General features: G+C 63.3%; 113 protein-coding genes and 4 pseudogenes (2 of these 117 cut by a window edge). 61 read left to right on the top strand and 56 right to left on the bottom strand.

Translation table 11 applies throughout. The features are described 5' to 3' along the window. Both NKL04_RS01735 and NKL04_RS01730 read right to left on the bottom strand, forming a co-directional pair. Positions 1-476: the 5' portion of an arginase family protein gene (locus tag NKL04_RS01735; protein ID WP_023701144.1), read on the bottom strand. 436 nt of this gene lie to the left of the window's left edge; the window shows 476 of its 912 coding nt (coding positions 1-476); its start codon is at positions 474-476; the stop codon falls past the left edge of the window. A gap of 94 nt (positions 477-570) precedes the next feature. After that, the gene (locus NKL04_RS01730; RefSeq protein WP_023672457.1) at positions 571-996 is read right to left on the bottom strand and encodes a VOC family protein; all 426 of its coding nucleotides are present in this window, start codon (positions 994-996) and stop codon (positions 571-573) included. Positions 997-1062: 66 nt separating this feature from the next. Between NKL04_RS01730 and NKL04_RS01725 the strand changes: the two genes are divergently transcribed. Further along, on the top strand, positions 1063-1689 hold the full coding sequence (locus NKL04_RS01725; RefSeq protein ID WP_023701145.1) for a TetR/AcrR family transcriptional regulator: 627 nt from the start codon (positions 1063-1065) through the stop codon (positions 1687-1689). On the opposite strand, the gene NKL04_RS01720 is transcribed toward NKL04_RS01725, so the two are convergent. Then, entirely contained in the window at positions 1622-2578 is a 957-nt protein-coding gene (locus NKL04_RS01720) for a LysR family transcriptional regulator (RefSeq protein ID WP_023683802.1), read from the bottom strand. The two genes, NKL04_RS01725 and NKL04_RS01720, sit on opposite strands and share 68 nt — an antisense overlap. Positions 2579-2687: 109 nt before the next feature. Between NKL04_RS01720 and NKL04_RS01715 the strand changes: the two genes are divergently transcribed. After that, positions 2688-3323, top strand: coding sequence for an FMN-dependent NADH-azoreductase (locus NKL04_RS01715; RefSeq protein WP_023672454.1), 636 nt, complete (start codon positions 2688-2690; stop codon positions 3321-3323). 218 nt (positions 3324-3541) lie between these two features. After that, the gene (locus NKL04_RS01710) at positions 3542-4120 is read left to right on the top strand and encodes a hypothetical protein (RefSeq protein WP_245263542.1); all 579 of its coding nucleotides are present in this window, start codon (positions 3542-3544) and stop codon (positions 4118-4120) included. Between the two features lie 47 nt (positions 4121-4167). Here the strand turns inward: NKL04_RS01710 and greA (NKL04_RS01705) are convergent, their stop codons facing one another. From greA (NKL04_RS01705) to NKL04_RS01695, 3 genes are all read right to left on the bottom strand, one after another. After that, positions 4168-4650 (bottom strand): transcription elongation factor GreA, encoded by a 483-nt coding sequence (greA, locus tag NKL04_RS01705; protein ID WP_023701147.1) that lies wholly within the window; start codon positions 4648-4650, stop codon positions 4168-4170. Positions 4651-4751: 101 nt separating this feature from the next. Continuing rightward, on the bottom strand, positions 4752-5045 hold the full coding sequence (locus NKL04_RS01700) for an HlyU family transcriptional regulator (RefSeq protein ID WP_023701148.1): 294 nt from the start codon (positions 5043-5045) through the stop codon (positions 4752-4754). A gap of 101 nt (positions 5046-5146) precedes the next feature. After that, the gene (locus NKL04_RS01695) at positions 5147-5824 is read right to left on the bottom strand and encodes a PadR family transcriptional regulator (protein ID WP_023689755.1); all 678 of its coding nucleotides are present in this window, start codon (positions 5822-5824) and stop codon (positions 5147-5149) included. A gap of 272 nt (positions 5825-6096) precedes the next feature. Here NKL04_RS01695 and NKL04_RS01690 point away from each other — a divergent pair. Next, a pseudogene (locus tag NKL04_RS01690) lies at positions 6097-6352 on the top strand (DUF2798 domain-containing protein). A gap of 44 nt (positions 6353-6396) precedes the next feature. Here the strand turns inward: NKL04_RS01690 and NKL04_RS01685 are convergent. The 5 genes from NKL04_RS01685 to NKL04_RS01665 all read right to left on the bottom strand — a co-directional run bounded on the left by NKL04_RS01685 (position 6397) and on the right by NKL04_RS01665 (position 12248). Continuing rightward, entirely contained in the window at positions 6397-6777 is a 381-nt protein-coding gene (locus tag NKL04_RS01685; RefSeq protein ID WP_023672448.1) for a thiol-disulfide oxidoreductase DCC family protein, read from the bottom strand. 69 nt (positions 6778-6846) lie between these two features. Continuing rightward, positions 6847-7140, bottom strand: coding sequence for a GYD domain-containing protein (locus tag NKL04_RS01680; protein WP_023672447.1), 294 nt, complete (start codon positions 7138-7140; stop codon positions 6847-6849). A gap of 190 nt (positions 7141-7330) precedes the next feature. Further along, positions 7331-9355: an RNA polymerase sigma factor RpoD gene (rpoD, locus tag NKL04_RS01675; RefSeq protein ID WP_023672446.1), complete on the bottom strand. Its 2025-nt coding sequence runs from the start codon at positions 9353-9355 to the stop codon at positions 7331-7333. A 412-nt stretch (positions 9356-9767) separates the two neighbouring features. Further along, positions 9768-11708 (bottom strand): DNA primase, encoded by a 1941-nt coding sequence (gene dnaG / locus NKL04_RS01670; protein WP_023683795.1) that lies wholly within the window; start codon positions 11706-11708, stop codon positions 9768-9770. A gap of 171 nt (positions 11709-11879) precedes the next feature. Next, entirely contained in the window at positions 11880-12248 is a 369-nt protein-coding gene (locus NKL04_RS01665; protein WP_023672444.1) for an RcnB family protein, read from the bottom strand. A 388-nt stretch (positions 12249-12636) separates the two neighbouring features. On the opposite strand from NKL04_RS01665, the gene NKL04_RS01660 reads away from it, so the two are divergent. Together NKL04_RS01660 and NKL04_RS01655 are read left to right on the top strand one after the other, a co-directional pair. Next, a complete protein-coding gene (locus NKL04_RS01660; RefSeq protein WP_023691517.1) occupies positions 12637-14301 on the top strand; it encodes a Na/Pi cotransporter family protein in 1665 nt (554 codons plus the stop codon). Between the two features lie 93 nt (positions 14302-14394). Further along, a pseudogene (locus tag NKL04_RS01655) lies at positions 14395-15577 on the top strand (MFS transporter). A gap of 7 nt (positions 15578-15584) precedes the next feature. Here NKL04_RS01655 and NKL04_RS01650 read toward each other — a convergent pair. Further along, positions 15585-16142: a GNAT family N-acetyltransferase gene (locus NKL04_RS01650; protein WP_023672441.1), complete on the bottom strand. Its 558-nt coding sequence runs from the start codon at positions 16140-16142 to the stop codon at positions 15585-15587. A gap of 110 nt (positions 16143-16252) precedes the next feature. Next, a complete protein-coding gene (locus tag NKL04_RS01645; protein WP_031193012.1) occupies positions 16253-16702 on the bottom strand; it encodes a GatB/YqeY domain-containing protein in 450 nt (149 codons plus the stop codon). A 260-nt stretch (positions 16703-16962) separates the two neighbouring features. On the opposite strand from NKL04_RS01645, the gene carA reads away from it, so the two are divergent. The 3 genes from carA to NKL04_RS01630 all read left to right on the top strand — a co-directional run bounded on the left by carA (position 16963) and on the right by NKL04_RS01630 (position 18886). Then, complete coding sequence (carA, locus tag NKL04_RS01640) at positions 16963-18180, top strand: glutamine-hydrolyzing carbamoyl-phosphate synthase small subunit (protein WP_081726027.1); 1218 nt, start codon at positions 16963-16965, stop codon at positions 18178-18180. A 321-nt stretch (positions 18181-18501) separates the two neighbouring features. Further along, the gene (locus NKL04_RS01635; RefSeq protein ID WP_245260143.1) at positions 18502-18762 is read left to right on the top strand and encodes a hypothetical protein; all 261 of its coding nucleotides are present in this window, start codon (positions 18502-18504) and stop codon (positions 18760-18762) included. Beyond that, positions 18689-18886 (top strand): helix-turn-helix domain-containing protein, encoded by a 198-nt coding sequence (locus tag NKL04_RS01630; protein ID WP_348524580.1) that lies wholly within the window; start codon positions 18689-18691, stop codon positions 18884-18886. Before NKL04_RS01635 ends, NKL04_RS01630 begins: the two co-directional genes overlap by 74 nt. A 9-nt stretch (positions 18887-18895) precedes the next feature. Here NKL04_RS01630 and NKL04_RS01625 read toward each other — a convergent pair whose 3' ends face one another. From NKL04_RS01625 to ypfJ, 3 genes are all read right to left on the bottom strand, one after another. Next, positions 18896-19816, bottom strand: a complete 921-nt coding sequence (locus NKL04_RS01625; RefSeq protein ID WP_352499852.1) for an aldo/keto reductase — start codon at positions 19814-19816, stop codon at positions 18896-18898. Next, a complete protein-coding gene (locus tag NKL04_RS01620; RefSeq protein ID WP_023701149.1) occupies positions 19813-21078 on the bottom strand; it encodes a TCR/Tet family MFS transporter in 1266 nt (421 codons plus the stop codon). Before NKL04_RS01620 ends, NKL04_RS01625 begins: the two co-directional genes overlap by 4 nt. Before the next feature lie 176 nt (positions 21079-21254). Then, on the bottom strand, positions 21255-22190 hold the full coding sequence (ypfJ, locus tag NKL04_RS01615) for a KPN_02809 family neutral zinc metallopeptidase (RefSeq protein WP_023701150.1): 936 nt from the start codon (positions 22188-22190) through the stop codon (positions 21255-21257). A gap of 186 nt (positions 22191-22376) precedes the next feature. Between ypfJ and NKL04_RS01610 the strand changes: the two genes are divergently transcribed. Continuing rightward, positions 22377-24443: a hypothetical protein gene (locus NKL04_RS01610; protein WP_031209405.1), complete on the top strand. Its 2067-nt coding sequence runs from the start codon at positions 22377-22379 to the stop codon at positions 24441-24443. A gap of 28 nt (positions 24444-24471) precedes the next feature. On the opposite strand, the gene NKL04_RS01605 is transcribed toward NKL04_RS01610, so the two are convergent. Beyond that, positions 24472-24660, bottom strand: coding sequence for a hypothetical protein (locus NKL04_RS01605; protein WP_023701152.1), 189 nt, complete (start codon positions 24658-24660; stop codon positions 24472-24474). Between the two features lie 99 nt (positions 24661-24759). Beyond that, positions 24760-25215 carry a manganese-binding transcriptional regulator MntR gene (gene mntR, locus NKL04_RS01600; RefSeq protein ID WP_023672433.1) on the bottom strand — a complete coding sequence of 152 codons (456 nt, stop codon included), beginning with the start codon at positions 25213-25215 and terminating at the stop codon, positions 24760-24762. 255 nt (positions 25216-25470) lie between these two features. Between mntR and NKL04_RS01595 the strand changes: the two genes are divergently transcribed. From NKL04_RS01595 to NKL04_RS01585, 3 genes are all read left to right on the top strand, one after another. Beyond that, positions 25471-26829, top strand: a complete 1359-nt coding sequence (locus tag NKL04_RS01595) for an Nramp family divalent metal transporter (RefSeq protein WP_352723167.1) — start codon at positions 25471-25473, stop codon at positions 26827-26829. 153 nt (positions 26830-26982) lie between these two features. Beyond that, positions 26983-27840 (top strand): protein-L-isoaspartate O-methyltransferase family protein, encoded by an 858-nt coding sequence (locus NKL04_RS01590; protein WP_023691523.1) that lies wholly within the window; start codon positions 26983-26985, stop codon positions 27838-27840. 116 nt (positions 27841-27956) lie between these two features. Further along, complete coding sequence (locus NKL04_RS01585) at positions 27957-28607, top strand: dihydrofolate reductase family protein (protein WP_023731609.1); 651 nt, start codon at positions 27957-27959, stop codon at positions 28605-28607. A gap of 63 nt (positions 28608-28670) precedes the next feature. Here NKL04_RS01585 and NKL04_RS01580 read toward each other — a convergent pair whose 3' ends face one another. Then, a complete protein-coding gene (locus NKL04_RS01580) occupies positions 28671-29549 on the bottom strand; it encodes a LysR family transcriptional regulator (RefSeq protein ID WP_373420136.1) in 879 nt (292 codons plus the stop codon). A gap of 87 nt (positions 29550-29636) precedes the next feature. On the opposite strand from NKL04_RS01580, the gene NKL04_RS01575 reads away from it, so the two are divergent. Next, complete coding sequence (locus NKL04_RS01575; RefSeq protein ID WP_023701154.1) at positions 29637-30236, top strand: LysE family translocator; 600 nt, start codon at positions 29637-29639, stop codon at positions 30234-30236. Between the two features lie 162 nt (positions 30237-30398). Here NKL04_RS01575 and NKL04_RS01570 read toward each other — a convergent pair whose 3' ends face one another. Then, complete coding sequence (locus NKL04_RS01570) at positions 30399-31193, bottom strand: SDR family NAD(P)-dependent oxidoreductase (RefSeq protein ID WP_023689743.1); 795 nt, start codon at positions 31191-31193, stop codon at positions 30399-30401. A gap of 181 nt (positions 31194-31374) precedes the next feature. On the opposite strand from NKL04_RS01570, the gene NKL04_RS01565 reads away from it, so the two are divergent. Then, a complete protein-coding gene (locus NKL04_RS01565; protein ID WP_023689742.1) occupies positions 31375-31839 on the top strand; it encodes a MarR family winged helix-turn-helix transcriptional regulator in 465 nt (154 codons plus the stop codon). 29 nt (positions 31840-31868) lie between these two features. On the opposite strand, the pseudogene NKL04_RS01560 reads toward NKL04_RS01565, so the two are convergent. Beyond that, positions 31869-33045, bottom strand: a pseudogene (locus NKL04_RS01560) (MFS transporter). A gap of 199 nt (positions 33046-33244) precedes the next feature. Here NKL04_RS01560 and NKL04_RS01555 point away from each other — a divergent pair. Then, on the top strand, positions 33245-33601 hold the full coding sequence (locus NKL04_RS01555; RefSeq protein WP_023683780.1) for an ArsR/SmtB family transcription factor: 357 nt from the start codon (positions 33245-33247) through the stop codon (positions 33599-33601). A gap of 23 nt (positions 33602-33624) precedes the next feature. Here NKL04_RS01555 and NKL04_RS01550 read toward each other — a convergent pair whose 3' ends face one another. Further along, positions 33625-34167, bottom strand: a complete 543-nt coding sequence (locus tag NKL04_RS01550; protein WP_245271403.1) for a nucleoside deaminase — start codon at positions 34165-34167, stop codon at positions 33625-33627. A 110-nt stretch (positions 34168-34277) separates the two neighbouring features. Between NKL04_RS01550 and NKL04_RS01545 the strand changes: the two genes are divergently transcribed. The 3 genes from NKL04_RS01545 to carB all read left to right on the top strand — a co-directional run bounded on the left by NKL04_RS01545 (position 34278) and on the right by carB (position 40093). Then, a complete protein-coding gene (locus NKL04_RS01545) occupies positions 34278-35054 on the top strand; it encodes a metallophosphoesterase family protein (protein ID WP_023701156.1) in 777 nt (258 codons plus the stop codon). 248 nt (positions 35055-35302) lie between these two features. Next, complete coding sequence (locus NKL04_RS01540) at positions 35303-36355, top strand: SH3 domain-containing protein (RefSeq protein WP_245275012.1); 1053 nt, start codon at positions 35303-35305, stop codon at positions 36353-36355. Positions 36356-36589: 234 nt separating this feature from the next. After that, on the top strand, positions 36590-40093 hold the full coding sequence (gene carB / locus NKL04_RS01535; protein ID WP_023701158.1) for a carbamoyl-phosphate synthase large subunit: 3504 nt from the start codon (positions 36590-36592) through the stop codon (positions 40091-40093). A gap of 52 nt (positions 40094-40145) precedes the next feature. Here the strand turns inward: carB and NKL04_RS01530 are convergent, their stop codons facing one another. The 4 genes from NKL04_RS01530 to NKL04_RS01515 all read right to left on the bottom strand — a co-directional run bounded on the left by NKL04_RS01530 (position 40146) and on the right by NKL04_RS01515 (position 43565). Continuing rightward, entirely contained in the window at positions 40146-41504 is a 1359-nt protein-coding gene (locus NKL04_RS01530) for a hypothetical protein (protein ID WP_023701159.1), read from the bottom strand. 78 nt (positions 41505-41582) lie between these two features. Further along, positions 41583-41945: a Rid family hydrolase gene (locus tag NKL04_RS01525; protein WP_352724008.1), complete on the bottom strand. Its 363-nt coding sequence runs from the start codon at positions 41943-41945 to the stop codon at positions 41583-41585. A gap of 303 nt (positions 41946-42248) precedes the next feature. After that, complete coding sequence (locus tag NKL04_RS01520) at positions 42249-42713, bottom strand: cupin domain-containing protein (protein WP_023701161.1); 465 nt, start codon at positions 42711-42713, stop codon at positions 42249-42251. A 300-nt stretch (positions 42714-43013) separates the two neighbouring features. Next, complete coding sequence (locus NKL04_RS01515) at positions 43014-43565, bottom strand: DUF4142 domain-containing protein (RefSeq protein ID WP_023672417.1); 552 nt, start codon at positions 43563-43565, stop codon at positions 43014-43016. Between the two features lie 329 nt (positions 43566-43894). On the opposite strand from NKL04_RS01515, the gene NKL04_RS01510 reads away from it, so the two are divergent. Together NKL04_RS01510 and NKL04_RS01505 are read left to right on the top strand one after the other, a co-directional pair. Further along, positions 43895-44233, top strand: a complete 339-nt coding sequence (locus NKL04_RS01510) for a hypothetical protein (protein WP_023672415.1) — start codon at positions 43895-43897, stop codon at positions 44231-44233. A gap of 311 nt (positions 44234-44544) precedes the next feature. Continuing rightward, complete coding sequence (locus tag NKL04_RS01505; protein ID WP_352581544.1) at positions 44545-45741, top strand: IS256 family transposase; 1197 nt, start codon at positions 44545-44547, stop codon at positions 45739-45741. A gap of 128 nt (positions 45742-45869) precedes the next feature. On the opposite strand, the gene NKL04_RS01500 is transcribed toward NKL04_RS01505, so the two are convergent. Both NKL04_RS01500 and NKL04_RS01495 read right to left on the bottom strand, forming a co-directional pair. Then, on the bottom strand, positions 45870-46358 hold the full coding sequence (locus NKL04_RS01500) for a GNAT family N-acetyltransferase (RefSeq protein WP_023701626.1): 489 nt from the start codon (positions 46356-46358) through the stop codon (positions 45870-45872). Positions 46359-46363: 5 nt separating this feature from the next. Then, positions 46364-47293 carry a lytic transglycosylase domain-containing protein gene (locus tag NKL04_RS01495; RefSeq protein WP_023701625.1) on the bottom strand — a complete coding sequence of 310 codons (930 nt, stop codon included), beginning with the start codon at positions 47291-47293 and terminating at the stop codon, positions 46364-46366. 177 nt (positions 47294-47470) lie between these two features. Here NKL04_RS01495 and NKL04_RS01490 point away from each other — a divergent pair, with 177 nt between their 5' ends. Further along, positions 47471-48052 (top strand): methylated-DNA--[protein]-cysteine S-methyltransferase, encoded by a 582-nt coding sequence (locus NKL04_RS01490; protein ID WP_023671959.1) that lies wholly within the window; start codon positions 47471-47473, stop codon positions 48050-48052. 149 nt (positions 48053-48201) lie between these two features. On the opposite strand, the gene NKL04_RS01485 is transcribed toward NKL04_RS01490, so the two are convergent. Next, positions 48202-48528, bottom strand: coding sequence for a hypothetical protein (locus tag NKL04_RS01485; protein ID WP_023689728.1), 327 nt, complete (start codon positions 48526-48528; stop codon positions 48202-48204). 298 nt (positions 48529-48826) lie between these two features. On the opposite strand from NKL04_RS01485, the gene NKL04_RS01480 reads away from it, so the two are divergent. Continuing rightward, positions 48827-49039, top strand: coding sequence for a cold-shock protein (locus NKL04_RS01480; protein WP_015316174.1), 213 nt, complete (start codon positions 48827-48829; stop codon positions 49037-49039). A gap of 208 nt (positions 49040-49247) precedes the next feature. Beyond that, positions 49248-49466, top strand: a complete 219-nt coding sequence (locus NKL04_RS01475) for a hypothetical protein (protein WP_023701624.1) — start codon at positions 49248-49250, stop codon at positions 49464-49466. Positions 49467-49566: 100 nt separating this feature from the next. On the opposite strand, the gene NKL04_RS01470 is transcribed toward NKL04_RS01475, so the two are convergent. Both NKL04_RS01470 and NKL04_RS01465 read right to left on the bottom strand, forming a co-directional pair. Beyond that, positions 49567-50427 (bottom strand): EAL domain-containing protein, encoded by an 861-nt coding sequence (locus NKL04_RS01470; protein WP_023689726.1) that lies wholly within the window; start codon positions 50425-50427, stop codon positions 49567-49569. Continuing rightward, complete coding sequence (locus NKL04_RS01465) at positions 50424-51323, bottom strand: EAL domain-containing protein (RefSeq protein WP_023701623.1); 900 nt, start codon at positions 51321-51323, stop codon at positions 50424-50426. The genes NKL04_RS01470 and NKL04_RS01465 overlap by 4 nt, the downstream gene beginning before the upstream one ends. A 275-nt stretch (positions 51324-51598) precedes the next feature. Between NKL04_RS01465 and NKL04_RS01460 the strand changes: the two genes are divergently transcribed. After that, positions 51599-52801, top strand: coding sequence for a pyridoxal phosphate-dependent aminotransferase (locus NKL04_RS01460; protein WP_023701622.1), 1203 nt, complete (start codon positions 51599-51601; stop codon positions 52799-52801). A 59-nt stretch (positions 52802-52860) separates the two neighbouring features. Here NKL04_RS01460 and NKL04_RS01455 read toward each other — a convergent pair whose 3' ends face one another. Both NKL04_RS01455 and NKL04_RS01450 read right to left on the bottom strand, forming a co-directional pair. Then, a complete protein-coding gene (locus tag NKL04_RS01455; RefSeq protein WP_023701621.1) occupies positions 52861-53256 on the bottom strand; it encodes a (R)-mandelonitrile lyase in 396 nt (131 codons plus the stop codon). Between the two features lie 48 nt (positions 53257-53304). Further along, entirely contained in the window at positions 53305-53856 is a 552-nt protein-coding gene (locus NKL04_RS01450) for a methyltransferase family protein (protein ID WP_023724921.1), read from the bottom strand. 146 nt (positions 53857-54002) lie between these two features. Between NKL04_RS01450 and NKL04_RS01445 the strand changes: the two genes are divergently transcribed. The 3 genes from NKL04_RS01445 to NKL04_RS01435 all read left to right on the top strand — a co-directional run bounded on the left by NKL04_RS01445 (position 54003) and on the right by NKL04_RS01435 (position 58379). Beyond that, complete coding sequence (locus tag NKL04_RS01445; RefSeq protein WP_023701619.1) at positions 54003-54860, top strand: alpha/beta fold hydrolase; 858 nt, start codon at positions 54003-54005, stop codon at positions 54858-54860. Positions 54861-55104: 244 nt separating this feature from the next. Further along, positions 55105-57156: an elongation factor G gene (locus NKL04_RS01440; RefSeq protein ID WP_031209496.1), complete on the top strand. Its 2052-nt coding sequence runs from the start codon at positions 55105-55107 to the stop codon at positions 57154-57156. Between the two features lie 725 nt (positions 57157-57881). After that, positions 57882-58379 carry a methyltransferase family protein gene (locus NKL04_RS01435; RefSeq protein WP_023689721.1) on the top strand — a complete coding sequence of 166 codons (498 nt, stop codon included), beginning with the start codon at positions 57882-57884 and terminating at the stop codon, positions 58377-58379. A gap of 22 nt (positions 58380-58401) precedes the next feature. Here the strand turns inward: NKL04_RS01435 and NKL04_RS01430 are convergent, their stop codons facing one another. Further along, complete coding sequence (locus NKL04_RS01430; protein ID WP_023671970.1) at positions 58402-59298, bottom strand: LysR family transcriptional regulator; 897 nt, start codon at positions 59296-59298, stop codon at positions 58402-58404. A gap of 80 nt (positions 59299-59378) precedes the next feature. Further along, positions 59379-60353, bottom strand: a complete 975-nt coding sequence (gene trxB / locus NKL04_RS01425) for a thioredoxin-disulfide reductase (RefSeq protein ID WP_023701617.1) — start codon at positions 60351-60353, stop codon at positions 59379-59381. Positions 60354-60609: 256 nt separating this feature from the next. Here trxB and NKL04_RS01420 point away from each other — a divergent pair, with 256 nt between their 5' ends. Then, positions 60610-61089 (top strand): Lrp/AsnC family transcriptional regulator, encoded by a 480-nt coding sequence (locus tag NKL04_RS01420; RefSeq protein WP_023701616.1) that lies wholly within the window; start codon positions 60610-60612, stop codon positions 61087-61089. A 5-nt stretch (positions 61090-61094) separates the two neighbouring features. Here NKL04_RS01420 and NKL04_RS01415 read toward each other — a convergent pair whose 3' ends face one another. The 4 genes from NKL04_RS01415 to NKL04_RS01400 form a co-directional block, all read right to left on the bottom strand. Then, positions 61095-61742, bottom strand: coding sequence for a D-glycero-alpha-D-manno-heptose-1,7-bisphosphate 7-phosphatase (locus NKL04_RS01415; protein ID WP_023701615.1), 648 nt, complete (start codon positions 61740-61742; stop codon positions 61095-61097). Then, positions 61735-62307 (bottom strand): D-sedoheptulose-7-phosphate isomerase, encoded by a 573-nt coding sequence (locus tag NKL04_RS01410; protein WP_023701614.1) that lies wholly within the window; start codon positions 62305-62307, stop codon positions 61735-61737. Before NKL04_RS01410 ends, NKL04_RS01415 begins: the two co-directional genes overlap by 8 nt. Before the next feature lie 8 nt (positions 62308-62315). After that, a complete protein-coding gene (rfaE1, locus tag NKL04_RS01405; RefSeq protein WP_023701613.1) occupies positions 62316-63809 on the bottom strand; it encodes a D-glycero-beta-D-manno-heptose-7-phosphate kinase in 1494 nt (497 codons plus the stop codon). Positions 63810-63933: 124 nt separating this feature from the next. Beyond that, positions 63934-64566, bottom strand: coding sequence for a LysE family translocator (locus tag NKL04_RS01400; RefSeq protein ID WP_023701612.1), 633 nt, complete (start codon positions 64564-64566; stop codon positions 63934-63936). Between the two features lie 133 nt (positions 64567-64699). On the opposite strand from NKL04_RS01400, the gene rfaD reads away from it, so the two are divergent. From rfaD to waaC, 3 genes are read left to right on the top strand one after another with little or no spacing between them, the layout of a single operon-like run. Then, on the top strand, positions 64700-65650 hold the full coding sequence (rfaD, locus tag NKL04_RS01395; RefSeq protein ID WP_023691545.1) for an ADP-glyceromanno-heptose 6-epimerase: 951 nt from the start codon (positions 64700-64702) through the stop codon (positions 65648-65650). Then, on the top strand, positions 65623-66630 hold the full coding sequence (gene waaF / locus NKL04_RS01390; RefSeq protein WP_023711172.1) for a lipopolysaccharide heptosyltransferase II: 1008 nt from the start codon (positions 65623-65625) through the stop codon (positions 66628-66630). The genes rfaD and waaF overlap by 28 nt, the downstream gene beginning before the upstream one ends. Next, entirely contained in the window at positions 66627-67601 is a 975-nt protein-coding gene (gene waaC / locus NKL04_RS01385) for a lipopolysaccharide heptosyltransferase I (protein ID WP_023683754.1), read from the top strand. The genes waaF and waaC overlap by 4 nt, the downstream gene beginning before the upstream one ends. A gap of 23 nt (positions 67602-67624) precedes the next feature. On the opposite strand, the gene greA (NKL04_RS01380) is transcribed toward waaC, so the two are convergent. Together greA (NKL04_RS01380) and NKL04_RS01375 are read right to left on the bottom strand one after the other, a co-directional pair. Continuing rightward, entirely contained in the window at positions 67625-68098 is a 474-nt protein-coding gene (gene greA, locus NKL04_RS01380) for a transcription elongation factor GreA (protein WP_023683753.1), read from the bottom strand. Between the two features lie 288 nt (positions 68099-68386). Further along, the gene (locus NKL04_RS01375) at positions 68387-68923 is read right to left on the bottom strand and encodes a tetratricopeptide repeat protein (RefSeq protein ID WP_023683752.1); all 537 of its coding nucleotides are present in this window, start codon (positions 68921-68923) and stop codon (positions 68387-68389) included. A 229-nt stretch (positions 68924-69152) separates the two neighbouring features. On the opposite strand from NKL04_RS01375, the gene NKL04_RS01370 reads away from it, so the two are divergent. The 3 genes from NKL04_RS01370 (at position 69153) to NKL04_RS01360 (ending at position 71777) form a co-directional block, all read left to right on the top strand. Continuing rightward, complete coding sequence (locus NKL04_RS01370) at positions 69153-69578, top strand: DUF3775 domain-containing protein (protein ID WP_023683751.1); 426 nt, start codon at positions 69153-69155, stop codon at positions 69576-69578. A 198-nt stretch (positions 69579-69776) separates the two neighbouring features. After that, positions 69777-70853, top strand: coding sequence for an extensin family protein (locus NKL04_RS01365; RefSeq protein ID WP_031209493.1), 1077 nt, complete (start codon positions 69777-69779; stop codon positions 70851-70853). 132 nt (positions 70854-70985) lie between these two features. After that, positions 70986-71777 (top strand): extensin-like domain-containing protein, encoded by a 792-nt coding sequence (locus NKL04_RS01360; RefSeq protein ID WP_023701608.1) that lies wholly within the window; start codon positions 70986-70988, stop codon positions 71775-71777. 20 nt (positions 71778-71797) lie between these two features. On the opposite strand, the gene NKL04_RS01355 is transcribed toward NKL04_RS01360, so the two are convergent. Beyond that, complete coding sequence (locus NKL04_RS01355; RefSeq protein ID WP_023701607.1) at positions 71798-72517, bottom strand: gamma-glutamylcyclotransferase; 720 nt, start codon at positions 72515-72517, stop codon at positions 71798-71800. Between the two features lie 111 nt (positions 72518-72628). On the opposite strand from NKL04_RS01355, the gene NKL04_RS01350 reads away from it, so the two are divergent. Further along, positions 72629-73399: an LssY C-terminal domain-containing protein gene (locus NKL04_RS01350; RefSeq protein ID WP_352723150.1), complete on the top strand. Its 771-nt coding sequence runs from the start codon at positions 72629-72631 to the stop codon at positions 73397-73399. A 6-nt stretch (positions 73400-73405) separates the two neighbouring features. Continuing rightward, positions 73406-74716 (top strand): hemolysin family protein, encoded by a 1311-nt coding sequence (locus NKL04_RS01345; RefSeq protein WP_023689708.1) that lies wholly within the window; start codon positions 73406-73408, stop codon positions 74714-74716. A 28-nt stretch (positions 74717-74744) separates the two neighbouring features. On the opposite strand, the gene NKL04_RS01340 is transcribed toward NKL04_RS01345, so the two are convergent. Beyond that, the gene (locus tag NKL04_RS01340; protein WP_023701605.1) at positions 74745-75623 is read right to left on the bottom strand and encodes a DMT family transporter; all 879 of its coding nucleotides are present in this window, start codon (positions 75621-75623) and stop codon (positions 74745-74747) included. Positions 75624-75881: 258 nt separating this feature from the next. On the opposite strand from NKL04_RS01340, the gene NKL04_RS01335 reads away from it, so the two are divergent. After that, positions 75882-77177, top strand: a complete 1296-nt coding sequence (locus NKL04_RS01335) for a glucoamylase family protein (RefSeq protein WP_023701604.1) — start codon at positions 75882-75884, stop codon at positions 77175-77177. A 165-nt stretch (positions 77178-77342) separates the two neighbouring features. On the opposite strand, the gene NKL04_RS01330 is transcribed toward NKL04_RS01335, so the two are convergent. Beyond that, positions 77343-77948 (bottom strand): NADPH-dependent FMN reductase, encoded by a 606-nt coding sequence (locus tag NKL04_RS01330; protein ID WP_023671992.1) that lies wholly within the window; start codon positions 77946-77948, stop codon positions 77343-77345. An 89-nt stretch (positions 77949-78037) separates the two neighbouring features. On the opposite strand from NKL04_RS01330, the gene NKL04_RS01325 reads away from it, so the two are divergent. After that, complete coding sequence (locus NKL04_RS01325) at positions 78038-78406, top strand: winged helix-turn-helix transcriptional regulator (protein WP_023683744.1); 369 nt, start codon at positions 78038-78040, stop codon at positions 78404-78406. 500 nt (positions 78407-78906) lie between these two features. Here NKL04_RS01325 and NKL04_RS01320 read toward each other — a convergent pair whose 3' ends face one another. Beyond that, complete coding sequence (locus tag NKL04_RS01320) at positions 78907-79302, bottom strand: acyl-CoA thioesterase (protein WP_023671995.1); 396 nt, start codon at positions 79300-79302, stop codon at positions 78907-78909. A 223-nt stretch (positions 79303-79525) separates the two neighbouring features. Here NKL04_RS01320 and NKL04_RS01315 point away from each other — a divergent pair, with 223 nt between their 5' ends. The 3 genes from NKL04_RS01315 to NKL04_RS01305 are packed head-to-tail and all read left to right on the top strand — an operon-like array spanning position 79526 to position 83267. Further along, positions 79526-81142, top strand: coding sequence for a GMC family oxidoreductase (locus NKL04_RS01315; RefSeq protein ID WP_023701603.1), 1617 nt, complete (start codon positions 79526-79528; stop codon positions 81140-81142). After that, positions 81139-82353 (top strand): mandelate racemase/muconate lactonizing enzyme family protein, encoded by a 1215-nt coding sequence (locus tag NKL04_RS01310; RefSeq protein ID WP_023671997.1) that lies wholly within the window; start codon positions 81139-81141, stop codon positions 82351-82353. The genes NKL04_RS01315 and NKL04_RS01310 overlap by 4 nt, the downstream gene beginning before the upstream one ends. Beyond that, positions 82350-83267 carry an NAD(P)-dependent oxidoreductase gene (locus NKL04_RS01305; protein WP_023683741.1) on the top strand — a complete coding sequence of 306 codons (918 nt, stop codon included), beginning with the start codon at positions 82350-82352 and terminating at the stop codon, positions 83265-83267. The genes NKL04_RS01310 and NKL04_RS01305 overlap by 4 nt, the downstream gene beginning before the upstream one ends. A gap of 92 nt (positions 83268-83359) precedes the next feature. Here the strand turns inward: NKL04_RS01305 and NKL04_RS01300 are convergent, their stop codons facing one another. Next, positions 83360-84298: a diacylglycerol/lipid kinase family protein gene (locus NKL04_RS01300; protein WP_023683740.1), complete on the bottom strand. Its 939-nt coding sequence runs from the start codon at positions 84296-84298 to the stop codon at positions 83360-83362. 774 nt (positions 84299-85072) lie between these two features. Here NKL04_RS01300 and NKL04_RS01295 point away from each other — a divergent pair. After that, positions 85073-85273 (top strand): hypothetical protein, encoded by a 201-nt coding sequence (locus NKL04_RS01295; RefSeq protein ID WP_023672000.1) that lies wholly within the window; start codon positions 85073-85075, stop codon positions 85271-85273. 37 nt (positions 85274-85310) lie between these two features. Here NKL04_RS01295 and NKL04_RS01290 read toward each other — a convergent pair whose 3' ends face one another. Continuing rightward, complete coding sequence (locus NKL04_RS01290; protein ID WP_023807272.1) at positions 85311-85943, bottom strand: hypothetical protein; 633 nt, start codon at positions 85941-85943, stop codon at positions 85311-85313. Between the two features lie 288 nt (positions 85944-86231). Between NKL04_RS01290 and NKL04_RS01285 the strand changes: the two genes are divergently transcribed. Together NKL04_RS01285 and NKL04_RS01280 are read left to right on the top strand one after the other, a co-directional pair. Continuing rightward, a complete protein-coding gene (locus NKL04_RS01285; protein WP_023672002.1) occupies positions 86232-86747 on the top strand; it encodes a hypothetical protein in 516 nt (171 codons plus the stop codon). A 101-nt stretch (positions 86748-86848) separates the two neighbouring features. Further along, a complete protein-coding gene (locus tag NKL04_RS01280) occupies positions 86849-87343 on the top strand; it encodes a YegJ family protein (RefSeq protein WP_023691555.1) in 495 nt (164 codons plus the stop codon). Positions 87344-87459: 116 nt separating this feature from the next. Here NKL04_RS01280 and NKL04_RS01275 read toward each other — a convergent pair whose 3' ends face one another. After that, positions 87460-88428 carry a DUF3137 domain-containing protein gene (locus NKL04_RS01275; RefSeq protein ID WP_023672004.1) on the bottom strand — a complete coding sequence of 323 codons (969 nt, stop codon included), beginning with the start codon at positions 88426-88428 and terminating at the stop codon, positions 87460-87462. A 46-nt stretch (positions 88429-88474) separates the two neighbouring features. After that, positions 88475-89521, bottom strand: coding sequence for a CapA family protein (locus NKL04_RS01270; RefSeq protein ID WP_023701600.1), 1047 nt, complete (start codon positions 89519-89521; stop codon positions 88475-88477). A gap of 146 nt (positions 89522-89667) precedes the next feature. Between NKL04_RS01270 and NKL04_RS01265 the strand changes: the two genes are divergently transcribed. From NKL04_RS01265 to NKL04_RS01250, 4 genes and pseudogenes are all read left to right on the top strand, one after another. Next, positions 89668-90933, top strand: coding sequence for a hypothetical protein (locus NKL04_RS01265; RefSeq protein ID WP_023701599.1), 1266 nt, complete (start codon positions 89668-89670; stop codon positions 90931-90933). A gap of 122 nt (positions 90934-91055) precedes the next feature. Continuing rightward, positions 91056-94232, top strand: a complete 3177-nt coding sequence (gene uvrB / locus NKL04_RS01260) for an excinuclease ABC subunit UvrB (protein WP_023701598.1) — start codon at positions 91056-91058, stop codon at positions 94230-94232. 339 nt (positions 94233-94571) lie between these two features. Beyond that, a pseudogene (locus NKL04_RS01255) lies at positions 94572-96097 on the top strand (ABC-F family ATP-binding cassette domain-containing protein). A 147-nt stretch (positions 96098-96244) separates the two neighbouring features. Next, positions 96245-96418: a hypothetical protein gene (locus NKL04_RS01250; RefSeq protein ID WP_023672009.1), complete on the top strand. Its 174-nt coding sequence runs from the start codon at positions 96245-96247 to the stop codon at positions 96416-96418. A gap of 49 nt (positions 96419-96467) precedes the next feature. On the opposite strand, the gene NKL04_RS01245 is transcribed toward NKL04_RS01250, so the two are convergent. Further along, positions 96468-97082, bottom strand: coding sequence for a glutathione S-transferase family protein (locus NKL04_RS01245; protein ID WP_023701596.1), 615 nt, complete (start codon positions 97080-97082; stop codon positions 96468-96470). Positions 97083-97301: 219 nt separating this feature from the next. Here NKL04_RS01245 and NKL04_RS01240 point away from each other — a divergent pair, with 219 nt between their 5' ends. Together NKL04_RS01240 and NKL04_RS01235 are read left to right on the top strand one after the other, a co-directional pair. Next, the gene (locus NKL04_RS01240) at positions 97302-97730 is read left to right on the top strand and encodes a VOC family protein (protein WP_023705894.1); all 429 of its coding nucleotides are present in this window, start codon (positions 97302-97304) and stop codon (positions 97728-97730) included. Positions 97731-97801: 71 nt separating this feature from the next. Further along, a complete protein-coding gene (locus NKL04_RS01235) occupies positions 97802-98155 on the top strand; it encodes a DUF1428 domain-containing protein (RefSeq protein ID WP_023701594.1) in 354 nt (117 codons plus the stop codon). 7 nt (positions 98156-98162) lie between these two features. On the opposite strand, the gene NKL04_RS01230 is transcribed toward NKL04_RS01235, so the two are convergent. Together NKL04_RS01230 and NKL04_RS01225 are read right to left on the bottom strand one after the other, a co-directional pair. Beyond that, complete coding sequence (locus tag NKL04_RS01230; RefSeq protein ID WP_023701593.1) at positions 98163-99797, bottom strand: tetratricopeptide repeat-containing sulfotransferase family protein; 1635 nt, start codon at positions 99795-99797, stop codon at positions 98163-98165. A gap of 203 nt (positions 99798-100000) precedes the next feature. Further along, entirely contained in the window at positions 100001-100183 is a 183-nt protein-coding gene (locus tag NKL04_RS01225) for a hypothetical protein (RefSeq protein WP_023701592.1), read from the bottom strand. Between the two features lie 322 nt (positions 100184-100505). On the opposite strand from NKL04_RS01225, the gene NKL04_RS01220 reads away from it, so the two are divergent. From NKL04_RS01220 to NKL04_RS01210, 3 genes are read left to right on the top strand one after another with little or no spacing between them, the layout of a single operon-like run. Next, complete coding sequence (locus NKL04_RS01220) at positions 100506-100775, top strand: hypothetical protein (protein WP_023701590.1); 270 nt, start codon at positions 100506-100508, stop codon at positions 100773-100775. After that, a complete protein-coding gene (locus NKL04_RS01215; protein ID WP_023672015.1) occupies positions 100772-101038 on the top strand; it encodes a hypothetical protein in 267 nt (88 codons plus the stop codon). Before NKL04_RS01220 ends, NKL04_RS01215 begins: the two co-directional genes overlap by 4 nt. A gap of 37 nt (positions 101039-101075) precedes the next feature. After that, on the top strand, positions 101076-101213 hold the full coding sequence (locus NKL04_RS01210; protein ID WP_023683725.1) for a hypothetical protein: 138 nt from the start codon (positions 101076-101078) through the stop codon (positions 101211-101213). Positions 101214-101768: 555 nt separating this feature from the next. On the opposite strand, the gene NKL04_RS01205 is transcribed toward NKL04_RS01210, so the two are convergent. Then, positions 101769-102182 (bottom strand): Kazal-type serine protease inhibitor domain-containing protein, encoded by a 414-nt coding sequence (locus NKL04_RS01205; RefSeq protein WP_023672018.1) that lies wholly within the window; start codon positions 102180-102182, stop codon positions 101769-101771. Between the two features lie 484 nt (positions 102183-102666). Here NKL04_RS01205 and NKL04_RS01200 point away from each other — a divergent pair, with 484 nt between their 5' ends. From NKL04_RS01200 to NKL04_RS01190, 3 genes are all read left to right on the top strand, one after another. Then, the gene (locus NKL04_RS01200) at positions 102667-102879 is read left to right on the top strand and encodes a cold-shock protein (protein ID WP_006202520.1); all 213 of its coding nucleotides are present in this window, start codon (positions 102667-102669) and stop codon (positions 102877-102879) included. A 352-nt stretch (positions 102880-103231) separates the two neighbouring features. After that, positions 103232-103444, top strand: coding sequence for a cold-shock protein (locus NKL04_RS01195; protein WP_023672019.1), 213 nt, complete (start codon positions 103232-103234; stop codon positions 103442-103444). A gap of 192 nt (positions 103445-103636) precedes the next feature. Continuing rightward, entirely contained in the window at positions 103637-104062 is a 426-nt protein-coding gene (locus NKL04_RS01190) for a BA14K family protein (protein ID WP_023672020.1), read from the top strand. 66 nt (positions 104063-104128) lie between these two features. Here NKL04_RS01190 and NKL04_RS01185 read toward each other — a convergent pair whose 3' ends face one another. From NKL04_RS01185 to NKL04_RS01175, 3 genes are all read right to left on the bottom strand, one after another. After that, positions 104129-104767, bottom strand: a complete 639-nt coding sequence (locus tag NKL04_RS01185) for an MBL fold metallo-hydrolase (protein WP_023683724.1) — start codon at positions 104765-104767, stop codon at positions 104129-104131. 230 nt (positions 104768-104997) lie between these two features. After that, the gene (locus tag NKL04_RS01180; protein WP_023672022.1) at positions 104998-105312 is read right to left on the bottom strand and encodes a hypothetical protein; all 315 of its coding nucleotides are present in this window, start codon (positions 105310-105312) and stop codon (positions 104998-105000) included. Positions 105313-105457: 145 nt separating this feature from the next. Beyond that, positions 105458-106351 carry a branched-chain amino acid aminotransferase gene (locus tag NKL04_RS01175; RefSeq protein WP_023701589.1) on the bottom strand — a complete coding sequence of 298 codons (894 nt, stop codon included), beginning with the start codon at positions 106349-106351 and terminating at the stop codon, positions 105458-105460. A 244-nt stretch (positions 106352-106595) separates the two neighbouring features. On the opposite strand from NKL04_RS01175, the gene NKL04_RS01170 reads away from it, so the two are divergent. From NKL04_RS01170 to NKL04_RS01155, 4 genes are all read left to right on the top strand, one after another. After that, on the top strand, positions 106596-107129 hold the full coding sequence (locus NKL04_RS01170) for a MarR family winged helix-turn-helix transcriptional regulator (RefSeq protein WP_023734975.1): 534 nt from the start codon (positions 106596-106598) through the stop codon (positions 107127-107129). Then, a complete protein-coding gene (locus NKL04_RS01165; RefSeq protein WP_023672025.1) occupies positions 107116-107835 on the top strand; it encodes a response regulator in 720 nt (239 codons plus the stop codon). The genes NKL04_RS01170 and NKL04_RS01165 overlap by 14 nt, the downstream gene beginning before the upstream one ends. 76 nt (positions 107836-107911) lie before the next feature. Continuing rightward, positions 107912-109327 (top strand): ATP-binding protein, encoded by a 1416-nt coding sequence (locus NKL04_RS01160; RefSeq protein ID WP_023672026.1) that lies wholly within the window; start codon positions 107912-107914, stop codon positions 109325-109327. Between the two features lie 223 nt (positions 109328-109550). Then, positions 109551-110161, top strand: partial view of a glycosyltransferase family 4 protein gene (locus NKL04_RS01155; RefSeq protein ID WP_023701587.1) — the 5' portion only. The gene runs 412 nt beyond the window's last position; only the first 611 of its 1023 coding nucleotides appear in the window; its start codon is at positions 109551-109553; the stop codon falls past the right edge of the window.

The raw sequence follows: 110161 nt of genomic DNA, 5'->3' as shown, positions 1-110161 counted from the left end.
TGCGCCAGCAAAGCCTCGCCGCGTCCGGTGGCAAGTGCCAGATCCATGCCGGCAACCGAGCCGAGTGAGGCATTGACATCGTAGTTGCCGGGATGGCGGAAATCGCTGTGGCCATCGACATGGACCAGGGCGAACGCGCCCGAGCGCCGCGCGGCGACCAGTGCGCCAAGCAGGATCGAGCAGTCGCCGCCGATGATCAGCGGGAACTCGCCTTGCCCAAGCGCACCGGTGACGATCTCGGCAAGATCGAGGTTGAAGCAGCGGATCGCCGGACCATTACGCAGCCTAGTGCCCGGTTGCGGTTCGGTACTGTAAGCGGGTCTGTCGAGATCGACCACCCGCCCCGGCGCCAGCGACTCGATCAAACCAGCTTCGCTCAGCGCCTGCGGCGCACGCCAGGTGCCGGGCACATGGCCCGGCTCCAAGGGCCGAAGGCCGAGATTGGATGGCGCACGAACAAGGCAGATGTCACGCATGCGGCAGGCCCAGCTTCAACATCACCAACATAGACCGCATGGTGCGGGTCCGGCCACAGCGGCCGGAGCCGCTGCCGACATTTGCTGCCATTGTTCAGGCGCCCGCCGCGCCCGCCGCGAATTGCGCCTGAAATTCCGGGCTGAGCGGGATCGGCTTGATGACGTCGATCAGCACGCCATTGGGATCCCTGGTGATGAAGTGGCGCTGGCCGAAGGGTTCGTCGCGCAGCGGGCACAGGATCGGCAGGCCGGCCGCAACGATCCGTTCATAGACAGCATCAGGATCCCTCACCTCGAAATTGATCAGCAGCCCCGATGTGCGGCCGCGCCCCCCCTCGGGGATCGTCTCGTGGTCGCCCTGGACGATACCGAGATTGACCCGGCGATCCTCGGCAGACTGCAGATGCACATACCAGTTGCTCGCAAACAGCGGCTTGAAGCGGAAGTGATTGATATAGAAGGCTTTTGTGCCGGCTACGTCGCCCGTCATCAGCACCGGATAATAGCTCGTCGTCTTCATCTTTCTTTCTCCCGTTAGCCAACATACAGTTTGCATGTAATTCGAAATAACATACAGGCTGCATGTATGCAACGAGAAACCCCGCGCCGCTCCAACCGCGACCGCACCGAAGCGACGCGCGCCGACCTGATCGCTGCGGCGCGCAAACTGTTCATCGAAAAGTCCTATGCCGAGACCGGCACGCCGGAGATCGTTGCGGCCGCCGGCGTCACCCGCGGCGCGCTCTATCACCACTTTGCCGACAAGCAGGCGCTGTTTGCCGCCGTGGTCGAGCAGGAGGCGGCGGCGGTGGCGCAAGAGATCGAGCGCGCCTCGCCGCCTTCTTTGTTTGCCCGCAATGCGCTGATTGCCGGCTCGGACGCCTATCTCGCCGCCATGCGCGCGCCCGGCCGCACGCGGCTTTTGCTGCTCGACGGGCCGGCCGTGCTTGGCCGCGCCGCCATGGATGCGATCGACAATCGCCACGGCAACCGGTCGCTGCGCGAAGGCCTGGTTGCGGCAATGCGCGAACAGTCGATGACCAGACTGCCGGCCGATGCGCTGACCGCTTTGCTCGCCGCTGCCTTCGACCGCGCAGCACTTGCCGTCGAGGCCGGCGCCTCGGCCAAAGACTATCGCGCCGTGCTCATGGCTCTGATCGATGGGCTGTCTCCGGCTCATCCTCAGGCAGGTCGTCCGGGTCGAACTCGTTGAAGCAGCCGAGCTGGCGTTTGAACTGGTCGATCAGCCAGGCCGCCGCCGGTTTCGGGCTGCGGTCGGCGCGGTGCATGGCATAGAGCGATGAGCGCACCTCGCTAAAGGGTTCAAGGTCGAGTTCGACCAGCCTGCCGCTGGCCAAATCGTCCGCGATCAGCCAGCGCGGCAACCCGCCCCAGCCCAGCCCCTCGCGCATCAACGTATGCTTGATACGCACATCTGTCAGCCGCCATGTACGATAGGCAAAGACGCCGAAGTCGCGTCCCTTGGTGCGTTCCGACTGGTCGCTGACAACCAGCTGGGTGTGCTCTCGCGCATCCTCGAGCGCCACCGGTTTCGGCAGCAGTGCCAGAGGGTGGGTGGGGGCGGCAGCCAGCACGATCGACATGAAGCCGATGCGCACGAGATGCACGTCGACCTCGCCCAGCAAGCCACCGATGCCAAGATCCGACTGTCCGCTGACGACATGGTCGGGGATCAGACCGAGCGTGCCGATATGCAGTCGCATCATCACGGTCGGGAACTGCGCCTCGAACGCCTTCAGCACCCGCACCAGCACCGGCGAGGGCAGCGCCGCGTCAACCGATAGCGCAACTTCAGCCTCCAGCCCCTGATGGTGACCGTCGGCACGCGAACGGATGCGCTGCAGCACGCCGACCATGCGCCGGGCGTCCTCCAGCATCGCCCGGCCGATTTCGGTCAGCTGCGGCTCGCGCGTGCCCTCGCGCTCGAACAGTTTCAGGCCAAGCTGCGCTTCAAGATTGGCGATGCCGTAGCTGATGACGGACTGCGCGCGGTTAAGCTTGCGGCCGGCGGCTGAGAAGCTGCCGGTGTCGGCGACCGCAACCAGGATCTGCAATTGGTCGAGCGTCGGATTGGGCTGCACGGCATACCTACTTTATGGATGGATCGTATAGAAAATATACCAGTTTTTTGAATGGGTCGGTAGGCCCATATCAGGCGGGAGAAATCAATTCCCACTGGAGAGAACCGCTATGTCTATCCTGCTTGTAACCTCGAGCCCGCGCGGCGCTGCCTCGCACTCGACCCGTATCGCTACCGAATTCGCTGAAAAGCTCGTCGCCGCCGACCCGTCGAATACGCTCGTCGTACGCGACCTCGTGGCCAACCCGCTGCCGCATATCGACACCGATTATGCGACCGGCATCTACACCCCCGTTGAAGCCCGCACGCCGCGCCAGGCCGAAGTCGTCGGCGTCTCCGACATCGTGCTTGACGAACTGTTCGCAGCCGACACCGTGATCCTGGCCACCGGCTTCATCAACTTCAACATCTCCTCGACCCTGAAGTCCTGGGTCGATCACATCTCCCGCTCCGGCAAGAGCTTCTCTTATGGCGAGGGTGGTCCCAAGGGCCTCGTCACCGGCAAGAAGGTCTATATCGTACTCGCCTCGGGCGGCATCTATTCCGAAGGTGCGGCCGTGCAGTTCGATCACGCCATCCCCTATCTGCGCGGCGTGCTCGGCTTTCTCGGCATGACCGACGTCGACGTCATCCGGATCGAAGGCGTCGGCATGGGTCCCGACGCCGTGACCGCCGCGCTCGCCAATGCGACCGCCAAGGTCGATGCCGTGGTGGCCAAGACCGCGAGCGCGCAAATCGCCGCGTAAGCACACCCCGTCATTCGCATTGAAAAGGCAGGCGCTTCGGCGCCTGCCTTCTTGCTGTCCGGGGCCGAGAGCAGGGTCCACCGGCAGATGGCGTGGTGTTCGTGGCGGGGTTTTCGATGGCTGCCAACTATTCTTGCCCGTTCATCAGCTGGCCCTCATAGGCTTGGAGCCCCCGGCATCGCCATCGGATTTGCCGTTGGTCCACGGCCAATCTGTTTTTGCACCGACGGATCGGGCTAAACTCGTGCAACCCTGTCAAAACAGAGAGGCAACTTATGGCCGAATGTCCGAGTGGAGGAGAGAACAACGGAATTGTCGCAAGCGCTGTTGCCGACGACGATCCGCGTCTCGCGTTCATCTATCAGGAGGCGGTGAGAGGTCTCACTCAACAGCAGACGCTTGTGGAGAACATGAGCACCCGCGCCGGCAGCCTTGTCTTGGCCACCGCATTTGCCAACTCGCTACTCGGCGGTGCGGCGCTTTCCAACGGGCTTGGGCTTTGGGATTGGACCGCAGTGGCCCTGTTGTTCGGCATCGGCGGGCTGATCGTCTTCATGCTTTGGCCCTATCACCAATATACATTCCGCTTCGATCCGGAAGATCTGCTTGATCAATATGTCGACAGCGACAGGCCGACGACAATGTCGGCCATGCGCCGCGCGCTTGCCCTTCGGATCAAGGCGGACATGGCCGGCAACTGGCGAATTATCCAGCGGCTCCGGCTGGCGTTGCAGATTGCGCTGGTTTTTCTGCTGCTCGACATCCTGGCTTGGCTTTTGGCAATTGCGGGCATCTGATCACGTCTCAAGGTGCACCGGCCTCGGTCGCGCATCATACCTGCGTCCTAGGAAATGGACAGGATCTCAAGTTCGCGCGGCCCTAGCTGGACAAAGTCGCCAACGGTTTTTCCGGTCAGCGCGATGGCAACCGGCGAACCATGCGATATGGAAGCTTCAGACGGGTTGGCCTCATCCTCTCCGACGATGCGGAAGGTCTGAGTGCGGCCATCATCACGTTTGAAGGTAACGGTGTGCCCGAAGGCGATCACCTCATTAGAGGTGGGCACCGGCATAAGCTGTGCCGTACGGACGCGCTCGGCATAGTAACGCATATCTCGAACCGGAACCGCTGACTGGCGTCGCCGCTCATTGACATCTTCCAGCACGCTAGCGGCCTCGAGAGCTTGCTGGGCGCGAGTCAATTCAACCTGCAGCGTCTTGAGGCCCGCTTCCGTGACAAGGTTGACCCAATCGGAGACAGGGCGAGCCGGCAGGATGGTTTCCGATGCTGCCTCGGCGCTTTCCTCCTTGGCAAACGCTACGCTCAATTGTCGATACTTTCTGCTTGCCGCCCACTGCCGTTATTCGAGATTCTGGCGACGGATGACCGGCGCAAAACCTATGTTCGGCGCCTCGACCAGTTCGGCCCTTACCCGAACATCCTCTCGCCTTGCTCGTCGACCAGTTGCATGCCCTTCTTGATCGAGATGTCGACGGCGTCGCCCAGTCCGGCAAAGCGATCGGCGCGGATGAATTTGTGTTCCTTCATCACGCCGTCGACTTCCTTCGAAACCACGCCGCAGGTCTGGTATTGGCCCCCCTCCGCCTTGTAGGGCGTGGCGCTGATCAAAAATCCCTTGTGCTCAACCTGCTTTGCCGGTGCTGCGCTCTTGGGCTCGCCCCCCTCACCGCCACCACCGAAAAGACGCTTCAGAAAAGACATGGGGCTTCCTCCAACGGCAATCATCCTGCACCACGTCTCGCGGTGCAGGATGATTTTCAGTACCGTTCCTCAGTCGAACGGGCAAGCGTTCTCGCCAGGGGTCAACCGCGCGATAGCGCTTCCAGGGCTTCAGCGGCGGCTTCCAGGACTGCAATCGCCTCGGCCTGCTTTTCAGCCGGCGCGTCGACGAGATCGCCGAGCGCGGCACGCAGCCGGTGGCGCACGGCGCGGAACTCCTCGCGGGCATCCGAGCGACCCCGTCCACCACGCCGTCCGCCTTCCTCGCCGTCGTCGTTCCAGCCGAACCAGTCCCGCGCTTTCGCCATCTTGCGGCCGAAGCGCTCGAGATGCTCCAGCACGCCGTCGATCATCTCGCGGTTCTCGGCGAGATGCGCCTGGCCCGCCTCGGTGATCGAAAACACCTTCTTGTTGCCGTCGGCGGCTGAAGCCGCATAGCCGGCCTCTTCCAGGAAGGTCAGCGTCGGATAGACGACGCCCGGGCTCGGGCTGTAGATGCCGCTGGTGCGCTCTTCCAGCGCCTTGATGATGTCGTAGCCGTGGCGAGGCGCCTCGGCCAGCAGCGACAGCGTGATCAGCTTGAGATCGCCGTCGGCCAGCATGCGCCCGGCGCGAAACATGTCGCCCGGGCCGCCGCGTCCACCGCCACGTCCGCCGTGGCCGAACGGACCAAAGCCGCTGCCCCCTCTTCCACCAAATTTGCCTGCCATGTGCAGGAATGCGCGCTCGGCGCGCTCGCCAAAGGGATGATGTCTGTGCATGAATTGCTCCTTGAGTTATATCTTACGATACATCTTAATTAGGCTTGCCCCGCCGACGAGTCAAGATATATCTTACGATGTATCTAAAGGCGGCGCCAGAAGGTTGATTTCGCCGCCGCCGGCAGCTAGAAAGCGCGTGAGGGCCAAAACCTCTCCGTAAGCGTCTGACGTCAAGCAACGCATCCACCCCGGTCTTTCCGGGCAGTTCCGCCGGAAACCCGGCGCAATGGATGCCAAATGCGACGGACCGGATGTTTCAGGAAAATCCAAAAATGACCACGACCCGTAAGCGCGGCAAGCTGCCGGCGCGCTATGCCGCGATCGTCAGTCCGCTGGTGCTGTCGCTGCTGATGACCTTCATAGTCTCGTTCATATCGACGCTGAAAAGCCTTGGACTGCAACCTGATTTGCCGGCTGTCTGGCTCACTGCCTGGGGCCTGTCCTGGCTGGTAGTTCCCAACGTTGCTCATGGTGCTGCCGGCGGTGCGCCGCATTGTCGGCTGGCTTTGCGAGCCGGCGTCCCGGTAACGCCCATGACGGTAAGGCCCGCAGATTCTTCGGGCCTTGCCTCGCTACCAGCGGCCCTTGCGCCGGTTCCAGACATAGAGAAGATCGGCGAAACGATCATAGGCCAAGCGCGTCAGCGGCAGCGCGACCGGATTGCCGAAGAGCGTCGCCAGCCAGCCGTCGCCCGGCGTCGCCCGCCAGACGGCAACCGCGACATCGGCGCCGACCAGCAGCCTGCCTTCGGCATCGGTGGCATGCAGCCGGCGGCGTATGTCCTCCAGCGAGGCGCTGTAGCCAGAGAGCGCCGCCGGTTCGAGGTTGATGTCGCGGAATTCGATCCGCCCGGCCTTGATCGCCTCGATCAGCCGCCGTTTCTGCCGGGTGATGCCGCCATCGCAAACCGGGCAGCGTGTGTTGTACCAGACGGTCAGCGCAGGCTTGGACATGGCGCGACTATCACCCTGACGGCACGGCCCCGCAATATGACGCCGAGCCGCACGGACCCGCGCCCAGCGCTATCCAAGCGAAGTGACGATCTCGCGATAGGCAAATTCCGGGAAAGCCTTGAGCGTTCGCGTCTTGACGCTGCCACCCGTTGCCAGCATCAGGGCGAAACGAGCAAGCACAGCATCGTCGGGCGCCTCGATAATCGCCACCATGTCGTATTCGCCCATAGTCAGGTAAAACGCCTTGAACGAGCCGCCCATGTCGGCCAGTTGCTTCTTGGCGGCATCGAGCCGCTTCGGCGACTCTCGGATATTTCTGGCGCCCTGTTCCGTCCAGTTCATCAGCAGGATGTAGGTTGTCATCACACACCTCCCTCCGGCGCCACGGAGCACGGCTGAGGACATCAGCCGGGGCGGACATCCGGTTTTTCGCCCAGAACATGCATCCGACCAGGCAAGTATCCTCCCGACGGAGATGGGCGACAAGAGCCTTCACCCGGCAACAAAAAGGGCGCCATCGGCGCCCTTTTCGAATGCTGGTCTGTTGCCGGTATCAACTGTCGAGGAAGCTCCTCAGCTTGCGGCTCCGGCTCGGGTGCTTGAGCTTGCGCAGCGCCTTGGCTTCGATCTGGCGGATACGCTCGCGCGTGACCGAAAACTGCTGGCCGACTTCTTCCAGCGTGTGGTCGGTGTTCATGCCGATGCCGAAGCGCATGCGCAGCACCCGCTCCTCGCGCGGCGTCAGCGAGGCGAGCACCCGCGTGGTGGTCTCGCGCAGATTGGCCTGGATCGCCGCATCGATCGGCAGGATCGCCATCTTGTCCTCGATGAAATCGCCCAGATGCGAATCCTCTTCGTCACCCACAGGGGTTTCGAGCGAGATCGGCTCCTTGGCGATCTTCAAGACCTTGCGCACTTTTTCGAGCGGCATTGCGAGCTTTTCTGCCAGTTCCTCCGGCGTCGGCTCGCGGCCGATTTCATGCAGCATCTGGCGCGACGTGCGCACGATCTTGTTGATCGTTTCGATCATGTGCACCGGGATGCGGATGGTGCGCGCCTGGTCGGCGATCGAACGCGTGATCGCCTGCCGGATCCACCATGTCGCGTAGGTCGAGAACTTGTAGCCGCGGCGGTATTCGAATTTGTCGACCGCCTTCATCAAGCCGATATTGCCTTCCTGGATCAGGTCGAGGAACTGCAGGCCGCGATTGGTATATTTCTTGGCGATGGAGATGACGAGGCGCAGATTGGCCTCGACCATTTCCTTCTTGGCGATCGCGGCTTCGCGCTCGCCCTTCTGCACCTGGTTGACGATCTTGCGGAATTCCAGGATTGAGATCGCCGTCTCGGTTGCGAGGTTCTGGATTTCCGAACGCAGATCCTTGATCGCGTCTTTCTCGTTCTTGGTGAATTCCTTCCAACCGCGCGAGGTCAGGTTGCCGATCGAGCGCGTCCAGTTCGGGTCGAGCTCGGAGCCCTGATATTCCTTGAGGAACTCCTCGCGGCGCACGCCATAGCTTTCGGCCAGGCGCAGCAGCTTGCCTTCGTTCTGCACCAGCCGCTTGTTGATGTCGTAGAGCTGCTCGACCAGCGCCTCGATGCGCGCCGTGTTGAGCGACAGCGACTTCACCGCCTTGATCAGCTGGTCCTTCAGCTCCTTCAGGCGGCGGTCCTGGCTTGGCGACAGCGTGCCGGTCGCGGCCAGACGGTTCTCGACCTGCTGGTCCTGCAGCTTGCGCAGCTTCTTGTAGGTGTCGGCGATGACGTCGAGCGTCTCCATCACCTGCGGGCGCAGCTCCGCTTCCATCGCCGCCAGCGACAGGCTCGCCTCGTCCTCGTCTTCCTCGTCGTCATCGACCAGGCCGCGCGTGTCGGCGCCGACATTGGTGATGTCGTCTTCCTCGTCGCGTCCACGCCTCGGCTTGTCCTCGGCCTTGGGCGCCTCCTCGATGCGCTCGACCACCGGCGCCTGCTTGGCTTCGGGGCCGGCATAGGTGGCTTCGAGGTCGATGATCTCGCGCAGCAGGATCTTGGATTCGTTGAGCTCGTCACGCCAGATGATGATGGCCTGGAAGGTCAGCGGGCTTTCGCAGAGGCCCGCGATCATCGTCTCGCGGCCGGCCTCGATGCGCTTGGCGATCGCGATTTCGCCCTCGCGCGACAGGAGCTCGACCGAGCCCATCTCGCGCAGATACATGCGCACCGGGTCATCGGTGCGGTCGGTCGGCTCTTTCTTGGTGGTCGTGGCGGCGACGGCGGTGCCGGTCTGCTCGGCCAGTTCGTTGGCGTCTTCCTCGGCGTCGGCATTGCTGTCGGCGGCCTCGGGCTCCTCGCTCTGATCGTCGTCCTCGACCACGTTGATGCCCATGTCGGACAGCATCGCATTGATGTCTTCGATGCGATCCGGATCGGTCTCTTCCGACGGCAGCACCGCGTTCAGTTCGTCGAGAGTCACATAGCCGCGCTTCTTGGCGGCCTTGATCATCTTCTTGACAGCATCATCGGAAAGGTCGAGCAGAGGCCCATCGGTGGCGCCTTCACGTTCGGTCTCGACCTCTTCCTTTTCCTTTGTCGCCATAGTCTTTATCTTCTCCTAGCGGCCGAGCATCGAAGCCGCGTAGCTGCCGCACCGGTCAAACTACATGCGCTGGTGGCGCTTAACCGGGCCGGTAACCGAATCAACTCTTTTGTTTGTTCATATCGTGCCCCCAAAACCGGTTTTCACTTTTGGGCGATATGCATTAAGTCCAGATTAACCCTGATATCTGTGGCAGGCTGACAGCCTGTCCAGTGATCAGCACCTCGCGTCAGTGCATTTCCATCGACGCCGGCGCGGGTTAAGGTTTCGAATCGTCCTGATTCCGTCATTCTGCCAGAAGGTCAAGCGCCTCTCGCATGATTCGCATCAAAAAAGCGAATCAATTACCCGACTTAGAGGCGTCGATTCGACGCGCAGCACGTACAACATTCATTCTTGCGCAGGTTTCGACCTAGACGCGCCCACCCCTGCCCGAGGATACACCGAAGCCTTCGATCAGCGCTTCCGTTGCTTGTACATCACGGAATTGCGCCTGAATCTCGATGAGGTGCCGGTAGTTTTCGTCAGTGGGATCGCTGGCGAGCGCTGCTTCCGCCTGTTTCAGCTCCTTATGTAAGGTGCGCGCGCTGCGCTGCAAGTGCAGCGCCTGGTTGAAGGCGTCGCGGGCATCGTCAAGCGCTGCGGTTTCCAGCGCGGGCCATTGCCTGGCCCGTTGGATGAGCGCCACGGCGCGCCCCCAGATATCGCTGCAGCCGGCACGTTCGATGGTGGCGATCACCGCGCTACGGTCATTGGCCATGTCGTGCGCCATCGCATCGAGGATGGCGGCGTGCAGCCGCTGCAGATCGGTGTTGGCGAGATCGAGGAACTCGACATGGGCGAAGTTCTCGTCGATCAGCGCCGGATGGTTGACGAGGGCTACGATGATCGTCGCCTCGCGCACCGACATCATCTCGCCACCGCGTTTGACCATGGCGGAGCGGCCGAGGCTTTCGGTGATCGCGGCGCGCGCGCCTGCCCCGCTGCCTTTGGCGAACTGTCCGCCGGGTGCGGGCGTTTTGCCCTGCCCCGGTTTCCAGTCCTGGCGACCTTGCCGCACTTCGCGCTGGGCGCTGAAGAAGGTCAGCTCCCGCTCGCGCATCCACTGCTGGTAGTGGTAGCGCTGGCTCTCATCGCGGATGCGGCTGGTCAGTTCGCGCAGCGTCTTTGTCAGCCCCGCCCGCCGCTCCGGCGTGTCGAAGACGCCACCGGATGTCTCACGCATCCACAACAAATCAGCGAGAGGCCGCGCTTCCGCCAGCACGGCACGAAACGCGTCCGGCCCTTCTGCCTTGACCAGATCGTCGGGATCCTTGCCCTCCGGCAACAGCGCAAAGCGCACCGACCGCCCGGCCTGCACCGACGGCAGCGCGAGATCCGCGGCGCGCCACGCCGCCTTCAGCCCGGCCTGGTCGCCGTCGAAGCACAGCATCGGCTCAGGCGCCATGCGCCACAGAAGTTCGAGTTGGTTTTCGGTGAGCGCGGTGCCGAGCGGCGCCACGGCATTCTCGAAGCCGGCCTGCGCCAGCGCAATCACGTCCATATAGCCTTCGACGGCAATCACCGTGCCGCCTTTCGCCAGCGCTTTGCGGGCGCGGGCGAAATTGTAGAGCACGTTGCCCTTGTGGAAGAGCTCCGTGTCGGGCGAATTCATGTATTTGGCCAGCGCATCGGGCGCCAGTGCGCGGCCGCCAAAGGCGATGATCTTGCCGCGCGAATCCGGGATCGGGAACATGATGCGATCGCGGAACCAGTCATAGGAGACCGGGATGTCGTCGCCATGACGCACCAGCCCGCAGGCCTCGATGTCGGCCTTGGGCACACCCTTGGCGGCAAGATGTTCCTTCAGCGCATTGCGGCTGTCGGGCGCAAAGCCCAGCCGGAACGATTGCTGCGTCGCCGGCGTCAGCCCGCGATCCCTGAGATAGGCGCGGGCTTTTGCACCCTCCGGTCCTTGCAGCCGCTCCTGGAAGAAGGCAGTCGCCATCTCCATGACATCGGTCAGACTGGCGCGTTCCTTCTCACGCTGTTCTTCCCGCTCGTCGCGCACCGGCATCGGCACGCCGGCCATGTCGGCGATCTTCTCGACCGCTTCGGGAAAGCTTAATCCGTCGAGCTCGGTCAGGAACTTGAAATGATCGCCCGACACCGAACAGCCGAAACAGTGATAGCGGCCCTTCTTGTCCTCGCAGTGGAAGGAGGGGCTCTTTTCGCCATGGAACGGACAACAGGCCCAATAGTCGCCGCGCGAGGCGTTGGTCTTCTTCCTGTCCCATGCGACGCGCTGGCCGATGACCGATGAAATCGGCACACGGTCGCGTATCTCATCGAGAAAGGCGGGCGGAAAGCGCATTGGGGAACTCGTTTGTCCCTCATATAATCATGCTCGCGGAATCCGACGACCCTTATTGCGGACCATACCCGGTTTCCACAGCCAAAAAGCCCGGTTTCTACAGCCAAAAGAAAGGCGGCCGTTTCGGGCCGCCTCCTTTCAAGTCTCTGCATTGCGCCGGCGAGGCCGGGCTTAATGCGCGGCAATGGCGCCGAAGATGATGCCGGACAGGACGCTGACCAGCACATAGTCGTTGCCGACGCGGATCCATTCCTGGCCGCGGCCGGGGCGATGCAGGCCATAGCGGCCATAATCGCGGATCGGCTGGTGCCGCTTCCAGCTGGAATATTTCTGGCCATTGCGCCAATGGCTGCGCTTGACGACCACCGTCTTCTTCACGACGCGCTTCCTGACATCGACATGCTTGCCGGGCCTCTGCCAGTCGACCCGCGTGTAATTCGACTGCGGTGCGACCGGTGCGTTCACCGGTGCGGCCTGGCCGGTAAGCGAAGTGGCGGCCAGCATCGAGAAAGCGAGGGCGGAAAGAACAACACGTTTCATAGCGGGGCTCCTTGGTTGTCGATGCCTAGGGAATAGCGCCCGAAGGATGAACCGAAACTGAACACTAGCATTACATTTACGTAATGAAATCCGGTGCTTATCCTGGATATTTGAACATCATCGCAAAGGCGATTGCCGGGAGTCCGGCAAACCGGGACGATCCGCTGCCATCACCAGGGATCCGCCATGCAACCATTTGCGCATCCGTCCATTTTCCGACACGCCCTGTCGCGCCGCGACGGCTCTTGAAATCGACAAGATTTTATTACCCGGCTAAAATATTCCGGATATTGTTCAAGACTGTCATGACCATGATTCGCAGCCCCGTTTTCCTCCCTGCACTGCGCGCCCTCCGCGTCGCGGTAGCTGTCTGCGTGCGGGTTTCGAAATGAGCGGCTCCGTCGTCCTGCTGCATCTGGCGGGCGCGGTGGCGCTGATGCTGTTTGCCACCCGCATGGTCAAGACAGGCGTCGAGCGCGCCTATGGCGACGTGCTGCGTCACCGGCTGCGCTCCACCATGCGCAATCCGATCATGGCGGTGCTGGCCGGCTGCGGCCTGTCCATCGCGCTGCAGAGCTCGACCGCCGTCACGCTTCTCGTCGGCTCCTTCGCCGGCGCCGGCATCGTCTCGGGCATGTCGGGCCAATTGGCTGTGCGCGGCGCCGAGATCGGCTCGGCGCTGGTGGTCAAGCTCTTGACCTTCGATCTGACGCTGCTGGTGCCGATCTGCCTCGTCGCCGGCACGGTCATGTTCATGGCCACCGAGCGGCGCGATTGGCGCCAGTTCGGCCGTATCCTGGTCGGCATCGGCCTTCTGGTACTGTCGCTGGAAATGATCGGCCAGGCGTCGGAGCCGCTGCGGCAGAGCACGCTGATGCCGCTCATCATCGAATATTTCTCCAGCGACTACGTCACCGCCTATCTGCTCGCCGCGCTCGTTACCTGGCTCTTCCACTCCTCGATCGCCGCCGTGCTTTTGATGGTGACGCTGGCCGGCCGCGGCTTCATCCCGCCCGAACTCGGCATCGTGCTGGTGCTCGGCGTCAATCTCGGCTCGTCGATCATCGCGCCGCTGCTCACCCGAAGTGCCGAACCTGGCGTGCGCGTCGTGCCGATCGGCAATCTGTTGATGCGCGGCATGGGCTCGCTGATGATGCTGATCCTGTTCATGACGCTGAAGCCGCCGGTCGCCTTCCTCGGCGCCACCGTGCCCGACCAGATCGTCAACGCCCACATCCTGTTCAATGTGCTGATCCTGCTCGCCGGCCTGCCGCTTGCCAGCCTGATCTATCGTGCCTCTGAGAAGATCGTCGCAATGGGCACCAAGCCAGCGCCGGCTACAGAGCTCGATGTGGTCGAACTCTCCGCCCTCAACGACGGCGCGCTCGACGTTCCGAGCCAGGCGCTGGCCAACGCCACCCGCGAGGTGGTGCGCGTCTGCGAGACGGTCGAGATCATGCTCAAGCGCATCATCGAGCTGTATGAAAGCGCCGACGGCGACAAGATCAAGGCGCTGGCCGCCCTTGACGACCGCGTCGACAGGAAGCACGCGGCGATCAAGCTCTATCTGGCCAAATTGACCAGGAACTCGCTCACAGAGGACGAGGCGCTGCGCTGCCAGGAGCTGATAGGCGCCTGCGTCAAGCTCGAGCAGGTCGGCGACATCATCGTGCGCAACATGCTGGTGCATGTGAAGAAGAAGTTCGAGCGCGGGCTGGAGTTCACGCCCGAGGGCTGGAGCGAGCTGCTCGCCTTTCACACCTCGGTGCTGGCCAATGCCAGGCTTGCTTTCAACGTGCTGGTGTCGCGCGACCCTGAGACCGCCCGCCAGCTGGTGCTGGAAAAGGACCGGCTGCGCGACCGCGAAAAGGAAACCAGCGCCAGCCATTTCGTGCGCCTGCGCGACGGCACCGCCAAGAGCGTCGAAACAAGTTCCATCCACCTCGACACCATCCGCGACCTGAAGCAGATCAACTCGCTGCTGGCGTCGATGGCCTACCCGGTGCTGGAAGAGCGCGGGTTGCTGGGTGGGTCGCGGTTGAAGGCAAGCTGATCAAGAAAACCTAAAGCGGCGTCGATAATTTCTGCATTGCCCACGAACCCCATCCATGGTTTGAGGCGACCTTATCCGAGGATCGCTTCCGCCATGCTCCCGCTCATTGCCCTGTTCATTGCCGCCTTTGCTTTCGGCACCACCGAATTCGTCATCGCCGGTGTATTGCCGCAAGTGGCCGACGGCCTTGGCGTTTCGATCCCGACTTCCGGCTATCTCGTCTCCGGCTACGCCGGCGGCATCGCCGTTGGTGGGCCATTGCTGGCGCTCGCCACCAAGGGCATTTCCCGCAAGACGCTGCTGCTTTGCCTGACCGTCGCCTTCACCATCGGCCAGGCCGCTTGCGCGCTGGCGCCCGATTTTACCTCGATGCTGCTCTTGCGCATTGCGGTCGCCGTCGCACACGGCGCCTATTTCGGCGTCGCCATGGTAGTGGCTGTCGGCCTCGTGCCCGAGGACAAGCGCGGCATGGCCGTGGCTGTGATCCTCTCCGGCCTCACCGTATCCAATGTCATCGGCGTGCCGGCCGGCACCGCAATCGGCAATCTCTGGGGCTGGCGCGCCACCTTCTGGGTGATGTGCGCGCTGGGCGTGGTAGCCTTTGCCGCCATGGCTGCGCTTTTGCCGCGCACGACAGGCGCATCAAGGCCATCCGCCCAGTCTTGGCAGCGAGGTTCGCGTGCTGGCGCGCCAGCAAGTCTGGACCTCGCTGATCCTGATGCTGACGTTGATGATCGGCCAGTTCGGCCTGTTCACCTACATCACCCCGACACTGCTTGAGGTGACCCATCTCGACGAGAGCCTGATCCCCTGGGTGCTGCTGCTCAACGGCGTCGGCGCCACCGTCGGTGTGTTTCTCGGCGGCAAGCTTTCCGATTGGAAGCTGATGCCGTCGCTGATCACCATGCTTGCGCTGCAGGCGGTGATGTTGGGCGTGATCTATGCCGTCAGCCCCTACCCCGTGCCGATGGTCATCGCCATCGTTATCTGGGGTGGCCTCAACTTCGCCATAGGCACGCCGATCCAGACCCGCATCCTGGCCTGGACGGCGGACGCCTCCAACCTCGCCTCCTCGCTCATCCCCTCCGGCTTCAATGTCGGCATCGCGCTCGCCGCGTCGCTGGGCGCTGCCATGCTCAATGCCGGCTACGGCTATCGCAGCCTGCCGGTTGTGGGCGCTGCCGCCATGCTGGTGGCGGTGGTGGTGGCACTTGCCTCCTACATCTGGGAGGGGCGCAGCCGGGCAGCGCCGCCGCTGCCGGCACCGGCCGAATAGCGTCGGACTACAAATCGATCCGGAACAACAAACTCTCGGCGCCGCCATACGCGGCGTCCTTGATGAACGGACCGACCACACGGCCGCCATTGGCCAGCACCACCTTCTGCGAGGCCGGATTGTCGAGGTCGGTGGTGAGCTCGACATATGGCAAACCAACAGCCCTCGCCTCGTCCAGCATCAGCCGCAGCGCCTCGGTCGCATAGCCTCGTCCGCGCTTCCACGGCACCACGGCATAGCCGATATGGCCGAGCACATGCGACGGCAGTGCGGCCGTACCGGGCTGCCAGCGAAAGCCGATCGAGCCGGCGGCCTCGCCGTCCCAGATCCAGCGCCGGAAGCCCGGCAGCCGCGGCACTGTCGTGCCGTCCGGCAAGGTAATCGGGCCTCCTTTGGCCTCGGGATCGTCGAGGCTGGCAAGGAACGCCGCGGGATCCTCGTCGATCGCCGCAAGTTGCTCGCGCGTCGCTTCCATCAGCCGGACATTGTCCGGCGACCAGCCGCGCTCGAGCGCCGCCTTGTAGGAGGGCAGATGTTCGAGCGTGGGTTTGACGATTTCGATTATGGTGGGTCTCTCCGGCAGGTCAAGGCTTGGCTCGCTTAAGCCGGTGCGGACCGTTTCTTGCCCAGAGGTAATGCCCCTGCTCTCCTTCGCCATTGAAGTGGTGTCGGCTCCTACTGCAGCAGGCCTTTGACGATGCCGCTGGCCTTGCCGAAATCCATCTGGCCGGCATATTTCTGCTTCAGCACAGCGATCACCTTGCCCATGTCCTTTTGGCTGGCGGCACCGGTAGCAGTGATCGCCTCGCGCGCCGCAGCTGTTACGGCGGCGTCGTCCAGCTGCGTCGGCAGGAAGCCGCGGATGATCTCCATCTCGCCACGCTCCTGCGTGGCCAGATCCGGGCGCTTGCCGTCCTCGAACGCCTTGGCCGATTCCTCGCGCTGCTTCACCATCTTGGCCAGGATCTGCAGGATCTCCTCGTCGCTGGCGGGGTCCTTGGTCGAGCCGCGATTGGCGATGTCGCGGTCGTGGATGGCGGCCTGGATCAGCCTGAGCGTCGGCAGCCGGTGCTTGTCCTGCGCCTTCATCGCGCTTTTCAGGGATTCGGCGATTTTTGCGCGCATGATGCTTTCTCCTTCGAACGGCGCGGACAATAACCGCGGCCCATCCGCAAAGCAAACGCGCCAAAGCCCTGATATCGTTCGACGAAACAAATGCTCGCCGTTTTTGGCACGGGCATCATTGACCGCTCTGGCGCCTTCCCCTATGTACTCGGCCTTGCACAAGACAAAGAATTGATGCGCGCAGGCTCGAGAGATCGGCCGCGCCGTTTGCTGCGCAGATGGCCCGCCATCGAAGCGCGCAGCGTGACAGGAGCGTCGCCATGGCCGAGATGACCCCCGAACTGACCCCGCCTTGGGCAACCGAAAAGCCGACCGCCGTCCTGGTGCTGGCCGACGGCACCGTCATCGAGGGTCGCGGCCTCGGCGCCACCGGTTCCGCCGTTGCCGAAGTCTGCTTCAACACCGCGCTCACCGGCTACCAGGAAATTCTCACCGACCCGTCCTATGCCGGCCAGATCGTCACCTTCACCTTCCCGCATATCGGCAACATCGGCACCAATGACGAAGACATCGAGGACTTGAACCCGGTCGCCCGTGCCGGCGCCGTTGGCGCGGTGTTCAAGGCCGATGTCACCAACCCGTCCAACTACCGCGCCGACACCGGGCTGGACCAGTGGCTGAAGAAGCGCGGCATCGTCGCGCTGTCGGGCATCGACACCCGGGCGCTGACCGCGCTGATCCGCGAAAAGGGCATGCCCAATGCCGTCATTGCGCACGCGCCCGACGGCATCTTCGACCTCGACGATTTGAAGCGGCGGGCCGCCGCCTGGTCGGGCCTGATCGGGCTTGACCTCGCCAAGGAAGTCACCTCCGGCCAGTCCTCGGTCTGGCGTGGAACGCCCTGGGTGTGGAACGAAGGCTTTGGCGAACAGGCCGAGCCGTCGATGCACGTCGTCGCCATCGACTACGGCGTCAAGCGTAACATCCTTCGCCTGCTTTCCGGCCTCGGCGCCAAGGTCACCGTGGTTCCGGCCGGTACTGGTTCGGAAGAAATCCTGGCCATGCAGCCCGACGGCATCTTCCTCTCCAACGGCCCCGGCGACCCGGAAGCCACCGGCGAATACGCGGTGCCGGTCATCCAGGACCTGCTCAAGACCGATATTCCGGTGTTCGGCATCTGCCTCGGCCACCAGATGCTGGCCCTGGCGCTGGGCGGCAAGACCGCCAAGATGCACCAGGGCCATCACGGCGCCAACCACCCCGTCAAGGATCATACCACCGGCAAGGTCGAGATCGTCTCGATGAACCACGGCTTTGCCGTCGATGCCGACTCCTTGCCCGAGGGCGTCGAGGAAACCCATGTCTCGCTGTTCGATGGCTCGAACTGCGGCATCGCGCTGACCGGACGTCCGGTGTTCTCGGTCCAGCACCACCCCGAGGCCTCGCCCGGCCCGCAGGACTCGCACTATCTGTTCCGCCGCTTCGTCAACCTGATCCGCGAAAAGCGCGGCGAGGAACTGCTGGCCGAACGGGCCTGAGCCCTGTAGCAGCGATAATATCGCTTAGCCTCGAGCGATAAATCTGCGATATTGCGCGAGTCAAGACGATCATCCTCTCGGTGTCGGCAGCTCGCGATCTCGACAACCTGCCGGCCGATGTCCGCGAGCAGGTCTCTGAGGGTTTGAACACTTATGCCATCAGCGGGCGTGGGGATGTAGAACGTCTTGCCGGCCGAGACGGTTACAGACTTCGGATCGGTTGCTACCGCGTTATATTGATGAAGATCGCACGACAATCCTCGCGATCTACATCGGCAAGCGCGAAACGACGACCTACAGCCGGCCATAGGACAGCACATCATGAACGCTCCGCAAATCATAAGGACTTCAACCGGGGAAGAACTGGTCGTCATCCCGAAGGCTGACTACGAGGCATTGCTGCATGCCGCCGAAGAAGCCAGAGAAGACGCTGCGGATGTGGCGATCTACGATGAGCGGAAGGCCGAGTTCAAAACGGAAAAGCCTCTGCCCGCCGAGGTGACCATGGATATTTTGCGAGGTTCCAGCCGGGCTCAAGGCGCTGCGCAACTGGCGCAAGCTGACGCAGGGCGAGTTCGCTGATGCCATCGGTGTCAGCCAGGGCTTCCTGTCGGACCTTGAATCCAATCGCCGCAAGCCATCGGCCCAAACCAGCACCATGCTGTCGAAGGCATTGGACGTGCCCAGCGAATGGATCGAAGCCTAGTATCTAACCTTACGCCACCGGCCGGCCTTCGCTGGCCTCCAGTATGGCGAACCATTGCTGGCGGTCGAGGTCGATCTCCAGCGCCTTGACCATGGCGGCCAGCCGCTCGGGCTTCATCGTGCCCAGCACCGGCGCCAGCCGCGCCGGATGACGCAGCAGCCAGGCGATGGCGACGGCGGCGAGATCGCCGGCGCCGATCTCGGCAGCCACCGCCGCGATTGCCGCCCTGACCCGCGCCTCGCGCCCTTCCTTGCCGGTGAACAGCAAGCCGCCGCCGAGCGGCGACCAGATCATCGGCGCATAGCCGAGGCGTTGCGCGTGATCGAGGCTGCCATCCATCAGCGCATTGGTCTTCAGCACCGACATCTCGATCTGGTTGGTGGCCAAGGCAAACGGCAGCCGCGAAGCCAGAAGGTCGAACTGCGACGGCGTGAAATTGGAGACCCCGACCGCTCTCACCTTGCCCGACTTGACCAGCCCGGCAAGAGCCGCCGCCGTCTCGTCGGCATCCATCAGCGGATCCGGCCGGTGCAGCAGCAACAGGTCGAGATAGTCGGTGCCGAGATTGGCGAGCGAACGGTCGACCGAGGCGGCAATGTGGGCCGCACTGGTGTCGTAATGCTTCAGCCGGTTCTGAGGCCGGTTGGCCGATGCCAGAATGATGTCGCATTTCGAGATCAGCTCGATGCTGTCGCGCTTGCCCTTCCAGCGCGACAAGCCGGCGCCAAAGGCAGCTTCCACCTGGTAATGCCCGTAAATATCGGCATGGTCGAAGCTGGTCAGGCCGAGATCGACCGCAGTGCCGATCAGCCGCGCGATCTGGTCGGCGTCCGGGCGCGCGGCGCTGTCGAGCAGGCGCCAGGCGCCGAACACCAGCCGCGACAGCGACAAACCGTCCTTGGTTAGCTCTATGCGGCTGTCATGGCTCATATCTGGGCTCCATCTTCCGCAGCGCCGGTGGCAACGCTTCTCACCGCCGTCGGCCTCGCAACTTTCGTCACAAAGACAATGACCGCAAGCGTCAGGAAGCACGCGCCAACCAGATAGGGGGCGCCGCCGAACACTACGGGCGCATTCGGTCCGGTGAACCAGGAAAAGATCGCGGTGTAGAGCAGCGGCGTGATGATCGAGGTGATCGAGAAGATCGATGTCATCGCACCCTGCAATTCGCCTTGCGCCGATGGCGGCACCTTGGCGGCGGCAAGGCTTCTCAGCGGCGGATCGGCCAGTGCTTCGAGGCAGCCGACGACGATCACCGCATAGATCATCCAGCCTTGCGAGGCGAAGGCGTAGCCGAAGGCGCTGGCCGCCGTAAATGTCAGGCCGATGACCGCCGTCTTCCACTCGCCAAGTTTGGGGATCACGCGTGGCAGCACCGTCGCCATGACGATCGCCCCACACAGGCCGAAGGCGCCGAGCGAGAAGCCGATCTGCTGCTCGCTCCAGCCATAACGATAATTGGACACGAACGACCACACCGCAGGATACATCATGTGGCCGAGCGTCATCAGGAAGAAGGCGAGCCCGATCCAGCCGATGCCCTGATATTGGCGCATCTGCAGCAGCGTGCCGACCGGGTTGGCGCGTTTCCACTCGAAGCGGCGGCGGTGCTTTTCATCGAGCGTTTCAGGCAGGAAGAACATGGCGATGAGGAAGTTCACGAAGGCAAGCCCGGCGGCAAAGTAAAACGGCACTCGCGGCCCGAACGTGCCGAGCAGCCCGCCCAGCACCGGCCCAATGACGAAGCCGACGCCGAAGGCGATGCCGAGCAGACCGAAATTCTTCGCCCGGTTGGCGTCGTTCGAGATGTCGGCAATGAAGGCCGACGTCGTCGAATAGCTGGCGCCCGAAACGCCGGCCAGCACGCGGCCGATGAACAGCATCGGATAGGACCAGGCGATGGCGCAGATCAGATTGTCGATCGAGAATGTAAGCACCGAGGCAAGCAGGATCGGCCGCCGCCCGAAGCGGTCGCTCAATCCACCCATGATTGGCGCGAAGAAGAACTGCATCGCCGCATAGACGAAGAACAGCCAGCCGCCTTCGATCGCCGCTTCGCTGATGCCGACGCCGGAAAGCTCCCTGAGAAAGGCCGGCAACACCGGCATGATCATGCCGAAGCCGATAATGTCGAGCAGCAGCGTGGTGAAGACGAGCGCAAGGCCCCGCCTGGCGGTTTTGGGGTCGATCATGATGGCGTCTGCTCCCTGGGACCGCCCTTGGGCGGGCGCCCGTTATAGGCGAGGCGCCACTTTGGAACAATAGGAGAACGCCTCAGGCGTTCTCCTCCTGACATCTGTTGCCGGTGGTGAATCGGCCCGCCGACGGATGCGCTTTGGACCGCGGTCGGCTGGAACTTGCGAGCGCCTCAAACCGGACCGGTCAGCGTGTTGCAATCCGACAGCTTGCCGCTCTTGTAGCCGCGCGCCAGCCAGCTCTGCCTTTGCTGCGACGTCCCGTGGTTGAAGCTTTCCGGAACGACATAGCCCTGCATCTTCTTCTGCAGCGTATCGTCGCCGATCTGCTTGGCGGCGTTGAGCGCCTCTTCGATGTCGCCCTGTTCCAGAATGCCCTTCTGCGCGGTGAAATGCGCCCAAACGCCGGCGAAGCAGTCGGCCTGCAGCTCGATGCGCACCGACATCTGGTTGGCTTCCGCCTCACCCATCGACTGCCGCATCTGGTTGAACTTGGGCAGGATGCCGGTGAGGTTCTGCACATGGTGACCGACTTCATGGGCGATCACATATGCCTGGGCGAAATCCCCCGAGGCGCCGAACTGCTGGTCGAGCTGCTGGAAGAAGGTGGTGTCGAGGTAGACCTTGTGGTCGTCGGGACAATAGAACGGTCCGGCTGCCGTCGAGGCGGAGCCGCAGGCCGAGCGGATCTGGCCGCTGAACAGCACAAGCTTCGGGTCCTCGTATTTCAGGCCCTGCGACTGGAAGATGCCGGTCCAGGTCTCTTCGGTCTCGGCCAGCACGGTCGCCACGAACTGCTTCATCTCGTCGGAAGCAGGCGTGCCGGCGCCGTCGTCCTGGCCGCCGCTGTTGTCGGTAATCTGGCCACCGCCACCCGGCAGCACGCCGCCGCCGTCGCCGCTGCCCAGGATCTGCGACGGGTCGAAGCCGAAATACCATCCGGCCAGCACCACGAGGACGACCAGCAATATGCTGCCGCCGCCGCCGGTGCGGCCGCCGATCGGGATGCGGAACTGGCCAGGGCTGCCGCCGCCCAAACCACCACCGCCGCCGCTGTCGCTGCGCTCGTCCTCGACATTGTCACTCTGACGGCGGCCCTTCCAGAGCATGGCAACTCCCCGTATGCAAATTTTCGGCTGGCCTGGCCGATGTCGTGGCCCAGTCCGACCCAACAGACAATTATCGCAATGGTTGCGCCAAGTCACAGTATTTTTCGTGGCAGCGGCATCGCGTTCGCACTCTGGTCGAGGCGGCATGCGCGCTGTAGCATCCGGTTCGAACGGGGGTGTCGGGACTTGCGGACGATCGGTCGATTTCTGCTGCTGGCGGTGGTGCTATGCCTCGGCCCGTTGCCGGCGCGCGCCGTGACGCTCGATTCCAGCGTCGCCGTGACCGATCCCGAGACATTGCAGGCGCTTGAGCGTGGCGGCCTCTCGATCAGCCGCCTGCTCGGCCCGGCGCTGGGTCTCACGCGCGAGGTCGACAATCGCGGCCTGTTTTCGGTGCGCGCGCTGACCCCTGTCCGCAACGCCGTCAAGCAGCAGATCGCCGACGAGCCTGCCAATAGCCCCGATCCCTATGTCGCTGCGCTGGCGAAGTCGAAGGACCCCAGCCAGAAATTCAACCCGAAATACATCGACGATGACGGCTCGACGCTCGACCTGACCGGCGTCGTCAACCGCATGGACCGCGGCTATCTCGGCCACACCGAATGCGGCGAGATCAGGCTGATCTACCGCTTCCACTATTCGGTGGCGGAGAAGCCCACGAAGGGAAAGACAGCGCAACGCATCTCGTCGCGGCTGCCGCTGACCATGAGTCTGGTCTTCAACGCCAGGCCCGGCGAGGCTCGCCCCCGCGCTTCGAGAGACCGTCCAAGCGCCACCGCCGTTTCCTGTGCCGAAATCGCCAAGCGCTGGCTCGCCGCCGGCCAGAAGAACCTTGCGCCCGAGCAACTGGCAGCCTGGCTGCGCTCCGACGAAGGGCCGCTCTCCAACGCCATGCTGAATTCGTCGCAGATCATGCGGCTTGAGCTGAACATGCAGGTTCTCCGGCTGTCGGCCTCGAGCCGCCGCGACTTCGGTGGCCACGCCGAATATCTCCTCAAGATTTTCAAATGGGACCCAACGACGTCCACCTTCCAGGAATCGAAGATGGAGAACCAGATCGACCGGAAAGTGGTTCTGGCCGACCGGCCGGCCTTCGCCAAATGGCTGCTCACCGACCGCAACATCTACGATCTCGACCGCGGCCGGCTGGTCATCGACGACAAATTCCTGGCGACCAGCGCCGTCTCGGTCGCACCCGGCGGCATGGCCAGATCGCAAAACAACATCGCCTATGGGCTGCTCGATGATGCCGACATCGACAGGGCGTTGCAGGATTATGTCGCCAGGGGCAACACGCTGCGCAGCGTGAAATCGGTGGCCGGGTTCAATCTGCGTCTCAACGAAATGACCTGCACCGGCTGCCACCAGACGCACGGCATTGCCGGCTTCCACTATACAGGCGCCGATCCGGCCAACGAGCCGCGCCGCAACGCCGTCTTCGTCCCCGGCTCGGCGGTGTTCTTCGCCGACCTGCCGCGCCGCCGCGCGATCGTCGAGGACTTCGCCACAGGCGGCCATCCGGATTTCTCCCGCGGCTTCGCCGCCCGTCCGGACGCCAAACTCGCCGAAGCGCTGAAAGGCACCGATCTCTACAATGGCTGGGGCTCGATCTGCTACAGCGGCAAGGATGCCAGCTTCAAGGACTGGAGCTGCGGCGAAAGCCTGCGCTGCGCCGGCGTCCATGAAAGCGACATCCATCCGGGCTTCGGCACCTGCGTCAGCGAAGCGGCCACCGCAGTCGGCGACCCCGTCGAGTTCGGCGAGATTAAGATGTCGAGCTGGGGCAGCGACAAATATTGCCGCCTGTCGCCGGCCACCGCAAAAGCCTGCGCCATCGATCCGGCGCGCGACAAGAAACCGGTAATCAAGCTCGCCGGCTATGGCGCGGCGCGCCAACGCTACGACAACCCCGAGCAGAAGACCGGTGGCTTTCCCGGGGGCATGCTGCGCAAGGCAAGCTGCGACAAGCTTCCCGACGAGGCGACTTGCGGCCGCCTCGCCAAGACCGGTTTCAACGACTGCATCGCGTCGGGCAAGGACCACAAATTCTGCACCAAGGAATTCACCAAGACCGCCGGCCTGCGCGCCTGCGACAAGGCGCATCCCTGCCGCGAGGACTATATCTGCACCGCCGGCTACGACGATCTGGCCGCAGCCAAGCCTGGCAAGGGCTCCTGCATTCCGCCCTATTTCATATTCCAGTTCCGCGTCGACGGCCATCCGCGCAGTTGGGTGCAGGACACCGAGGAATGAGCGGCAGGTTGCCGCTTGCGAACAGAACTCAGCTCTTCTGCTTGGTGCCGGCGCTTTTGCCGTCCGAGCTTTTGGAGCGTTCCTCGAAACGCGCGGCGCCCTTTTTCAGCGCATGGCCGGTTTCGACCTCGGTCTTGCGTTCGTCCTTTGCCGCTGCCTGCCTCAATCCGTCTCCAGCCTGCTTGCCCTTTGCGGTCGGTGCGTGTTCGACGCCCATCGTTTTTCTCCTTGTCGCGCGCAACAATCGCGCGAGTTGGGAGCAACGTGCTTGAGGGTACGGTGGTTCCGGTGGACTTTGGTCGGAGGCCAGCTAGCCTCAGCGCGGCGCGATCATCGCCTTGCGAAAGGCTTCCAGTGTTTCGGCGCTGACATGGTGCTCGATGCCCTCGGCATCGATGCGCGCCGTCTCGGCGCTGACGCCCAGCGAGCGCAAAAAAGCTTCCACCGTCTGGTGGCGAATGCGGCTCTCTTCCGCCACCTTGCGCCCGGCGTCGGTCAGGAACACACCGCGATAGGGTTTTCTGGAAACGAGCCCGTCGGCGCATAGCCTGGTCAGCATCTTGGCCACCGTCGGCTGGGCGACACCCAGCCGCGCAGCAATATCGACCTGACGCGCCTCATTGCCGTCCTCGATCAGGTCGGCGATCAGCTCGACATAATCCTCGACCAGCGCGCCGCGGCGCGCTTCGCGCTGCTGCCGGAACCCTTTCGAATGAATCTCGGCGTCAGGCAGCGGCTCCTCGCGTCCAACCGGTCTGTGCTTCAGCGCCAACACGCGCTCCTTCCTATCTTTTGACAAGAATCGGCTTTGGGCAAGCAATCGCCCTTTGCCATTCATAGCACGGGCTTAACTGTTCCAGCCGTTTATTTCCATTCCATGGCAGGCGCAACCGCGTTTGCGATCCCCTGCCGGCCTGCCGGTCGGCGCAACAGGAAGCACATACAATGAAATATAGCCTATTGCATAATGTTGAGCCCTAGCATAGATAGGATGACGCCAACCGATCCATCCAGTGGAAAGCCCTCCATGTCCGAAGCCGACGCAACCTTGGGATCATCCTGGCGATTTGACAGACCGGAGGACAATCCTCCCAGCCTGCGCGAGGTGAACTCCACGATCGCGGTGCCGCAGTCCGGCGTCTGGTTTCGTCGCCTGTTCGCCTTCATGGGACCGGGCTACATGGTCTCGGTCGGCTATATGGATCCGGGCAACTGGGCCACCGACCTCGCCGGCGGCGCCAAGTTCGGCTACACGCTATTGTTCATCATCATGCTGTCCAACCTGATGGCGATCCTGCTGCAGGCGCTTGCCGCCCGGCTTGGCATCGCCACCGGCCGCGACCTCGCCCAGGCCTGCCGCGCCTATTATCCGCGTCCCGTCAGTTTCGTGCTGTGGATCGCCTGCGAACTCGCCATCATCGCCTGCGACCTCGCCGAGGTGATCGGCACGGCGATCGCGCTGCAGCTTCTGTTCGGCATTCCGCTGATCGGCGGCGCGTTGCTGACGGCGCTCGACGCCTTCATCGTGCTGCTCTTGATGAACAAGGGTTTCCGCTATCTCGAAGCCTTCGTCATCGCGCTTCTGATCATCATCTTCGGCTGTTTCGCCATCCAGATCTTTGCCGCTGCCCCTCCGGTCGGCTCGATCCTGCATTCGATGTTCGTGCCGTCGACGGAGATCGTCACCAATCCGGCGATGCTCTACATCGCCATCGGCATCATCGGCGCCACGGTGATGCCGCACAATCTCTACCTGCACTCCTCGATCGTACAGACACGCGCCTATGAACGGACCGAAAAAGGCAAGCGCGACGCCATTAAATGGGCGACGACGGACTCGACCATCGCGCTCGTCCTGGCGCTGTTCGTCAACGCCTCGATCCTGATCGTCTCGGCGGTGGCCTTCCATGGCACCGGCCATCAGGATGTCGCCGAGATCGGCCAGGCCTTCGAGCTCTTGTCGCCACTGCTCGGCCTCGGCATCGCCTCCATCCTGTTTGCGGTGGCGCTGCTGGCCTCCGGCCTCAACTCGACGGTTACGGCAACGCTTGCCGGCCAGATCGTCATGGAAGGCTTTTTGCGCCTGCGCATTCCGCAATGGGCGCGCCGGCTGCTGACGCGCGGCATCGCCATCGTCCCGGTGGTGGTCGTCACCGCGCTCTATGGCGAAAAGGGCACCGGCCAGTTGCTGGTCTTCAGCCAGGTGGTGCTGTCGATGCAGCTGCCCTTCGCGGTCATCCCGCTGGTGCAGTTCGTCTCCGACAAGAAGAAGATGGGCGACCTTGCCATTCCCCGCGGCGTGGCGGCCCTCGCCTGGGTGGTCGCGGCGGTCATCCTGGTGCTCAACTTCAAGCTGCTCTACGACACCGTCTTCGGCGTCGGCTGAGTTTCTTCTTGAGCAGTTCGCCGTTTCGCCGAAACGGCGAACTGCTCTATCTCTTGTTTTGACGCAATTCCGGGCGGAAAGCCGCCTCACACTTTTCCTGGAATTGCTCAAGACGGCGACAAACCGGCGGCTTGCGCTATCTTACCGACCATCATGACAAGTGTCGAAGACGCCAGGAAATTTTACGCGCAGCTGATGGCGGCCAATGCCGGCTCGGCCGATCCGCGCCTCGAAGAGGCGTTCGCCACCGTTCCGCGCGAGGCCTTTCTCGGTCCCGGACCCTGGGCGGTAGTCGCCGGCAGGGCGCTCACCGCCGGCAACGGCAAGATCATGACGCCGAGCGCCGATCCTGTTCACATCTATCAGGACGTGCTGGTGGCGCTCGATGCCGACAAGGGCATCAACAATGGCGAACCCTCCTTGCACGCGATGTGGATCGGCAGGATCGCCCCCAGACCGGACGAGGCCGTCACCCATATCGGCGCCGGCACAGGCTACTACACCGCCTTGCTGGCGCGGCTGGTTGCGCCCGGCCCGGTGACCGCCTTCGAAATGGAGGCCGATCTTGCTGCCAGAGCAACAAAGAATCTCGAAACCTACGGCAATGTAAGCGTCGTCCACGGCGATGCCGTCACCGGCGATCTGCCGCCGTCCGACATCATCTATGTCAATGCCGGTGTCGTCGCACCGCCGGCTGCCTGGCTGAGGGCGCTGAAAGCGGGCGGCCGCATGATCTTTCCCTGGCGCCCGTCCCAGGGCGTCGGCCTGGCCGTAATGGTGACCCGCACCAAACAAGGTTTTGCCTGCGACCCCTTCATGCGCTCGTGGTTCATCCCCTGCGTCGGCGCCTCGGTCGCCGGTTCGGCGGCCAAAATCCCCGACCTCCAGAAGGCCGCGCGCAGCCGTTCGATCTGGCTGACATCAGACAGGGCGCCGGACCGGACCGCCACCGCCATCATCGGCGATGTCTGGTTTTCGTCGCAGGCGCTTGGCGGCGGGCGACGGCGGTAGGTACTCTTGTCGGCCGCAGCGTTTTTTTGCCAACGCCTGTCGGGCGGCCGCCGGCCTGTCCGTCCTTAGATCGAAATCCGGCCCTGACGGCGCGGATCCTGGAAAAGGAAAATCCAATGCGAAAGATCATCGCCGCTACCTTCGTCAGCCTCGACGGCGTCATGCAGGCGCCGGGCGGCCCGGAAGAAGACCCGGTTGGCGGCTTCGAGTTCGGCGGCTGGACGTTCCACTACTTCGACGAGGTGGCGGGCGTGGCCATGGAGGAATTGTTCTCTAAGCCCTTCGCCCTGCTGCTCGGCCGCAGAACCTACGACATCTTCGCCGCTTACTGGCCGTACCAGAAAGATGCCATCGGAGATGCCTTCAACCCTGCGACTAAATATGTGGCGACGCATCGGCCGGATTCGCTCACCTGGGAAAATACGCAATGGCTTGGAGAAGATATCGTCGCGGCGTTGCGCCGCCTCAAGAAGGAAGATGGGCCTGACCTGCTCATCCAGGGTTCGAGCGAGCTGATCCAGACTTTGCTCGCCAACGGGCTGATCGACGAGATCCGGTTGATGATCTTCCCGCTGCTGCTGGGCAAGGGCAAGCGGCTGTTCGATGGTGGTGCGATGCCCGCCGCTTTCAAGCTGGTCAAGTCGCAGGCCACTACCACAGGCGTCATCATGGCGACCTACGAACGCGGGGGTGAGGTCAAGGTCGGGTCGTTCGCTACGCAGAAGCCGTCAGAGGCCGAGCTCGAGCGGCGTAAGAACTGGAAGTAACAGGGACAGGCTTGGCACCTTTCCTCTCCCCCGATCGACGGGGGAGAGGAAATGCAAGTTCTGTCAAGCCGCCACAGCCCGCCGTGCCAACCCACCCCGGATATACCGCGCGAACTCCTGCGCTGCCGGCGCCGTGCCGTACTTCGGCAAATGCAGATTGATGGAAAAATTCGGCAGCGGCGGCAGCCCGGCATCAAAAGCCAGGATGTCAAGATCGGCAGGCACGGTGGAGGCCAGCCAGGCGGTGACGGCAAGGTCGGAGCGCACTGTCGCGGTCGTCGCGTCGATGTTGCCGTTCTCGAACACGGTGCGCCATTCCAGCCCGTGCTCGTTCAGCGCCGACAGCACCACCGGGCGGAAGGCGCAGGTGTCGGCGACGATCGACACCGGCAGCGGCCGCTTGGCGCGGGCGACGCCGCCCTTGGCCCCCACCCAGACCAGCCGGTCAATGGCCAGGCACTCACCGGCCGACGGGCCGACCCGTTCCTCGATGACGGCAAGGTCGATGGTGCCGGCCGCGAGGGCCGCGGCAAGGTCCGGCGAAGCCGCACAGAGCAGTGAAATCTCGACCTGCGGATAGGTCTCGGCATAGGCCTTCAGCACCGGCGCCAGCAAAGTGCCGACAAGGTCATAGGGAACACCGAGCCGCACCTGGCCGGCGACCTCGGTGCCCGCCATCTCGGCCCAGATCTCGTCATTGAGGCCAAGCAACCGTTTGCCCTTGCCGAACAGCCGCTCGCCGGGCCGCGTCAGCCGCAAGCCACGCCGGTCGCGCTCGAACAGGCTGCAGCCGAGCGCTTCTTCCAGCCGCTTGATCTGCTGGCTTACGGCGCCTTGCGTCAGATGCAGCGCGTTCGCCGCCGCCGTCATGCTGGCCTTGTCGGCGACAGTGACGAAGGTGCGGATCAGCGCTGTGTCGAGGTTGCGGATCATGGTTGGCATTATATCTGCTAATGCCAACCATCGCAAACATTGCATTTACTGAAGTATGCGGAAGTCTACCATTGGGCTTTTGATGAAGGACGCCTCATGTTGCAGCCCATCTTTCCGCTCATCCTGTTTGCCTTCGTGGCCACCGCCACGCCCGGCATCGCCACCACCCTGTCGACTGCCTCAGGTGCACAGTTCGGTTTTCGCCGTTCCGTTCCCCTATTGGTCGGCAGCGCCGCCGGTCTCGCCACCGTGACCGCTGCTGCCGCCGCCGGGCTCGCCGGTCTGCTGCTGGCCATGCCTTCGCTGCAACTGGCGATGAAAATCATCGGCTCGCTCTATCTCATCTGGCTGGCAATCAAGATCGGCCGCGCCGGGCCGCCCAATCTCGATGTGGCGATGGCAAAACCCAACAGCTTCTTCGGCGGCGCCGGCATTCAATGGATGAACCCGAAGGGCTGGGCGATGGGACTGGGGGCGGCGGCCTCGTTCGCGGCCCTTGCCGACGGGCCGGGACAACTCGCGCTGCTGCTCGGCTCGACCTTCGGCCTCACTGCAGCCGTCTCGCTGTCGATCTGGTGCGTGGCGGGCATGGTGCTGGCACGGCTGCTCGAGACCGAATGGCAATGGCGCGCGCTCAACATCGTGCTGGCGCTGGTGCTGGCTGCATCGATCATACCGATGTGGCGGGGAGCGTAAACGCAGAGGTCGGCGCCAGTACCCCCACCCGGACCTGCGGTCCGACCTCCCCACAAAGGGGAGGTAGGGGAGCGCGCACTTTACCCTCCCCCTTGTGGGGAGGGCCGCGAACGAAGTGAGCGGGGTGGGGGTCCTGGTTCGCGAAGCGAACCAGCTCTCTCCTCAGACCGCGTAGCGGGCAGCAGGCTTGTCGGCGTGCAGGCTGCCGTAGAAGACTTGCCTTGCGCCGAGGAAGGCGTCGAGCTTGGTCGCATCGGCAAGTGCCGGCACGGTGACGGCTTCGCCCCTGGATAGGCCCACAAGCGCGGCATCGACCATATCGTCGGCGGACATGATGATCTCCTTCGGCAGATTGTCGATATCGCCACCGGCGAGCTCCCAGAAATCGGTGCGGGTCGCGCCCGGCAGCACCGCCTGGACCTTCACATTGGTGCCGGCGACTTCGCGGTGCAGGGCCTCGGTGAAGTTGACGACATAGGCCTTGGTGCCGCTGTAGATGCCGCCGAACGAGGTATCATAGGCGAGCACAGAGGCGATGTTGACGATGGCGCCGCGGTTGCGCGCAAGAAGCCCCGGCAGAACGGCGCGGGTCAGGCGGGTCAAGGCGATGACGTTGACCTTGATCATGCGCTCGGCCTCGTCGGCGTCGGCCGTTGCCACCACGGCCTGGCCACCAATGCCGGCATTGTTGACCAGCAGCGTGACGCTGTCGTCGGCTGCGATCGCCTGCTCGACGCGGCGCACATCATTGTCGTCGGCAAGATCGGCTGATATCACGCTGACCTTGCGCTTGTAAGCATATCGCAGCTTTTCAGCCAGTTCCTCCAGCCGGTCGGCGCGCCGCGCTACCAGCACCAGATCGTAGCCTTGCCCGGCCAGCCGGTCGGCATAGACCGCGCCGATGCCGGCCGATGCGCCGGTGACGACTGCGGTACCCTTGTTGTCCTGTCCACTCATTGTCCTGTTCCTTTTTTCTGCCCGGCGAGACAGGTCGATGAACCCTTGTCCCGCCCTGATCTCCAATTAGTGGCATATACCACTTTCCGGGAAGTAGGCATATACCACCATCTTGTCAACGGAGGCGGCAGAAACTATTTCTGCGACAGGCCGGCAGCGGTTTTGCCGGCAAGGAGTCGTGATGAGCAAGACCGCGCTGCCGGGATTCAGCCTTTGCAACAACGCCACGCTGCGGCGCGCCGCGCGCAAGCTCGGCCGCTTTTATGACGATGTAATCTCGCCTTCGGGTCTGAAGGGCACACAGTACGGCCTGCTCTACCAGATCCATGTCAGCAACGAGCCGGCGATGGGCACGATAGCCGAAGCGATGGTCATGGACCTGTCGGCGCTCGGCCATACGCTGAAGCCGCTGATCCGCGACGGCTATGTCGACACCTTCGCCGACAAGGACGACCGCCGCGTCAAGCGGGTGCGGCTGACGCCGCAAGGCCAGGCCAAGCTCGAGGAGACGACGAAATTGTGGACCATTGCCCAGCAGCGCTTCGAGGCGCTGGTCGGCCAGCAGCGAGCGGCAGATCTGCGCGCTATGCTGGATGAAGTCGCGGCGCTGGAGTACGACGTGCCGGCGGCCGCCCCTTCAAGCTGAAAGAGCGGCCGCCAGTGATTTGCAAAGGTCTATTCCGCCGGCATGGCGACCGGCCGGGCCGCCCAGCGGCCGGCCAGCACCACGCCAAGCCCGATCAGCGGGAAGATGGCGGCGACCAAGCCGAGATCGGCCGGCACGCCGTAGCGCAGCACGGCGCCGCCGACCACAGCACCCAGCGCCACGCCAAGATAGAGCGCCGAAGCGTTGAGCGACAGCACGATCGGGGCGGCGTCGGGCGCCAGCTTGATGATGCGGCTGGCCTGCGCCGGCGGAAATGCCCAGCCGACCATGCCCCACGGCACCATCATGGCCATCAATGCCGGCCCGGCGAGATGCTGCGGCAGGAAGGTCGGGATGACCGAGAGCATCACCAGCATGACGGCGCTCAGCGCCAGCGACCAGCCGACGGTGCGCGTCGCACCAAAACGGTCGGCCGCCTGGCCTCCGGCTATGTTGCCGATGACGGCGCCGACACCGAAGGCGAGCAGCATGCCGGGCAGCGCAATCGGGCTGAGGCCGCCGCTCTGGATGGCCAGCGGCGCGATATAGGAAAACACCGAGAAGGCGCCGATCAGGGCAAGAGCGGTGGTCAGCAGGATCGGCATGACGCCGGGGCGCAGCGCCGCAGCCAGCCGCCGCCTGAGCGGCAGCTTGGTGCCGACAATTCCGCGTGGCAGCCGGTACCAGGATGGCGCCGACCAGCGCGCCGAGCCCGGCAATGGCAAAGAAGGTCCCGCGCCAGCCGGCTATCGTGGCAACCAGCGCGCCGAGCGGTGCACCCAGCGCAACCGCCACCGTGGTTCCGCCGACGACGACTGCAATGGCCCGCGCCCGGTGGTGGTCATCGACCAGCGCCACCGCCGTGCCTTGAGCGGTCGCGGCAAACAGGCCTGACGACAGCGCCATGATGATGCGGGCAATGAGCAGCAGCTCGAAGGACGAGCTCAGCGCCGCCACCACATTGCCGATGACGAAGAACGCCAGCGTCCACAAGATGACGCGGCGCCGGTCCCATTCGCCGGTCAGCGTTGCCAGGATCGGCGTGCCGATGGCGTAAGCCAGCGCGAAGGCGGTGATCAGCGTGCCGGCGAGCGGAATGGAAATGCGGGCGTCGGTGGCGATATCAGGCAGCAGGCTGGAGATGACGAAGCCTTCGGTCGAGATCGTGAACGATCCGAGCGCAAGCCAGAAGAGGCGCTTGTCCATAGGGCGTGTCCTTAGTTCAAAACTTATTGAACAATTGGACATAACAGGACATGATGTCAATGAAGCCAGGTGAAAATAGCTGAAGCCTGCTGACAGCCCTGTGTCAGGACAGCCATTGGGCCAATCGCGAAACGGACTGTGCATGCCCGCGAAAGATCGACGCGTTGAAATCGCCACCGACTGTGCTTAGTTTCGGGCCATGACTTTGCCGCACCCCAATACAGACCAGATCAGCCTGCCGGTTGTGCTCGGCGTGCTTGGCGACCCGACCCGGCTCGCCATCGTGCGCTATCTCGCCAGCAAGGAAGGCGTGCCGCTGAACTGCAGCCGGTTCCTCGACCTCGGCTCCAAGACCAATCTCAGCTATCACCTGGCCAAACTGCGCGAGGCCGGCGTCACCCGCGCCGAAGTGGCCGGCACCAACCGGATGATCACGCTGCGCCGCGCCGACCTCGACGCCCGCTTCCCCGGCCTGCTCGACAGCGTGATTGCGGCGGCCGGAGATGACCCGGCTCTACCCATCGTCGGCGGCCACGACATCGAAATGCCGGCGTAGCTGGTGCCGAAGTCAGGCCGCTCCTAGCGCTGCCAAAAACCGATATGCGGGGCGAGGAGTTCCTCGTCCATCTCGGGGAAAGGGCCGTGGACCTCGACCGGCTTCTGCCCGGAGCCGAGGACTGTGCGCGACGAGAGGTTCATCGTCGGGTTCTCTGCGTGATTGCCGGTCAGCGCGAGAAGCTTGGTTTCCTCGAAGCCGTAGACCAGCCGGCCGATATTCGCCCAGTACAGCGTTCCCGTGCACATCGCACAGGGCTCGCCGGTTGTGACCAGCGTGCAGGACCAGAGGAAATCCGGCGGATAGGCGTCCGCGGCACGCCGGGAGAGCTCGGTTTCGGCGTGGCGCACGGTGTTGATGTTGCCTTGCCGCATCAGGATGCGATCGTCGGGGCCGACGAGCACGCAGCCGAAAGGATGGTGCCCGTGCGCGGCAGTTTCGCGCGCGACATCATTGGCGGCGCGAAGGTGAGCAACCATCTGGTCGCGAGTCATCGCCTGTCTTCCCCCGGATGAACTTCGGAACGGCGTGGACGCTAGCAGATGGAGTGCTTCCGCGATAGCCAAGGTCGGCTCCCGTCTGTCTCCAACGGGCAGAAGGGCTTGATAATGAAGGCAGCGGCTTGATAGGAAGCCGGGCCGCAAGCCTCAACGGGCTGCACCAAGGGAGCCCTCGCATGCGCATTGCCGTTCTCGCCGATATCCATGGCAATGTGCTGGCGCTAGATGCCGTCCTCGCCGATCTCGAGAGACGCGGCGGCGCCGATCTCACCGTCAACCTGGGCGATTGCGTCTCCGGCCCACTGTGGCCGCGCGAGACGTTCGAGCGGCTCGAAGCGCTCGACCTGCCGACGGTGCGCGGCAACCATGACCGCCGCGTCGCCGTCGATCCGGCCGACGATACGATGTGGGCTTCTGACCGGTACGCCCAGGAGCGGCTGACGGAGACGCAGCGCGAAGCCCTGCTCGCCCTGCCCTTCACGCTGGAGATTGTTCCCGGCGTGGTCGCTTTCCATGCGCGGCCCGACCATGACGAGAAATACCTGCTCGACGCGATCGTCGATGGCCAACTGGTGCGCGCGCCGCTTGCCGCTATTCAGCGGCGGTTGCAGGCGCTGGACCCGGCCTGCCGCGTCGTGCTGTGCGGCCACAGCCACCGCGCGGAACTGGTCCGTATCCCCGGCGGCCCCTTGCTCTTCAATCCCGGCAGCGTCGGCGCCCCCGCCTATGACGACGACACGCCCCCGGCGCACGTTTCGGAGCAAGGCAGCCCGCATGCGCGCTACGGCATCCTCACCTTGGATGGCGATGGTCCAGACCGTTTCGAGACCATCGCCGTCGACTACGACCACGAAGCGGCGGCGAGACAGGCCGCACAGGCGGGCCGACCGGAATGGGCGCATGCGCTGAGGACCGGCTTCATGCCCAAACCCTCTTGGCAAGGCTCCGCTTGACCGCACGGCTGCGCCCTGCTTCCGCCTCGCGGCACCAAACATCGGACGCATTTTCAGACTTACATGGCCGCGTATCGTCCCTTATAAAACCGCCTTGGCATACGGCAGGACTGCTGCCGCAAGGGTAATCGGCGCACGGCCAAATGATGAGGCGCACAATCCGAACCATTTTGCATCGACTGACTGGCGCTCCGCTCCTGCGGGCAGCCCGGTTGTTGGCGGGTCCGTTGGTGGTGGGCCCGTTGTTGGTGAGCTTGCCGGCCAATGCCGAGGACGCGCCTGCCGACATCGTTTCCATAGTGACCGAGCTCGGCCCAGGCGATCTCCTCAACATCCGCGCCACGCCGTCGCCGGTCGGCAGAACCCAGGCGCGCCTGCCGATCGGCTCGAGCGTCAGGAATTTCGGCTGCAACGAAGTGGACGGCCACCGCTGGTGCAAGGTCGAGGAGATCGACAATCCACTGGTCAAAGGCTGGGCGCCCGCGCGCTATCTTATCCCCGACAATCCGACCGTGGTCGAAGTAGACGCCGCGCCGCCCCAGGTGACCGCCAGCGCTGAAGCCGGCGGCCCGACGCTCGCGCCCGACATGTCGACGCAGCCGGCCGACGTGGCCGCAGCGCCCCGGACGACTGCACCCGCCGCCTCTGCCGCTCCGGCTGCACCCACTCAGGCTCCACCCACCCCGGCTGCACCCGCGCCGGCTCCACTCGACCTGACGGAGCGCCTTGGCGGCACGAATCCAGGCGCGCCGAAGTCCGCCGCCGAGATCGGCAGGACCGCCATGCAGGATGCTTACGGCCTTGCCTTCGCAGCGAATGAAAGTCCGCCGACGGATGAAATCCCTGCCACAGAGGCTCCGGCAACGGAGGCCACAGGGACGCCGGAACTCGCCGCCGCCGCGTCTGCGGGAGCAGCGCCGGATACAGCGTCCGCGCCGGGGGTACCATCCCCGACGCCACGGCCAGACCAGGCCAAAGCTGCGACCGCTACGCAAACCGTTGCACGGCTGGAACCCCCGCCCGCCCCCGGCGCCACCGCCGACATCCCCTGCGCGCGCTATGTCGGCCAGCCGATGACCCGCTGCGCCGTCAACATCGTCCACAAGGGCACTGACAAGGCCGATATCACCGTGACCTGGCCCGACGGCGGCACGCGCGTCATCTCCTTCTCTGCCGGGATGCCGGCCAACTCGGATTCGCCCAGCGAGTTCCGCTTCACAAGGGAAGGCGCCCTCAACATGATCCGCGTCGGGGTATCAGAGCGGTTTGAGATTACGGATCAGCTCGCGCTGGGGGATTAGGTGTCAGGCAGTAGGGAATGGGCAATAGGCGCCTTAACCTCGCTCTGCCTAATCCCCACTGCCTGATCCCTACTGCCTAATCCCTACTGCCTAGCCTCATTTTCGGGGTTACATCTCCCAAAACTCTTCCCTATAAGGCCCTCCTAGCCTGATACCAGAATCGCAAGCACAACCGGCCGGGTCTTCCCGTCCCGGTTTTTCGTGCAAGCCGCTCGCCGAACGGAACTCACAACGATGCCAAGACGCACCGACATCAAGTCGATCCTGATCATCGGGGCCGGCCCCATCGTCATCGGCCAGGCCTGCGAGTTCGACTATTCCGGCACACAGGCCTGCAAGGCGCTGAAGGAAGAGGGCTTTCGCGTCATCCTGGTCAATTCCAACCCGGCCACCATCATGACCGACCCGGAACTGGCCGACGCCACCTATATCGAGCCGATCACGCCTGAAGTCGTCGCCAAGATCATCGCCAAGGAGCGGCCCGACGCGCTGCTGCCGACCATGGGCGGCCAGACCGCGCTCAACACCGCTCTGTCGCTGCGCCGCATGGGCGTGCTCGAGCGCTACAATGTCGAGATGATCGGCGCCGACGCCACGGCGATCGACAAGGCTGAGGACCGGGCGCTGTTTCGCGAGGCGATGAAGAAGATCGGCCTCGAAACGCCGAAGTCGATGCTGGCCAATGCCACCGATGTCAAGAATGCCGACCGCAAGACGCACGAGGCCGAGCGCGCCGCCGTCAAGGCCGAGGCGCCCGCCGACCTCGACGCCGCGCTCGACGCGCTGGAAACCCGCTGGAATCTCGGCGAAGGCGACCGCAAGCAGCGCTACATCAGCCATGGCATGGCGATCGCCGCGCAGGCGCTCGACCATGTCGGCCTGCCCGCCATCATCCGCCCGTCCTTCACCATGGGCGGCACCGGCGGCGGCATCGCCTACAACCGCGCCGAATTCTACGACATCGTCCAGTCCGGCCTCGACGCCTCGCCGACCACCGAAGTCCTGATCGAGGAAAGCGTGCTCGGCTGGAAGGAGTATGAGATGGAGGTCGTCCGCGACAAGGCGGACAATTGCATCATCGTCTGCTCGATCGAGAACATCGACCCGATGGGCGTGCATACGGGCGACTCGATCACCGTCGCCCCCGCGCTGACCTTGACCGACAAGGAATACCAGATGATGCGCAACGCCTCGATCGCGGTGCTGCGCGAGATCGGCGTCGAGACCGGCGGCTCCAACGTGCAGTTCGCCGTCAATCCGGCCGATGGCCGCCTCGTCGTCATCGAGATGAACCCGCGCGTCTCGCGCAGTTCCGCCTTGGCTTCGAAGGCGACCGGCTTCCCCATCGCCAAGATCGCGGCAAAACTCGCCGTCGGCTACACGCTGGACGAGCTGGAGAACGACATCACCGGCGGCGCCACGCCCGCCTCCTTCGAGCCGAGCATCGATTACGTCGTCACCAAAATCCCGCGCTTTGCCTTCGAGAAATTCCCCGGCGCCGAGCCGGTGCTGACCACCGCCATGAAGTCTGTCGGTGAAGTCATGGCCATCGGCCGCACCTTCCAGGAGTCCCTGCAGAAGGCTTTGCGTGGACTGGAAACCGGCCTCACCGGCCTAGACGAGATCGAGATCCCCGGCCTCGGCCACGGTGCCGTGGCTGCCAACCACGCCGACGACCGCAACGCCATCCGCGCCGCGCTCGGCACGCCGACGCCCGACCGGCTGCGCATGGTGGCGCAGGCGATCCGCATGGGCACCTCGCTGGAAGACGTGCACGCCATGTGCAAGATCGACCCGTGGTTCCTCGAACAGATCGCCGGCATCGTTTCCATGGAAGCCCGCATCCGCGAGCACGGCATTCCGCAAGACGCCGTCAATCTGCGCATGCTGAAGGCGATGGGCTTCTCCGATGCCCGCCTCGCCTCGCTGACGAAGACCGACGCCGAAGTGATTGCGAAGATTCGTGAAAAGCTCGACGTTCATCCGGTTTATAAGCGCATCGACACGTGCGCGGCCGAGTTCGCCTCGCCCACCGCCTACATGTACTCGACCTACGAAGTGCCTTTCGCCAGCGCGCTGGCCAATGAGGCGCAAGTGTCATCGCGGAAAAAAGTCGTCATCCTCGGCGGCGGTCCCAACCGCATCGGCCAGGGCATCGAGTTCGACTATTGCTGCTGCCACGCCGCCTTCGCGCTGCGCGACGCCGGCTATGAAGCGATCATGATCAACTGCAACCCCGAGACGGTCTCGACCGACTACGACACCTCGGACCGGCTGTACTTCGAGCCGCTGACGGCCGAAGACGTGCTGGAGATCCTGCGCGCCGAACAGGCCTCGGGCGAACTGGTCGGCGTCATCGTCCAGTTCGGCGGCCAGACGCCGCTGAAGCTTGCCGACGCGCTGGAGAAGGCCGGCATCCCGATCCTGGGCACCTCGCCGGACATGATCGATCTCGCCGAAGACCGCGACCGCTTCCAGAAGCTGCTGCACAAGCTCAACCTTAGCCAGCCGAAGAACGGCATCGCCTATTCGGTCGAGCAGGCCCGCCTTGTCGCCGGCGAGCTCGGCTTTCCCTTGGTGGTGCGCCCGTCCTATGTGCTCGGCGGCCGCGCCATGCAGATCATCCATGACGAGGGCATGCTGCAGAGCTACCTGCTCGACACCGTGCCCGGCCTGGTGCCGGAGGACATCAAGCAGAAATACCCCAACGACAAGACCGGCCAGATCAACACGCTGCTGGGCAAGAACCCGCTGCTGTTCGACACCTATCTCTCGGGCGCCATCGAGGTCGATGTCGACTGCCTCTGCGACGGCACGTCGACCTTTGTGTCGGGCATTCTCGAACACATCGAAGAGGCCGGCATCCACTCCGGCGACAGCGCCTGCTCGCTCCCCGTTCACTCGCTGGCTTCCGAACTGGTCGACGAGTTGGAGCGCCAGACGGCGGCGCTTGCCCGCGCGCTCAATGTCGGCGGGTTGATGAACGTGCAGTATGCGATCAAGGACGGCACGGTCTATGTGCTGGAGGTCAATCCGCGCGCATCGCGCACCGTGCCCTTCGTCGCAAAAACCATCGGGCGGCCCATTGCCAAGATCGCCGCCCGCATCATGGCCGGCGAGAAACTGGAAGACGCCTTCGCCCATTACGGCGCCATGCCCGACCCGCGCAACCCCGGCCACATCGCGGTCAAGGAAGCCGTCTTCCCCTTCGCCCGCTTCCCCGGCGTCGACATCCTGCTCGGCCCGGAAATGCGCTCGACCGGCGAGGTCATGGGCCTCGACCGCGACTTTGCGCTCGCCTTCGCCAAGAGCCAGCTCGGCGCCGGCGTCGACCTGCCGCGCTCCGGCACGCTGTTCGTCTCGGTGCGCGACGAGGACAAGGCCGGCATCCTGCCGGCGGTGAAACGTCTCGCCGGCCAGGGCTTCAAGGTGCTCGCGACATCCGGCACCGCCCGCTTCCTCGCCGAAAATGGCGTCGACGCCCAGAAGATCAACAAGGTGCTGGAAGGCCGTCCCCACATCGAAGACGCCATCCGCAACCGCCAGGTCCAGATCGTCTTCAACACGACGGACGGCCAGAAGGCGGTGTCGGACTCGAAATCGCTGCGCCGCGCCACGCTGATGCAGAAGGTGCCGTATTACACCACGCTGTCGGGGGCGGCGGCTGTGGCGGAGGCGATTGCAGCGCTAAAGGCAGGGAGCCTGGAGGTCAGGCCGCTGCAGGAGTATTTTGCCTGAGGGATTGTAACCAGCGATATTGAGCGATTTAGGCACTGCACGCCTAAATATACTATAAACCGGACATCAGTTTCGGATCATCTTTGTCGCGATTTTCGCCTACCCATTCCATACAAGAACTCAAGCATAGACGCGCTAATTGTTCGGCACGTGCGGAATTGTTACTCCAATCCGTTCCAATTCTTTCATTGCTACCATGCATAGTACGGCTTCGTCCGTACCCATAAATCACCGACACTGCGCTCTTTAATGTCGTTCCGTCAGAAAACACCCGGGCGTCGCCTTTCAAGCCAAGACGGGCGCTAAATAGGCAAAGAATTCCATTCTCACCTCCGCCACAGGCAAGAGCGTCCATAGCCGCCGCGAATTTTACGATAGCAATGAGCGGTGAACGATCTCGGCAACCTTCGTGAAACCAGAGAATGGCGTGGAATAAAGCGCGAACTAGATTTGCACGCGGTACATCTGTGAGAGATAGGTTGTAGCCTATTATCTCTTGGGCGGTGGAAAAGTAATTCTCCCTTTCTTCGACCAAAGACCCCCATTTTTCTTCGCTGAAATTGCCATCAACCGTCAGATGAATTTTCGTACGGCTCGCAAGGATATGGCCTTCATGAAACGCCATCGCGGTTTGGAAATGAACTGTTCGATCGTAGGCAAGATTAAAGCCATCAAGCCGCTTGGAGGGTGTTTGCCACAAAAGCGCGATTGAGGTGAGGGCCAGCCGCGCAGCGATAAGTGCCTTCTCGCGCCCTAAACCTAGGCTATATCCATCTGTTGTGATGCTGCATACATATGGACAGTCGCTAATCGCATCGAGGACATCGCTTTCACCCATACTCTCGAAACTGCTTTTTCGAGCTCTGATCTTGCTTCCAGACCAAACCTTTTTAGTACGCCGATAGGTAGTCAGACTTATATCGCCCTCAGCCCTCTTTCTCTCTAGCCATCTCATGCGTGTCTCGAAACGCACTGCACCTATCGCAAAATCGGGGATCAACAACCTGCTGAACAGTGTGCAGCCAAAGCAATGTTCATATCTCAGTTTTTCGCGATTGATGGACTGTTCAACGAATAGTCTCACGTTGGAAAGTGCCGTCTTGGCATTTTCGGAGATACCGTGATCGAGGTCTATTGCAGCTAGTGCAGGCCCAAAGGCTCTTCGAACGATTGAACGCAATTCCGAAGTTCCGATACGCTTTCCCAATTCACTATCACTCGAATGTATCTGCAACGACACCAGATCGATTAAATCATCGATCTTCTTGGAGACGTACAGTGTCCGCTCCCCATCTACGGCGATCATCCGTGGAAGAGGAAAATCGTCATCCTCCCTCCACGGAGGAGCAGCTGCGCTTTGAATTCGCGTCAGCTCCACAATAATATCGGAGACTAGCTGTTTTAACTTCATGACACTCCTCGCCACTGTTTTAAATACAGCATCCTCATGGAACCGGGGAAAATCTCATGCGAAATAGATGTCCAACTCTCACGCCACCGCCACACACTCGATCTCGATATCGAATTCCATCGGCCATGACGCCACCGGCACGAAACTGCGCGCCGGCGGGTTGACGCTGAAGTATCTGGCATAGATCCGGTTGATGGCGTTGTAGAAGCCGGAATTGACGGCGTAGATGCGCACCATCACCACATTGTCCAGCGAGGTTCCCGCGGCTTCCAGGCAGTGTTTCAGCGCCTTCAGCGACGCCTCGGTCTGCGTTTCGATGTCACCGCGCACCATCTCGCCGGTCGCCATGTCGACCGGCGGCGTCGCCGAGATGAACACGAAGCCGTTGGCCCTTACCGCCGTCGAGCAGGGCAGCCCGAGCGCCCGCACCTTGGCCGACATGACGGGCACTTCGATGACTTCTTTTTCATGGTGATCTTCCCCTTGTTTGCCAAGCTGGCGCCAAGGCCCCCTCACCCAGCCTCCGCTTCGCTCGGCTGACCGTTCCGGGGCGAGCCACGTGTCTCGCCCGTCCTTCAGACCCCCGAGGGGAGAGGAGCCGGTCAGCGCCAGCGCTTCCCTCTTCTCCCCAGCGGGGAGAAGGTGGCCGCGAAGCGGTCGGATGAGGGGGCCGGCGCCACCTTTAATCGTGAGGAACTTATCCTGTCGCCCAGCGAACACCAGCGCCGAAGCATGGTCCAGCGCTCACCCCTGCCCCGGATACGGCGTGCCGTCCTTGTGCAGGAACCTGCCGTCCGAACTCGGGCTCATCATGTCGATGTCGGAGCAGGTTATGACATCGTCGGGAGAGCGCGAGCCGACTTCGAGGTAGCGCGCTGTCGTCGACGAGCGGTTGATCATGTGGTGGCCGTTGCCGCTGTTCTTGGCAAAGGTCGCGCAATCGCCGGCCTTGAGCAGCGTCTCGCCGCCATCCTCGACCAGCACCAGTTCGCCTTCCAGCACATAGACGACCTCGTCCTCATGGCTGTGCCAGTGGCGCTGGCTCGACCAGCCGCCTGATGGCAATGTCATCAGGTTGACGCCGAAATCGGTGAGGCCGCCGGCATCGCCGAGGCGGTGGCGTGTGCGCTCGGCGCAAGGGGCGTCGAAGGGTGCGGGGTAGCCGGAGCCCTTGCGGACAGGCACGGTGGACAGGTCGATCTTCGGCATGGGAGCTCCATTGAATTGGTGGCGGCAATGTATGTCACTGCCGTCGCAGCCACAGAGCCACTTTGCCGCAATGCCTTGCCAACGGCAGGCATCGCCGTCGCACTCTACGGCGCCCCCCTCTCTCCTGCCGGACATCTCCCCCACAAGGAGGGAGATTGGCTGTCGCCTCAGCCTTCGCCAATTTTCACCGTCGCAAGAAAAGCACGGCGCCGACGCTGCTGATCTCCCCACTCGTGGGGAAGATGTCCGGCAGGACAGAGGAGGGCGGCGTAGAATGCCATTGCTGGCCAGTCACTGCCCTCAACCCTGATGCGCGGCCGCGAGTTCCTTCACGTGCTTCTCGTGCATCTGCAGCGTCGGCAGCGTTTTCTTGGCGAATTCCTTCATCGCCGGGTCGTCGCCCGAGTTGGCATAGCTGCTGAAAAGGGCTACGGCCTCCTTGTGCGCGTCCGTCTGCATCTGGATGTACTTGGCGTCAAAATCCTTGCCGCTTGCGCTCTTCAACTCGTCGAGCATTGCCTGCTCCTTCGGCTGCAGGGCCGGCCCCGCGGCTTTGGTCGAACCGGTGGTCTGGCCCTGGCTCAGCGCCGCCTTGAACTCCTTGCCGGCTTTGGTGTGGTCCTTGACCATCTGCTTGGCGAATTTCCTGACGTCAGCCGCCTTGGATTTTTCCTCGGCGAGCTTGCTCGACTGGATTTCGAATTCGTTGGAGCTAGGCACCGTCTTGACGAAGGTTGGGGTATCGACCTTGCTGGCGGCCATGGCAGGCGCGACCGCAGTCGAGTTGGCCGCAAAGGCGGCAGGGGCACCGGCGAACAAGGCGACGGCGGCAATGGTGAGAAGCGTTTTCATCTGAGTTCTCCGATTTGAAAATTTCCCTCGGCTAATCAAACGCGGCATTGGCGGCAGGGTTGCGTCCGGAGAACTATTCGTCAGCGACCATCTGCCGAAGAGCCGTCCCGAGCCCCTGGCGGACAAACCTCAGGACAGCACGCCTCGCCATATTGCAGCTGTTCGGTCCAGTTCGGCCGACCTCAGGCGTGACATCCATAAGGTTCCACAGGATCTCGCACGCGCCGATGGCGCGCGGATCCTGGTCCTGATGGACGGCGCGGCATTGGGAACCGGTTGCTTTTCCCGCATTGGGTCCGCAGGCTAGGCTTCCGGAGCTGGGGAGACACATGCAAGAGGATGAAGAGATCGATCTGCGCTGCCCGCAAGTGGTGGCCGACAATGCCGCCAAGGGGTTGAGGCTGCGCAAGCAGTTCGGCCGTGGCGGCACCGAGATCGGCGTCGCGCGGGCGACGGAACTCAAGAACCGCGAAAAGCTGGCGCCATCCACCATCCGCCGCATGGTCAGCTACTTCGCCCGCCACGAGGTCGACAAGCGCGGCAAGAATTACGGCAATGAAGACAATCCTTCGGCCGGCCATATCGCCTGGCTGTTGTGGGGCGGCGACGAGGGCCGCGCCTGGGCGATTGAGCTCAAAAAGAAGATCGGCAATGCGCCCGATATCTGAGGGCGACCGTAAAACGACTGGCGGGCCCCAAACCCCCGCCTGGGACCCGCCAAGGAGCGGCTGAACACATGCCGGTGCAGCCCCTCCACATCTGCCAGTCGTCGATCCGCCATCGGTCGAAAGGCATGGATGGTGAGGTAGCATCCGGTTGCGGCGGCCAATGTGAAGCAGTTCACAATCCGGAGGTTTTCAACAGCGCTCGAGCAATTCCAGGGTAGTGTGCTGAGAGTTCTGCAAATTCGCTGAGAGGGGGCGGTCATGGCAGGCTGGTGATTGTTCACGTCACCTGATTCCCGCGAAGGAACGCCACCATGACCAAGACTGAAGTTAAGACCGCCAGCGCTGCCGTCAAAGACATTTTGCTTTCGAACCCGGATGGATTGCACGAAGTGCTCCGTGCGGTGATACAGGAGGTGCTTGAGGCCGAGATGGACGAGGCGCTGGGTGCCTCGAAGAGCGAGCGCACGCCCGAACGGCTTGGCTATCGCTCGGGCTATTACGGCCGTACCCTTGTGACGCGGGTCGGCAAGCTCGAGCTGCGGGTTCCGCAGGACCGGGCCGGGCGCTTCTCCACCGAGCTGTTCGAGCGCTACCAGCGTTCCGAGCGGGCCTTGGTGGCGACACTGGCGGAGATGTATGTGCAGGGCGTGTCGACCCGCAAGGTGAAGGCGATCACGGAAGAACTGTGCGGCCATGCCTTCTCGGCCTCGTCGATCTCGGCCATCAACAAGCGGCTGGACGAGAGCCTCGCTGCCTTTGCCAGGCGCCCCCTTCAAGAGCCGTTTCCTTACCTCATCCTCGATGCGCGCTACGAGAAGGTGCGTGAAGCCGGTGTTGTCATGAGCCAGGCGGTGCTGATCGCGGTCGGTATCGACTGGGACGGAAGGCGCCAGATCCTGGCCGTGGAGATGGCCAATCGCGAGAGCCGCTCGGCCTGGAGGGACTTCCTCGTCGGCCTCAAGGCGCGCGGCCTCAAGGGCGTCGAGTTGGTTGTGTCCGACGATCACGCCGGCCTGGTGGCAGCGATCGGCGAGGTGATCCCCGAAGCCGCCTGGCAACGCTGCTACGTGCACTTCCTCAGGAACGCGCTCGATCATCTGCCGAGGAAGCACGGCGACGACTGCCTGCAGGAATTGCGCTGGCTCTACGACCGGCGCGATCTCGCAGAGGCCAGGGCTGATCTTGCCGCATGGCTTGCCAAATGGTCGGCACGCTATCCGCGCCTGACAGGCTGGGCCGAGGATGCCATCGAACAAACCCTGACCTTCTTCAGGCTGCCGAGACAGCACCACAAGCATCTCAAATCCACCAACATGCTGGAGCGGCTCAACGAGGAAATCCGCCGGCGCACCTATGTCGTGCGCATCTTCCCCAACACCGAAAGCTGCCTGCGCCTGGTCAGGGCGTTGGCCGTCGAGACCAATGAAAACTGGATGGAGGCCAACCGATACATCAACATGGACGACCTGCGCGAGCACAAGAAGCTCGCTCTGCGCCAAGCCGCATGACCAGCATCATGGCCGCCCCATTTTGCAGAACTTGACGCACACAACCAATTCCAGGAAAGGTGGGAACCGGTTTTCCCGGGAAAAGCGCGTAGCGTTTTCCCCAGGGAATTGCGGCAAGAAAAAAGCCCTTACCCTTCCCAGGCGACAGGCATCATTCCCAGCCGCTCGTAGAGCCGGAGCGCGGCGGCGTTCTCGACCGTGTTGGTCTTGAGGTCGACATGGGCCGCGCCTCGATCGCGAAAGGCGTTGAAGGCCTGCCACATCAGCGCTTCGCCAATTCCTTTGCCGCGCGCTCCGGGATGGACCGCGAGGTCCTTGACGAAGGCCCTCGTCCAGCACAGCGCTGCCGCCGCCAGCCGTCCCTTGGCGTCGATGACCAGGAAACACAGCGCCGGGTCGAATTCGGCATCGCTGGATATGCGCGGCCACCATTCGTCGAACGGGCCGTCGGTGCCGTCGTCGAACACCTCGGTCAAAAGCGCGTGCAGGGGCTGCGCGTCACCATGTTGGAAGCAGCGCATGGCAAAGCCGTCCGGCCAGTGCGGCGCAACGAGCGTCTCGTCGAGGGTTTTGCGCAGCCGGATGTCGTTTGGAGCCGGCGGGCGCGGTTCAGGCATCGCGCTCAGGCGTCGGGCTGCAGCCGGCGGCGCTTGCGGTCGACACCGAGGCCGGTCGCCTCGAGCAGGCCTTTGCGCTTGGCGTCGAAATAATAGCCGGTCTGGTAGAGCCAATCGGCCTTCTTGGCGTTGCCACCCGCCACCAGCCAGGCGCCACGCAGATATTTGACCGCGTATTTCAGATTGGTTTCGGCGTCGAACAAGCCCTTGGCCGGCCCGTCATAGCCCATGCCGCGCGCCGTCGCGTGCTTGATCTGCATCAGCCCCCAATGGCCGTTATTGTAAGCCTTGGGATTGTAGGTGCTTTCGCGGTTGACGACGTGGCGCACCAGATCGACCGGCACCTCGTAGAGAGCAGCGTATTTCTGGATCAGCCGGTCGACGTCGCCGCGCATGCCGGTCGCATGCTCTTCTTCCGGGAGACCGAGCGGCGCGGCGGGGAACTGGCCCAGGGAAGCCGGGTTCTGCGGCACGACATAGGCTACCTGCTGCACGCCGGGCATGGCGTTCTGGCCGCCCTTGGCGGTCGCCGGCATGACAAGGCTGGCGGTCGTATATTGCGCCGCGACCGGCTGTCCGGCCTTGGCGGGCGCAGGCGCCTGCCAAGCATTGGCGGCCATCACCGCAGGCACGGCCGGGGCCGTGGGCGTCGCGCCGGCAAAGGCCGCGGTCGCGGCAACCGGCTGCGCAGCGGCATCGAGCGCTGGCGTGGCCGGCGTCGCTTCGGCCGACTGAACGGGTGTTATGCCCGAGGATTGCGGCAGCACCGAAACCGTATCGGGCAGCGGCACGGTAAAGCCGGCATCGCTGCCGGCAGCGGTCGCGGTTTCGGTCAGCGCAGGCGTGGCCTTCATCTGCGAGGTCGATTGGCAGCCGCTGAGGGCAGCTGCGCCGACGATCACAGAGATCGCGAAAAGGTTGAATTTTGCTGGCAAGCCGCGCGGGTCCGATTTGTCGGTTGTTAAGAAGTCCTTACACCAGCGATTCCTGGTGGGCAATCGGGACTATCTGGTGGTTTTCGGGTGGCGAGAGCCGGGCTCAGATGCCATATTGTTCTGCATATGTACCGGTCGGTATCCCGGTTTTCGCCGCTTTGCGGAAAGGAGCGCATCATGGAAACGGCATCTTCGATCACAGCCGGCCACGCAGTGTTAGAAACAGTGATCGGCTTCATGGGCATCGCCTGGAGCGAAAAGGGCCTGATCCGGCTCTGCCTGCCCGAAAGGAGCCGCGAAGCAGTGGAGCGCCGGCTGATGCGGCATGCCGGTGTTGCCGCCAATACGACTGCGAACATTGGGCAGCCGCAATGGGTGGTCGAGCTGATCGCCTCGATCAAGGCGTATGCGTCAGGCGAGGACGTCGATTTCTCCGGCGTGCCGGTCGATCTCGACGGCGTCGACGACTTCCGTCTCGCCATCTACGACGCGGCGCGGAAACTGCATTACGGCGAAACCACCACCTATGGCGAACTGGCCAAGCGCGCCGGCCAAGCCGGCCTGCCGCGCGAAACCGGGGCAGCGCTGGGCGCCAACCCGGTGCCGCTGGTCATCCCCTGCCATCGGATACTAGCCGCGGGCGGCAAGATCGGCGGCTTCTCGGCGCCCGGCGGCTCGGCCACCAAGGAAAAGATGCTGGCCATGGAAGGCGTGCGCGTCGGCCCGCCGCCGGCGGCGCAGGTCTCGTTCGGGTTCTAAGAGCTTGAATGGTATGCCGGCTGGGTATGTTGAGATTCAGGTCAGGCCGCACCGAGAACTATGGTCTTCGAGAACCGGAGCGGAGCGTACTTAATTTACGTGGGCGCCGGAAGCGCAGAAGACCGGCCTCACTTGAATATCAATATGCCCTAATGACGGCGCAGGAAGCGGCGATGAAAATGGTCGTTCTCGATCCGCTTGCAGAGATAGACCGGGCAGGATTCGGTGTCGGCGCTCGGTACATAGGCGCGCTTTCTGACCTCGCCGACATTGCAGAATTGCTGGCTCTGCACATAGCGGTCGAAGAGCGGCAGCCCCGGCACGCGCCTGGACTGATAGCGCAGGATGACCGCGCCCTGGCGGGCGATCGTGCCTTGCACCCTGTCGCAGCTCATACGAGTGGGGTCGTAGCGCGAGATCGCCTGCGCCTCGGCGGCCGCCAGCGTCAGGCAGGCGGCAAGCAGAATGGTTTTCACAACCGTTTTCATGACAGTCTCCCAAAACCGGACTAACGCCGTCGGGCGTCCCGATCTTCCCGATTGCTCGACGCTTTCATGCGATTGGGGCGGCCTTTGGGCGGCGCCACCGCAACGCCATTTTTCGAGCCATCTTGTTTTTGGTGCGAAACCCGCCTATATCAGCTCCATTGATATTTCGGCCGATCGATCCGGGCCTCGCGATCTTCGCGTTTGCTGACGTCTATCTCCAAAATCTCGATACAAACCGGCTGAACCTCGGTTCGGTCAAACCAAAGCAAATGCGAGGACTATTCATATGGCAACTGGTACGGTCAAGTGGTTCAATGCCACCAAGGGCTTCGGCTTCATTCAGCCTGATTCGGGCGGTGCGGACGTTTTCGTTCACATCTCCGCTGTCGAGCGCGCTGGACTGTCGACCCTGGTCGAAGGCCAGAAAATCAACTTCGAGATCGAGCAGGACCGCCGCACAGGCAAGTCGTCCGCTGGTTCTCTGAGCAAGGCAGCCTGATTTTGCGATAGCGCGCGCCGGACGAGAGTTCGGGGCGCGCGGCAAGTCACGGATGTACTGACGGTCGCGCGAGAAGCGCGCTGGAGCAGAAAGACCCGACAAGCTGGATCAGCAGATAGCTGCCGGCCCGGACTTAAAGCTCCGATCAGGCTACCGAAAATGGGAAGGCGGGATTTATCCCGCCTTTTTGTTTGTCTGGAATTGGACGATGGCCATGCTAGTTTCGCCCCATGACCAAGCTCGAACAGAAAGATCCATCGCAGCCCTGAACACCAAAGAACTAAAGGCCTTTACCAAATGGTTCGCAGCGTATCAGGCAGAGGTGTGGGATATGCAGATCGAGGCGGACGCCAAGGCTGGCCGGCTGGATAAGTTTGCCGAGCAGGCTTTGGCTGAACTTCACGCGGGCCGAGTTCGCCCTCTTTGAATGCGCGCTACGGCCGAAGGCCGCAAGCCCAACCGGGCATCGCGCCCGTTGGCGTCCGGTCCGGAACGAGCCGCGAGGCGGCGGCAAGCGCGAGCACAAATCAGCGCCGCAGATGCAGCGGCACCACCTTGTTGTCGGCGCCAAGCAGCGCCTCGATCGACAGCGGCTCCCGGTTGAAGATCGTGCCGGCCAGCGCCGGGCGGCCGAGATGGAACCCCTGTAGCAGGTCGACGCCGCCATCCAGCGCGACGCGCAGATGCACGGATTGCTCGATGCCTTCCACCAGCACCTTGGCGCCGCGATCGTGCAGCGACGAGACGAGCGGCCGGAAGAAGCGCTCGGCGGCAGCGTGGCGGCAGAATTCGGCGAACCAGCCGCCGTCGATCTTCACGATATCCGGTTGAAGCAGGCTCATCCGCTCCGCGGTCGAGTGGCCGGTGCCGAAATCGTCGATGGCGATGCGGATGCCGTGGCGCCGCATCTCGCGCACCAGCGGGGCCAGCACATTATCGTCGGCCGCCTGTTCGGTGATCTCGCAGACCAGCATGGCGGCATGCAGGTCGAGATCGCCGAGATGCCGCGTCATCAGCCGGATCTCGGCCAGCGCCCGCCCGAGATGATCGTTGATCATCGGGTTGTAATTGAAGAACAGGTCGAGCCCGTCGACGCCGATGTTGCGGAAGTTTTTCAGATGCAGCATCCGGCACATCGTCTCGACAAACAGGCGGTCGCCCGGCGCAACACTGTCGAAGAACATGGCCGGTGCAACCGGCATGGAAGCGCGCTGCGGTTCGATCAGCGCCTCGACGGCAACCGCGGCCAACGCGCCGCCGCGTGGCGCAAAGATCGGCTGGTAGGCGCTCTTCAGCCGGAACGCGCCGTAGACGCCGTATTCGATGCCGACCTCGTCGGCAAAGATCGCTTCGCCGATATCGCGACGCCTCTCGCGCTGCCCGGTCATGGCCCGGTCCTGCGCCCGAACACCCTGCCCGGCCGCGCCGGAGGCGCTGCAGTCGGGCCGGCAGGCGTCTTGCCAGGCTCGGCCGCCGCGACAGATGGCTGCCCATCCTTGCCGAAAGCGCGAAAGCTGGTCGGCGCCAGTTCCGGCTTCGCCAGCACGAAGCCCTGCACCATCGATGCGCCGGATTTCTCGGCCAATTGAAGCTGCCAGCCTTCCTCGATGCCTTCGAACACCGTGCGGATGCCCTGTAGTTCGAAGTTCGTCACCATGGCAGTCAAGAGGGCAAAGCCGGCGCCGGATTCCATGAGCTGCGTGATCCAGTGCGCATCGAATTTGACGATGTCGGGCTTGAGCTCCTTGATGCGGTTGATGTCGGATTCATCGGCGCCGTAATCGTCGACGGCAATGCGAAAGCCATTGGCCCGCAGCGCCTCGACAAAGCTGTAGAGCGTTTCCTGCGACGCCGACTTCTGCTCGGTCACCTCGCACACGATGCGGCGCGGATCGATCCCGGCTTCGTGCAGCACCAGCCGCATGTCGCGCAACGCGTTGTCGGCGATGGAGCGCTCGGTAAACACCGACGGATCGAAATTGACGAAGATCGAAGCCTCTTGCGGCAGGCAGGCGCCGGCATTGAGCAAATGCAGCGTGCGCGTCAGCGCCTCGATGTGCAGGCGGTCGCCGGCCGGACAGGTGCGGAAGAAGTTCATCGGCGATTGCGGCTCGCCGACACGAAACGGCCGGATCAGCCCCTCGAATGCTGCGATCGAGAGCTTGCCCTCCTTGAAGGCGAAGATCGGCTGAAAGGCGCTCTGCAGCGTGTACGGACCCCAGACACCTGAAGCGGTGCCGTCATCGTGACGGATGATGTGGGCAAGCCCGGTACTGCGCGACAAGGGTTCCTCGCTCCGCGAGACAGGCGAAATGGCTGGCGATCCTGCCGTCAAAGGTTTTAGCGGCCGTTGATGAATTTATTCTTGCCGGGGATAAGCGTCGATTGCAGAGCCCGCAACGCAGACTGAAACCGTCATGCACGCGCTCCAAAAAGGCGATCTTCACAGGTCCTTGACCCCTGGCTCATCCGACAATGCTTGCACTTGCCGGGTCGATGCGACATGAGAAGCGCCGCAGCTGTTTGCGGTTGCGCCGACCCCTCTGGAGATATCTGGTCATGGCCTTTCTTGCCGACGCCCTTGCCCGCGTAAAGCCTTCCGCCACCATCGCGGTGACGCAGAAAGCCCGCGAGCTGAAAAATGCCGGCCGCGACATTATCGGCCTCGGCGCCGGCGAACCGGATTTCGACACGCCCGACAACATCAAGAATGCGGCGATCGAGGCGATCCGCCGCGGCGAGACCAAATACCCGCCGGTTTCGGGCATCGCGCCGCTGCGCGAGGCGATCGCGAAAAAATTCAAACGCGAGAACAATCTCGACTACAAGCCCGAGCAGACCATTGTCGGCACCGGCGGCAAGCAGATCCTGTTCAACGCCTTCATGGCGACGCTGAACCCAGGCGACGAGGTCATCATCCCCCGCCCCTATTGGGTCAGCTATCCCGAAATGGTGGCGATCTGCGGCGGCACCTCGGTGTTCGCCGATACTTCGATCGACAATGGTTTCAAGCTCACTCCCGCCGTGCTGGAAAAGGCGATCACGCCGAAGACCAAATGGCTGTTGATGAACTCGCCGTCGAACCCGTCCGGCGCCGCATACACGGAAGCCGAGCTGCGCGCGCTGGCCGACGTGCTCTTGAAGCATCCGCATGTCTGGACACTGACCGACGACATGTACGAGCACCTGACCTATGGCGACTTCGTCTTCAGGACGATCGCCGAGGTCGAGCCGAAACTCTACGAGCGCACGCTGACCATGAACGGCGTCTCGAAAGCCTACGCCATGACCGGCTGGCGCATCGGCTACGCCGCGGGTCCCGTCCAGCTGATCAAGGCGATGGACATGATCCAGGGCCAGCAGACCTCGGGCGCCTGCACCATCGCGCAATGGGCCTCGGTCGAGGCGCTCAACGGCCCGCAGGATTTCGTCGCCAGGAACAAGGCGATCTTTCAGGGCCGTCGCGACCTCGTCGTGTCGATGCTCAACCAGGCGCGCGGCATAACCTGCCCGTCGCCGGAAGGCGCCTTCTATGTCTACCCGTCCTGCGCCCAGCTGATTGGCAAGAAGACCAAGGCCGGCAAGATAATCGACACAGACGAGACTTTCTGCTCCGAATTGCTCGAAGGCGAGGGTGTCGCGGTGGTGTTCGGCTCGGCCTTCGGCCTCGGCCCCAACTTCCGTATCTCCTACGCCACGTCGGAGAGCCTGCTGGAGGAAGCCTGCACGCGCATCCAGCGATTCACTGCATCGCTGACCTGAACTGGCGGCACCGAGACATGAAACCCGGCTTCGAGCCGGGTTTTTGTCAGGAGCAGACCTCAGCCGCCATACTGCTCGCTGGTGACCGCTTCCATCCAATCTGCGTGGACGCCGTCCAGCGCTTCCTGCATGGCGACGTGGGTCATTGTCGTCTTTGGACCCGCGCCGTGCCAGTGCTTCTCGCCCGGCTCGAACGAGATCACGTCGCCCGCCTTGATCTGCTGGATCGGCCCGCCCCATGTCTGCGCAAGGCCGGCGCCCGACGTGACATAGACCGTTTGGCCGAGCGGATGCGTGTGCCAGTGGGTACGCGCGCCAGGCTCGAAGCTGACCAGCGTGGCCCGCAGCCGCGCCGGCGCTTCCTTCTCGATGATGGGCGTCTGCAGCACGCGGCCAGTGAAATACTTCTCCGGTGCGATGATGGTCGGCACGCTGCCGCAGGCAATGATCTTCATCTCTGGTGACCCCTAAGTTTGGCAGAACCTACCCTGCCCCGGTGCCGGCTACCACCCCAGCCGGGGCCAGAACAGGCCGGCACGTACGCGATAGTCCGCGTAGGCTCCGGCCAGCGGCGTGCGCGAAAATTTCTTCTCTTCGTCCAGCGCCGCAAACACATAGAGGATAGCGATTCCGGCGACCGGCACCACCGCCCAGATCGACCAGGTCGCGATCCCCCACCCGATCCAGAAGACGATGTAGGACGTATAGAAGGGGTGGCGGACATGGCCGTAGGGGCCGTCGGTCAGCAGGCTGTGCGGATCGTCGGGTGCGAAGGCGAAGCGCAATCGCGCCTTGCGCGACGTGACAATCGCCCACCAGAACAGGGCAGAGCTCGCCAGTTCGACGGCAAGTCCGGTGAGCTTTGCCGAACCCGGCTGCGATTGGATCCAAAGGATGGCGAGAAAGAACAGCGCCGTGGCGATGACCGCCGCCGAAATCACCATGGCGCCTGGAGACATCGCCTGCGATTGGAAATGCGCCCGCATCGACCAGACATATTGGCCAAGCGTCGCGATGCTGCAGATCGAGACAAGAAGATCGAGGACTGGTTCCATTGTCGGGATTCCGCGGGTTGCGATGGAGCCGGCGGTCACGCCGATGGTGGATTTCTAGAAATCGATTCTTAACCACATGTTTAAAGAACATATAGAGCCAGCGATGCGATGTTGGCGGTCAGGCAAATCTCAAGGTCTAATCCAGCATGAGCATCACTCACCGCACCATCCGCACGCCGCAGGCCGACTTGCGCCTCAGCCAGTCGTCTGGGTCCGGCATGCCCATCGTCATGATCCATGGCTCGGGCAGTTCGCGCGCCGTGTTTGCCCGTCAGTTCGACAGCCCGCTTGCCGATGCCCATCGGCTGATCGCCTTCGACCTTCCCGGCCATGGCGAGTCCTCCGATGCCCGCGACCCCGCGACCGCCTATACGATTACCGGCCTTGCCCAGACCTCAGCCCGGCTTCTCGACGCTTTGGGCATCAGCCAAGCGATCATCTTCGGCTGGTCGCTCGGCGGCCATGTGGCGGTCGAACTTGCCAGCTTCCACCATGCGGTGAACGGCCTGGTGCTGACCGGAGCGCCGCCGGTGTCGAGGGGGCCGTTCGGTATGCTGCGCGGCTTTCACGCAAACTGGGACATGCTGCTGGCCTCCAAGAAGGTCTACTCCGAACGCGACATCGAGCGCTTCGAGGCGCTTTGCTTCGGCGATACCGCAAGTCCGTCTTTCCGCGAAGCCATAAGGCGCACCGACGGCAGGCTTCGCGCCGGCGTGGCGCGCAGCATGTTTGCCGGCAAGGGCGCCGACCAGAAACAGGTGGTCGAGCACGCCCCGTTCCCGGTTGCGGTGATCAATGGCGAGCATGATCCGCTGGTGCGGCTGAGTTACTTCGAGACGGTGGCCTACAGCTCGCTGTGGGAACAATGCCATGTCATATCAGGCGCCGGCCATGCACCGTTCTGGGAACGCCCAGACCTGTTTAACCCGCTGTTGTCGCGCTACGCCGAGACGGTGGTAAAGCAAAGCGCAGCCAGGCCGGCGCGCCGCACCCAGGCCCGCTGAAATCTACCGACGGTTCTGACCCCGGCTCTCGCTCCGTCCGTCTGGCGGCGGCGCGATTTCTATTTTCCTTGCCCTGCCGGCTAACCCGTGGGACGATGGGTTGGGCAGGTGGCTAAATGAAAACAACCCCGCCCGCGACGGTCGAACAGGCCGGCCGCCGCTCACGACAGGGTGCGATCGGCGCAAAACCGTTTCCACTTTTGCTGATCGCACTCCAAGGGCAACGCCTGAGTGGAGGTCAGCCATGGGTACTCGCGCCGGAGGACGACGCACGGGACCGAAATGCATTGCCATAGTCGGTCCCTTTGCAAGCGGTAAGACGACACTTCTCGAAGCCATCCTCGCCCGTACGGGCGCCATCCCCCGCCAAAATCCCGTTTCATCGGGAAGCACCGTTTCCGATCATTCGCCCGAGGCGCGGGCGCACGCCATGAGCGTCGAGGCGACCTTTGCCACCACCGAATTCATGGGCGAGCAGATCACCTTCGTCGACTGTCCCGGATCGATCGAATTCTCCTTCGAGGCCGAGCCGGTGCTGGGAGCCTGCGATCTCGCGGTGGTCGTCGCCGAGGCCGACGAGAAGAAGATCCCAGCCTTGCAGCTCATCATGCGCAAGCTCGACGATCTCGGCGTGCCGCGCATCCTGTTCCTCAACAAGGTCGACAAGGCAATCGCCGGCGTACGCGATACGCTGAAGATGCTGCAGCCGACGAGCGCGGCGCCGCTGTTGCTGCGCCAGATTCCGCTGCGCAAGGACAATGTGGTGATCGGTTCGATCGACCTGGCGCTGGAGCGCGCCTACATCTACCGCGAATATGCCGAAAGCCAGGTTGCCGAAATTCCAACTGACGACAAGGCGCGCGAACTGGAGGCTCGCTTCTCCATGCTGGAGACGCTTGCCGACCATGACGACCAGTTGATGGAGCAGTTGCTGGAGGAGATCGAGCCGCCGAAAGACGCGGTCTTCGACGATCTGTCCGCCGACCTGCGCGCCGGCGCCATAACGCCGGTGCTGATCGGCACCGCCGAAAAGGGCAACGGCGTGCTGCGCCTTTTGAAGGCGATCCGCCATGACGCACCGGATGTCGAGGCGACGCGCAAACGGCTCGGCGTCCCCGATGGCAATCACACCGTGGTCCAGGTGATGAAGACCATCCACACCGCGCATGGCGGCAAGCTGTCCGTGTCGCGCGTGCTCTCCGGCCAGATCGCCGATGCCGCCGAACTCTATTTGTCGAATGGCGAGACGGCGAAGGTCTCCGGCATCTACAAGATGCTCGGAAAGGACCAGTCCAAGCTCACCGCTGCCAAGGCCGGCGACACGGTGGCGTTGGGCAAGCTGGACGAGGTCAAGACCGGCCAGACGTTGAGCTCCACGAAGGGCGGTATCAAGCCGCTGGTCACGCTGACGCCGCCGCAGCCGGTCTTTGCCTTTGCCCTGCGGCCGAAGGAGCGCAAGGACGAGGTCAAAATGTCGGCGGCCATCCAGCGCCTGGCCGAGGAAGATCCCTCGCTCACCTTGCGCCACAATCAGGACTCGGCCGAGACCGTGCTGTCCGGCCATGGCGAGATGCATCTGCGGGTCGTGCGCGAGCGGCTGGAAGGCAAGAATCAGATTCCGGTCGAAGGCCATGCGCCTGCCGTCCCCTATCGCGAGACGATCCGAAAGACGGTGCAGCAGCGCGGCCGCCACAAGAAGCAGTCCGGCGGCCACGGCCAGTTCGGCGATGTGGTGATCGAGATCAAGCCGCTGCCGCGCGGCTCCGGCTTTCAGTTCTCGGACACCATCACCGGCGGCGTCGTGCCCAAGACCTACATCCAGTCGGTCGAAACCGGCGTGCGCGATTATCTGAAATCCGGCCCGCTCGGCTTCCCTGTGGTCGATGTCGCCGTCAACCTCTCCGACGGCTCCTACCACGCCGTCGATTCCTCCGACATGGCTTTCCAGATGGCGGCCAAGCTGGCCATGAAGGAAGGCATGGCGGCCTGCTCGCCGGTGCTGCTCGAGCCGGTCATGAAGGTCGAGATCGTCACGCCGTCCGAAGCCACTTCGAAGATCATCGCGCTGATCCCGCAACGGCGCGGTCAGATCCTTGGCTACGACGCGCGGCCTGACTGGCCGGGATGGGATGTCGTGGAGGCGACCATGCCGCAGGCCGAGATCGGCGACCTGATCATCGAACTGCGCTCGGCGACCTCCGGCGTCGCCAGCTATCGTTGCGCCTTCGATCACATGGCCGAGCTGACCGGACGGTTGGCCGACGAGGCGATGAACGCCAACGGCAAGGCTGCCTGACAGGCCGAAGGATGATCCGCACAAAAAACGGCGCCCGGATGATCCGGACGCCGCTCTTATTGCGGACCGTCTTCTTGGGAGGAAAACGGCAGGTCCGCCGCACGTATCCGCCGCGCCATACGGCACTGGCAGACGAATAGGTTCGGACGCGGTAGCCGCCTGAGCCCGGATCTTCCGAGTGATGCCCCCATCTCCCGGTCGAACCACACCGCGTCCTATGATCTGCTTAAACGATGAATCGCGCCTGCGGCATGTTACCTGAGGTTACATGTCACTGTTACGCGGCGATTTTGCTCGATTTTTCGCTGGCTACGGCAGGCCCGGAAACAAAAAAGCCGGATCAATGAAGATCCGGCTGAGTTTGATTGGAAGTGCCTGTTAAGGCTAACCTCCAGAGGGGAACACTCGAGGGCGCTAATGGGAGGAGAACGCGCCCAGGAGATGATCTATATATGTGCTGTTCATGCCCAAGAAACAAGCATCTATTTTGCAACACACGCATGCAAAAAGGTACAGGCTGTGGTCTAACCCATGTCTAGGGGCCATAGGACCACGAAAAGTTGCCAAATGAATGGCGCGACCGTGCTGTTGCCTTCGCAGAACCGCAAGTCGGGCTGATTCTCGCGCTCGCGGGCAAAAAGCCGAATGACGTTGAATCGGGCAACAGGCGTTTATTTTTGCGGCAGCGGGATGGGAAGGGTCGGCCGGAAGAAGGGAGACCTGACATGCGGACACCCCAGGCGATCGCCGGCAGCGCGGTCTTCTTCATCGCCGCACCTTGTGTCGTTGCCGGGCTGGTGCCCTGGCTGCTCACGGACCGCTACCGTCTGCCGCTGTCGACGGTGCCCGGCTTCGTGCCGGCCGGCTCCATCCTGATTGTCGCGGCCATCGCCCTGCTCGTCCATTCCTTTGCCCGCTTCGCGCTCGAAGGCCTCGGCACGCCGGCGCCTGTCGCGCCCACCGAGAGACTGGTGATCGGCGGCGTGTACCGCCATGTCCGCAACCCGATGTATGTCGCAGTACTGTCGATCATCCTGGGCCAGGCGTTGCTGTTTTCAAGCTGGAGCGTCGCTGCCTATGCCGCCATCGGCGCGATCGTCATGGGCTCTTTCGTCAGGTTCTATGAGGAACCGACTCTCGCCCGCCGCTACGGTGGCGAATACGAGACCTACCGCCGCAATGTTCCCGGCTGGCTGCCACGGCTGACGCCGTGGCGGGGGTGACCAGCACCTCCCAAGGCCATGTTTAAAATGACCAGCTGCGCGCTTTGGCGATGATGAAGTCGCGGAAGACGTGCAGCTTGGCCTGGTTCTTCATTGCATCGGGATAGGCGAAATAGGTGTCGAAGGACGGCACCTCGGTCTCCGGCAAAAGCTGCACCAAATCCGATTCCTTGGAGATCACGTAGTCGGGCAGCATGGCGATGCCGGCGCCGCCCTGCACGGCGCGCTTGATCGACAAGATGTCGTTGATCTGCAGCGTCGGCACCCTTTGCCCACCGTCGAAATCGCCGATCGTTTCCAGCCAGTTCAGCTCCGACAGATGCGACGGCACCGGCACGCCGAAAGTGACGATGCGATGGTTCTTCAGATCGGCGACCGAGGTCGGCTTTCCGTGCTTGCCGACATAGGACGGCGAGGCATAGAGGTGGAAATGCACGGTGAACAGGCGGCGCTGGATAAGGTCGGGCTGCTGCGGCTGGCGCAGCCGTATCGCGCAGTCGGCCTGGCGCATGGTGAGGTCGAGTTCCTCATTGGCCAGGATCAGCTGCAGGCTGATTTCGGGATAGAGCTCGATGAACTCCTGCACCCGTTCGGTCAGCCAACCGGCGCCAAGCCCGACTGTCGTCGTCACCCTGAGCACGCCTGAGGGACGGTCCTTTGCCTCGGTCAGCTTCGACTTGATGGTCTCCAGCTTCATCAGCACGTCATGCGCCGTGCGGAACAGCATTTCGCCCTGCTCGGTCAGCACCAGGCCGCGGGCATGGCGATTGAAAAGCGGCACCCCGACGTCATGCTCGAGCGCGCTGACCTGGCGTGAAATCGCCGATTGCGACAGGTGCAAAGTCTCGGCGGCATGGGTAAACGACCCAGCCTCCGCCGCTGCGTGAAACACGCGAAGCTTGTCCCAGTCCAACGCCATTGAGTTCCCCTCGTTCTGTTTTTGGCGTCTGAATGAAAAATCAGGCTTTTGAACGGCTTGCGACGCCGTCTTGATAGATTTTATTCCGCCGCTTCGCGGTGCACCTCGATGCCGGCCAGGTATTTTTCCGCCTCGAGCGCGGCCATGCAGCCGAGCCCGGCGGCGGTCACCGCCTGACGGTAGATATCGTCGGTCACGTCACCGGCGGCGAACACGCCGGGCACATCGGTGCGGGTCGAATTCGGCGCCGTCCACAGATAGCCGTTCGGCTTCTGCTTCAGCTTGCCGACAAACAATTCCACCGCCGGCGCATGGCCGATCGCCACGAACACGCCGTCCACCTGGAGATGGCTGACCTCGCCGGTCACCGCATTTCTGAGCTTCAGCCCTTCGACCGAAGGCGGCAGCGGCGTCTTGCCGGGCCGGCCGGTGATCTCGTCGACGATCGTGTCCCAGATGACTCGGACATTGTCCTTTTTCAGCAGCCGCTCACGCAGGATGCGCTCGGCGCGGAAATCGTTGCGCCGGTGGATGACGGTCACGCTCTTCGCCAGATTGGAGAGATAGAGCGCCTCCTCCACCGCCGAATTGCCGCCGCCGACGACAGCGACATCCTTGCCGCGATAGAAGAAGCCATCGCAGGTGGCGCAGGCCGACACGCCGAAGCCCATGAAGGTTTGTTCGGTGGGGATGCCCAGCCACTTCGCCTGCGCGCCGGTGGCAATGATCAGCGCATCGGCCGTGTAGGTGGTGCCGGAATCGCCCTTGGCGCGGAACGGCCGCACATTGAGGTCAACCTCGGTGATGATGTCGTTGACGATGTCAGTGCCGACATGCTCGGCCTGCTTCAGCATCTGCTCCATCAGCCACGGGCCCTGGATCGGATCGGCGAAGCCGGGATAGTTTTCGACATCGGTGGTGATCATCAGCTGGCCGCCCTGCTGCAGGCCGGCGACGAGCATCGGCTTGAGCATGGCGCGCGCGGCGTAGACCGCCGCCGTATAGCCGGCCGGGCCGGAACCGATGATGAGGACAGGCGCGTGCTTGGTGGTCATCTAAAGCCTCTGCGGGGCAGACAATCGAGTGTGCCTTGGAAAAAGACGTGAAACGGTGCTGGTAATGTAAGGGTTGCCAACCACGCCAGCAAGACGAACAGGCCGTCGTCCCCGGAAAGCTTCGGCCCACAGGCTTATTCGCGCAATGGCCGCTTTCGTTACGGTCGCAAAATCGCCCGACCAAGGGCTGGCATCGCCACAAAAGTCGTTTAATGACGAGATCGCGAAAGATTCTTGCGCTTAAGCTGAGACAGCCATGCCCCTGAAAGCCGACCTCGACGCCATCGACTGGAAGATTCTGCGTGAGCTTCAGGCCGATGGGCGCATGACCAATGTCGAACTGTCGAGCCGCGTCGGCATTTCCGCGCCGCCCTGCCTGCGCCGCATCCGGCGGCTGGAGGAAAGCGGCATCATCAGAGGCTATCGCGCCTTGCTCAACGCGCCGGCGCTCGGCATGGATGTCGTCGCCTTCTGCCTGATCGGCCTGCATCACCAAGCCGACGCGGAGCTCAAAGCTTTCGCCGAGCGCACGCGCGGCTGGCCGATCGTGCGCGACGCCTGGATGGTCTCGGGCGAATCCGACTTCCTGCTGCATTGCGTGGCGAGCGACCTCGGCACGTTCCAGACCTTCGTCATCGAAGAACTGGCCTCGGCGCCCAATGTCGACACGGTGCGCACCGCGCTGACCATCCGCCGCGTCAAGGACGAAGGGCTGGTGGCGTTCAGCGCCCCATGATCGTCCTAGATTCGGGTGAGCGACTCGATAGCCCCCAAAAGCCCTACCAGATCATCGGGGTTGCGCAGCGGCAGAACCTCGAAGCCCGGCTCATTACTTCCCTCGCCATCCACCAGCCAGCCGCGCGGCAGGCCGGCACGTTGTCCGGCCTGCATATCCGCGGGATTGTCGCCGACGATCAGCGAGCGTTTGAGATCGAGGCCGAGGCGCTGCTGGGCCTCGAGCAGCATGCCCGGATTGGGCTTGCGCATCGGGTGGTCGGCGACCGCCAGTGAACCGCTGCCCGCCTCGTGGTAGGCGCAGGCCAGAACCATGTCGACGAAGGCATCGCCGGCGGCAAGCAGCTTGAGAACCCGGCCGTTGACCGCGGCAAATTCCTTCCAGCCGAAATAGCCGCGCGCGATGCCGGACTGGTTGGTGACGATGACCACCGGGATGTTGCCCCGGTTGGCCGCCGCGATGACCGGCACGATGCCGTCGCGCAGCACCATTTTGGCGGGATCGTCGGGATAACCCGTATCGACATTGATGGTGCCGTCGCGGTCGAAGAACAGCGCCGGCGTCCCAGCGAGAAAGGACTGCAAACCCACCCGCTCGACCCACAGGCCGGGTTCAGCCAGCGGGTATGGGCCGTAGGCCCCGGTGTCAGCCATTCGACAGACGGTCTTCCACCACCTCGCAGAGATAGTGGTAGAGGCAGAGATGTCCCTGCTGGATGATCGGCGTCGAGGTCGAGGGCACGTTGAGCAGGATGTCGGTGAGCGGCTTGAGTTTGCCGCCGCCGTCGCCGGTGAGGCTGACCACCGTCATGCCCATCATGCGCGCCTGTTCGGCGGCAGCCAGAATGCTCGGCGAATTGCCGCTGGTCGAGATCGCCAGAAGCACGCCGCCGGCCGCACCATGCGCTTCGACCTGGCGCGAAAACACGGTGTCGAAGCCATAGTCATTGCCCCAGGCGGTCAGCATGCCCGCGTTGGCCGGCAGCGCAATCACATTGTAGGCCTTGCGCTCCTTAAGGAAGCGGCCGACCAGTTCGGTGGCAATGTGGATGGCGTCGCTGGCCGAGCCGCCATTGCCGCAGACCAGCAGCGCCTTGCCCGAGGAAAGCGCGGCGACGACCGCACTCACAGCACGTTCCATCTCGGCGGTCAGGTCACGCTCGACTGTCGCGGTGATCGCGGCCGCCGAGCGGACCAGATAGTCATTCAGTCCGGACATGAAATCCCTCAGTTGGTACCGCCGCCGGCGCGCAATTTGCCGATCGTGCCGGTGGTGCTCTTGCCGGCGACAAGGTCGACCAGGACGACGCGCCCGCCCGCCTTCTGCACCACGTCGGCGCCGACAACGGTTTCGACCGTGTAGTCGGCGCCCTTGACCAGAATGTCGGGCAGAAGCGCCTCGATCAGCGCCAGCGGCGTATCCTCTTCGAACACCACGACCGCATCGACCGAGGCCAGGGCGGCGAGCACGCAGGCACGATCATGCTGATCGTTGACCGGGCGCCCGGCGCCTTTCAGCCGACGCACCGAGGCATCGCTGTTGAGGCCGAGCACCAGCCGGTCGCACTGGCTGCGCGCCGCGTGGAGAAGACTGACATGGCCGGCATGCAATATATCGAAGCAGCCATTGGTGAAGCCGACGCTCAGGCCCTCGTCCTTCCACGCCGCCACCATGCGCGCGGCCGATGCGGCATCGAGGATGGCGTCCTTATGGGCGGTGGGGCCGTGCGAGCGGAACAGCGCGCCGGTGAGTTCCTCCACGGTCAGCCGCGCGGTGCCGCGTTTGCCCACCACCACACCGCCGGCGGCATTGGCGATGGAGGCGGCCATGACGCGATCGGCGCCCGCGGCCAGAGCCAGCGCGAAGCTCGCGATTACCGTATCGCCGGCGCCCGAAACGTCGAACACTTCGCGCGCCTGGGTGGCGATGTGGCGCGCCTCATCCGCGCCGACGACGCTCATGCCCTTTTCGCTGCGGGTGGCGACGACGAAGTCGAAGCCATGTGCCGAAATCAGCTGGCGTGCCGCCGCGACGATCTCGTCGTCGGCGAAAACCGGGCGACCGACAGCTTCGCCAAGCTCCTTGCGGTTGGGCGTGATGGCGGTCGCGCCGGCATAGCGCGCATAGTCGCGGCCCTTGGGATCGACCAGCACCGGTTTTCCCGCCTCGCGGCAGATGGCGATCAGGTCGGCGGCGACGCCGTCGAGCAAGATGCCCTTGCCATAGTCGGACAGAATGACGATGTCGGCGCGCGTGAGTGCCGCGCGAAAATGCCGGACCAGGTCCGCCCGTTCCTTGTCGTCGAGCGGCTTGATCTCTTCCTCATCGAAGCGCAGCACCTGCTGATTGAGCGCGCTGAAGCGGCTCTTCGACGACGTCATGCGGCCGCGCTCCTGCCCTAGGCCCGCCGTGTCGGCGCCGAGTTCGCCAAGCATCCGCACCAGATTGTCGCCGGCCACATCGGTGCCGATCACCGATATGGGAATAGCGCTGGCACCCAGCGAGACGATGTTGGCGACAACGTTGCCTGCGCCGCCCATCGTCGAGGTCTCGCCGCGCCCGTGCAGCACCGGGATCGGCGCTTCCGGCGAGATGCGCTCGATGACGCCGTTGACGAAACGGTCGAGAATGAAGTCGCCGACCACCAGCACGGCAACGTCGCCAAAGCGGGCAATGGCGCGGTGCAAAGGTTCGGGCGAAGGCGGATTGTGCTTGATCATGTCACTGGCAATGCGAGGGAAAGGCCGATCTCAATCACCCTGAAAATTGTCAATTTACGGGCCGGATCGTTCATGGCGAAGCCGATATACCGCAAATCCGCGCAGCGCAACGTCAGGGCGGCCGTCAGCTCTTCTGCAGCGCGACGTGGACGCCCAGTCCGACCAGCACCGCCCCGCCCGCCCGCTGCATGATCCGCTGCGCACGGCTGGAGCGCTTCAGCCGGGCGATCACCATGCCTGCCAGCAACACGCAGACAATATCTGCCGAAGAGAACATTAAATTGACGATGGTGCCCAGCACGACGAATTGCAGCCACACCGGGAACCCCGTCGAGGCATCGATGAACTGTGGCAGGAACGCCATGAAGAAGATCGCCGTCTTCGGATTGAGCACTTCGACGGTGATGCTCTCGAAAAATGCGCGGCGCGCCGATTTGCGCTCGATCGCCGGCAGCGCCCTGTCACCGTCCCCGCGCTTGCGGAACAAGGACACGCCAAGCCAGATCAGATAGAGCGCGCCGATGAGCTTGACCGCCATGTAGAGCGGCGGCACCGCATGGAAGAGCACCGACAGCCCAGCGGCAGCCGCAAAGACATGGAAATAACCGCCAAGATGGATGCCAAGTGCCGCCGTCAGCCCCGACCAGCGCCCGCGCGCCATGGTCTGCGCGGCGGCATAGAGCATGGCCGGTCCTGGAATATAGGCAAAGATCGCCGTGGTGGCGAAAAACGCAATGAGCAGTTCGGTCGACGGCATTTTTTGTCCCCTAGCTTGCGGGCCTCGAATAAAGCGGGCGCTTCGCGGTCTCACTATGGCGTCGTGGTGCTTCATCGACAGCCCGGCTGCCCTCCCTTATAAGGACCGGAATCGCAAGCAACCAGAGGCCTTCATGATCATCGTCACGGGCGGGGCCGGCATGATCGGCTCCAACATCGTCGCCGCACTCAATGCCGAAGGCCATGATGACATCCTCGTCGTCGACGACCTCACCGACGGCCACAAGATCGCCAACCTGGCCGATTTGCAGATAGCCGACTATCTCGACAAGGACGAATTCTTGGCCACCTTGGAAGCCGGCGACCTAGGCCGCGTCGAGGCCGTCTTCCACCAGGGCGCCTGCTCGACCACCACGGAATGGAACGGCAAGTTCATGATGGACGTGAACTACGCGTTCTCAAAGCGCTTGCTGCATGGCTGTCTTTCGCTGCGCATACCGTTCCTCTATGCCTCCTCGGCTTCCGTCTACGGCGGCGGTTCGGAGTTTCGCGAGGACCCCGCACTTGAGCGGCCGCTCAACGTCTACGCCTATTCGAAGAAACTATTCGACGACTATGTCAGGCGCACTGTGTTCGACACCGATCATTCGCAGGTCGCCGGCCTGCGCTACTTCAACGTCTATGGCCCGCGCGAGGCGCACAAGGGCGCCATGGCCTCGGTCGCCTTCCATCTGTTCAATCAGGTCGGGCGCGGCGAAAACCCAAAGCTGTTCGGCGCCCATGACGGCTTCGGGCCTGGCGAACAGAGCCGCGACTTCATTCATGTCGGCGATGTCGCCGACGTCAATCTGTGGCTGTGGAAGCGCGGCTCGAGCGGCATCTTCAACTGCGGCACCGGCCGCGCCCAGCCGTTCCGCGCCATTGCCGAGACCGTGATCGATACGCTGGGCAAGGGCGAGATCGAGTTCATCGAATTCCCCGATCACCTCAAGGGCAGCTATCAGAGTTTTACCCAGGCTGATATGTCCCGCTTGCGCGCAGCCGGCTATAATGGGCAATTCCGCAGCGTGGAAACCGGCGTCAGAGACTATGTCGAATGGCTGAAAGCCCAACGATCCTCGTGATCGGCCCACGCTGGGTGGGCGATATGGTCATGGCGCAGTGCCTGTTTTCGGCGTTGAAGGAGCTCCATCCCAACGCCGCCATCGACGTGCTTGCCCCGGCCTGGGCGGCCCCGCTGGTCAAGCGCATGCCCGAGATTCGCCAGCAGATCGATTTCCCGCTGCAACCCGGTGCGCTCGAATTCATCATTCGCCGCCGCTTCGGCCGCCTGCTGCGCGGCCGCTACGACATGGCCTACGTCCTGCCGGGCAGCTGGAAATCGGCGCTGATCCCGTTCTTTGCCCGCATCCCCCGCCGCTTCGGCAATCTCCGGGAAATGCGCTACGGCCTGCTGACCGACATCGTGCCGCTGCCCGATGCCCTCAAACGGCGCACTGCGCAGGCCTATTTTGGCCTCGCCCAAGGCGGACATTTCCGGCCGCCGCGGCTCACCGTCGACGCCGGCAATCAGAAAGAGCTGCTCGCTCGCTTCGCAGTGCAGCCGGGAAAATTCGTCGCCATGATGCCCGGCGCCGAATTCGGTCCGGCCAAACGCTGGCCTAGCGAAAGCTATGCCGGCCTCGCCGGAGAGATGATGGCGAAAGGATTCAAGGTCGCGTTGTTCGGCTCGAAGAACGATCGCGACGTCACCGCCGAGATCGCAGCACTCGCGCCCGGTGTCGTCGATCTGGCAGGAAAGACACGGCTGGAGGACGCCATCGACCTGATAGCCGCGGCCAGGCTGGCGGTGTCCAACGACAGCGGGCTGATGCATGTCGCGGCCGCCGTCGGCACGCCGGTCGTTGCCGTCTACGGTTCGACCTCGCCGGAAAACACGCCGCCGTTGGCTGAACAGCGCGAACTGATCTGGTTGCATCTGTCCTGTTCGCCCTGCCATCGGAAGATCTGTCCGCTCGGCCACCTCAACTGCCTGAAGACGCTGGACGTTGCCCGAGTGGCAGCGGCGGCGGACAGGTTGCTGGAACTCCCGGCCGCCGCATGAAGGTGTTGATCGTCAAGACCTCCTCGATGGGCGACGTCATCCACACCTTCCCCGCCGTCGAAGATGCACGCCGCAAGCGCCCCGATATCGCCTTCGACTGGTGCGTCGAAGAGGCCTTTGCCGGCATCGTCGCGCTGCATCCGGCGATAGCAAAGATCCATACCGTCGCCATCCGGCGCTGGCGCAAGCATCTGTTCAACGCCGGCACATGGCGGGAGGCGACAAGCTTGCGCCGCGCTCTGCAAGCAGGCGAGTACGACCTCGTCATCGATGCGCAGGGGCTGCTGAAATCGGCCCTGGTGGCGAAACAGGCAGCGGCACCAATCGCAGGTTTCGACCGCGCAAGCGCGCGGGAGCCCTCGGCAACGTTGTTTTACCAGCGCAAATACGCCGTGCCGCGCAACCTGCACGCCATCGAACGCACGCGCCGGCTGTTCGGGCTGGCGCTCGGCTACGAGCCCGATCTTTCGGCGCTCGCATCCGGGATTGTGCCGCCTCCCGGCGGCCTGGCCGGCATTGACGGCAAGACGGCCTTCCTGCTGCACGGCACCAGCCGCGAGGACAAGAAATGGCCCGCCGAAGACTGGATCGAAACGGCTCGCCTGCTGGTTGGTAGCGGAATGACGCCGGTCACCACCTGGTCGAACGAGCGTGAGAAGGCGGTGGCCAAGGCGATCTCGAAAGCCGTGCCGTCAACGATCGTGGTGCCGAGATCGCCGCTGGCAGACATTGCCGCGATCCTTGGCCGCTCGACGCTGGTTATCGGCGCCGACACCGGTCTGACCCACCTCGCCAGCGCCTTCGGCCTGCCGACGGTCGCGGTGTTCCTGGCGACCGAGCCGGGTTTGACCGGCCCGCGCGGGCAATATGCCTCAACGTTGCTGGCCGCAGCGGGGGAGCGCCTCATGCCGGCACAGGTGGTGCCGGAAGCAGAAAAGCTATTAGCCCTTAAGCTCCAAGCTTCGGCATAGGACCTTCCAGCAATTCTGAGGTGCTAGATAAATTGCACCTGGACGATCTCATAACCCCTGGCGCCGCCGGGGGCGTTGACCTCGATGGCGTCGCCGACTTCCTTGCCGATCAGCGCACGCGCGATCGGCGAGGAGATCGAAATACGGCCCGATTTCACGTCCGCTTCCTGGTCGCCGACAATCTGGTAGGTCTTCTTTTCCTCGGTGTCCTCGTCGACCAGCACCACCGTGGCGCCGAACTTGACCTTGTCGCCGCTAAGCTTGGTGACGTCGATCACCTCGGCCCGAGCAATATAGTCTTCCAGTTCGTTGACACGGCCCTCATTGAGGCTCTGCGCCTCTTTGGCGGCATGATATTCGGCATTTTCGGACAGGTCGCCATGCGAGCGCGCTTCGGAGATCGCCTCGATGATACGCGGCCGCTCTTGCTGCTGGCGCCAGCGCAGTTCTTCCTTCAATGACGCGAACCCCTCGCCTGTCATCGGGACCTTGTTCATGATGCCTGACCTTTCCTGCCGCCACCCCCGCATTTCGGGGAAAGCCTTGTCGATGGGTATAAAAAGAAAACGGGTCCGGCAGCCTCGGGCTAACGGAACCGTTTCACCGCAATTTTCCCCAATATAGCGATCCTCGCGCGTTTTTCACGCTGAAAAAGCAGGCTTTTTGAAAAATCATGAGCCGACTTGCGCAATTGCCGTCACGGCATGTGCAGCGTGTTGCAGTTGCGACAACAAAAACCGGCTGCGATTGCTCGCAGCCGGCCCAGAGAAGCCGTTGGGGTGGGGTCAGCTTCTCATGAAATGGTAGATCTGTTCGGCCAGCATGCCGTATTCGCGCGAATCTTTGCCCGTCCGCTTCTCGATCTCGGCCAGCTGCGCCTGGGCGCCGGCCAGGTCGCCGATCTGCAGATGGGCCTCGCCGAGATATTCGCGCACCAGCGTGTAATCCGGGTTGATGCGCAGCGCTTCCTCGTAATAGCCGAGGCCGACGGTGACACGGCCGGAATGGCGATGCGAATAGCCGAGATAGTTGAGGATGCGCGGATCCTGCTTGTTGGCGGCAAGGCTGAGCACGGCGATCGCCTCGTCATAACGCCCGGCCATGGCCAGGTCGTGACCAGCATCGTAGATGTTGTCGTCGTCCAGCATGCCGTACTTCGGCGCGACGCATTTCTGCTTTTTTTTGTCCCAGACCTGCCCCTTCTTGCACTGGGTGGTGGTTTCGGTACCACCGCCACCGCCGCCGGCCGCAAACACCGGAACCGCAAAGAACTGCAGCGCGACAAGCGCCGCAGCCGCCTGGATCAACACTCTTTTATGCATCGGAGCCTCCTTGAGGGATAATGACGAGCTTGAGGGAAAATGACGATAATGAAAAGCTAACGCCGGGATGCAGACTTTTCATCCCGGAAACCCGCAGCCGCCGAAACTATTTGTGCGGCCGTGCCTGACCTGAATTCGGTCAAAGGCGGGAGTCAGGGATCAGAACATGACGTGACGCGCGCTGCAAATCCGCTATCATTCGGGAAACGATCAGCGGGGGTGCCCGAGAGTGCAACAGCGCCGTGAGCGGGAATGGGAGCTATCGATCGGCCCGGACACCGTGCGCCTGTTCATTCTCAAGGCAAAGGGACTGAGTGCTGCCGTCAACGAAGACTATGCCGACGGTGCCGAGCATGAGGTCGAGCTCGATGGTGAATCACATGCCAATCACCACCATGACGGTCTGGCGGAGGAAAGCGCGGAAGACCTCACCGAGGAAGAGCTGCGCGAGCTGATCAACGACCTCAACGTCGACGAAGCGGCCGAGTTGATCGCGCTGGCCTGGGTCGGCCGCGGCGACTATGACGCAGCGGAATGGTCCGATGCGGTTGCCGCCGCGCGCGACCGCGCCAACAAGCGCACGGCGAAATACCTGCTCGGCATGCCGCTTTTGGCCGACTGGCTGGAAGAAGGGCTGGAAGCGATTGGCGCGTAACGGCGTGGTTACCGTTCGTGATGGGCCGCAGGCAACCTCCGGGAGCTCGCGCCGTTGAGGACGATGGGGTCTGTTGTACTTTCCCGAACATGCAGGGTTGCACTGGTCATGGTCGTCACGGCTCTGCTGCTGGCGCCCCTGCTGACGCAAGCTGACGCCAAACAGCGCAAAAAGCATTACACGCCGCTGTCACAGCGGTTGGAGCAGCTGTTTTCACCGCGGGTCGACTCGCATCCTAAGCCGCGCAGCAAACACCGCCAGAAGCCCAGGCCACAGCGGCACATCACGCCAAAGCAGGTGGAACAAAAGACCCCGGATAAAGAGCCCTCGCCCGCCGATGTTCCGGTGCAGCCCTCGCGCGTTATCCCGCTGCCCGAGGCGCGTCCTTCAGAGGCGCCGAAGACCGGCGCGGCACCGATCGAAAAGCAAAAGGCCGAAGGTCCGAACCCCCTTGGCGCGCCCAACCGGTCCAATGACGATCGATTCAACGAAGAAAAGTCCCGTTTTAGAAAGCAGGCGCGGCCCGGACCGTCAGCCCCGAAGCCGTCGACCGATAAGCAAAGCGAGCCCGAGCCGCCGGCCGCGGTGCCGATTCCGACACAAAAGCCAGACACTCCGGAACCTGAAGCTCAGCCGCCGGCCGTTGCTCCGCAGCCACCTGAAAAACCCGATGCCGGCGACAAGAAGATGCTGCCTGATCCGCGCTCGGCCGATTTGCCCGATGCAAAAATGCCGGCGGCGGAAGTCGCCTGTCGCGAGCGGCTGACGGCCCTTGGTGTCGAATTCGAGGAGCATAAGGCGGAAAGCAATCCCGACATCGGCTGCTCGATCCCCTATCCCCTGCTGCTGAAGTCGCTCGGAAAATCCATCGCCATCGGCCCCGCGACCGAACTCAACTGCCCGATGGCCGAGGCGGCAGCCCGCTTTGCCGCCGAAATCATACAGCCGGCGGCGAAAGCCGAGTTCGGAGCCGACCTGAAATCGATCAACCAGGCATCGGCCTTTGTCTGCCGGCCGCGCAACGGCACGCGCCATCTGTCGGAACATGCCTTCGGCAATGCGCTCGATATTGCCAGCTTCACGTTGTCGGATGGCAGAAAGATCGAAGTCGGTCCAACGCCGCCCGAGAAGGAGGGCAAATTCCTCAATGCGGTGCGCAAGGCCGCCTGCGGACCGTTCAAGACCGTGCTTGGACCGGGCGCGGACCCGGACCATTCCCTGCATTTCCATCTCGATCTCGAACCGCGCCGGAATGGTGGCACTTTCTGCCAGTAATGGCCCTCCAGTGATCATCATGCCGGTGATGGTCTGGCTGCCGCATTTCGGCCGCAGGCATGAACGGGAACGCTGAGTTTTCCTTTACCCTTGATCGTTAAAATCCCACCGATCAAGGACAGGATTCCGCCCATGGCCGCAATATTTCGCGCCGCGAAGGCAAAAAGCGCAGCGATACTGGCCACCGGTCTTGCGCTGGCCGCCGTTTCGGCTTGCAACACTGGCAGCGTGCTGTCGCTGCAGCCGGCCGTCGATGTCGGCTCGCAGACCGCGGCCGTGCCGCAATATGAAGGCATGCAGAAGCTCGTCCCGTCCAATCCCTATATGACTGCCGCCTATCCGCACATGGACGAGCCGATGTCGGAGTCGGAGCCGCAGCAGATGCCGGCCAGCGAAACCGATTGCCGTGGCGAGCTGAAGCGGCTTCGCGTCGTCTACACCGATGTCCAGCCGATCCATGAGGGACAGTGCGGCATAGACTGGCCGGTCAAGGTCTCCGCCATCGGCGGCATCCAGATGAAGCCCGCCGCAACATTGACCTGCGACATGGCCGCAAGTTTCGCCGCCTGGACCAGCAACGAACTGGTCCCCTCCGCCCGCTGGCGCTATTTCTCGGGCGTCAAGACCATCCACCAGGGCTCAAGCTATTCCTGCCGCAACATCGCCGGCGAAGGTGTCCTGTCCGAACACGGCAAGGGCAACGCCCTCGACGTCATGAGCATCGAGCTCAACAACGGCGACGACATCGACGTGCGCAAGCCCGGCCTGTTTGCCTTCCGCACCCGCGGCTTCCTCAACAATGTGCGTGCCGACGGCTGCCAGTATTTCACCACCGTGCTCGGTCCCGGCTACAATTACGATCACCGCAACCATTTCCATTTCGACATCAAGAACCGCAAAAGCGGCTACCGCGCCTGCCGCTAAGGCGTTTCACCGTTCAGAAATCAGTCGGGATTGGCGTTCCTGGTGGAAGCGATGATTTGCTGGGCCACCAGATCCTGGATGCGCCAAAGGTTCCTGTCGCGGATACCGCTCTCTTCCAACTTGCTGACGGTTCGGAACAGGTATTGAGCCGACGAGCCCCAATGCCCGGCAGCCCGCGCCAGCGTGTCGGCAACCTGCTCCAATGGCAGCCGGCCGGCATAGGCCCTGCCGTCTGGCGCGGCGACGAAAGCCAAGGCCCGCAACGGCCCATCCTTGGTCTTGACCTTGATCCAGCATGGCACGTTGGTCGGCGGATTGGCATCGATCTCGCGGCGCATCAACTGGCCAAGTTGCCCGACATGGTCTTCCGCGGGCAGCCGATAGACGATGCCGTTGCAGCTGCCGCCTCGATCGAGCGCCAGCATCAGCGCCGGCAAATCACGGGTTCCGCGCCAACGGGTCAGCGTCAGGCAGAACGAGCGGTGCCATCCTGGCGCCGTGGCCGGGCGCTGCTCGACATGGGCAAATTCGGGGTTCCAGATCAGCGACCCGTAGGCAAAGACCCATAGCGCTTCAGGCCGATGCTCCGACAGAAGTTGCTCGACAAGACTATCGAACTCCGCGTCTGTATGCTCGGTTGTTCCGGGCTCGGGACCCGGATCCGGTTCGACACGCTCGACCCTTGCGACAAGGTTCGCGGTCAATGCCATCGAGCTGCGACCCACCGGCTTCTTATCCATTCCTGCTCACCCCCCGCAAAAACGATGGCCGACGATAGAACGGCTACTCGCCGCTGGCCATTGATTTCCAGGGCCCGCAGGCACAGATACCGCACGGATCGAGCCGCTTTCATGAGCCGACGAAGCCTGCAACGACGCGCATTGACCTGGCTCGCCGCTCTTCTGGCGGTCTGGCTGGCCCTCGCCTATGTCGCTGCGCCGGAATTCTGGACGGTTCGCGACCGCGGCTTTCGCACGCAGACTTTCGAGATGGTGACACACACGCCGCAAGGCATTCCGGGCGACCCGATCAATATCGGCCTTGTCGGTACCGAAAAAGAGATGGTCCATGCCTTCGCCATGACCGGATGGGATACGGCCGATGGCGTGACGCTAAAGACCGCGATCGAAATCGGTGAGAGCGTGCTGTTCGACCATCCCTATCCTGACGCCCCGGTCAGCCGGCTGCTGTTCGAAGGCCGCGCCCAGGATCTCGCCTTCGAAAAGCCGGTCGGCGGCAGCGCCGACCGGCGCCATCATGTCCGCTTCTGGCGCAGCGATGCGACCGGCGACGACGGCCGAACGCTCTGGATGGGCTCGGCCAGCTTCGACCGCGGCGTTGGTCTCAGCCACGATACCGGCGCCATCACCCACCATATCGCCCCTGACATCGACGCCGAGCGCGATCTCGTGATCCACGACCTGTCGGCGGCCGGCATGGTGACCTCGGCGAGCGACATCCCGGGCATCGGCGCCACCAGGACCGGACGCAACGGCGGCGGCGATCCCTATTTCACCGACGGCAAGGCTGTTGTCGGGTGCTCAGGCAATTCCCCTGAACCACCGTCATTTCCCAAAAATCATCGCGGACTATTTTCCTGCGGCCCGCCGCAATGCTATTGAGCCCTGATGCTATACGTCGAAATCGCCACCGTGGTCGTCCTCATCTGTGTGAACGGCCTTCTGTCGATGTCCGAGCTCGCCATCGTGTCGTCGCGCCCGGCGCGGCTCAAGGCGATGATCGACCGCGGCGTCAATGGCGCCGGGCGTGCGCTGACGCTCGGCTCCAATCCCGGCAAATTCCTGTCGTCGGTGCAGATCGGCATCACTCTGGTCGGCGTGCTGTCGGGCGCCTTCTCCGGCGCCACGCTGGGCGACAGGCTTTCGGTGTACCTGGCCACGACCGGCATGCGCGAAAACATCGCCGACCCGCTCGGCGTCGGGATCGTCGTCGCCATCATCACCTATTTCTCGCTGATCGTCGGCGAGCTGGTGCCCAAGCAGATCGCGCTGCGCGATCCCGAGCGTGTTGCCGCCCGCGCGGCGCCTGCGATGACCATCCTAGCCACCGTCTCGGCGCCGCTGGTGTTCCTGCTCGACATTTCCGGCCGCGCCATATTGTGGCTGCTTGGCCAGCGCGGCGAGAGCGAGGAGAAGGTCACCGACGAAGAGATCAAGATGCTGGTCGCCGAGGCCGAGCACCACGGCACCATCGAATCCGACGAGCGGCGCATGATCGCCGGCGTCATGCGGCTCGGCGATCGCGCCGTGCGCGCCGTGATGACGCCGCGCACCGAGGTCGACTGGATCAATTTGCAGTCCGATGAGGGCGCCATCCGCAAGCTCTTGATGGAGACCCAGCATTCGCGCCTCCCGGCCGGCGACGGCGGCGTCGACGTCATGGTTGGCGTTGTTCAGACGCGCGACGTGCTGGCCGCCCTGCTCGCCGGCCGCGCACTCGATCCGCGCAAGCATGTGCGCGCCGCCCCCATCGTCTACGACCAGGCCGACGCGCTGGATGTGCTGCAGAAGCTGAAGGAATCCGACGTGCCGATGGCGCTGGTGCATGACGAATACGGCCATTTCGAAGGGATCGTCACACCTGCCGACATTCTCGAGGCCATCACCGGCGTCTTCCGCGCCGACCTTGATGCCGGCGACGAGGAAAACGCCGTCAAGCGCGAGGACGGCTCATGGCTGCTCGCGGGATACATGCAAGCCGACGAGATGGCTGACGTTCTCGGTATCGACCTGCCGGAAAATCGCGATTACGAGACCGTCGCCGGTTATGTGCTGTCGCACATGCACCATCTGCCGGCGACCGGCGAATGCGTCGACGCGCAAGGCTGGCGTTTCGAGGTCGTCGACCTCGACGGCCGCCGCATCGACAAGCTGATCGCCACCCGGCTGCCCAGCGGCCATCGCGAAGTGGTGCGTTGACGCTCTGCCGTCAAAGCGAATAGCGCGCTCAGACCGCGGCTTCGATCGGTTCGGCAAGCTTCGGATTGGAGCGCGAGGCGATCAGGCAACTGGCCACGATCAGGGCCGCTCCAGCCAGCGTGGTCCAGGTCGCCGCCTCGTCGAAGAACAGCCAGCCAAACACGATCGCCCAGATGAAGGCAGAATACTCCGTCGGGATCAGATATTGCGCTTCGGCCCGCGCGTAGGACCAGCTCATCAGGAACTGGCCGGAGAGCGACAGCGCCGTCACCCCGGCCAGCGGAAGCCAGAGATTGCCCGGCAGGGCAACCGCGAGCCAGGGAGCGGCGGGGAGAAGGACGGCGGCAACGCACAGGTTCTGGAACAGCATGATCTCGACTGGCTTGGCCACCAGCGCCTGCCGCCGCGAGAGGATCAGATTGTAGGCGTAGAACACCGTCGATGCGAGCACCGCCACCGTGCCAAGCAGGGCATCCCCGGTATAATTCCCTTGCCCGAACTGTCCGGCCATGATGATGACGACGCCGGCGATGCCCGCCAGCGACGCCCAGATCGCCTGGCGCTGTATGCGTTCGCCCAAAAGCAGCGCCGCCAGCAGGAGAGCGAACAGCGGCGCGACGAAACTAAGCCCGATCCCATCCGCTAGCGGCAATCTGGCAAGGCCCCAGAAGAACGACAGCAGAACGATGCCCACGATCACGGCGCGCAGCGCGTGTAGCCGCAGCACGGAAGGCGTGGGAAGGGAACGCGGCCCCGCCGCCCAGGCCGTGCCCGCGACCACGCTCGCAAGCATGCTTCGCCACAGCACCGTGTTGTAGACACCGACGGCGATGACCAGGATTTTCATCGCCGCATCCATGGCGGACAGAAGGAAGATCGCAAGTGCACAGACCAGCACCGGGGTCATGGGGGAAACGACGCCTGACAGGCTGGGTGACTTCACGGGGCATGCTCATGTGATGGATCGCAGCCGGATATATCAGGGGAGGACGGCCAGGCCAGATGGCAGGGCCGTGCATATGGCGGTCCAACCGATCTTCGCAGCCCCTCGATTTGAATTCGGTGCGTCGGCAGCGCCTTTCGCTATCGGCCCCAGCCTGCCCTCACCCATGATTGATCCGCTGGGCGAATGGCAAAAGCAGCCAAAGCCTCTATATCGATTGTCATGGATGCATCGAACGAACACGCGCTAAACGACGAGCTTCTCCAAGATATCCAGCGCCTGTCCTTCGAGTATTTTCTCAACGAGGCCAACCCTGCCAACGGCCTGGTCGCCGACCGCAACACGCAGGCGTCGCCTGCCAGCATAGCCGCCGTCGGGCTCGCTTTGTCGTCCTATCCCGTCGGTGTCGAGCGCGGTTTCATGACGCGCGATGCCGCAATCGAGCGGACGCTCGCCACGCTTCGCTTCTTCTGGAACGCCCCGCACGGGCCGGAGCCCGATGCCACCGGCTACAAAGGTTTCTACTATCATTTCCTCGACATGAAGACCGGCCGCCGCGTCTGGAATTGCGAACTGTCCACGATCGATACCGCCCTTTTGCTTGCCGGTGTTCTGGCCGCCGGCGCTTATTTCGACGAGGACGATGAGCTCGAACTGGAAATCCGCCAGCTTGCCGATGCGCTCTACCGCCGTGCCGACTGGCGCTGGGCGCAGAACGGCGGCGCCACCGTCACCCATGGCTGGCGGCCTGGAAAAGGCTTTCTCCGCTACCGCTGGGAAGGATTTGACGAGGCGCTGATCCTGTACGTCCTGGGTCTCGGTTCGCCGACCCACTCGCTAACTCCCGAGAGCTACGCGGCCTGGCTGTCCACTTACAAATGGAAGACCATCTACGGCCGCGAGATGGTCTATGCCGGCCCGCTTTTCATCCACCAGTTCTCGCATATCTGGATCGATTTTCGCGACATCCGCGATGCCTTCATGCGCGATCACGACCGGGACTATTTCGAAAACAGCCGCCAGGCGACGTATCTGCAGCGCGATTACGCAATCCGCAATCCGAGGGGGTTCGCGGGCTATGGCGAGAATTGCTGGGGCGTCACCGCCAGCGACGGCCCAGGTCCGATCGCGCGGCGAGCCGATGGACGCCGCTTCTTCGGTTATCTCGCCCGCGGCGCACCGTTTGGCCCCGATGACGGCACGCTGTCGCCATGGGCGGCAATCGCCTCCTTGCCTTTTGCGCCGGAAATCGTGCTGCCGGCGCTGCGCCATTTCCACGAGATGGACCTGCGCGACGGCAACCCTTACGGCTTCACCGCGAGCTTCAACCCGACGATCGCTGCCGACGACGGCCGCGCCTGCGGTTGGGTATCGCCGGACCATGTCGGCATCAACCAGGGGCCGATCGCCCTGATGATCGAGAACTACCGGTCCGACTTCCTGTGGCGATTGATGCGCCGCGTGCCGGCCATCACCACAGGACTGCGCCGGGCCGGGTTTTCCGGCGGTTGGCTGTGACAGGCGGCGATCCTTCGCGCGGGATCGTCAAGGCATCAGCGCGACCTTGCCGGTCCGACTCCACCATCCGGCCAAGGGAGCCGAGAGCGCCTCTTCACGTGAATGAAAAAGGGCGGCGCAAACGCCGCCCTTTGGAAAAATCATCGGTCCTTGGGAGGATAAGGCTCAGGCCGCCTGGGCTTCGCCGGCAATCGCGTCGGCCTGACGCGCTGCCTTGAGCACGCGGGCCCACCAGGCAACGTCGTTGACCAGCGCCGTGGCAGCCTGGTTCAGATGCTCGATCTCCTCGAGCTTCTTCTCGCCCTGGCGCACCGCCAGGAAATCGCTCCAGGCAATGTGAACGGCGGATTTGACCGGCGCCATCTGCAATTCGACCGCGGCAAGACGCAAATGTTCGACAGCGCGCGAGCCGCCGACGCTGCCATAGCCGACGAAACCGGCCGGCTTCTTGTTCCATTCATTGGCGGCGTAATCGATGGCGTTCTTCAGCACGGCCGTCGGGCCATGATTGTATTCGGCGGCGGTGAAGATGAAGCCGTCGAATTCGGCGACCTTCTTTTGCCAGCGCTGGGCAACTTCGTTCTGCGACGGCGCCCAGGCGGACGAGGCGACCTCGTCGAAGAAGGGCAGCGGCCAGTCGCGCAGGTCGACGGTCTCGACGTCGATGTCGGCATGAGATTTCGCGATCTTGGCGATCCACTGGGCGGGCACATCGGCGAAACGCGCGGCGCGTGTCGAACCGACGACGATGGCGATTTTGGGCTTGGACATGGGGCTCTCCATATATGCAAAAGCTGGTATCGTTTGGATACCGGCGCTATATGAGATACTGACAAATGGCAGCGCAAGGAGGCACCGTTATGTTACTGAGGCACCCGCACAACACCGAAGACTGCCGCGCCGTCTCGGAAATCCTGCAGCGCGTCGGCGACAAATGGACCGTTCTGGTCGTCGGCAAGCTGGGCGGCGGACCGCTGCGTTTCAATGAGTTGCGCGCCGCTGTCGGCGGCATTTCGCAGAAGATGCTGACCACCACCTTGCGCGGTCTTGAGCGCGACGGCTTCGTCACCCGAACCGTGTTCCCGACCATCCCGCCACGCGTCGACTATGAGCTGACGGAGCTCGGCCATGAGCTGCTGGTGCCGGTCGGCGCGCTCGGCGAATGGGCGCGGAAGAACACCTCGCGGGTCCAGGCGGCGCGTGAAAGATTCGATGGCGTGCACGCCTGAAAACCGTTGCCCAGCAATAGTTTACGGATTTTGCCGTCGACGACGCGTACCCGGGTTTAACTGGATCCGCCCTGGCATCGTTGGTCGCGCCATCGCGACATAGCTGCAGCGTTTCGTTCGCCGGCGCATGATCATTTTGAGGCTGACGAGGTCTTCCGCTGACGGGCCCTCAGGCCTTTGACGCAGGGTTGCTGCAACACACTGCGCCGCACGTCTCTACCCTTGCAGACCGCTGGGCAGTCCGCTCGTTGCCAACGGTCCGGTCGTGCGTGCAGGCAACGCTTGGAAGCTCTTTCCTGATCTCGGTATAAGCGGTCGTGCCAAGCAGGCAGATCACCGCGACGAGGGCCGCCACGAGCCAGCCGTTCAGCATGTGTTGACGCATTGTCTTCCCTCCGCCGCCCGCAGAATCGGATGTGAAGGCAACCATTGGATGTCGCGCAGGGCATCGCCCGCGCGGGGGATGTTACATAAGCGCAAGCTTGGCAGAATCGACGATGTCAACTTTCGGTTGGAATCGGCTTCGGCTTGCCGTCGCTATCCAGCGCCACCATGACGAAATCGGCGTGGGTGACCTTCTCCATCAGGTCGGAGAGGTAGCGTTGCGCCCAGGCCTCGACCTTGAGCGTCATGGAGGTGCGGCCGACGCGCTCGACATGGGTGTAGATGCACAGCGTGTCGCCGATCTTCATCGCCTTGGCGAAGGACATTTCCTTGACCGCCGCCGTCACCACGCGGCCCTTGGCCCGCTCGGCCGCACGGATGCCGCAGGCAAGATCCATCTGCGCCATCACCCAGCCGCCAAAGATGTCGCCGGCCGCATTTGCATCGGCCGGCATGGCGAGCGTACGCAAGGTCAGATCGCCGATCGGCCGTCCGTCCGCGTAATGCACCATCCGAGATTCCCCTAAAGCGATAGCCCTTGATCCCGTAGCGTCACGGGCCCAAGAGGTCAACGCGACGGGCGAGGCTCCCGGCGCAATGTCGGTTCCATGGTGGCTTTTCCGACCAGGCGTCTCACGGTCGCTTTTTTCACAAGCCATGCCGGAAGCCGCAGGGGCGCGGCCAAGCCGTCGCGGATAGGCTGCGCTCAGTTTTGCGGAGCCGCCAACACCAATCATGCAGACTTATGACTTCATCATCGTCGGCTCCGGCTCGGCCGGCTCGGTTCTGGCCGACAGGCTGTCGATTTCGGGCCGCTTCTCCGTGCTGGTGCTGGAGGCCGGCGGCAGCGACCGCCGCTTTTATGTCCAGATGCCGCTCGGCTACGGCAAGACCTTCTTCGATCCGGCGGTCAACTGGAACTACAAGCCCGAGCCGGACCCCGGCCTTGCCGGCAATGTCGACCATTGGCCGCGCGGCAAGCTGCTTGGCGGCTCCAGCTCGATCAACGCCATGGTCTGGATCCGTGGCGCGCGCGAGGACTTTGACGACTGGCGCGATGCCGGAAATCCCGGTTGGGGCTATGACGATCTGTTGCCGGGCTTCAAGGCGCTTGAGGACAATGAGGCCGGCGCCGACAGATGGCGCGGCACCGGCGGGCCGCTGCATATCACCGACACGACGAACGCCGTCCATCCGCTGACCAGGCGCTACCTCGCAGCCGGCCAGCAGGCTGGGCTGCCGCTCAACCCTGACTTCAACGGCGCCGCCCAGGAAGGCGTCGGCGTCTACCAGATCTCGACCAGGAATGGCCGCCGCATGTCGGCCGCGCGCGCCTTCCTGCGCCCGGCGATGAAGCGCGCGAATGTGCGCGTCGAAGCCAATGCGCTGGCGACCAGAATCCTGTTCGAGGGCAAGCGAGCCGTCGGCATCGAATATCTGCAGAACGGCGAGACCAAGACGGCGCGGGCCGGCCGCGAGGTGATCCTGTCCGCCGGTTCGATCAACTCGCCGCAGCTGCTGCAACTGTCCGGCGTCGGCCCCTCGTCACTGCTCAAGGGGCTTGGCATCCCGGTCGTCCACGGCAACGAAAATGTCGGCGCGCATCTGCAGGACCATGTCGGCATCAACTATACCTTCAAGGGAAACGTGCCGACGCTCAACCAAATCCTGCGGCCCTGGTGGGGCAAGCTGCTGGTCGGCATGCGGTACATCCTCACCCGCTCCGGCCCGCTGTCGCTGTCGATGAACCATGGCGGCGGCTTCTTCCGAACCGACCTGGCGTTTTCGCGCCCCAACATGCAGCTTTATTTCCAGGCTTTCTCGACCGTCATTCCGAAGAGCGGCGAGCGGCCGATCCTGACGCCGGATCCGTGGCCGGGCTTTTCCATCGGCCTCTCCAACTGCCGCCCGTCCAGCCGCGGCGAGATCATGATCCGCTCCAGCAATCCGCTGGACTATCCCAGGATCGTCGCCAACGCCTATTCCACCAACGCCGATGTCGACGAGATGCTGGCGGCGGTGAAATTCGTGCGCAAGATAGCCTCGATGCCCGCCATGGCCGAGATCATCACTGAGGAGGTTTTGCCGGGCCCATCGATCCAATCGGATGCCGATCTGATCCAGGATTTCAGGAAGCGCTCAGGCACCGTCTATCACCCGGTCTCGACGTGCCGCATGGGGCCGGGCGCCGGGGCCGCCGTCGTCGACCCGCGCCTGAAAGTGCACGGGCTCGCAGGTCTGCGTGTCATCGACGCCTCGATCTTTCCCGCCAACATCACCGGCAACACCAACGCCGCCTCGGTCATGACCGGATGGAAGGGCGCCGAACTGGTTCTGGAGGACCAAAAATGAAGATCACCGACGTCAAGACCTGGGTAGTCGGCAACCCGCCGCCCGGCATCGGCGGCAAGTATTTCATCTTCGTCAAGCTGACCACCGATGGCGGCGTCGTCGGTTACGGCGAGGCCTACAACGCCACCTTCTCGGCTCACATAACAGCGAAGCTGGTCGAGGACATGGCCGAGCGTTACCTGATCGGCCACGATCCGCATGACATCGAGACCTTCTTCCGCCGCGCCTATTCCTCAGGATTTACCCAGCGCCCCGACGTTACCGGCATGGGCTGTTTCTCGGCGCTGGAAATGGCCTGCTGGGACATTGTCGGCAAGGAAGCCGACAAGCCGGTCTACAAACTGCTCGGCGGCCAGGTGCACGAGACGCTGCGCTCCTACACCTATCTCTATCCGCACACCGGCAGCGTCCATTCGGAGGACGCGCCGGACGGCCGGAACGTCTACAATGACCCCGAATTGGCGGCCGCCTGCGCGCTCGAATATGTCGAGCAGGGGTTCAACGCCGTCAAGCTCGACCCGGCAGGCCCCTACACCGCCTTCGACGGCCACCAGCCGCGCCTGATCGACATCGATGTCTCCACCCGCATGGTCAAGGCGATCCGCGAAGCCGTCGGCACCCGCGCCGATATTCTGTTCGGCACGCATGGCCAGTTCACCGCATCGGGTGCGCTGCGCATGGCACGCGCCATCGAGCCCTACGATCCCTTGTGGTTCGAAGAGCCGGTGCCGCCCGACATGCCCGAAGTGATGGCTCAGGTGGCGCGAGGCACGTCGATCCCGATCGCCACCGGCGAGCGGTTGACGACCAAGTTCGAATTCGCCCGAATCATCGAGAACCGCGCCGCCACCATCCTGCAACCGGACCTTGGCCGTTCCGGCGGCATTCTCGAAACCAAGAAGATCGCCGCCATGGCCGAGGCATACCACATCCAGATCGCGCCGCACTGCTATTGTGGGCCGATCGTTGGGGCCGCCAACATCCAGCTGGCGGTGACGCTGCCCAATTTCCTCATCCTGGAATCGCTGAAGCAGTGGGACGGCTTCCACGCGACACTGCTCAAGAAGAAGATCGAATGGCAGGACGGCAATGTCATTCCATCGAAGGAGCCGGGCCTCGGCGTCGAGCTGGACGAAGCGGTCTGCGACGCGCATCCCTACACCGGCAAGGACCTGCATTTGCAGATGATGCAAACGCCGCTGATGCCGTGAGCGAACGCTACGCCTTCATCGGCCTTGGCCATCTCGGCGGCAACCTTGCCGCCAGCCTGTTGCGCAACGGTTTTGTCGTCATCGTCTTCGACCGCGACCCCGCCGCCGTCGAGCGCCTCGTGGCGCTCGGCGCCACGGCCGCGACCAGCCCGGCCGAAGCGGCGGCACAGGCCGGCAATGCCATTACTTGCCTGCCCTCGCCCAAGGTCAGCGAAGCGGTGCTGGCTAATGCCGGCGGCCTGCTCGAGGGTCTGCCCAGGGGCGGCTCCTGGATCGAGATGTCGACCAACGGCCGCGACGAGATCCTGCGCCTCGCCGCCCTCGCCGCGGCCAAAGGCATCGAGACGCTGGAGTGCCCGGTCACCGGCGGCGTGCATCTGGCCGCGGTCGGAAAGATCACCGCGCTTGTCGGCGGCGATGCTGCGCTTTACGAGCGCCATCGTCCGGCCATCGAAGCGATGTGCGCAAAGTCGTTCCTGATGGGTCCGGTCGGCTCCGCGGCGGTGATCAAGGTGATCACCAACATGCTGGCCTTCATCCATCTCGTCGCCGCCGGCGAGGCGCTGATGTTGGCCAAGCAAGGCGGCCTCGACCTCGCGCAATCCTACCACGCCATCGTCGCCTCCTCCGGCAACAGCTTCGTCCATGAGACCGAAAGCCAGCTCATCCTCAACGGCTCCTACGACATTGGCTTCACCATGGACCTGGCACTGAAGGACCTCGGCTTTGCGCTTGCGATGGGCAGAGAGTTCAGACTGCCACTCCAACTGGCGCCGCTTGTGAGTGAGATTTTCCTGATGGGCAAACAGGAATATGGCGGCGGCGCCTGGTCGACCCAGATCGTCAAACTGCTCGAGGATGCCGTCGACATGGATCTGCGCGCGCCCGGTTTCCCAGCCAAGCTGGAAAGCTAAGCCGGGTAAATATGTCCTGCGATTTCAGGCCTTTGGCCGGTTCGCCGGAATCGCCGCTCAAACCACCTGAATCAATCCCTCAACGCCTTGATTCAATATCTCAGCGTCAGCGCTCCGGGCAGGATCTCAAACGTCGCGGGTATACGCCCCGGCGACTCGCCATCTATGTCGACCAGCGCGCCGTTCTTCTCGACATCGCCGATAGGTTCGACCACCACTTTCCGGCCACGCAATATGGTGATGGCCGGATGGTTGCGGTGCCGGCCGCCATAGAGCAGCCGAATATCCCAGATCAGCTTCAGCTTGCCGGCCGCGCGCAGGATGACGATGTCGAACTGGCCGTCGGCGAGTTCGGCGTCCGGGGCGATCATCATGCCGCCGCCGAAGAACTTTCCGTTGGCAACCGCCACCAGCGCCATGCGCGCCTCGACCGGGGTGCCATCGTCGACGGTGATCCTGACGTCCTGGAAGCGGTAGCGGATGAACTCGACCACGGTGCGCCAGAAAAACAGCGCCTTGGCCGACATCCTGCCCTTGCGCTTGTCGGCATTGACCGCACGGTCCGTGGCGCCGGACAGGCCGAGGCTGGCGATATTGATGAAGTGCCGGCTGGCCAGCGCGCCATGGTCGTCGATGTAGCAGATGCGCCCGGCATCGACCTTGCGCGCCTTGGCTTCGGCGATCCGCTTCAGCACCGCATCCACCTCTTTCGGCAGCCCGAGCCCGCGCGCGAAATCGATGCCGGTGCCGCAAGGCAGCAAGGCAAGTTCGGTTGTCCGGCCGCTCTCATCGAATGCCTGCAGCAATCCGTCGGCCACCTCGCTGGCGGTGCCGTCGCCGCCGGCCGCGATCACCAGCTCGAAGCCGCTTGCCGCGAGGTCGAGCGCCAGCCTTTCGGCGTCGCCCTCGGCCTGCGTCTCGCGCAGCTCGAATTCGCCGAAATGCTTTTTCAGCGAAGCAGCCACCTCGGGCCAATGCCGTTTCAGCCGGCCGCCGCCGGCAATCGGATTGAGCACCACCCCGACTTTCAATGCGCACCCTCCCCGCACCGAGCCGATAGGCTCGATGCTTTGCCTGCATTGAAGCCCGCGCCAGCCGGCGGAGCAAGGGGCACAGCCGATCAGGCGCCAAAAAGCGGGCGGGCTGTCTAATGCAGCTGGAGTCGAAATTCCGAGCTTTGTGGCAAACCGTCCCCGATAATCCCGTTATCCACAGGCTCACGCCCATTCCCCAAAACCCTTACCCGGCGTAAGTTTAACTCATCTCAGGCGGCTACCGATCGCCACGCCGAAAGGCAAAGCGAAAAGGCGGATTTCCTGAGGCCCGTACGGCCCGAAGCGAGAGCAGGCTTGCTTGTTCGAGGGACGGATGCCGAGACCTACGGGGCCGCGGAAAGCGTGCGAACGCCAACGGCGGACCGATGCTGCCATGAAGGACGGCGAAAACCTTCGATGGCGCGCCGAACGAAGCTCGCAAGGGTGGAGAACGGCGTGGTCTGGAACGGGCACTGCCCTCGGGCGGTGACTGGCAGGACCGTCAAAATCAAGGCCGGCATGGCGCGACGACTTTACGGAAGTTGCTGCCGCGACCGTGTCCTGATCTGACAGGGAGGCGCTGGGAGAAATCCCGGCGCCGACTGTCTTTTGGGCCAAGGGTCCGGTCGGCGAAGCGACGCGTAAGAAGCCGATACTTTGCTGGAACGCGATTTCGGCGCTGACGGCACCACTTCATCACCAGGCGCGGTCAGCAATTCACCGACATGATCCCGCGCCTGATCGACAGAGGCGTGTCCTTCGTCGAGATCGGTGGCAACGACGCGATCATCCTCACCGTGTTTCGGCGGCGGACTTCGCTCCGCCCAAAGGCTCCCGCACGCCGTTCAGCCAACCGGTTCCGATCGATCCGGCCACCCGTCGCACCGGCTGATCGTCGCCGTGCGCAAGCTGCACATCGTGCTGCCGGCGCTGTTCGAAGCAGGCGCCAGGCTGGAACACCTCTCCGACTGAAGACGCGCCCTGCACGCGGCCTGCCCGGCGGGCCGAGCTACTTCTTCGGGCCGATGCCCGGGATCAAATTGAGGCCAGCGTTTATATATTCCGGCCGTATGGCGCCGCTGATGAGCGTGAAGGTGGCGAGCATGATGCTGGCCAGCGCACCGTCATGCCATGGCCTGAGGGCCAGCGCGTTGACGGCATAGGCCCAGAATGGGAAGGCGAGCATCGACATGACGATGTTGGCTCCCGGAGCCTCCGCATTGTCGGCTGAATCGCTGACCGATTTCAGATACACCGGCGTCATCGCCAGCGCGACGATCAACATGATCCATGAAATGGTCCAGACGCTGATACCGGCCATTTCAATCTTATAGATGGCTGCCTGCACCTTACCCGGAATGTCCCCCGGATCGCCTTTGGTCTCTTCCGCCACCGCATCGGTCAACGCCTTGGCAACCGGCTGCTCAGTGGCATTGACCAGGATGGAGTTGACGAAGATGAAAAATGCCACGACTTCGGCAGGCACGTACTTCGCAACCCGGTCGAGATAGCCGTCGCCGCCTTTCGATCCTTGATCTTCTTGCTTGTCATCGTCGACGCCGAGCGGAGCATCGCCTGGAATGCCCTCGAGCGTTGAATCCCTTTTCGGCACAGGCTCGGCGGACCGGACAATTCTTCCCATGACAAACCCCTCCTATATTGTTGTATCGCCCCGTGAGTATCGTAGTAGAAAACCGGGCCAAGAAACAGTTGTCGCGGCCATAGCCGACAAGATTTATTCAGGCTTCTTCCTGCAAATGCATCACGCTCCCGCCCTATCTGCTACCGGGTGTCTCGAAATCCACCTATAGTGAGCCGTACCCGAAAAAAACGCATCCCCCGGCTCATCGCGTGATCGCGGCCAAAATCCCGCCTTGTTCGCGCGCGATGGAAGGACTGGCTGCCGGGGGGCAATCCGAAGGACAAGACCGTGATCAAGACCGCCCTTGTCGCCATGACCATTGTCGGCTGCGACTGCGACGCCAAGCTTTGCGAATATATCGGCGAGACGCCGGCGAAGTGGGCGACTATCGCCGACTGCGAAGCGGCGATGAAAAGCCAGATGCTGCACCAGAAGAACTTCGACTATCCGCTGGTCTCTGGCATCTGCCGCAGCAAGGGGTCGGCGTCTTCTTCGCAACTGGCGGCGGCCGCATCCCGCCCGGAACTGAAGCCGGCCAGCCGGAATGTCCAAACCCCGTTGCCGCCGGAACTGAGCCATCGGCCGAGCGTTCCCGTCGGCTCCCCGACGACGGCCATGGAGGCAGCAGCGGTACGGCCCGTCGCCTACGAGCAAGTGGTCGATGGCGGAACAGGCGTGCTCTACCGCACCAGGAACGGCTACGCCGTGGTCAAGACAGATCTCGGCCGCGTCGCGTCGGCAACGGTCGGCATTGCCAAGCGGTCCGCGAACTGGCTGGCGGGGCTGGTGCCGAGCGGGTTGTGAGCGGCCTGCCGTTCGGACCATACCACGCTGTCGCACTGCCGTTGAAAACTCCAGATAGATGCATGATGGTGTCAGGCATCGACACGCAGGAGCGCCATTTCATGAAGCATGCAGTTCGAACCGTGCTGTCCCTGGTGCTGGCCTTGGCGCCGATTCCGGCCGGTGCGCAGGATTCCGGCCAGGGCGGCGACAAGGTTGTAGGCGTCGCCAGGGACGATCCGGACATGGCGGCGGCCATTGCGCAGGCGCGCGCCAGCCTCGATGAATTCCTGTCCTTGTCGGATGCGCCGCCAGCCGGGACAACCAGCTACAAATTGAAAGTCGAGGTCAGGGACGGAGACGCCTCGGAGCATTTCTGGATCATCCCCTTCCACAAGACCGCGACCGGCTTTGCAGGAACATTGGCCAATGAGCCGCAAGCGGTGCACAATGTCGTGGCCGGCCAGGAACTCGAATTCAACCGGGACGATATTTCCGACTGGGGCTACACCAGAAACGGTCGCCAGGTAGGCAGCTTCACCGTCTGCGTGATGTTCAAGACGATGGCGCAAGAAGACGTCGAATATTACCGCCAGAACTACGGCTTCGACTGCTGAGGCGCGGCAGCCTGGCTAATGCATGCGCCCAAACAGGACCGCCGTTTTGGGGCAACGATATGCATGAAAACAAGACCTGAAGCGCGTCGCATGAATTCGTTTCGACGCGCGGCGCTTTAGGCCTCGCCATCCGTCGCGCCGATCTTGCGCACCAGCGCCGCGGTCGCCAAGATCGCGCCCATATCGGCGATCATCGGCGCGATGTGCTTGGTGTAATCGAGCGGCACGGAAATGGCGGGCAGTTCGAAGAAATTCTTCGGCTGCGGCAAGAGCAGGAAACCATCGCTGCCATTAAGTGCCACCCGCGCCGGATCATCGCGCCATGTCTCGTGCAGCCATTTCAGCGCCTGCGCCAGCCGGCCGCTCACCAGCGGCTGCGCGGCGGCGACATTGTCGGTGCGAAATTCGTAGTCGCCGTCGAGCAGCGGATCGCCGCTGGACAGTTCCTCCATCTTGCCGGCGAAGATGCCGCGGAAGAAACCGACCACCGCGTTGCTGCGGCGCGTCGCGACCAATATGCCGGGGAACGGCGCAATGGTCTCGAAGGCGACGACGACGCCCTTGAAGACCGTCGACGAGCCTTTGCCCGACCCTTGGCGCAACTCCGCCTCGTAGAGCTCGAACGGAAAATCCTCGTAGCGGCCTGATACGATGTCGTCGAAGCTCTGCCGGTTGAAGGCGCCGACCACGGCGCGCGGCAGCCGGTCGAAGGAATTCGGCGTCACGCTGTGCTGATAGCGCACATCCCTGATGAAGCCGAAGATGATCGGCAGCAGCGTGTCACGGAACGATTGCTGCAGCCGCGTCGCCGGCCTGATCGCCAGGAAGTACAGCAGCAGCGCCGCGAAGAAACCGCCGACATAGAGGAACACATGCGGCGTCGAGAACCATTGCTCGTTCAAGTCGGCGACCTTGTTGAACAGCCAGGCCACCAGCACGACAAAAACCAGCAGCAGCCCCAGAAACACCGGCACCCGCCAGCGCACCTGGCGGTAGGCCGAAGCCCGTCCAGCCTCATAGATCTCGATATTCTTCCTGATGCCGGCGACCACCGCTTCATCAGGCATGAACTCAGCTGCTTCCATCGCCCCCTCGCAAAGTCCGTTTATGCCTATAATAGCGGGAAAGTGGTCAGTCGCCAAAGATCGCCTTCAGCCTGGCTTCGACCTTGCCCTTCATCCGGCCAGTCAGCGCCTCGACCGGAACCAGCCGCTCATGCCCGCCTGCGCGCAACCGCATGAAGGCATGCATCCGGTAGCCGCCGATCGCGCCGCGCTTGCCGAGATCTGCGCTGACATCGACGACGAAAATGCCGGCGATGCGGCCGGGCCAGGGCTGCCGCGCCAGCGCCGTGCCGAGGAAGTCGCCAAGCCCGTAAGCCACGAGCGTCTTGCCGACCCATTGCACCGGCTGCACGACATGGGCGTGGTGCCCGGCAATCAGCCCCACGCCGTGACCGGCCAGCAACCTCGCCAGCGTTTGCGTTTGCGGCTGCGGAAAATGCCGGAACTCCCAGTCCCAGTGCGGCACCGCACAGGTGAGGTCGATGTTCTTGTCGGCCGCGCCTCTCGGCCATGCCGCCGGATCGCCTTGCATCGAGACAAGCTCGGTGAATGGCCCGGCGTCACCATTGCGCCACAGTGTGAAGGCGGCAAAGCCGATCGTCAGCGGCCCGGCCTTGACCTGCTCGACCGGTCCTTTTTTCGCGGTGCCGATGGTGCGGATGCCAAGCCGCTTCAACGCCGCAACGGTCTCGTCGAAACCGGCGACGCCCTGGTCGAGCACATGGTTGTTGGCCAGCGACAGCACGAGCTTTTCACGCGCGATGCCTACGGCGGCAAGCGCCGCGGCAAGAAACCGCTCGCTCATCGCATGGTGCGTGCCAAGCCGCGTGCCAAACGCCACGCTCGGCCGCTCGACGACCGGACTTTCGCAATTGCCGATCACCAGATCGGCTGAGCCCAAGAGCTTTGCGATTTCCGGATCGCACTCCGGCGCACTACGGTTGGCCACCGCCGAAATATCGCCGACAAAGGCCAGCCGCACCTTCCGCCCCGGCGGCGGATCGATGATCGTCGTCGCCGCCCTCGGTGCAAAATCCCTGACATCGCCGCCGAGAGACGGTTTCAGGAAGCGCGGCAGCCATGACAGTTTGTAGGAAAGCGGATAATTCGACACGCGACGCCCAATCGTTTGCCCAATCGGTTAGCTTGTGTAGACGGTCTGCTCGGGAAGTGTCGACCGTCAGTCCTTGAAACACTGCCGCCGGCAGACACGGCGCCAAATGCGTGTAATGTCTGCGCATCGCATAGTGGAGGGATGAGATGACACGTTTTGCAGGCCTGCTGGCGTCCGCCTTCCTCCTGTTGCTGCCGCTATCTTCGGCCCGCGCCGCCGCGCCCGAAGCGGCAACCGCTTTGTTCGAGGCCAAAACGGTGACCGAGCGCAACCGTGCGCTCACAACGCTTGAGTCTGCAGCGAAAGGCGATCCGGCGTCAGCCTATGCCGCCGGCGCCGGCGAATTCTTCACCGCGCTGGAAATCCTCGCCGGCGGTCTGCACCGCCACGGGTTCGAAAGCCCGCAATCCTTCATGCTGCCGCTGATGCGGCTGCCGATTCCGGACAATCCCGATCCCGAACCGCTGACCTATGAGCAGTTCCGCGCCATTCTGGTCGCCTTCCGCGACCGGCTGGAGACATCCGCGGCCACTCTGGGCTCGGTACCCGCCGATGCCGATATCGGCATGGTCGTCGACCTCACCCATGCCGGCATCGATCTCAACGAAGACGGCGCCATCGCGCCGGATGAAAGCATGGCCGCCATCATGGCCTCGCTGTCGCGCGGCGGTATCTCGTCGGACGGCGCCGCTTCCTCGCTCACATTCCGCTTCGACCGCGCCGACGGTTTCTGGCTGCAGGGCTATGCCGAATTCCTGATGGCGCAGGCCGATTTCTGGCTGGCGCATGATTTCAGGACCATGTTCGACGGCTCGTTCCACATGCTGTTTCCGCGCGCCAAACTGCCGCTGCAGGACATTCTCGTGCCTCCCGCCGGCGACATGGGCAGCAGCATCTTCTCATCGGAATGGCGCATCGCGGATTTCATCTCCATGGTTCACCTCGTCAACTGGTCGGTGGTCGAGCCCGAGCGCCGTCAAGCGGCGCGCCGCCATCTGCTCGAAATCATCCGGCTGTCGCGCGAGGACTGGAAGGCGATCCGCGCCGAGACCGACAATGACCGCGAATGGCTGCCGGGACCGCAGCAGAAGGGCGAGAACCCGCTCACCGGGCTCGAAGTCGGCGAGGAGCAGGTCGAGGCCTGGCTCGCCACTCTGACCATGGCCGAAGACCTTTTGGAAGGCCGCAAGCTGCTGCCGCATTTCCGCATCACGGCCGGCACCGGCCAGGGCATCAACATGAAGCGTTTCTTCGAAGAACCGAAGCCTTTCGACCTCGTGCTGTCGATTACCGGCCCGGCCATCGCGCCCTACCTCGAGAGCGGTGAGATCGTGACCAGCGGCGAGTTCGACCAGATCCAGCGCCAGTTCGGTGGCGGTGGGTTTTTGACCTTCGCGCTGTGGTTCAATTGAGCAGGCGGCCTGGCTTCGCGTAACACAGCTCCTGACACCCTTGTGTCAGGAGCTTCGACCCGCTTAGCGCCCTTCGCCACTGCACTCTTTCCATTTTGGCGGACTCTGCCCATATTTGGGGCATGGCCAAACTCCCTGACAAAAAGACACCGTCTCCGGCGGGTGACAACGGCGCTTCGCCGCCGAAGCGGCGCAGCCCGCTGACCGATTTCCTCGATGCCTCGGAGCCTCTGCACAGAGGCGGCTTCGCCGAGGCGCCGCAGGCCGACTTCACCGGCGCGCCGCTGAGCGGCTCGATTGCCGACTGGGCCGAGCAGATCGAGCAGGAGGCCGAGAAGGAAGGCCGTCTCACCGGTAAGAGCGATGGTAGATCGCCAAAGTCCGCGAAAAAGATCCCGGAGCGGTCCGCTGCGCCCGGCCGCAGTTCGCGCGGCACCTCGATGGGCGGCGCGGCCACGGCCCGCGAACGCACCGCAGCCGGCCTCAATCCGGTCGCCGGCCTCGACATCTCGCTGGAAGACGCCGAGACCATGGCCTCGGGCAGCGTCACCGCCACGGTCGCGGCGCTGTCGGCGCTGATCGAATCCGGCAACCCCTTGCACAAGGACGGCGTGCTGTGGACGCCGCACCGCCCTGCCCGCCCGGAAAAATCCGAAGGCGGCATCGCCATCAAGATGGTGTCGGATTTCGAGCCGGCCGGCGACCAGCCGACCGCCATCAAGGATCTTGTCGAGGGCGTCGATAACAATGACCGCACGCAGGTGCTGCTCGGCGTCACCGGCTCCGGCAAAACCTTCACCATGGCCAAGGTGATCGAGCAGACGCAGCGCCCTGCTTTGATCCTGGCGCCCAACAAAACGCTGGCCGCGCAGCTCTATTCCGAGTTCAAGAAATTCTTCCCCGACAATGCGGTCGAGTATTTCGTCTCCTACTACGACTACTACCAGCCGGAAGCCTACGTTCCGCGCACCGACACCTTCATCGAGAAGGAATCCTCGATCAACGAGCAGATCGACCGCATGCGGCATTCGGCGACCCGCTCGCTGCTCGAGCGCGACGACGTCATCATCGTCGCTTCGGTGTCCTGCATTTACGGTATCGGCTCGGTCGAGACCTATACGGCGATGACCTTCCAGATGCAGATCGGCGATCGGCTCGACCAACGGGCGCTGCTCGCCGACCTCGTCGCCCAGCAGTACAAGCGCCAGGACATCAATTTCGTGCGCGGCTCGTTCCGCGTGCGCGGCGACACGATCGAAATCTTCCCGGCCCACCTTGAGGACCGCGCCTGGCGCATCTCGATGTTCGGCGACGAGATCGAGGCGATCACCGAATTCGATCCGCTCACCGGCCAGAAGACCGGCGAGCTGAAGAGCGTCAAGATCTACGCCAACTCGCACTATGTGACGCCGCGTCCAACGCTCAACCAGGCGATCAAGTCGATCAAGGAGGAGCTCAAGCACCGGCTGGTCGAGCTCGAGCGCGCCGGCCGCCTGCTGGAGGCACAGCGGCTCGAACAGCGCTGCCGCTTCGATCTTGAGATGCTGGAAGCCACCGGCTCCTGCGCCGGCATCGAGAACTATTCGCGCTATCTCACGGGACGCCAGCCGGGCGATCCGCCGCCGACATTGTTCGAATATATCCCGGACAATGCGCTGGTTTTCATCGACGAAAGCCACGTCACCGTGCCGCAGATCGGCGGCATGTATCGTGGCGACTTTCGGCGCAAGGCGACGCTGGCGGAGTATGGTTTTCGCCTGCCCTCCTGCATGGACAACCGTCCGCTGCGCTTCGAGGAATGGGACGCCATGCGACCGCTCTCCGTCGCGGTTTCTGCGACACCCGGCGCCTGGGAGATGGAACAGGCCGGCGGCGTGTTCGCCGAGCAGGTCATCCGCCCGACCGGCCTGATCGATCCGCCGGTCGAAGTCCGCCCGGCGAAAAGCCAGGTCGACGATGTCGTCGGCGAAATCCGCGACACCACGGCCGCCGGCTACCGCACGCTGGTCACCGTTTTGACCAAGCGCATGGCCGAAGACCTGACCGAATATTTGCATGAGCAAGGCGTGCGCGTTCGCTACATGCACTCCGACATCGACACGCTGGAGCGCATCGAAATTCTGCGCGATCTCCGCCTCGGCGCTTTCGACGTGCTGGTCGGCATCAACCTGCTGCGCGAAGGCCTCGACATTCCTGAATGCGGTTTCGTCGCCATCCTCGACGCCGACAAGGAGGGCTTCCTGCGCTCCGAGACGTCGCTGATCCAGACCATCGGTCGCGCCGCCCGCAACGTCGACGGCAAGGTCATCCTCTATGCCGACCAGGTCACCGGCTCGATGGAGCGGGCGATGGCCGAGACCAACCGCCGCCGCGAAAAGCAGATGGAATGGAACGCGGCCAACGGCATCACCCCGGAATCGGTGAAGTCGCGCATCTCCGACATTCTGGACTCGGTCTACGAGAAGGACCATGTCCGCGCCGATATCTCGCAGTTCACCGACGGCGCCGGTGCGATGATGGGCAACAATCTCAAGGCTCATCTCGACGCCATGGAAAAGCAGATGCGCGACGCCGCCGCCAATCTCGACTTCGAGAAGGCCGCCCGCATCCGTGACGAGATCAAGCGGCTGCGCGAAATGGAACTGTCGATCGCGGAAGACCCGCTGGCCAAATATGCCGACATGGAAAGCCCGGTTTCGGGCCGCGAGAAGGGCAAGCACAACAAGGGCGTGGCCAAGCACCGTACGGCTGAGGAACAGGAGCGGTTCCGCAAGTTCGATGAGGCACGTGCCGCCGAAGAGGCGGCCAGGGCTGCCCGGTCCAACCTCTTCCGCAAGCCGGCGCTCGACGAAATGGGCGCCGACGGCGCCGTGCCGGTGAAGAAACCGCTGTTTGCCAAGCCGTCGATCGACGATATGGGGCCTGGTACCGACATGCCGACACCGTCAGGCGCGGTGTCGCGCTCGCTGTTCAAGAAACAGTCGGCGCAGGAAGCGCACGGCTCCGACTTCGGCATTCCGGGCGGCGCCACCAAGCCACTGTTCAAGAAGAATTCGCTCGACGAGATGACCGTGCGGCGCACGGAAAAGCCGGTCGAAGGGAAAGTGCCGGCCAAGCCCCAGCCAATCTCCCCCCGAGTGGGGGAGATGCCCGGCAGGGCAGAGGGGGGCGCGAAGGAACGCGACGATTCCCCAAAACCATTCGTTCGCCAGCGCGCCGGCATCGGCTCCTACGAAGACCCAGGCGACGCCCGCCGCGAAAAGCGCCGGCCGGGCAAGACGGGGCGGCCGGGGAAATAGCACCTCTTTCCTTCTCCCCTTGTGGGAGAAGGGAAGAGCGCTCCACCACCGCCGCATCCGTCGCCACTTGCCTCCACCCCCGCCTTTGGTGTAATCGCTCCACACACTCAAAGTTTTGTCTTGAAAGGAGGGCTGCGTGTCTATCGATCACCATCGTCAGCGTGGCCCGATTTCGGCCCTGCGAGTTCGCTTGCAGGGCTGACCAGGGACATCACGGGTTTTTTCCCGTTTCGATTTTTTGGTCTGCCCTTCGTGGTGCGCAAAGCTGAGCCTGACGGCCGGCAAGCACACCGTCAAAGTGCATCCGGAGTTGTCTCCGGCAAGACCAGAGAAATCGCAATGGCCCTGATCAGCCTCAAATCCCTCGGCGTCACCATGAGTGCGCCGCTGTTTTCCAATCTCGACCTCACCATCGGCGCCGGCGACCGGCTCGGCATCGTTGCCGCCAATGGCCGTGGCAAGTCGACCTTGCTGAAGTGCCTGACCGGCGCAATGGAGCCGACCTCCGGCGACATTTCCCGCACGCGCGGCCTGCGCGTCGGCCATGTCGAACAATCCGTTCCTCCTGCCCTTCTCGGCCGCAGCTTCCACCAGGTGGTGGCCGACGCCTTGCCGGCGGGGCAGGCCGACAGCGAGATGTGGCGGGTCGACGTGGCGCTGGATTCGCTCGACGTGCCCGAGCCGATGCGCGAACGGCCGATGCAGGCGCTGAGCGGCGGATGGCAGCGGCTGGCGCTGATTGCCCCCGTCTGGGTCACCGACCCCGATGTGCTTTTGCTCGACGAGCCCACCAACCATCTCGACCTCGCCAAGATCAGCCAGCTGGAAAGCTGGCTGAACGCCCTGCCTCGCGAGGTGCCGGTGGTCATCGCCAGTCACGACCGCGCCTTTCTCGACGCCGTCACCAACCGCACGCTGTTCTTGCGCCCGGAGGACTCGCCGGTGTTTGCACTGCCCTATTCCAGGGCGAGGCAAGCGCTCGACGACCTGGACGCTTCGACGGCGCGCCGGTTCGAGCGCGACATGAAGGTGGCGCAGCAACTGCGCAAGCAGGCCGCCAAGCTCAACAACATCGGCATCAATTCCGGCAGCGACCTTTTGACGGTGAAGACCAAGCAACTCAGGGAACGGGCGGAGAAGCTGGAAGACGCCGCGGTATCGGCGCATCGCGAGAAATCAGCCGGCGCGATCCGGCTGGCCAACCGCGGCACCCATGCCAAGGTGCTGATTACGCTGGACGACGCCACGGTGGAAACGCCGGACGGCATGCTGCTGTTCAAGACCGGCAAGCGCCACATCTGCCAGGGCGATCGCATCGTGCTGCTCGGCCGCAACGGCGTCGGCAAGTCGCGTTTCGTCAACCTGATCCGCAATGCCATCTCCGAGCCTGACACGGTGCCGAACGTCAAGGTGACGCCGTCGACGGCGCTCGGTTACAGCGACCAGGCGCTGGCCGGCATCAGTGGCGACGACACGCCGCTGGCCATGGTCTCGCGCCGCTACGATGTCGGCGAGCAGCGCGCCCGTTCGCTGCTTGCCGGCGCCGGCGTTGTCATTGAGATGCAGGAGAAGAAGATCGGCGTGCTGTCCGGCGGCCAGAAGGCGCGGCTGATGATGCTGGCGCTGAGACTCGCCAACCCCAACTTCTACCTGCTCGACGAGCCGACCAACCATCTCGACATCGACGGCCAGGAAGCGCTGGAGGAGGAACTGCTCAAGCACCAGGCGAGCTGTGTGCTCGCCTCGCACGACCGTTCCTTCATCCGCGCCATCGGCAACCGCTTCTGGCTGATCGACAAGCGGAAGCTGACCGAAGTCGAAGACCCCAGGATTTCTTCCGCTCAGTGGCTGAAACGGCGGGCTGAGGAACTACCACCATGGGCCGCACTGTGTTGCGGCCCATGGTTTCACATCTCCCAGAATATTTTCAGCGCTCTGTCGGATCGCCTGAACCTGCTGCGTCCTTGGGATGCCGACACGATGATGCCGGCTTCATCTGAGGAGAACGCATCATGTCCATCCTGTCATCCATAGGCCGCGTCGCCGCCCGTTACGCACAGAACCGCGCCCGCTATCGCAGCGAGCGCGAGCTTCTGGCCCTGCCGATCGAACTGCGCAAGGATATCGGCTGGCCGGAAATCCTCATCGACGCGCAAAACGGCCCGCGGATCTGCAGGGCGCCCTGACCATGCGGTCGGGAAAGATCGATGCAGGCCGCCGCGGGGCGACCGTTGCTCAGTCATGCGTATCGCCCGACAGCGGCGTCGCCTGCATCGATCGACGCTTTTCGAACGCCTCGAACCAGCGCGTCAGCCGCGCCCGCGCGCGAAAGGACGGCAGCTGGCGGAACGCCATCCAGGACAGCGTGGTGGCAAGCGCTATATGGCCGACATGGAGCGGTGTCTCGTCGTCCAGCGCGCTTTCGATCCAGTCATAGCTGGCCTCGATTTTTTCCCGGCAGCCTTCGGCAAGCGCTGCATAGCGCAACTGTTCGGGCCGCCTTTCCGTCTCCCAGCGCAGGCCTATGCCCGTCTGCGCCAGGCCTTGGGCGACCGCCTGCAGCCGCAACGCCTGCCAGCGCGCTTCGCCGTCCTGCGGCAGCAATTTGCGGCCGTCATGCAGCGTATCGAGATAGGCGCAGATGACATCGGAATCGAAGAGCGGCGGCGCATCCGGCCGCAGCAGCACCGGCACCTTGCCGAGCGGGTTTTCGGCGTAGACACGGGCATTGCGCAAGGTCGGGCTGGTCTCGTGATGAATGACCTCGAGCCGGTCGGCAAGCCCGACCTCATGGGCGAAGACGAGCGCCTTGCGCGCAAAGGGCGAATGGGTCTGGTAATAGAGGATCATTGTCGTCTCAGCGGGTTGGAGAAGCAGTCCCCTTTTCTAGCCTGCTCATACCGAGGATTGCGCTCTGATTGGGCGCCGCCGACGCAAGTTCATTTCACCCCAAAAATCGCATCGGCCCAAAAAATCGCATCAGACATGTAGGATTGCCGCCGCCTCGTTCGTCCTGAGGTTCGCAAAGGCCAGACCAGCGCCCAGACCAAACCCAAAGAGGAACAAGACATGACCGACCAGACCCCCATTCAGCCGGCCGCGAAAGTTCTCGGTGGATTGACCCCCTATCTGCAGCTGGACGGCGCCTTCAAGGCCGCCGAATTCTACAAGAAGGCCTTCGGCGCCGAGCAGGTGTTCTTCTATCCGCCCGATGAGCAGGGCCGCACCATGCACATCCATCTCCACATCAACGGCTCGACGCTGATGATTTCCGATTTCTACCCCGAAAACGGCATGCCTGCCGTCAAGCCGCAGGGCTATACCATGCAGCTCCATCTCGGCGCCGACGAGATCGATGGCTGGTGGAAGCGCGCGGTCGATGCCGGCTGCGAAGTCGCAGTGCCGCTGCAGCTGATGTTCTGGGGCGACCAGTGGGGCAACATGCGCGATCCCTTCGGGGTCGAATGGGCGATGAACGCGCCGGCGAAGAAAGACTGACCACCGCTGACAAAGCTCCTCACCGGCTGACGCCGGTAAGGAGCTTTGTGAGATACTCCAAGGAAAACCCAATGTCCTATGTCGATGGTTTCGTGCTCGCCGTGCCGAAGGCAAATATCGATGACTACAAGAAGCTGGCCAACCTCGCAGGCCCGATATGGAAGGAACACGGAGCGCTCGCCTATGTCGAATGTACCGCCGACGACGTGCCCTATGGTGAGTTGACCTCGTTTCCGCGTGCCGTTCAGGCAAAAGACGACGAGATCGTCGTCTTTGATTGGGCCGTCTATTCGTCCAGGCAAAGCCGCGACGCGGTAATGGCCAAGGTGATGGCCGATCCCCGTTTGACACCCGATTTGGGGCCCATGCCCTTCGATATGAAGCGCATGATCTTCGGCGGCTTCCAGCCCTTCATCGAGCTTTAGCCGCTGCTCAGGCCAGCTTGTCCAGCAGCGGCTTCAACCTGTCGCCATAGCGCTTCCAGAGATCGACCGAGCCCCGATACATCGGCTGGCGCACCTGCGCGGCCGAGGCCGTGCGCACCGGGCGGTCGGTCTCGTGGAACGACAGCGCCTTGTCGTCCCAGGACAGGCCGAGATGCCCGATCAGCGCCCGCGTCTGTCCCTCTTGGTCGGCCACGAAATCCTCGTAACGCACGTTATGCACGACGCCCGGCAGAACATCGTGCCAATGCGCCATGATGTCGGTGTAGATATTGTGGAAATCGGCGAGCTCGCCCAGATCATAGCCGTAGCGGTGGTTGTCGCCGCGGAAATGCACCTTGTAGATCGAAAGGCAGGTCGCCGCCGCATCGCGCGCGCAATGGATGATCTTGGCTTTCGGCAGCATCATATGGATGAAGCCGATGAGCAGGAAGTTGCCGGGCATCTTGTCGGTGACATGCCTGAAGTTGGGATAGCGCTCATGCAGCATGTCGAGATAGGCTTGGCCCGCCTCCGCAAACTCCGCGTCGGATACATCGACCAGTCCCCAGGGGAAACCTCCCGGCATGGTCAGCGGAAATTGCTTGCCGACCGCGGTTTTCAACATGCTGAGCTCGCCCGCGCCATAGACTTGTGGATGGCTGGCGATGATCTGTTCGACCAGCGTGGTGCCGGAGCGCGGCATGCCGACGACGAAAATCGGGGTGTCGTCGGAGATTGCACTTGGCTTGTGCTTTTCGAAAAAGCCGGCGTTGAACACCGTCTTCATCGCCTCGAATTCGGCCCGCGTCCTGACCGGATCATAATCGATGCCCTTGCGGCGGATCGCATTGCCTTCAGCGAAATAGTCGAAGGCCCTGTTGTAGTCCTTCAAATCGTCATTGGCCTTGCCGAGACCGAAGGACAGCTGCATGCGCGCCAGGCTGTCGGCCGGCGCCTTGGCATGCTGGGCCTCCATGCCGGCGAGTTCGGCGTCGCGCTCCTTCTGGCGCTTGACCTGCGTCAGCATCAGCCAGGCCTTTGCCATGCCTGGCGTGATCGCCAACGCCTGCCGAAACAGGTCTGCCGCTTCATCGAGCTTGCCTTTTTCCATCAGCCCGACGCCGAGCCCATGCAACAGGTCGGCATCCTTGGGCCGGATCGTCAGCGCCTCGCGAAAGGTCGCCAGCGCCTCATCCAGACGACCGGCTTCCTGCAACGTTTCGGCAAGCCCGATGCGGGCGCGGACATGGAAGGGATTGCGCCCGATTGTGCCGCGATAGATGTCCTCCGCAGCCTCGAACTGGCCGAGCTGTTTCAACGCCGAACCCAGATTGTCGCGTGCCGCGAGCTGGTCGGGCTTGAGATCGACCGCGCCGCGGAAGAAATCGGCGGACGCGGCAACGCGGCCGAGATCGCGCATCACCGTGCCGAGATTGTTGAGGAAATCGGGATTCTTCGGCTGCAGACGCACAGACTGCTCGATCAGCTCCAGCCCTTCGGGGCTGCGCCCGGTCTGGTGCAGCAACAGGCCCAGGAAATGCGCCGCTGCCGGGTGATTGGCCTTGCGCGCCAGCACCTGCCGGTACAGCGTCTCGGCCTCCTGCCGGCGCCCGGCCTGATGCAGCTGCAGCGCCTGCTGCACATATTGGTCGAGGCCCAGCGGCGCCTGTCCGCCAGCTCCAGCACCCGCCGCTCTTCTCTGATCTCTGTTGATGGGAAACCTGCCGTGTTTTGTCCGCTTGCCGCGATCTAGGCCATCGGCGCTGCAGGTTCAAGGGAAGAGTGGGCTCGCCAAGGGCGCGGACCTCTTCGAAACTCTAGAGGAATTCCAGGAAAATGTAGCGTTCAAATCAGCCGGTGGCTCTCGGCGAGCCGGCGCTCCCGCCGTAGCGTGCCGTCGGTGTCGGCAATCTTGCGCCGTGCCGCTTCGTCGCTTCTTATCGTCAGGCGCACTGATATTGCCTTGGGGAAGAGGACGATTGGCTCGATTGTTGCGGTCGGACTATCCGGCGTTTTCATGAATCTCATATATTTTTGCCTTTCGTAAAAAATAATCTTAGGGGCACAGGAATAATTATTCCGATGCTCTCTAAATAAGAAATTGGCTGATATTGTTCCACAATAGCAGATTTATTAGGGGTTTATACGAGAAATTTTTTATACCGGTCGAGCCGCGGCGGAAATCAGCTTGAATAACCAACAATTTCGGATTATTGATCTGAGATCGTTTTTGGGTCAAGCTTGGCATATAGCGGCGTCGGAGATACTCGACCCGCCAAACTCATTCCAATCGCCGATGGTTGAGTTCCCGGTTGATGCCGGAAAGCATCGACGAACCAGAGCCAAGCCAATGCCGGATCGCACCACCCGTTCCATCGCCCATTTCGCGGCACCCTTCGTGCTTAGCGGGCTGGAAGGGCAACTGCCGGCCGGCGACTATGACATCGATCACGACGAAGAGCTGATCGAGGGCATGTCGCGGCTTGCCTGGCGTCGCGTCGCCACCTTCATCCATTTGCCGGCAAGGGCGGTGAAGAACCCGGCCACCAGCCAGCTTGTCGCCATCGACTACCTCGAACTCGAAACAGCGCTGAGGCGCGACCAGGAGAACGCAGCATGATCCGCTTCCAGCAGAATGCGCGTCCGCGCACCGACACGCCCTCGCACCTCTTCGCCATCGGCCAGACCGTGCGCATGAAGAGCCGCAGCGGGCTCGCCCAGAAGACCGCCGAGCTGTTTCAGATCAAGAGCAGATTGCCGGTCAAGGATGGCTCGCCGCAATATCGCATCCGCAGCGAGGAGGAGACCTATGAGCGGGTCACCACGGAAGACAACCTCGAAGTAGCGGACGCCCCGGCTGTCCCCGACAGCCAGGCAGTCTGACACCGCACCCACCCAGCACGTACGAAGGAGCAGACAGATGGCCAAGGGTCAGCAGCGCAGCAATCGCGAAACGCGCAAGCCCAAGAAAGACAAGGTGGTGGCCAAGGCCGCCTCCCCGTTCGGTTCCTCGGTCAAGCAGGCAGAGAGCAGCCTGAAGCCGAAGTCGAAGGGCTGACCAGGCAGGGCGCGCCTGGCGCACCTGCCGGCAATGGACTGACGATCTCGGACTGACGATCTCGCCCAAAACTCTGCAACGGAGGCTTGCTTGACGTTCTTCGTCGAGCCGCTCGCGCGACGTCGACGAAGCCACGCTCGACAAGGTATCGCTGGACGCGCCGAACCTGCGCGCCGCCCTGCAGGGCGCCACCGCGCTGTTCCACAGCCTCGCCATGCCGCAGATCCCCGACCGTCTGCGCATTTGCGACGAGGACGGCGCAGAGCTTTATGCCGGCCCGGCCGACGGGGCGTATTCGGCGTAGGCAACCACTCCGATCCGCGACCTTGCCTTCTCCCTTGGGGGTGAGAAGCGGTCCGCGCAGCAGACGAAAAGCCAATTGTTGGCTTTTCGAGTTTCGAACGCCCTGAGCCTGCGAAGGACCAAGGGTGGTCCGGTCCACCCGCCCGGTCCCCGCTGCTTCGCAGGGTCCCGGCATTCGCCGCCTTTTTTATCGTGCCAGTGGGACGGTGAATTCGCCTCCGGCGGACTCACCCGACAGGGGAGAAGGAAAAATCAGCAGGGGCCGTCCTCGACGACGCGGTAGTCGGCGGCACGGGCCTCGCAGGCGTTGGGAAAGGTGCGCAGCTCGCCATGGCGGCGGGCGCAGACCGGGGCGTATTCGCGCGTGCAGAATGTCGGCTCTTCGCCACCACCGCCACCACCGCCGCCGTCGCGGCAAGGGCCGTCGCGAACGATGCGGTAGCCTTCCCGTTCGGCAAGGCAGGCATTGGCGAAGGTCTGGCGGTCACCGCCGCGCCGCGCGCAGACCGGCTCGTATTGCCTGGTGCAGAATTCCGGTTCCGGCCGTGGCGGGCGCGGACGTGGTCCCGGCCCGTCATCGACGACGACGGTGCAGGCCGCAAGAAGACCCGACAGGAAGAGAATAGTAAAACCCTGGCGCGAGAAGATCGTCGCAAGAAATCTCATGAATATGCCTCCCTCGAGACCCCCGTCCCCGGCGCAAAACGCGCCTGTCGATCCTCGCCATTCCCTTGCCAAATGCAACCCCCGTTTGCGGCGCGGGAGCCATGCGATGCCCGGCCCGCGCATTGCTTTGGCCCTGGACCAAACCGCTGGACCATGCGTGGCCGGGCTCTGGCTGATGAACTCTTAAGAACCCAGGTTTATCGAAGCGCCTTCGTTGGGATGCGTCGATGGACGCGGCCCGCGGCGCTATCTTGCAACGATCACGTTTCCGTGCGATAAATTTTGTGTTCGGGCATTTGCGACCCGGAGAGCGGAACGTTTTGGACGACCTTTCCCCGATACTGTGAATCTCTGACGGCCCCATTTTCGGCGGGGGGTTTTACCATGCGCAAATGCAGGACTGCCGAAGCAACCACCGGGACTTGCCCACGATGCCAGGCGGCGGGCAAACCATAAGACTGACACGGGTGAAGGAGTTTCCCCAATGGCCCAGACCGGCACCGTTAAATTCTTCAACGCGACCAAAGGCTTCGGCTTCATCACGCCCGACGGCGGCGCCAAGGATGTGTTCGTCCACATTTCCGCGATCGAGGCCTCGGGCCTGCGTACCCTCGTCGACGGCCAGAAGGTCACCTTCGACGTTGAACCCGACCGCATGGGCAAGGGTCCGAAGGCGGTCAACCTCCGCGCGGCCTGAACCGGCGGTGCCCGCGCGCCCGTCAGGGCGCTCGAAAAAGCACCTAAAGCGTGTTTGAACCGGCTTTGTCAGCCGTCCAGAGTTTCGAAGGCGCGACGTTTCCCGTTGCGCCTTTTTCATGACCGCCGTCGCCGGAGGCAAAGGACGCTTTATCGGTCAATGCCGTGGCTGATCGCCGGAGCAATCGTCTGGCGCGAATTGCCTTCGGTGCCACGATCTATTTGACCAGCCTTCAGCGTTGCCGCCGTCGCCAAAACTTTCTCTTGCCGATAGCGCTAAAATAAAGGACAAATTTCCCTTCGGGCATTTGCCGGCCCGAAACTGGACTTTATGGGATCAAAGGGAGCTTCCCATGCCGCAGACCGGCACCGTCAAATTCTTCAATCATGCCAAAGGCTTCGGCTTCATTACGCCCGACGACGGGCAGAAGGATGTCTTCGTTCATATTTCGGCCGTGCAGGCTTCGGGTCTTTCCGGTCTGGAGGATGGACAGAAAGTGACATTCGACACCGAGCCGGACAAGCGCGGCAAGGGTCCGAAGGCCGTCAACCTGTCGGTCGGCTAAGCTGGCTCAAGACAGTCCGGACGGAGATTGACGAGGCGGAGCGCCTTGCGTACGCGCTTGGTTTTGCCGCAAGAACTGGATCGTATCAGCCAATTCCGTTCAGCCCCCGTTCAGCCACGGTCTTCTATTAATCGTCCCCTAGGCTGGACCGCATCCCCGAAAACTATCCGGGCCGGCACGAAGGAGACCAAAATGAATCGCATTTTCAAGACCGCCATCCTGGGCGCCGCTCTGGCCGCGACCACCCTCGCCACCTTGCCTGCCGCCAATGCCAAGGACTGGAACCGCTGGCATCATGGCCATGGTCGTCATCATAATGGCGACGCGCTTGCGGCCGGTGTCGTCGGCCTTGCGGCCGGCGCTCTGATCGCCGGTGCGCTGAGCAACCCGCAGCCGCGCTACAGCAGCTATGACGACGATTACGACTACCGCGAAGTGCGGCCGGCGCCGGTGCGCCGTTACTATGCCGAACCGCGGGTCGTCTATGCCGACCGCTATGCCGAGCCGTGGACCCGCGACTGGTACGAATACTGCTCGGACCGCTACCGGAGCTTCAATGCCCGCAGCGGCACGTTCACCGGCAATGACGGTGAGCAGCATTTCTGCGTCGCGAATTGAGCTTCCCTGTCCCACAAAAAGCGCTGACCGCAAGGCCAGCGCTTTTTTCTTGGCAGAAAGACATCGCTAAGTCAGGAAGGGATTGGTCCGCCTTTCCTCGCCAAAGCGGCCACCCGGGCCGTGGCCGCAGATGAAGCCGATCTCGTCACCGAGCGGCAAAAGCTTGTCCTTGATCGAGGCGATCAGCGCCGCATGGTCGCCGCCCGGCAGGTCGGTGCGCCCGACCGAGCCGCGAAACAGCACGTCGCCGACATGAGCGAACTTCGCCGCGCGATTGTAGTATACGACATGGCCGGGCGCATGGCCGGGGCAGTGCAGCACCTCGAACATATGTGAGCCGAACGAAACCGTCTCGCCCTCTGCGAGAAACCGGTCGGGCACGCAGTTGCGCGCCCCGGCAATGCCGTAGCGCTGGCCCTGGTTCTCGAGATTGTCGAGCAATAGCTTGTCGGCTTCGTGCGGGCCGATGATCTCGATGCCGAGTGCTTCCTTCAGCTCCATGGCGCCGCCGGCGTGATCGATGTGGCCATGGGTGATCCAGATCGCAGCGGCGGTGATCGCATTGTCCTTCAGCACCGCCAGCACCTTGTCGATGTCGCCGCCCGGATCGACGACGACGCCATGCTTGTCATCCATGTCGAACAGGATGGTGCAGTTCTGCTGGAAAGGCGTGACCGGCACGATGCCGGCATTGAGCTGACCCATGATTGTCCTTTCGCTGTTCCAGCGTGATGTAGAGGCGCGGGCGAAGGCCGTCCACTGCTGAAAGGCAAACAGTCCGTCCTAAAACAGAAATGGGCGGCCCAACGGCCGCCCATTTGACGAAGCCTGAGTCTCGAGCAATTCCAGGAAAAGTGTAAAGCGGTTTTCCGTCCGGAATTGCGTAAAACAACAAACTAGATCATTCGCCGTGAAACGGTGAATGATCTAGAGGCTTACTTCTTCATCGCGCCCATGACCGCACCGATGATGCCGGTCAGGATGGCGCCGCCGCCGGCGCCGCCGAGCAGGTTTTTGAGGTTCAGCGTATCACCCAATCCGCCCGCTGCCGTGGCAGCCGCTGCCGGGTCGGCCGTACCGCCGAGCAGGCTGCCGAGGATCGCCGCGCCGCCGACGCCGCCAACGGCGCCGCCGAGGATTTTGGTCAGCTGGCCCATCGCCGCATTCTTCAGCGCAACGCCGACCGCCTGACCACCGACAACACCTGCAATTACCTGCACAACGAGCGCAATGAGCGTATTCGTATCCATGTACCTAGTCCCTCCATAGCTGCCAGCCTCCCGGGCCGACACCATCATGAGACGCTGAATTGTACGAAAGTCAAATGCACAGATGCTGAAATAAAGGGGCCGGCCTCAAAACCGCCCCTGCTTGCGAAAAAAGCTGTGACTTTCGTTATTCTGCGGCTATCGCATGCTTAGGTTGCACCGCAGCAGAATAGTCGTTCATCAAAGTCTTGTCGATCTCGCCGACCTCGAATCGGTACGGACCGATCTCGGAGACCGGCGTCACTTCCGCTGCCGTTCCGGTGAGGAAGCACTGTTCGAAGCCTTCGAGTTCCTCAGGCATGATGGCGCGCTCGACGACTTCAAGGCCGCGGTCCTTGGCGAGGCCGATGACGGTGCGGCGGGTGATGCCGTCGAGGAAGCAATCGGGCTTCGGCGTGTGGATCTTGCCATCCTTGACGAAGAAGATGTTGGCGCCCGTTGCTTCGGCGACCTGGCCGCGCCAGTCGAGCATCATGGCATCGGCATAGCCCTTGGCCTCGGCGGCATGCTTGGACATGGTGCAGATCATGTAGAGGCCGGCGGCCTTCGACTTCGACGGCGCGGTGCGCGGATCGGGCCGGCGCCATTCCGCCAGATCGAGACGGATGCCCTTGAGCTTCTGCGCCGGGTCGAAATAGCTCGGCCATTGCCAGATGGCGATGGCGCAGTTGATGCGGCTGTTCTGCGCCGACACCCCCATCTGTTCGCTGCCGCGCCAGGCGATCGGCCTGACATAGGCGTCCTGGAAACCCTGCTTCTTCAGAAGCGTGGTCGAGGCGTCATTGAGCTCGGCCACGGAATAGGGAATATTGAAGCCGAGCAGGCGCGCCGATTCATGCAGACGCTCGGTGTGCTCATTGAGCTTGAAGATGGCGCCGCCATAGGCGCGCTCGCCCTCGAAGACGGCGCTGGCATAGTGCAGGCCGTGGGTCAGCACGTGGATCTTGGCGTCGGCCCATTTGACGAACTCGCCGTTGATCCAGATGAAGCCGTCCAGTTGGTCGAAGGGAACGGATGCCATGGAAACCTCCCGCGGGCGGCGACCCGCACATCATTAGTGTTGTTTTTTGTTGCGCGACAGCCGCGTCGGCGGCCCTTGAAGCGTAAGCGGAGAATCGAACTCTGGCAAACTCAGGAAGTTCCGGAAAAACCGCACTCCCTTGCCTTTTCGTTCGCATTCACCCGAAAAGCTTGTCAAAAATTACCATTGCGGGGAAATTACGTCAATAGTACTGACATAATTTCCCTCTATGGACGGAGAAATGATGACGGATCGAAGCCCAGCTGCCGGAAAACCGATCAAGACACCGATCACCGACGAGGACGGCATCGACTTCGCCATCATCGAACTGTTCTTCTTTGCGTATCGCGATTTCACTTCCGATCCGGACCAAATCCTGGCCGATTACGGCTTTGGCCGCGCCCATCACCGTGTGCTGCATTTCGTCAACCGCCGGCCGGGACTGACGGTCGCCGAACTGCTCGACGTGCTCAAGATCACCAAGCAGAGCCTGGCGCGGGTGCTCAAGCAGCTGATCGACACCGACCATGTCGTCCAATTGCAGGGTCCGCGCGACCGCCGCCAGCGGGAGCTCTATCCGACAGCCAAGGGCCGCGCCTTGGCGCTGGCCCTGGCGCGGCCACAGTCACGCCGCATCCGTGCTGCATTGGAAGATTCCGGAGCCAGCGAGCGTCCCTTGATCGAACGATTCCTGGAAGCCATGGTCAATCCGGAACTAAGGGCGCAGATCGACATTGTGCCTGCAAACATGTCAGGGAAAAGTCATGGAGACCATTGAGAGGGTGGACCAGCCGACGGCGCCGGACGATGACGCGCCGCATCTGCTTGTGGTCGACGACGACACCCGCATCCGCAATTTGCTCAAGCAGTATCTGACCGAAAATGGCTTTCGCGTCACTGTCGCCGGAAATGCCGGCGAGGCCAGGCGCAAGCTCGCCGGGCTCGACTTCGACCTCCTTGTCCTCGACGTCATGATGCCCGGAGAGACCGGCGTCGACCTCACCAAGGCGCTGCGGGCGGAGAAGAACGTGCCGATCCTGATGCTCACCGCGCTATCGGAAACCGACAGCCGCATCACCGGGCTCGAGGCCGGCGCCGACGACTATCTGCCCAAGCCCTTCGACCCGCGCGAACTGATCCTGCGCATCAACAACATCCTGCGCCGCGGCGGCCCGGCGACGACGCCCAAGGTCGAGCAGCTGGTCTTCGGCCCCTACACCTTCCAGATCGCCAGGCGCGAGCTGAAGCGGGGCGGCGAGGCTCTGAAGCTGACCGACCGCGAGCAGGAGATCCTGGCGATCTTTGCCGCGCGGGCCGGCGAAACCATCCCGCGCCATGAGCTTGTCGGTGACGATTCGGAAGTCGGCGAGCGCACCATCGACGTTCAGATCAACCGGCTGCGCCGCAAGATCGAGCGCGATCCGTCCAATCCGGTCTGGCTGCAGACGGTGCGCGGTATTGGGTATCGGCTCAGCGTGGAATAGAATGCCGCTGACGGCCGCCCTTTGGCCATAGATATGTGGCCATCGACCAGCGGCCATTGACCCAGCGGAAGGATAAATGGCGACCACGCAACTGGAACGGCCGGAACAAGGCGGCTTTGGCGCGCGCGTATCACGCGCGCTGAAAGCAATGCCGCGTGCCTGGAAGCGGTTCTGGCGGCTGGTTGCGTTCTATATGCCCAAGCGGCTTTATGCCCGCTCGCTGATCATCGTCATCGCGCCGATGATCCTTCTGCAGTCGGTCGTCGCCTTCGACTTCATGGAACGCCACTGGGCAACCGTGACGCAGCGCCTGTCGCAGGCCACCGTGCGCGACATCGCCGCGATCATCGACATGATCGAGACCTATCCGCATGATGGCGACTACGCCAACATCATCCGCATCGCCCAGGACCGCATGCAGTTGAAGGTCGACCTCTTGCCGCCCGACCCGTTGCCGGCGCCTGGACCCAAGCCCTTCTTCTCGATCCTTGACGACGTCCTTTCCACCGAGATCACCCGCCAGATCAACCGCCCGTTCTGGATCGACACGGTCGGCAATTCCAACATCGTCGAGGTCCGCATCCAGCTCGAGGGCAAGGTGCTGCGCGTCTTCGTGCGCCGCAGCCAGGCCTATGCCTCCAACACCCACATCTTCCTGATCTGGATGGTCGGGACGTCGCTGGTGCTGCTGACGATCGCCATCCCCTTCCTTCGCAACCAGATCCGGCCGATCCTGTCTCTGGCCGAGGCCGCCGAAAGCTTCGGCAAGGGCCGGCCGATGCCGCGCGATTTCCGCCCACGCGGCGCCGAGGAGGTCCGCCGGGCCGGCTTTGCCTTCATCCAGATGCGCGAGCGCATCGAACGCCAGCTGGAACAGCGCACCGCCATGCTGACCGGCGTCAGCCACGATCTCAGAACCATCCTCACCCGCTTCAAGCTGCAGCTGGCGCTGGCCGGCGGCAAGCCCGAGACCAAGGCCGCGCTCAACCAGGACATCGACGACATGCAGTCGATGCTGGAAGGCTATATCGCCTTTGCCCGCGGCGAAGCGTCGGAAGATGCCGGCCATTTCGATCTCGAGGCTTATTTCCAAAAGCTCGGCGAGGAGGCGTCGCTGCACAAGCGCAAGCTATCGACCGTGCTTGCCGGTGATCCGGACGTGCATGTGCGCCCGCACGCTTTCGCCCGGCTGTTGTCCAATGTCGCCGGCAATGCCTTGCGCTATGCCAAGACGGTGGAGATCAGCGCCGATCACGGCCGCGGCTCACTCGTCGTCACCATCGACGATGACGGTCCGGGCATCCCGCCGGAAAAGCGCGAAGACGTGTTCAAACCGTTCGTGCGGCTCGACGAGGCGCGCAACCTAGACGCCAGCGGCACCGGCCTTGGTCTCTCTATCGCCCGCGATATTGCCCGCAGCCATGGCGGCGACATCATGCTGGAAGACAGCCCGCTCGGCGGCCTGCGGGCGGTAATCAAGGTGCCCGCCTGACCAAAGCATGATCTGGAAGGCGGGGCTCGGCCAAAAACCACCTTCATCCGCCCGTCATGAAACCATGGTCAAGAGCGCGCATGAAGCGCGCGACCTCAGTTGATTCGGCTCAGCCGCCTTACTTCGACCTCGTGCCTGCCCGGGTGCGGTGGAGCGAAGCGAGGGCAGCCGGGCCGTACCGCTATCGCATCAAGGCAACCGTTGATCCGAGCAAAGGACCGCCATGCGCATCCTGATGGTCACCGACGCCTGGCGGCCGCAAGTCAACGGCGTCGTCCACACGCTGGAGCGGCTCACCGAAACGCTGAAAACCTTCGACGTTGCGGTCGACTTCCTGACCCCGAACATCTTTCGCACCTTGCCGTTGCCGACCTACCCCGACATCAGGCTGGCGCTGACCACGCCCGGTCATGTCGCGCGGCTGATCGAGGCTCGCAAGGCCGACCATATCCATATCGTCACCGAAGGCCCGCTCGGCATCATGGCGCGGCGCTATTGCCGCAATGCCGGCCGTCCCTTTACCACCAGCTATCACACCCGCTTTCCCGAATATCTGAGCGCCCGCCTGCCGGTGCCGGAGAGCTGGGCCTATCGCTGGCTGCGTGATTTCCACAATTCCGGACAAGGCACGCTGGTCGCCACCCAGTCGCTGGCGGAGGACCTTGCGTCGCGAGGCTTCACCAAGCTCAGGCCGTGGACGCGGGGCGTCGACACCGATCACTTCCGCCCGGACAAGAAGAAGGACCTCGGCTTTCCCGGCCCGGTATTCCTGTGCGTCGGCCGCGTCGCCATCGAGAAGAACCTGAGCGCCTTCCTCGATCTCGACCTGCCCGG

Origin of the sequence: Mesorhizobium sp. C264A, from assembly GCF_040324515.1 — a bacterium.
GTDB lineage: Bacteria > Pseudomonadota > Alphaproteobacteria > Rhizobiales > Rhizobiaceae > Mesorhizobium.
The sequence above is the reverse complement of the archived record's forward strand: the minus strand, read 5'-3'. Positions and strand labels throughout refer to the sequence as shown.

Coding starts and splice junctions, on each gene's coding strand:
- NKL04_RS01730 (WP_023672457.1), bottom strand. CDS start 996: ATGAAGACGACGAGCTATTATCCGGTGCTGATGACGGGCGACGTAGCC.
- NKL04_RS01725 (WP_023701145.1), top strand. CDS start 1,063: ATGCAACGAGAAACCCCGCGCCGCTCCAACCGCGACCGCACCGAAGCG.
- NKL04_RS01715 (WP_023672454.1), top strand. CDS start 2,688: ATGTCTATCCTGCTTGTAACCTCGAGCCCGCGCGGCGCTGCCTCGCAC.
- NKL04_RS01700 (WP_023701148.1), bottom strand. CDS start 5,045: ATGTCTTTTCTGAAGCGTCTTTTCGGTGGTGGCGGTGAGGGGGGCGAG.
- NKL04_RS01695 (WP_023689755.1), bottom strand. CDS start 5,824: ATGCACAGACATCATCCCTTTGGCGAGCGCGCCGAGCGCGCATTCCTG.
- NKL04_RS01685 (WP_023672448.1), bottom strand. CDS start 6,777: ATGTCCAAGCCTGCGCTGACCGTCTGGTACAACACACGCTGCCCGGTT.
- NKL04_RS01680 (WP_023672447.1), bottom strand. CDS start 7,140: ATGACAACCTACATCCTGCTGATGAACTGGACGGAACAGGGCGCCAGA.
- rpoD (WP_023672446.1), bottom strand. CDS start 9,355: ATGGCGACAAAGGAAAAGGAAGAGGTCGAGACCGAACGTGAAGGCGCC.
- dnaG (WP_023683795.1), bottom strand. CDS start 11,708: ATGCGCTTTCCGCCCGCCTTTCTCGATGAGATACGCGACCGTGTGCCG.
- NKL04_RS01665 (WP_023672444.1), bottom strand. CDS start 12,248: ATGAAACGTGTTGTTCTTTCCGCCCTCGCTTTCTCGATGCTGGCCGCC.
- NKL04_RS01660 (WP_023691517.1), top strand. CDS start 12,637: ATGAGCGGCTCCGTCGTCCTGCTGCATCTGGCGGGCGCGGTGGCGCTG.
- NKL04_RS01645 (WP_031193012.1), bottom strand. CDS start 16,702: ATGCGCGCAAAAATCGCCGAATCCCTGAAAAGCGCGATGAAGGCGCAG.
- carA (WP_081726027.1), top strand. CDS start 16,963: ATGGCCGAGATGACCCCCGAACTGACCCCGCCTTGGGCAACCGAAAAG.
- NKL04_RS01635 (WP_245260143.1), top strand. CDS start 18,502: ATGAACGCTCCGCAAATCATAAGGACTTCAACCGGGGAAGAACTGGTC.
- NKL04_RS01625 (WP_352499852.1), bottom strand. CDS start 19,816: ATGAGCCATGACAGCCGCATAGAGCTAACCAAGGACGGTTTGTCGCTG.
- NKL04_RS01620 (WP_023701149.1), bottom strand. CDS start 21,078: ATGATCGACCCCAAAACCGCCAGGCGGGGCCTTGCGCTCGTCTTCACC.
- ypfJ (WP_023701150.1), bottom strand. CDS start 22,190: ATGCTCTGGAAGGGCCGCCGTCAGAGTGACAATGTCGAGGACGAGCGC.
- NKL04_RS01605 (WP_023701152.1), bottom strand. CDS start 24,660: ATGGGCGTCGAACACGCACCGACCGCAAAGGGCAAGCAGGCTGGAGAC.
- NKL04_RS01595 (WP_352723167.1), top strand. CDS start 25,471: ATGTCCGAAGCCGACGCAACCTTGGGATCATCCTGGCGATTTGACAGA.
- NKL04_RS01590 (WP_023691523.1), top strand. CDS start 26,983: ATGACAAGTGTCGAAGACGCCAGGAAATTTTACGCGCAGCTGATGGCG.
- NKL04_RS01585 (WP_023731609.1), top strand. CDS start 27,957: ATGCGAAAGATCATCGCCGCTACCTTCGTCAGCCTCGACGGCGTCATG.
- NKL04_RS01580 (WP_373420136.1), bottom strand. CDS start 29,549: ATGCCAACCATGATCCGCAACCTCGACACAGCGCTGATCCGCACCTTC.
- NKL04_RS01575 (WP_023701154.1), top strand. CDS start 29,637: ATGTTGCAGCCCATCTTTCCGCTCATCCTGTTTGCCTTCGTGGCCACC.
- NKL04_RS01570 (WP_023689743.1), bottom strand. CDS start 31,193: ATGAGTGGACAGGACAACAAGGGTACCGCAGTCGTCACCGGCGCATCG.
- NKL04_RS01565 (WP_023689742.1), top strand. CDS start 31,375: ATGAGCAAGACCGCGCTGCCGGGATTCAGCCTTTGCAACAACGCCACG.
- NKL04_RS01555 (WP_023683780.1), top strand. CDS start 33,245: ATGACTTTGCCGCACCCCAATACAGACCAGATCAGCCTGCCGGTTGTG.
- NKL04_RS01545 (WP_023701156.1), top strand. CDS start 34,278: ATGCGCATTGCCGTTCTCGCCGATATCCATGGCAATGTGCTGGCGCTA.
- carB (WP_023701158.1), top strand. CDS start 36,590: ATGCCAAGACGCACCGACATCAAGTCGATCCTGATCATCGGGGCCGGC.
- NKL04_RS01530 (WP_023701159.1), bottom strand. CDS start 41,504: ATGAAGTTAAAACAGCTAGTCTCCGATATTATTGTGGAGCTGACGCGA.
- NKL04_RS01525 (WP_352724008.1), bottom strand. CDS start 41,945: ATGTCGGCCAAGGTGCGGGCGCTCGGGCTGCCCTGCTCGACGGCGGTA.
- NKL04_RS01520 (WP_023701161.1), bottom strand. CDS start 42,713: ATGCCGAAGATCGACCTGTCCACCGTGCCTGTCCGCAAGGGCTCCGGC.
- NKL04_RS01515 (WP_023672417.1), bottom strand. CDS start 43,565: ATGAAAACGCTTCTCACCATTGCCGCCGTCGCCTTGTTCGCCGGTGCC.
- NKL04_RS01510 (WP_023672415.1), top strand. CDS start 43,895: ATGCAAGAGGATGAAGAGATCGATCTGCGCTGCCCGCAAGTGGTGGCC.
- NKL04_RS01505 (WP_352581544.1), top strand. CDS start 44,545: ATGACCAAGACTGAAGTTAAGACCGCCAGCGCTGCCGTCAAAGACATT.
- NKL04_RS01500 (WP_023701626.1), bottom strand. CDS start 46,358: ATGCCTGAACCGCGCCCGCCGGCTCCAAACGACATCCGGCTGCGCAAA.
- NKL04_RS01490 (WP_023671959.1), top strand. CDS start 47,471: ATGGAAACGGCATCTTCGATCACAGCCGGCCACGCAGTGTTAGAAACA.
- NKL04_RS01480 (WP_015316174.1), top strand. CDS start 48,827: ATGGCAACTGGTACGGTCAAGTGGTTCAATGCCACCAAGGGCTTCGGC.
- NKL04_RS01475 (WP_023701624.1), top strand. CDS start 49,248: ATGGCCATGCTAGTTTCGCCCCATGACCAAGCTCGAACAGAAAGATCC.
- NKL04_RS01470 (WP_023689726.1), bottom strand. CDS start 50,427: ATGACCGGGCAGCGCGAGAGGCGTCGCGATATCGGCGAAGCGATCTTT.
- NKL04_RS01460 (WP_023701622.1), top strand. CDS start 51,599: ATGGCCTTTCTTGCCGACGCCCTTGCCCGCGTAAAGCCTTCCGCCACC.
- NKL04_RS01455 (WP_023701621.1), bottom strand. CDS start 53,256: ATGAAGATCATTGCCTGCGGCAGCGTGCCGACCATCATCGCACCGGAG.
- NKL04_RS01450 (WP_023724921.1), bottom strand. CDS start 53,856: ATGGAACCAGTCCTCGATCTTCTTGTCTCGATCTGCAGCATCGCGACG.
- NKL04_RS01445 (WP_023701619.1), top strand. CDS start 54,003: ATGAGCATCACTCACCGCACCATCCGCACGCCGCAGGCCGACTTGCGC.
- NKL04_RS01440 (WP_031209496.1), top strand. CDS start 55,105: ATGGGTACTCGCGCCGGAGGACGACGCACGGGACCGAAATGCATTGCC.
- NKL04_RS01435 (WP_023689721.1), top strand. CDS start 57,882: ATGCGGACACCCCAGGCGATCGCCGGCAGCGCGGTCTTCTTCATCGCC.
- NKL04_RS01430 (WP_023671970.1), bottom strand. CDS start 59,298: ATGGCGTTGGACTGGGACAAGCTTCGCGTGTTTCACGCAGCGGCGGAG.
- trxB (WP_023701617.1), bottom strand. CDS start 60,353: ATGACCACCAAGCACGCGCCTGTCCTCATCATCGGTTCCGGCCCGGCC.
- NKL04_RS01420 (WP_023701616.1), top strand. CDS start 60,610: ATGCCCCTGAAAGCCGACCTCGACGCCATCGACTGGAAGATTCTGCGT.
- NKL04_RS01415 (WP_023701615.1), bottom strand. CDS start 61,742: ATGGCTGACACCGGGGCCTACGGCCCATACCCGCTGGCTGAACCCGGC.
- NKL04_RS01410 (WP_023701614.1), bottom strand. CDS start 62,307: ATGTCCGGACTGAATGACTATCTGGTCCGCTCGGCGGCCGCGATCACC.
- rfaE1 (WP_023701613.1), bottom strand. CDS start 63,809: ATGATCAAGCACAATCCGCCTTCGCCCGAACCTTTGCACCGCGCCATT.
- NKL04_RS01400 (WP_023701612.1), bottom strand. CDS start 64,566: ATGCCGTCGACCGAACTGCTCATTGCGTTTTTCGCCACCACGGCGATC.
- rfaD (WP_023691545.1), top strand. CDS start 64,700: ATGATCATCGTCACGGGCGGGGCCGGCATGATCGGCTCCAACATCGTC.
- waaF (WP_023711172.1), top strand. CDS start 65,623: ATGGCTGAAAGCCCAACGATCCTCGTGATCGGCCCACGCTGGGTGGGC.
- waaC (WP_023683754.1), top strand. CDS start 66,627: ATGAAGGTGTTGATCGTCAAGACCTCCTCGATGGGCGACGTCATCCAC.
- greA (WP_023683753.1), bottom strand. CDS start 68,098: ATGAACAAGGTCCCGATGACAGGCGAGGGGTTCGCGTCATTGAAGGAA.
- NKL04_RS01375 (WP_023683752.1), bottom strand. CDS start 68,923: ATGCATAAAAGAGTGTTGATCCAGGCGGCTGCGGCGCTTGTCGCGCTG.
- NKL04_RS01360 (WP_023701608.1), top strand. CDS start 70,986: ATGGCCGCAATATTTCGCGCCGCGAAGGCAAAAAGCGCAGCGATACTG.
- NKL04_RS01355 (WP_023701607.1), bottom strand. CDS start 72,517: ATGGATAAGAAGCCGGTGGGTCGCAGCTCGATGGCATTGACCGCGAAC.
- NKL04_RS01350 (WP_352723150.1), top strand. CDS start 72,629: ATGAGCCGACGAAGCCTGCAACGACGCGCATTGACCTGGCTCGCCGCT.
- NKL04_RS01345 (WP_023689708.1), top strand. CDS start 73,406: ATGCTATACGTCGAAATCGCCACCGTGGTCGTCCTCATCTGTGTGAAC.
- NKL04_RS01340 (WP_023701605.1), bottom strand. CDS start 75,623: ATGACCCCGGTGCTGGTCTGTGCACTTGCGATCTTCCTTCTGTCCGCC.
- NKL04_RS01335 (WP_023701604.1), top strand. CDS start 75,882: ATGGATGCATCGAACGAACACGCGCTAAACGACGAGCTTCTCCAAGAT.
- NKL04_RS01330 (WP_023671992.1), bottom strand. CDS start 77,948: ATGTCCAAGCCCAAAATCGCCATCGTCGTCGGTTCGACACGCGCCGCG.
- NKL04_RS01325 (WP_023683744.1), top strand. CDS start 78,038: ATGTTACTGAGGCACCCGCACAACACCGAAGACTGCCGCGCCGTCTCG.
- NKL04_RS01320 (WP_023671995.1), bottom strand. CDS start 79,302: ATGGTGCATTACGCGGACGGACGGCCGATCGGCGATCTGACCTTGCGT.
- NKL04_RS01315 (WP_023701603.1), top strand. CDS start 79,526: ATGCAGACTTATGACTTCATCATCGTCGGCTCCGGCTCGGCCGGCTCG.
- NKL04_RS01310 (WP_023671997.1), top strand. CDS start 81,139: ATGAAGATCACCGACGTCAAGACCTGGGTAGTCGGCAACCCGCCGCCC.
- NKL04_RS01290 (WP_023807272.1), bottom strand. CDS start 85,943: ATGGGAAGAATTGTCCGGTCCGCCGAGCCTGTGCCGAAAAGGGATTCA.
- NKL04_RS01280 (WP_023691555.1), top strand. CDS start 86,849: ATGAAGCATGCAGTTCGAACCGTGCTGTCCCTGGTGCTGGCCTTGGCG.
- NKL04_RS01275 (WP_023672004.1), bottom strand. CDS start 88,428: ATGGAAGCAGCTGAGTTCATGCCTGATGAAGCGGTGGTCGCCGGCATC.
- NKL04_RS01265 (WP_023701599.1), top strand. CDS start 89,668: ATGACACGTTTTGCAGGCCTGCTGGCGTCCGCCTTCCTCCTGTTGCTG.
- uvrB (WP_023701598.1), top strand. CDS start 91,056: ATGGCCAAACTCCCTGACAAAAAGACACCGTCTCCGGCGGGTGACAAC.
- NKL04_RS01250 (WP_023672009.1), top strand. CDS start 96,245: ATGTCCATCCTGTCATCCATAGGCCGCGTCGCCGCCCGTTACGCACAG.
- NKL04_RS01245 (WP_023701596.1), bottom strand. CDS start 97,082: ATGATCCTCTATTACCAGACCCATTCGCCCTTTGCGCGCAAGGCGCTC.
- NKL04_RS01240 (WP_023705894.1), top strand. CDS start 97,302: ATGACCGACCAGACCCCCATTCAGCCGGCCGCGAAAGTTCTCGGTGGA.
- NKL04_RS01235 (WP_023701594.1), top strand. CDS start 97,802: ATGTCCTATGTCGATGGTTTCGTGCTCGCCGTGCCGAAGGCAAATATC.
- NKL04_RS01225 (WP_023701592.1), bottom strand. CDS start 100,183: ATGAGATTCATGAAAACGCCGGATAGTCCGACCGCAACAATCGAGCCA.
- NKL04_RS01220 (WP_023701590.1), top strand. CDS start 100,506: ATGCCGGATCGCACCACCCGTTCCATCGCCCATTTCGCGGCACCCTTC.
- NKL04_RS01215 (WP_023672015.1), top strand. CDS start 100,772: ATGATCCGCTTCCAGCAGAATGCGCGTCCGCGCACCGACACGCCCTCG.
- NKL04_RS01210 (WP_023683725.1), top strand. CDS start 101,076: ATGGCCAAGGGTCAGCAGCGCAGCAATCGCGAAACGCGCAAGCCCAAG.
- NKL04_RS01205 (WP_023672018.1), bottom strand. CDS start 102,182: ATGAGATTTCTTGCGACGATCTTCTCGCGCCAGGGTTTTACTATTCTC.
- NKL04_RS01200 (WP_006202520.1), top strand. CDS start 102,667: ATGGCCCAGACCGGCACCGTTAAATTCTTCAACGCGACCAAAGGCTTC.
- NKL04_RS01195 (WP_023672019.1), top strand. CDS start 103,232: ATGCCGCAGACCGGCACCGTCAAATTCTTCAATCATGCCAAAGGCTTC.
- NKL04_RS01190 (WP_023672020.1), top strand. CDS start 103,637: ATGAATCGCATTTTCAAGACCGCCATCCTGGGCGCCGCTCTGGCCGCG.
- NKL04_RS01185 (WP_023683724.1), bottom strand. CDS start 104,767: ATGGGTCAGCTCAATGCCGGCATCGTGCCGGTCACGCCTTTCCAGCAG.
- NKL04_RS01180 (WP_023672022.1), bottom strand. CDS start 105,312: ATGGATACGAATACGCTCATTGCGCTCGTTGTGCAGGTAATTGCAGGT.
- NKL04_RS01175 (WP_023701589.1), bottom strand. CDS start 106,351: ATGGCATCCGTTCCCTTCGACCAACTGGACGGCTTCATCTGGATCAAC.
- NKL04_RS01170 (WP_023734975.1), top strand. CDS start 106,596: ATGACGGATCGAAGCCCAGCTGCCGGAAAACCGATCAAGACACCGATC.
- NKL04_RS01165 (WP_023672025.1), top strand. CDS start 107,116: ATGGAGACCATTGAGAGGGTGGACCAGCCGACGGCGCCGGACGATGAC.
- NKL04_RS01160 (WP_023672026.1), top strand. CDS start 107,912: ATGGCGACCACGCAACTGGAACGGCCGGAACAAGGCGGCTTTGGCGCG.